This is a genomic window from Streptomyces sp. NPDC054757 (assembly GCF_053612185.1).
Map to the genome: position 1 here is coordinate 55,530 of NZ_JBSHBW010000020.1, position 94,467 is coordinate 149,996.

Genomic DNA, 94,467 nt, shown 5'->3' on the forward strand with positions numbered 1-94,467 from the left:
GCAACGAACAGTTCGCCGCTCACCTGGGCATCGCCGTCAGGACAGTAGCGAGCTGGCATGCCGAGGCGTCTGTCATCCCTCGCCGGGAGATGCAACAACTCCTCGACACGGCGCACGAGCATGCTCCGGCCGCTGCTCAGCAGCGCTTCGCGCTCTTGCTGGCGAAGGAGCAGGCGCCAGCAGACACGATCCCGCCCCGCGCGCAGGCACTGCGCGTGGCCATCGGGGTGGTCGTCCGCGACAGCGACGTCCTTCTGGTCTGCCGACGGGACAGCGACACTGCGGGCATCACCTGGCAGTTCCCGGCAGGGGTCATCAAGCCAGGAGGCAAGGCAGAGACCACCACGGTGCGCGAGACGTTGGACGAGACTGGGGTCCACTGCGCGGTACGGAAGCACCTCGGGAACCGCCTGCACCCCGCGACCGGCGTGCTGTGCGAATACTTCCTCTGTGAGTACCTGGCCGGCGAAGCCACCAACAGCGATATGGCCGAGAACATCGACGTGATGTGGGTCCCGAGAAACGCCGTGCCCCGCTTCATCTCCGTCGATACGATCTTTCCACCCGTCCTGGCCGTCCTGGAGGAGCAGACATGACGCAGCAGAACACAGATGAACGGCCGGGTATCGCCGCCGCCATCGTCGTTCATGAGGGCCGTGTGCTCATGGTCCGCCGCCGGGTGAGCGAGGGACAGCTCTCCTGGCAGTTCCCGGCCGGAGAGGTCGAGCCCGGCGAGGCCCGTGAGGACGCCGCCGTACGAGAGACGCAGGAGGAGACCGGGCTGACCGTGGCGGCGGTGAAGCTGCTCGGCGAGCGGGTCCACCCGAAGACGGGCCGGCTGATGTCGTACACCGCGTGCGCCGTGCTGAGCGGTACGGCCCACGTCGCGGACACCGAGGAACTCGCCGAACTGGCCTGGGTCGCCCACGGCGACATCCCTGCATACGTGCCGTACGGGCTCTTCGAGCCTGTGCAGGACTATCTGGACGCGGCCCTTCCCTGCTGATCGGCTCAAGGCCCGAGCCCGTGACGATGTTCCCCGGCCGCCGCGCTCCGCACGCAGACGTGCGTTCTCCTTCTTCAGGCGCTTGACCGTTCCTCCGGGACCGGCCCGGGTGGCGCTGCTTCGAAGGCCCGTCGGGCGGGGGCGGGCGTTCTCCCGCCCCCGCGCCCCCTCCCCCCGGAAACCCCTCCCGCCCCCCGCGTGTTGAATAGCCGCATGACCGACATACAGACGCAGCCGGAGGTGCACGGCCTCGGCCTGGAACTCCGGGCCTGGGAGGACGCGGATGCCGAGGCGCTGCTGCGTGGCGTCACCGACCCCGAGTACCTGCGCTGGAACACCCCGCTGCTCCCCGTCACCGATCTGGCCGGTGCCCGCGCCGCGATCCGGAACCGTGCTGCCGGGTGGCAGCGCGGGGAGCTGGCGCAGTACGCCGTCGTCGAGGGCGGCGTGGTCGTCGGCGGGGTCGGGCTGTCAGGGATCGACCGGCACATGTGCCGGGCCTCGGTCGGTTACTGGGTCGCGCCGGGGCTGCGCGGCCGGGGCATCGCCCGCCGCGCGCTTGAGCTGTGCACCCGCTGGGCCTTCGAGCAGCACGGGATTCACCGCATCGAACTCGGCCACGCCGTCGAGCACACCGCATCCTGCCGGGTCGCGGAGCGCTGCGGTTACGCGTACGAGGGCACCCGGCGCGACGGGATGCACCAGGCCCAGCGGCCCGGCACCTACCGCGACGCGCATCTGCACGCCCGGCTCGCGACGGATCCGTACCCCGACCCCGACCCCGACCCCCGCCCCGGCCCAGACCCCCGCCCCGGCCCGGTCCCAGCCCCCGACCCGAACCCGGACCCCCACTCCGGCTCAGCCCCCACCCCCACCCCCGGCCCCGGCCCCGGCCCCGGCCCCCGCCCCGGCCCGGACCGGGACCCCCACCCGGGGCGGGAGTGACCGGGCGGCCGCACCCCGTGTCCGTCCGGTAACGATCCCGGAGGTCCGTACGCAGGAACAGATGACGAAGGAGGTCCGGTATGCGCGCTGGGCGTGGACTGACGGTCACTGGGTGGGTATTGGGTGGTCTGGGCATGGTGCTCCTGGCCGTCGCCGCCTTCTGGGGATTCCGTGGGTACGAGTCGGTCAGCGTGACCAGTGACTCGATGGTTCCGGCGTACGCCAAGGGCGACCGGGTGGCCATCGAGAAGAACGACGGCGGCGGGCTGCACCACGGCGACGTGGTCCTCTACCGCACCCCGGACCGCTACGACGGCGCCGACGTCCTCCAGCGCGTCATCGCGCTCGGCGGCGACCATCTCGTCTTCGACGGCAAGCAGCTGGTCCTCAACGGCTCCCCGCTGGACGAGCCGTACCTCAACGACGGTGACGAGGGCGCGTCCGATGCGTACGACGTCCTCGTGCCGCACGGCCGGATGTTCACCCTCGGCGACAACCGCGCCGACGCGGAGGACTCCCGGCAGTTCCTGGCCGACGCGTCGGGCACCCTCCCGGTGCGGGCGGTCCGGGGCCGGATCATCGCCAACCCGGCGATGACGCTGCTGCTCACCCTGAGCCTCCTCGCCGGCACGCTGCTCGCGCTGGCCGGCGCCGGGTTCGGGCTCGCGGGCCGGGTGGTGCGCCGGCGCAGGCTGGCCGCGGTGACGCCCTACGGCCAGAGCAGCTCGCGCACCCAGTCCGACCGGCTCTCGTCCCGGCTCGTCTCACGGCTCTCCTCGGGCGATGCGGAGCGCCCCTCCGTACGCCGGTAGCGCAGCCGGACATGGCGGCGCCGCGCGTCGCCCTGGAAGAACTCCACCTCGGCCGGGTCCAGGACATACCGGGTCCAGCTCGGTACCGGCGCCTCCGGTTCCGCCCGGGCCCGTTCCCAGGCGGTGGCCGACGCGCGCTCCAGCTCGTCGAGCGACCCCAGTACGCCACTCATCCGCCCGGTGAGCGCAGCGGCCAGCGCCCCGGTCGAGCGGCCGTGCAGATCGGCCTGGCTCTCCGCCGCCGGGGCCGCCGTCACCCGACCGCGCACCCGGACCTGCCGGGCCTGCGCGGGCCAGTAGAAGCCGAGCGCGGCCTCCGGACAGGCGGCCAGCTGGCGGCCCTTGGCGCTCCCCGAGTGCGAGGCGAAGTGCCAGCCGCGGGCGTCCGCGCCGTGCAGCATCAGGGTCCGTACGTCGGGACGGCCGTCCGCGTCGACGGTGGCCAGGGTCATGACGTGCGGCTCGGGCTGACCGGCCGCCGCGGCGGAGCGCAGCCACTCCCGGAAGAGCGGCAGGGGCGCGGCGGGCGCGGTGTCCGGGTCGAACTCCGGCAGCTCCGGCAGGTCCCAGACCCGCAGCGTGTGCAGGAAGTCCGTGAAGGCGGCGTCCTCGGCGGCGGAGGAGGTGGGGTTCATGAACGCCATTGTGGGCCCGGCTGGGTGCCCCTCCGGCCACCCCGCGCCCCCGCTCTCACGTCTGCCTCCCCGCCCTCACGTCTCCCCGGTCTCGCCTCACGCCTCCCCGGCCAGCCACCCCCGGAAGTCCTCGAACCAGCCGACCACTTCACGCAAGTGGCTGTCCGGCGTCGTGAAGAGCGCCCGGATCCGGGCGGCCGGGTCCACCACCGGCGTCGGGTCGCCCTCCTCTTCCTCCTCGCGGGCCAGCAGCTCCTGCTCCGCCTCGCTCAGCTCCGTACGGGCGACCGTCACCAGCGGGTACCCGCCCGCGACCGGCGGCCGGTCCGGCTCGTCCGGGTCGCAGCGCCACCGCGCCCCGCAGTGCCGCACCTGGACCTCGCCGAGATACCAGGACGCCACCTGGAGCAGCTCCGATTCGCGGGCCGCGTCCGCCTCCTGCCAGGTGGTGAAGCGGGCGCGTACGAGCGCTTCGAGCCGGTCCAGGGAGCCGGGCGTGAAGTCCCAGCCGCCGCCGTGCCCGGCCGACCACGCGGGGAAGGCCCCCTCCTGAGCGGCCAGCCACGCGCGGAGCCGGGGGTTGTCGGCCCATTCGGGAGTGTCGATCGCATCCATGCGGACAGAGCCTACGAGCGTCCGGCCCGCCCCTTGTAACGATCCTGTGTGCAAAGGGAGTTGACCGATGGCACGCCCGGGAAACTGTGCGACTCCTGTGCGCCGCGAGGGCTACTGTCGGCCCTTCGGCGGCGCCATACATGTCAACGGGGGCCCTTGGCGCCGCGCGCACATCCATGTCCGGGCTCCCGTCGGAGAACCCACAGTGAACCGACTCATACCCGCGCACCACCGCCCACGTACCGACACCGACACCAAACCCAGGCGCCACCGCTCCCTCGCACGCACCACGCTCGCCCTGGCCACCGCCGGTGTCCTCGCGGTCGTCGGACTGCCCCAGCTGTCCGGCACCGCCTACGCCGACAAGGGCAAGCGCTGCGACGAGAAGTACGGGATCGACGGCAGCGAGAACCCGGTCCAGCCGTGGGACCAGAACATCCACGTCCGCGACAAGCGGTACTGGGACTCGTACGACTTCGACGCCCCGCGCCAGGCCATGGACGGCCTCACGCTGAAGGGCTCACCCGAGGAGCAGCGGCAGTTCCTCGAAGGGCTCAAGCCCTACAAACAGTACGGGCAGAACACCCCGGACCGGGTCTTCGCGCAGTACCGCGACTACATGGTGAAGAAGTCCTGGAAGGACACCCGCTACGGCAGCTTCGAGAAGTGGCTGTCCGACGCGTGGATCCTGCCGAACAACAACAACAAACGCGGGTCGTCCTTCGAGCAGAAGGCCGTCAAGGACCTCGGGCTGCTCGGCCCGGACTGGCTGTGCAACGAGGAGATCGAGGTCAAGGACAAGAACGGCAAGACCATCATGGTGAAGGACCCCAAGACCGGCCGGACGAAGCCGATGGTCCGCAAGTTCGACGCCGTGAACTACAAGCAGGACAAGTACGTCGAGTTCAAGGCGGGACCCGGCCGGGACACCGGCCAGGACGCGGCCAACAAGGCGTTCCTGGAGGACCCCCGGCGCCGCAACGCCCGCGTCACCTATGTCAACGGCGAGTCGAAGGACTCCGCCACGTCGAGGTACCTCCAACGGCTGGGCAACCAGGCCGGGATGGACGACCGCGGTCGCCCCCGGGTCACCGCCTACGAGCACCGCTCCGAGAGCCTCCCGCAGTACAAGGCCGTCAAGGGCGTGACCAGGAGCGACCCGAACTTCGCCGCGGGCGGCAGCAACCGGGCCGCCGGCGGCGCCTCCCGTACGGTCGACCAGTCCCCGGCGACTCCGAAGGACATGGCCGACCAGCTCAGGCGCGTCAGCGCCAGTGGCCCCCGGGGCACCGGCGTACGCGGCCCCGGCGGAGTCGACTTCTCCACGCTCGACCTCGCCTACGTCGGCAAGCCGGGCACGTCCGGCAAGGGCCTGCCGTACGCGTTCTCCGCCGACAAGGTCCAGGACGAGTCGTCCCGGTACGGCTGGGGCGGCAAGGCCAAGGCGCAGCTCATCTCGGACAGCTTCTTCGCCTGGCTGGCGCTGACCCCGGACAAGTTCTGGGTCAACCTCAACCCGGACCAGCCCGACAAGATCATGGACCCGACATTCGGCAGGACCGACGCCGGGCGGGTGCTGCTCCAGGCCGACCTCCAGATGAAGCACGACTACGCGAAGGACCTGGACCCGCGCCAGGGCCTCGGCAAGAAGTACTGGGCCGCCATGCGGGCCGCCGGCCTCCAGTGCGGCACCGGGCTCCGCAACTGGATCGTGCCCCAGCAGGCCAAGGTCCGCGCCGACGACAACGGCCTCTACATCCTCGACACCCCGCTGAAGGTCAACACGCTGGAGATCAACTTCAGGACCCCGAGCCCGAACGGTGACTGCCACCTGACGAAGGAGCAGCAGAAGACCGCCGCCGACCTGGCCCGGCAGACCATCACCCCGGACATCGAGAAGAAGGTCAACACCGCACCGGAGTACGCCGATCTGCGCCGCGTCTACAGTGCGCGGGTGGCCGCCGAGTACGTACGCCAGCAGGACGCGAAGAACACGAAGACGCCCTCGGAGTACCACGCGATCATCAACAGCAATGACGTGAAGCGCTGGCCGCTGCGCAGCCCCAACGCCTCGTGGACGCCGAAGAAGACGTACGACGACTACGTGACGTCCTTCACCAAGGGCGACTACAGCTACCCGTGCGAGTTCGCCGGGCAGCAGAAGACCTGCGTCATGGGCGGCGTCGACTTCTCCAAGGCGCCCAGGAAGAACGTCAGCCCGGTGCAGTTCAAGACCGAGCACCGCTATCTGCCCAGGTCCGCCAAGATCAGCGCGCAGGCCCTCTCGGACAGCGCCGAGAACGACCGTCTGCTTCTGCTCGGCGGCGACGGCCTGACCCGCACCGGAGGTGGGGGCGGCAGCACGCCCACCCCCACACCCACCCACTCGGGCCCGCCCACCGGTGAGCCCAGCAGCCCGGCCTCGCACGCGCCGGTCCCGCCGTCCGCCCCGCCGAACGGACACCAGAACCCGTCCGCCCCGGCAGGCAGGGGCGACAGCGGCGGCCTGGCCGACACCGGGACCCAGGTCCTCGCCATCGCCGGGATCGCCGTACTGCTCCTGGCCGCAGGCGGCGCACTGGTCTGGTGGCGCAGGCGCCACACCAACGGCTGACCGCCGCACCGCCACAGCGCCCCGTCCGGGATCGTCTCCGGGCGGGGCGCGTCCGCGTGTGCCCGCTATTCCGGCTCCCGGCACAGCTGAGCGGTGACCACCGCGTGCAGCAGTTCCGGATCCACGAACTTCCCCTCCACGGGCGGATCGCACCGCCAGTGCAGCGGATACGTGTTGCCGTGTGCGGCGGGGATCCCGACGTACTGGTCGCGCGCGGCGGGCCCGAAGCAGGTGGCCCCCGGCGGCCAGTCGAAGTCGTACGAGGACCCGGGCGGAATCAGGAAGTACGTCCACCGGCCCCCGCAGACTTCCCGTACGACGGGCCCCGGCGCCCCGTCCGTGAGCGTGGCGAGATGGTGCAGTACGGCCTCACCGCGCACCCCTCGGAGCCGGATGGCGTCGAAGTGGATTCCGGTGAGCCGGAGTTGGTGGCCCGAAGCCGGTACCCAATCGGGGAGATTTTCACTGGTCATGCCTCCAAGCATCGGCACGAATGCGTAGCGTGACCAGAGGAACTCGGTGCACATCGGGACGATGTGGAAAGGCAGGGTGATCTTGTGGCAACCAGCAAGTCGAGTGACGCGAAAACGACCACGGCGGAGCCGTCCCCGGCACGCAAGCACGTGGGGGACCTGATCAAGAACTTCCGCTCGCGGGCGGGGCTGACGAGGCAGGACGTGGGGGACCGGCTGCTCATCTCGGAGTCGCTGGCGGGCGCGTACGAACGGGGCGAGCGCATCCCGACGTCGAGCTTCCTCCAGGACGCCGACGCGGTGCTGGACGCGCGGGGCGCGCTGCGGTCGTGCATCGCGCTGATGGACGACGAGAAGTACCCGCGTACGTTCGTGGGGTGGGTACGGCTGGAGAAGATCGCGTCCAGCATCAGTGCGTACGAGAACATGTTTTTTCCGGGTCTGCTCCAGACCGAGGAGTACATCCAGGCGCTGTACGAGGAACGCGTTCCGCAGTTCTCCGAGGCCGAGATCCAGAAGCATGTGGAAGCCCGACTGGAACGGCAGGCGGTGCTGAGCCGGGACCCGTTGCCGATCGTCGCGTACGTCATTGAGGAGTCGGTACTCCAGCGGCCCATCGGCGGGAAGACGGTGCTGCGCAACCAGTTGCTGCACGTACTGGAGTGCATGCAGACGATGAACCACCTAATGGTGCAGGTGATGCCCACGGGGCGGACTGCGCACGCGGGCCTGACCGGTCCGTTTCAATTGGCGAGTACTCCGGACGGCCGCAATTGGGGGTACGACGAGGGTCAGGTCGGAGGTACGTTGATCTCCAAGCCGCAGCAGGTCAACCAACTTATCGACCGCTTCGGAAAGTTGCGGGCCCAGTCGCTCACGCCGTGGGAGTCCGCAGAACTGATCGAGAGGATGGCGGATCAGCTATGAGCGCCGAACTGGCCTGGTTCAAGAGCAGCTACAGCAACAACGAGGGCGGGGCGTGCATCGAGGTCGCCTGTGACTGGCGCAAGTCGAGCTACAGCGGCAACGAGGGCGGCAACTGCGTAGAGGTCGCAGCCCACCCCCGTGCCGTGCACCTCCGTGACTCCAAGGTCCCGGACGGCCCGACCTTCACGGTCGCCCCGGCCTCCTGGACGGCGTTCCTGGAGCAGTTGCCGGTCTGACCCTCGTCACAAGCGCACGTTGTGGGGCGCCGCCACTCCGGCGGCGCCCTTCGGCGTACCCGGGGTCACATGATTAGGCACCCGGGTTGGGCCGGCGAAGCTCCTCGCGGTCGCCGGGGGCGCGGGTGATCGCGAGGCCCGGTCATGCGACCAGGCGCAGCCAGGCCGCCGCGAGTGCGGCGTGACCGGCCGGCGTCGGGTGTACGCCGTCCGCGGCCCAGTGCTCCGGCCCGGTCGTCGCGGCGAGTTCGGCGAACATACCGTCGGCCTTGAGCAGATGCGCGCCGTACTTGCGGGCGAGCTTGCGCACGACCTGGATCTTCGGGTCCAGGTCGGTGCGCCATTCCTTCCGTTCTTCATCTCCGATGAATGCGTGTCCGGCCCCGGCCTCGACGACGCCGTGGATCGGCAGGAGGAACGGTTCGATGAGGATCAGGTCCGTACCTGTCTCGGCGAGGGGCGCGAGCAGACGGTCATAACCCGCTTCGAACTCCTCCACGGTGATCACGTACCCCTTCGGGTCCAGCGTGTGCCAGCCCATGTCGTTGACCCCGACAAGGATCGACACCACGTCCGGGCGCGCGTCGAGTACGTCGGTCTGCCAGCGGGCTTCGAGGTCCATCACCTTGTGGCCGCCAACCCCGGTGTTCAGCCAGGTCACGGGGCGGTCCGGGTGCCGGAATCCCCATTCGCCCGCGATGCGCAGCGGGTAGCCGAACCCGAGACCGTCTTCGCTGTCCAGCCGTTGGCAGTCGGTGATCGAATCGCCGGTGAACATCACGGTGCTTCCCGGTCGGAGAGTGATCGTCATGTGCGCTCCTTGGACTCGGATGAGGAGAGGAAGGCGGGAACCCACAGCCGTATGGGCACCCGCCAGGTCATCTCGAAAGGTGCCAGCCCCCACCGACATGGGGCCGACAGCCGCCCGACATGCCGCCGACACCACGGCTCCGCTGCCCGATCGCCCCTGGTCAAACCGCCGATCAGCCAGGAGGAGGCTTTACAGGTCTCAACTCCGGCCCTCTCCAACGCGCCGAGGTCTTCGGCATGGATGACGAGAAGACCGCGGCCCGGTACGCGAACTCCGCCCGCGCTTCTCTTGGAGTGGTCCGTCGAATCCGCCACGGCTGAGTCCCCGCGAACCGCGGGGGTCTGTTGTGAAACGGGCGACCTCGCGTAATCGACTGACGCCTATTCCTGGGTCGTTGAGGCGCTGGTATCACCGTGTGTGGTCGCGGGTGGATAGTGGCGCGCCAGGTTCCTCCCGCCTCGGCGGCGAGCTGGGTGGCGGTGTAGTCGCAGAACAGCCGTCCCATCAGGCCCTGGAGAACCGTCCACCTGCTGATCAACGGCTTTCCGGCGCTGCCTGACCAATGCGGCACACGGTGACGCGAGTTCGCATCAGTTGCGATATGCGCCGGGGGCCATCCCCGCGGGGCGCGGGAACAGGGGCGGGGCAACGCCTTTCCGGCGACGTACTCGGGGCCATCCCCGCGGGCGCGGGGAGCAGGAACGCGCCGGGTACATCGAGCGCCTGGAGGCGGGAACATCCCCGCGGACGCGGGGAGCAGACTGTCTGACGTGCGACGTTATCTTCGCGAGGTGCTGTTCTTGAGCAGTTTCAAGAATTCCGGCATAGCGCACATTGCGACCATTTGCGGTTAATCCGTGGTGTGGGGGTCGTTCGGGGCTGGTTGATACAGCCTTCGTGGGCGAGATCCGGTGTCGGTTCTGCTGGGTCGATTTCTGCATAAGGCCGTATTGACGTGTGATTTACCTGCTATCCAGCTCTCATGACGGCTGAGGCGGAGTCCGGGGTGGGGGCTTGGGAGTCGGCTCACGGGACCGGTGCGTTCGGTGTGGGCTAAGCATGATCAGGATGCGAAAGGGTGGCTGCCGCTGTGGCGGCACATGGCAGACAGCGGTGCGGGGGCTGGGTTGTTGTGGGACCGCTGGGTTCCTGCGAATGTGCGGCGGCTGGTGGCGGAGGCTCTACCGGGCGGGTTGGCGGATGCCCGCCGGTTGATGGTGTGGCTGGCCGCGGTTCATGACATCGGGAAGGCGACGTCGGCGTTTGCGTGCCAGGTGGACCAGCTTGCTGATCGTATGCGGGACTAGGGCCTGGAGATGCGGACTCATCGGCAGTTCGGGCCAGATCGTCGGATGTCTCCTCATGGCCTGGCTGGACAGGTGCTGCTGGGGGACTGGCTGAAGGAGCGGCACGGCTGGGCTGTCAGGCAGTCGGGGCAGTTCGCGGTGGTACCGGGTGGCCATCATGGAGTGGCGCCCGATCGCAGCCGAAGATGAGCAGGACGTCGGCCCGCGCACCCGCCGCCAGCTGCGCGACCGTATCCATTCGACCGGACTCCTCGACCGCTGCGTGAACGACATCAAAAATCTGCTGTTACCCGACAATCCCGGCGCAGGAGGCGAGTTCGACCCGGGTGGAGACCTTCTCGGAGAAGATCCGCTTGCGGACCGGTTCGAGCGCATCCGGCTGAGACTGGAGTTCCTGCTGCCCGGTCTGCCCGGCGCCGTACGTGGCCTGGAGGCGGGCGAGCGGGCCGCGCGCGTCGGCCGCGGAGAAGGCGGTCACGTCAGCCGCGCCCGTGCCGCCGACGGCGATGTCCCCTTCGAGGCGCCCTTCGTTCCTGCTCGACCCCCAAAATTACCTGCGAGAACATTCAGGACTTTTCGGTCACCCGGTGGAGTCTCCTACCCATTCCGGAGGGTAGTCAATCCCGTTGCGTGGTAGCCGTGTTGTGGCATCGGAGGGGGTCGGGTGAAGGGGTGCCAGGGGCGTTCTGGAGGGGTTTCCGATGGCCTCGAATGCGTAAAGATGCTTGGAAGAGCCATTGACCCATCAACTTTGAGCAAATAGCGTCCGACCATCCGGTTGTGGGGCGACGTCCCCCACGAGACGACCTCCGTCGGCTTCATGGCCTCTCCCGCGTGGTGAGACGGAAGCTCCACCCCCAGGAAGGTTCCGCGTGCGTAGACGTTCCCTCCTCACCGCGGCCGCCGCCACGCTAGCGGCGGCCCCGCTCGCGGCCGGCTGTAGCTCCTCGTCCTCGTCGGCCTCCTCGGGCGGCGGCTCCCGGCGCGGCCGTCTCACCTACGGCGTCTGGGACATTTACCAGATGCCCGCCATGCAACGGGCCGCGCGCGAGTTCGAGCGCACCCGTCCGGGCGTGAAGATCGACGTCCAGCTGACACCGAACGGGACGTACTGGACCAAACTGCGCACCGCGTGCACCGGTGGCTCCGCTCCCGACGTCTTCTGGATGAACGGGCCGAACTTCGGCCTCTACGCCGATGCCGGGCAGCTGCTCCCGCTGGAGACCAGCGGCTCCGACGCCGTACTGCACCCGTCCGACTTCCCGTCCGACCTGGTCTCGCTCTACCGCTGGAAGGGCACCCAGTACGGCGCCCCGAAGGACTTCGACACGGTCGCGCTCTGGTTCAACAAGGAGATCTTCGACCGGGCCAAGGTCGACTATCCGGACTCCTCCTGGACCTGGCAGGACCTGATCAACAACGCCCAGCGGCTCACCGACCGCAAGCGCGGGATCTACGGCGTCGGGGCCCCGGCGCGCGCGCAGGAGAACTACTACAACTCGATCCCGCAGGCCGGCGGCTGGGTCCTCTCCAAGGACAAGACGCGCTCCGGGTACTCCGACGAGCACACCCGCGAGGGCCTCCAGTTCTGGATCGACCTGATCCACCGCTACAAGGCCGCGCCCTCGCTCCAGCAGATGACCGACACGGACCCCACCCAGATGTTCCAGTCCGGGACGCTGGCCATGACGTACGAGGCGTCGTACAACGCGGCGACCTTCTACGCCGACCCCGAGCTGCGCGCCAAGATCGATGTCGCGCCGATGCCCAGGGGGCGCCACCGCGCCACCGTTCTGCACGGTCTGGCCAACGTCGTCTATGCCCGTACGCCCCACCCCGAGCTGGCCAAGGAGTTCGTCCAGTTCCTCAGCACCGAGCGGGCGTCGCTGCTCCAGGGCAAGTACGGCACGGCCATCCCGGCCCGTAACGGCACCGCGAAGCCATGGGCCGCCGGGATGCCCAAGTTCGACCTCCAGGTGCATCTGGACGCGCTCGACTACTCGGTGCCGTACCCCAGCTCCGCCAATACCGCCGCCTGGTCGCACAAGGAACAGATGTGGCTCTCCAGGGCGTGGAGCGGGGACGAGAGCCTCAAGGGCGCCACCAGCTCGCTGACCAGCGCGATGAACCAGCTGCTCGCACAGGAGAGAAAGGGCAGGTCCTGATGAGCCTCGATGTGCGTGCGAAAACCGCCGTACCGGCGCAGAGCACCGGCCAGGGCCACGGCTTGGACCAGCGGGAACTGCGCCGCCGCGAGCGCCGCTTCCAGCACCGGGACAAGTGGTGGGGTTACGCGCTGATCGCCCCGGCCGGTCTTGGCCTCGCGGTCTTCTACCTGTGGCCCGTGGTGCAGACGGTGTACTACAGCTTCACCGAGTGGGGCGCCTTCGGCGGGACCAGCTGGATCGGGATCTCCAACTACCGGACGCTGGTGCACGACCCCGAGTTCTGGCAGTCCCTGGGCAACACCGGCATCTACACCGGTCTGGTGCTCCTCGGCATCCCGCTGTCGATGGTGCTCGCGGTGCTGCTCAACCTGAAGGGGCTGACCGGTACCGGTATCTACCGCACCTTCTACTTCCTGCCGGTGGTCACGATGCCCGCCGCGGTCGCGGTGGTCTGGCGCTGGCTCTACAACGGCGACTCCGGCATCCTCAACCACGCGCTCTCCACGGTCGGGATCCACGGCACCTACTGGGTGTCGGACCCGCACACCATCCGTATCGCGGTGGCTGTCGTCGGGGTGTGGATGACCGTCGGCTACAACATGATCCTGCTGCTCGCCGGACTCCAGTCCATCCCGGGCGACTACTACGAGGCGGCGTCGCTCGACGGCGCGGGGCGGATCCGGCAGTTCTTCTCGGTCACGCTGCCGCTGCTGAGCCCGACGCTGTTCTTCACCACCGTGCTGTCGATCATCCAGTCCTTGCAGGTCTTCGACCTGGTGTATCTGATCCTCGGCGCCAACACGACGGGCGCGCTGCAGAACCCGGCCTACAGCGAGGGCCAGACGGTCGTGATGCTCTTCTTCCAGAAGGCGTTCTTCGACAACCAGCGCGGCTACGGCGCGGCGATCGTCTGTGTGCTGTTCGTCCTGATCATGGCGCTGACCGCCATCCAGTTCCGGTTGCAGAAGAGGTGGGTCCACTATGCGTGAGGCGACGCGGAGCACCGGGCGCTCCGAGCGTGCCCGGAACCGAAGCCGTCAGGGCAGGCTCTGGCCCGCCCACGTCCTGCTCGCGCTGGGCGCAGTGGTCACCGTCTTCCCGCTGCTGTGGGAGGTGCTGACCTCCTTCAAGAGCTTCGGCGAGTCCGTACAGGTACCGCCGACGATCCTGCCCTCGCACTGGGACTGGTCGAACTACTCGAAGGTCTTCGACGCGGTCCCGCTCGGGCGGCAGTTCGTGAACACCGCCGTGATGGCGCTGCTGCGGACCGGGGCGCAGCTGCTGCTGTGCTCGATGGCCGCGTACGCCTTCGCCCGCATCCGCTTCCCCGGACGCGGGGCGATCTTCCTCGGGTTCCTGGCGGTGCTGATGGTGCCGGGGCAGCTCTTCCTGCTGCCGCAGTACCAGATCATGCAGGACCTCGGCTGGCTGGACTCCATGCAGGCGCTGGTCGTCCCCGGCATGTTCTCCGCCTTCGGCACCTTCCTGCTGCGGCAGTTCTTCATGGGCCTGCCCGAGGAACTGGAGGAGGCCGCGAAGCTGGACGGCGCCAACCCCTTCACGGTCTTCTGGCGAGTGGCCCTGCCGCTGGCCAAGCCGGGCCTGCTGGCGCTGGGCGTGCTCACCTTCCTGTGGTCCTGGAACGACCTGATGTGGCCCCTGATCGTCAACACGGACCCGGCCAAGATGCCCCTGTCGGCCGGCCTGGCCACCCTCCAGGGCGCGCACCTGACCGAGTACCCGGTCCTGATGGCGGGGTCCCTGCTGGCCACGCTGCCGGTGATCGTGGTCTTCGTGGCGATGCAGCGGCAGTTCATCCAGGGGATCGCGTTCTCGGGGATGAAGGGGTGAGCTGATTCCTCTCCCGGGGCGCCGGGGTCGCTGGGGCCGCTGGTGGTGCGCGGCCCCAGCGGCGGCGAACGTCAGTAGGGGTGCATCCGGTCGAGAACCTGTTCCGCGAGCTTGACGATCTGCTCGGCCTTGGGAAGGTCGTTCTCCACGTCCTCCGCCGTGATCTCGGGTGTCTCCCGGTCGGGGTACTCGGCCCCGTTGCGTCTGCGGCGCATGCGGTCGAAGGGGCGGAGGATCTTGCCCAGTGGCGGTTCGAACTGCGCGAGTGCGGCGTCACGGATAGCGAGGTGGCCGCCCCGGCTCGTGGTCCTGAGCCCTTGGTTCTCCAGTGAGAAGCAGTGACACCGGAGTTTGCATAATGTGAATGCTGGCTTGCGACTTATGCAAACGCGTGGGATGCGCTGACGGGCTGAGTGGAGGATTTCCCCTGCCTGCCGGGACAGGGCAGGGCTGGTATTGAATACGGCCTCATGGGTGAGAGTGCGCGGGACGCCAGCAGGACGGCGGTGCTGGTCTGTCAGGGGCGGGCCGCCGCCGACGGCAGGACTGTTGCCGGCGGAGGCGCGGGCAGCCGGTCTGCGGAGGGCCGGTTCGCCGACCCGGTGGCGGTGCGGCTGCTGCGTGGCGCGGAGCGGGTGCCGGTGGAGCAGGTGCGCGCCGGTACTCCGCCGCAGGGCTGGCAGGCGCGCACCACGTACGAGAGTGTGCGGGCGTGTGCCGAGGTGGTCGTGCCCCGGACGGTCGCGATCGACGAGGCTCTGCGTGCCCGAGCGACCGGCCAGCTGGTCATCCTCGGCGCCGGTCTGGACACGCGGGCCTGGCGGCTGCCCGCACTCTCGCGGACGGATGTCTGGGAGGTCGACCACCCCGCATCCCAGCATGACAAGCGCACCCGCCTCACCGAGGCGGTGGGCCCGGACGCGGATGAGGACGCCGGACTGGACGAGGACGCCCGACTGTCAGTCCTCGCCCGGTCCGTACGGTTCACGCCGGTCGACTTCGCCGTGGACGATCTCGGTGCGGCACTGGACGCCGCCGGGCACGACCCGTCCGCGCCGACGACCTGGCTGTGGGAGGGCGTCGTCCCGTACCTCACACGCGACCAGGTACGCGCCACGGTGGCCGCACTCGCCGCCCGGACGGCCCTGGGCAGCGTGCTCGTCGTCAACTACCAGGCGCCGTCGGCGAAAGCGGCGGCGGGACGGCTGCTGACCCGCGTGCTGGGCAGTTCCCTCACGGCGGGCGAACCGTGGCGCTCCCTGTGGAAGCCGCAGCGGATGGCCGCACTGCTCGCGGAGTACGACCTGCGGGTGGTGTCCGACGACGACCTCCTCGCCCTCACGCACACCCCCGGGGGCCCGGCGGGCGGACGGACCTCGCTGCGGTCGGGGCGGGTGGCAGTCGCGGAGGCTCGCTGACGGAGGGTGTCCGCGTTGTGGGCCTCCGGGGACCGCCCCGGCCCCCGGCCCACCCGATCCCCGGTCCAGCCCGGTGCTTCGGCGGTGCGGGTCCGGCGAACAAACCGTCCCCTCGCTCCGGCTTCCATTTGTCCTGCCGGTAGCCTCGGGTCCCATGCTGTCGGAAGAGTTCTCACGACTGCCCCTGCGGGCAGTGCTGTTCGCGGACGGTGTCCTCGCTCACCCCGAGGGAAAGACCGCGCAAGGGGTGCTGCGGCACAGCACGGTGCTGGAGACCGTCGCCGTGATCGACCGCTCCCACGGGGCGCGGACCACGGCGGGCGCCGTCCCCGGGACGGACGTTCCGGTCGTGTCGAGCCTCGAACAGGCGCTGGCCTACGCCCCGGACGCCTTCGTGGTCGCGATGACCGAGTCCGACCACGGTGAGACGGCGGACAGCGCCTTCCGGCACATACCGCTGCCCTCCGGCGATCTGCCCGCCTTCTGGTGGGACCAGATACGCGCGGCGGCCGGGGCCGGGCTGCACATCCTGTCCTGCCTGCATCTCCAGCTCGCCGGTACGGATCTGCGGGAGCTGATGGCGGACGGCCGCCGGATCGTCGACATCCGGCGCCCCCACCCCCATCTGCCCAAGTACTCGGGCCGGTCGGCCAGGACCCGGGCATCCGTGGTGCACGTCGCGGGCAGCGACTGCGTCGTGGGCAAGCGCACGGCCGCCCTTGAGCTTCTGCGCGCCGCACGGGCCCGCGGGGTGGACGCCGGATATGTGGGCACCGGCCAGACCTGCCAGCTGGTCGGCTGCACGACGGGCGCGGTCATCGACCGCGCCCCGGTCTTCCAGGCGGCCGGCCTGGTCGAGCACCTCGTCGGGGCCGCCGACCCGCATCACGACCTGCTCATCACCAAGGGCCAGGCGTCCGTCCTGCACCCCGCCTTCGGCGGCCTGGCCACCTCGATACTCCAGGGCTCAAGGCCCGACGCCGTCGTCTTCGTGCACGACCCGTCCCGCCGGACGCGCTACCACTGGGAACACCTGCCGGTGGCGTCCCCGGAGCGGGAGATTCCGCTGGTGGAGGCGCTTGGCGGCGCTCCCGTGGTGGCCGTGGTGACCCGGGGCCGGGAGAACGTACGAGCCCTGGGCGGCCTGGGACTTCCGGTCGCGGACGTCCTGGACGGCGGCGGCGCCGACCTCGTCATCGACGCGGTGGATGCCGCGCTGGCCGGGCGGCCGGAGTTCCGCCTCTGATCGACGTGGGCCAGGGTCGATACCCCGCCGTGTACTTCCGCCGTTGCGTCCCCGTGTCGTTGCGTCCCCCTAAGGAGTCTCCATGACCACCCCTCAGGTCGCGCTGGCCGCGCGGGCTTCGTTCGCCGAGTGCCCCGCGTGGGACGCCGTGGACGGCACCCTGCTCTGGGTCGACATGAACGCCTGCGCCGTCCACCGCTTCGACCCCGCCCGGGGCCCCGTCGCGACGTGGACGTTCGACCAGCCCGTCGCGGCGGCGCGGCCCCGCGCGGGGGGCGGCCTCGTACTCAGCCTGCGCGACGGGATCGCTGTCACCGAGGCGGACGCCAACTCCCTTCGGTGGCTGGTGAACTGGTCCGACCGTGGCGTACGCGGCAACGACACCGGGATCGACGCGGCGGGGCGGCTGTGGGCCGGCACCATCGCCGGTGAGTCCGCCCCGGGGTGGCTGTCCCGGGTCTCCCCGGACGGGACGCTGGACGTCGCGGCCGACGGCGTACGGCTCAGCAACGGCATCGGATGGAGCCCGGACGGCAGCCGGATGTACTTCGTGGACACGTTCACCCACCGTATCGACGTCTTCGACTACGACGCCGGGACCGGGCGGGCCACGGGGCGGCGTGTGTTCGCCGAGGTCGCCGATACCGCGGGGGCACCGGACGGCCTGTGCGTGGACGCCGAAGGCGCGGTGTGGGTGGCTCTGTTCCGGGGCGGCGCGGTCCGCCGGTACACCTCCGGCGGGCGCCTCGACCGGGAGATCTCCTTTCCGGTGTCGCTCACCTCGTCCTGCGCGTTCGGCGGGCCCGGCCTGACCGATCTGTACGTCACCTCGGCACGGCGCGACCTGGGCGACGTCGAGCCCCTCGCCGGGAATCTGTTTGTGATCCCCGGCGCGGGCCAGGGCATGGCGTCCGTGCCCTTCGCCGGCTGAGCGGCCCGGCCCGGCCCGGACCGGCCCGGAGCCGGCGGACCTTTCCGCCGGCTGAGCGGTCGGCCGTGCGCGCGGGGTCAGCTGCGCGAGGGGCCGGTTGTGCGAGGAGCCGGTTGTGCGCGAGGTGCCGGTTGTGCGTGCGGGGTCAGCTGTGGGTGCGCGCGTACGCGCGCGAGACCGACGTCAGCCATGCCACATCGGCGGAGAAGTCCTGGATGCCCGTCTCCGGTGTCGGCCTCGTTCCACCGGGCGCGGCGGAGGGCCGCGCGTCGGCTCGCGCGGACCGGGTCTCTGGTCCCCCCGAGGAACCGGTCTCCCCGGAGGAACCGGTCCCCCCGGAGGAACCGGTCCCCCCGGCGGGCCCGGTCTCCCCGGCGCGAACGGTCTCCGCGACGCGACCCGGCTCCCCGGCGCGGCCGGTCGCCAAGGCCGCCGCGATCCAGCCGGCCTCCCGTTCCGCTTCGGCTTCCGCTTCCGCGCGCCGCCCGTCGCGTGGGCCTTCCGACGCCCCCGCGACGCCTTCCAGCGCCAGATAGCCATCCCGGATCTCGATCACTCTGCGGTGCAGATGGAAGCGGAGATCCCGCACGGCGGCGATGTCGTGGGCGAGAGGCGGCTGGAGCAGGATGCGCGGATAGGCGCGGTGCAGTGCGCACCACAGGGGCCGCAGCCTGCGGTAGTCGCGGTAGTCGCGGCACCAGGCGAGGACGGCCGAGGCGCGCGTGCCCCACAGGGGGGCGGTCCAGCCGACGATGTTGAGGACCATGCCCACCGTCAGGGCGCTCCGTGAGACCACCGCCCACTGCGCGGAGTTCCAGCCGTACGAGGCGAGAAAGATGTCCGCGAACCGGCCCAGCGGATAGAGGAGTTCGACGGCGGCGCCGACGGCCGCGGTCCGCAGGCCGCGCCGCAGCCAGCTGCCCTCGTGCTGCTGTCCGTACAGCCCGTTCTGGCGTACGTACAGCTCGCTCTGTCGGGCGAAGGTCCAGCAGGCGCGCGCCACCAGGGCCTTCCCGGTGGCCAGCGTGGCGAGGTAGACGACCTGGTACGCGACGAAGAACGGCTGGTCGGCCGGGCGGTACCCGGGCAGGTCGATGAACGAGTTGTGCGGGGAGCCCTGGAGGGTGGCGCAGAGGAAGAGAGCGGCCATCACCGTCGGCACACAGGCCAGGACGAGCATGCGGCGCAGGGCGACGGTCCGGGCACGGGCGACCGGGTGCGTCCAGTGGACGAGCAGCACCTGCTGGCAGGCCAGCGTGGCGATCATCCACATCTGGACCGAGACGTTGTACCAGGTGACCGTGCCGAAGAGGGTGCCCGTCCAGCGCTTGGGGACCGAGAGCAGCAGATACATCGCCTGGCTCCCGAAGGCGGCGCACAGCGCGATGACCGGCGGGTCGCGGCGGTAGCCGTGCAGCAGCGGGATCAGCGTGCAGGCGAAGGCGACCCAGCAGGCCAACGAGCCGACGAGATACCAGGGGTTGGTCATGTCTCGTCCCGCCGTCGCCAGTCGAGTGAACTCTGTATCCGGCCCAGGGTGCTGTCAGGGGCGGGGGCCCGCCCCGTGGAGGCGTCCGTGGCCCGCAGCCGGGTGCCGATCAGGAAGGCCATCACCTCGGCCTCCTGCTCCTGCACGTCCGAGTAGTGCTCCCGGTAGAGCAGGTCCCGTACGAGACCGGGGTCGAGATCGGGGAAGAGCAGGGCCGCCGCATCGCCGGATGCGGCGGCGTCCGCCTGGTCCGCGGTGCGGTGTCCGCAGATCAGGTGGGCCAGCTCGTGGGCGATGATGTGCTCCTGGTGGTGGCGGCTGGTCTGCACCTCGTACACGACGTAGTCGGCGCCCGGCAGGGAGAGCACGATGCCGCACGGGCCCGTCGCGTCCATGTGCATCGGCACGAGGTGGATGGTCCGGCCGCGTGCCCTGCCCACGTGCTCGCAGAGCAGGGGCAGATCGTACGAGCGCGGCAGCGTCAGGGTCTCCAGGCGCCGCCGGCAGCCGCGACGCAGGGCGCCGATGGCGCGTCGCTGGTTCGGTATGCCGCCTTCGCCGTCGTGGCGTCGCGTGGGGTGGAACACCGGGCCCCCTACTCCTCGTTGTCGGGCGGCTCGTGGTGGTGGGGATCGTCGGCGGGCCGCGCGGCGTGCAGGATGCTGACCTCGTGGATGATGCGGGCCAGGGATTTGCGGCCCGCGTCATCGAGACTCATCGCGCGCAGGGCGATGTCGCGAACGTCCGCGTTGCGCATGGCGGTGGCCACGGCCAGCTGGGAGTCGACGCGTTCGGTGGTGCCGTCGTCGAAGAAGTAGGCCACCGGGACCCGGAAGAAGGCGGCGAGTGCCTCTAAGTGGCGCTTGGTCGGGTTGTCCCGCAGACCGGTGCGCAGCTGCCAGGCGTACGTCTTGGAGAAGGTCCCTCCAGTCAACTCGGCGCAGCCGCGCGCCACTTCCTCGTAGGTGTACTCCCGGCCCTCCTTGCGTACCGTGGTGAAGAGTGTGTCGAGTTTTTCGGACAGCGTCGGCATCCGTATCCCCTCCTCGGTGCCGGTCGGTGCCGGGCTTCGTGTGGCCGTTCATCTTAGTTGACAGTGCATTGAGGCGTCTCTAGGGTCACATGGCGTCAGCGGAAATGGGCGGACAGCTGTTCTTCTGTTAGCTCAAATGGGCGGATGTGGTTCGGCTCGATCTGATCCCGGCACCTCGTGGGGGAGACCGTTCACCGCCGCGCGGGCCCGACCACGAGCACGGGGGTGTCGTGGTCGGGCCCGCGCCAGACCTTGCGGGCCCGCTGACGCGGGGTGTCCGAGTCGGCGGGGCGCGCGTGCTGGTTCAGGCCACCGTGTATTCGGTGTCGCCGAAGTCCGCGACCACGCGGAGCCGCCCTCCCAGGGCCTGGACGTACGACCGCATGGTGGCGATCTCCGTACGGTCGACCTCGCCGTTCTCGATGGCGGACACCCGGGGGGCCGAGACGCCCATGCTGGAGGCGACATCGCGCTGGGTCAGATCCTGCTCCGCGCGGATCTCGGCGAGCCGGTAGGCCCGTACCTCGGCGAGGAGCTGGTCCATGGCCGCCTGCTTCTCCTCGGGAGACTGGACGGGCAGTCCGGCTGCCACGCGCTCCTCGTGGATGCGGCGCTTGAAGTCTTCCCACCTCACCGTGCTCATTCGTACTCCCTCGTGTCCAACTCGGCGATGTGGTCCTGGTACCGCTGTTCGGCGAGCGGAACGTTGGTGTCGTACCAACCGCGCCAACTCCCTGTCTTGTCCCCTGCTGTCAGGAGGACGGCCCTGCGTACGGGATCGAATGCAAAGAGGATCCGAATTTCGCTGTTTCCTCCGGACCCTGGACGAAGCTCCTTCATGTGGTGCTGTTCGCAACCCTTGATCCGGTCGACAAGAGGCCGTCCCAGCACAGGGCCGAAAGCGGCGAGGACATCGATGGCGTGCTCCACCTGCTTGGCGCTCTGCCAGTCCGTCTCGATCAGTTTCTCCATCCATGTCGCCACTTCTGCGACGAGGAGCACTTCCCATTGAGCCATGCCCCGGAAGTTAACGCAAGCGTTAAGTCGCGGGTTGCTGTTGCCCTGCCGCTCACCCCATCGGGTGAGGCCGTCTACCCCCGCCCCAGCACCACCGTCCCCGACGAGCAGAACCAGCCGCCCGTCCCCGACGCCACCGCCAGTTCCGGCAGTCGGCCGCCCGCCTTGTGGACCTGGCGGTTCTCGCCTGCCTCGCCGCGCAGCTGTCGTACCGCCTCGACCAGCAGGAACAGGCCGCGCATCCCGGGGTGGCAGGCCGAGAGGCCGCCGCCGTCGGTGTTGACGGGTAGGTCGCCGTCGCGCAGCAGGCGGCCCTTCCCGACGAACGCGCCGCCCTCGCCCTTCGCGCAGAATCCCAGGTCCTCCAGGGTCACCAGCGTCATATAGGTGAACGCGTCATAGATCTCCGCGAGATCGATCTCCGCCGGGCGGACCCCCGCACGCTCGAAGGCCAGCCGGCCGCTGACCGCCGCGGGGGAGACCGTGAAGTCGTCCCACTCGGACATCGTGGTGTGCGAGACGTGTTCGCCCGTGCCCAGGACCCATACGGGGGTCTTGGCGCAGTCCGGTACGTACTCCTCGGCCACCAGCAGCACCGCGCAGCCGCCGTCGCTGCGGATGCAGCAGTGCAGTTTCGTGAACGGGTCCGCGATCATCGGGCCGCCCAGTACCTCGTCCACGGTGATCGGCGTGCGGTACAGGGCGTCCGGGTTGTGGGCCGCGTTGGCGCGGGCCTGGACCGCGACCGACGCGAGCTGTTCCAGTGTCGTCCCGTACTCGTGCATATGGCGGCGGGCGGCCATCGCGTACTTGGCGATGAGCGAGTGGCCGTACGGGACCTCGAACTGGAGCGGGCCGCGCGCGCCGAAGGAGAGGTTCGATGTGCGGCGGCGCGCCTTGATGTCGGCGCGGGCCGTGGAGCCGTACACCAGCAGCACCGCGTTGGCGTGGCCCGCGGCGATGGCGTCGGCCGCGTGGGCGGCCATCACCTCCCAGGTGGAGCCGCCGACCGATGTGGAGTCCACCCAGGTGGGTTTCAGGCCCAGGTACTCGGCTACCTCGACCGGTGCGAGGGTGCCCAGGCCCGCCGAGCCGAAGCCGTCGATCACCTCGCGGCCGAGGCCCGAATCGGCGAGCGCGCGGCGCGCCGCCTGGGCGTGCAGGGCGTACGGGGTCGCGTCGTCGGCCTTGCCGCAGTCCGACAGGGCGACACCGGCGACGGCGACCCGCCGCCGCGGACGGGCAGATATGACGGTGGATGACATAAATCTGACGGTACATCAGATCAGTTGCCGGGCAAGGGTGCGGAGCAAGGGTGCCGGGCGGCCGTCGCGCCTCTCGCGTACCGCCTCTGGGCATCTGGTTCGGCGCGCTCTACTATGACGCGCCGTCAGATCAGGAGAGGGGCCCGCCCATGGATGCCGCCTTCACCGCGGAGCAGGACGAGATCCGCCGCACCCTGCGTGAACTGCTGACCAAACGCTGCGGCCCGGACGGGGTCAGAGCCGCAGCCGCCACCCCCGCCGGGTACGACCAGGAGCTCTGGCGCACTCTCGCCGGACAGCTCGGGCTGCCCGGCCTCGCGATCCCCGCGGAGTACGGGGGAGTGGGGTGCGGCCCTGCCGAGCTGGTGCTCGCCTGCGAGGAGACGGGGCGGGCGCTGCTGCCGTCTCCGCTCCTCGCGACGGCCGCGCTGGCCACACCGCTGATCACCGCGCTCGGCACCGATGCCCAGCGTGCGGAGCTGCTGCCGGGCATCGCACGCGGTGAGCTGACCGCCACCCTGGCGGCCCCGCTCGGCCCGGCGCTCGGGCTGCTCGGCGACAACGCGGGCGACTGGGCGGGCGGCGGCCGGGCCGGCGGTGTCCAGGCGCGGCCCACCGACGACGGGTGGCGGCTGTACGGGCAGGCCGACCAGGTGCTCGACGGGCACAGCGCCGGGGTGCTGCTGGTCGCCGCACACACCGGGGGCTTCGCCCGGAGCCGTACCCTGCTCTTCCTGGTACGGGCCGGCGCCGCCGGGATGTCCCGGACACGGCAGACCGCACTGGACGCGACCCGGCCGCAGGCCCGAATCGAACTGCGCGACACAGAAGCCGAGTTGCTCGGCGATGAGCCGGAGCGCGGCGGGGCGGGCGGGGTCGCCGGTGTGCCGGGAGCGCTCGCCCGTACCGGATGTGCGGCGGCTGCCGTGCTGGCCGCCGAAGCGGTGGGCGCGGCGGACCGTGCGCTGGAGCTCACGGTCGAACACGTAAGGCAGCGCGAGCAGTTCGGACGCCCCATCGGCTCGTTCCAGGCCGTGAAGCACCGGCTGGCCGGGCTCTATGTGCAGGTGCAGGCGGCCAGGTCGGCGGCGTATTACGCGGCCTGGGACCCGGCAGCGGGCGGGCTCGCGCTGGCGCAGGGCCTGGAGGCGCTGCGCGGCGCGGCGTCCGACGCGGTCCAGCTGCACGGCGGGATCGGCTTCACCTGGGAGCACGACATCCAGCTGTACTTCAAACGGGCGTCGTCGGACGAGCTGCTGTTCGGCCCGGTGCACGGGCTGCGCGCGCACGCGGCGGAGTGTGCGGGGCTCTTCGCGGGCCGAGCGGCGGTCGCGGTCTGATGACGCGGGGGACCCGACTGGTGCAGAAGGTGTCGTCCACCCGTACGTTCGCCCGGTTCGCGCCGCACGTCGTACCGGCGGTGGACCGTGCGGTGCACCGGCTGACCCGGGGAAAGGTGCTGCTCAGCGCGCGGATGCTGCCCGGCGTGATCCTCACGGCGACCGGTGCGAGGAGCGGGGCGCCGAGGGTTACGCCATTGGCGTGCATGCCGGAGAAGAGGGGAGTGGGGAGCGGTGTCGAGGGCGCACCGTGGCCGTCGTCATGGGTCCTGGTCGGTTCGAACTTCGGGCGTCCCGGCCATCCGGCGTGGACGGCCAACCTGCTGGCGCACCCGGACGCCGACATGAACTGGAAGGGCGAGGACATCCAGGTCAGGGCGCGGCTGCTGGAGGGTGCGGAGCGGGCCGAGGTGTGGGCCACGGCGCTGGCGTTCTGGCCGCCGTACGCCGCGTACCAGGCGAGGGTGGACCGGGAGATCAGGCTCTTCCGCCTGGAGCGCCGCTGAGGCGTGTGCCGCGCGAAATACGCCCCGTATGCCGCACTCCACGCCGCGGGTACGCGGACGGCGGACCACCGATGTGGTCCGCCGTCTGCGCGACAGGACGAAGGACGTGGTGGCGCCCCGCGGTTACTTTGTCGGTTTCTTGCCCGTGATGCCCAGGTGGACCAAGAGGGCGAGGTTCGGGCGGAGTTCGGCCTGTTTGACGCCCCAGGTCTGGAACCCCTTCTGGTGCGCGGCCACGGCGGCGAGCATGGCGACCAGGGAGCCCGCCATCGCCGCGGGGCTGACGTCCTTGTCGACGCGGCCCTTGGCCTGGAGCTCCTTGACCGCGTCGGTCAGGGAGTTGGTGACGGAGTTCAGGATCTTCATGCGGATCTTGTAGAACCGCTTGTCGCCCTCGGCCGCACCGAGGTCGACGACGCGGAGGATCGCGTCATGGCGGCGCCAGAAGTCGAGGAATCCCTCCACGAGTTCCTCGGACGTCTGCCAGCCGGCCTTTCCGGTCCAGGAGCGCCCGGAGACCAACTCGGTGAGCCCCGCACCCTCCTTGGCCATCTCCTCGGCGATTTCGAGGACCGCGCCCTCGACGTCCGGGAAGTACTGGTAGAAGGTCGCGGGCGAAGTCCCCGCCTTCCGGGCCACGTCGATGACCTTGACGTCCCGGTACGGCGATGAGCTGAGCATCTCGCTGAGGCAGTCGAGCAGCTTCTGCCGCGTCGCCTGACCTCGGCGGCCGGCCACACGGCCGTCGACGGTGCGTACTTGTCCTGTCATGCCGTCAGCTTACCGAGGGGTGATCGGAGCGCGATTCGGCCGACTGCAAATGGGGTCCCGGCCGGTATTCGTGCTGGTGCCCGCGCCGCTCATGGGGCGGCCCGGGGCGGCCCGGCGGCTGGATCCGCATTGATATTGTTATCAACAGGCTGTGGATAACTTCCGTGGACAACTCTGTCAAACCTGTCCGCGCTGTGACGGGCATCACTCCTGAGCGGCTCCACCGTACAAGAGCGGCAGCCCCGGCCCGTACGGTCCGTGGGTCCCCGGTGGGCGCCATGTCCGGATCGCGGTGAGACACCCCGATCCGCCCCCGGGTTCGCAACGAGCACCTCGGACAGGAACAATCGGGGTGCGCACCGCCGGGCGGTGCCCAGTGGTGAGACGCTGAACTCAGCTGTATTTCGCGGTCCCCCTTCCCCGGGGCCCGTACGGGGAGGTGGGAGGCGCGTGGTGGAGCAGCTGACGCAGCACGATCCGAGGCGGATCGGCCCGTTCGAGGTGCTCGGGCGGCTCGGGGCCGGCGGTATGGGGCTGGTCTATCTGGCGCGCTCGGCATCGGGCAGGCGCGTGGCGATCAAGACCGTACGGACCGAGCTCGCCGAGGACCAGCTGTTCCGGGTCCGCTTCTCCCGCGAGGTGGAGGCCGCCCGCGCCGTCAGCGGCTTCTACACGGCCGCCGTGGTCGATGCCGACGCACGCGCCGCCGTGCCCTGGCTGGCCACCGCGTATGTGCCCGCGCCCTCGCTCGAAGAGATAGTGAGTGAGTGCGGGCCGATGCCGGCCCAGGCGGTCCGCTGGCTGGCCGCCGGGATCGCCGAGGCCCTCCAGTCGATCCACGGCGCGGGCCTCGTCCACCGGGATCTCAAGCCGTCCAATGTGCTGGTGGTGGAGGACGGGCCGCGCGTCATCGACTTCGGTATCGCGTCGGGCGTCTCCAACACCCGGCTGACCATGACGAACGTCGCGGTCGGCACCCCTGCGTACATGTCACCCGAACAGGCGAAGGACTCGCGCAATGTGAAGGGCGCGAGCGATGTGTTCTCGCTCGGCTCGACGCTGGTCTTCGCGGCGACCGGCCATGCGCCGTTCCACGGGGCGAACCCGGTCGAGACGGTGTTCATGCTGCTGCGCGAGGGCCCCAATCTGTCGGGCCTGCCCGATGAGCTGCGCCCGCTGATCGAGGCGTGTATGCAGCAGGACTTCACCCAGCGGCCCAGCCCCGAGGACCTCCAGGCGCAGCTGGCCCCGCATCTCTTCGCGTCCGGCGGCGACGACAGCGGCACCGCGTCCGCCTGGCTGCCGGCCCGCGCCACCGCGATGATCGAGACCCGGCGCGGAGGCCGCCCGCCCGCGCCCGTGCCGCGTCCGGCGAACCCCTCGCCGCCGCCGAGACCGTCGTACGACCCACCGCAGCCGGCCCAGCCGTCCAGGGCCGCCCAGCCTCAGCCCCAGCCCCAGCCGCAGTCGGCCCAGGCGCAACAGGCGCCCGCACAGCAGCCGCAGCCCGCCCAGGCACAGCAGCGACACCAGCCGCAGCCGGCTCACGCGCAACACCAGCCCCAGCCGCAACACCAGCCGCAGGCCCAGCACCAGACCGGGTGGCGGGACGGATCCGTACGGCTGCCGGGCGCCCAGGTGCCCATCGGGCCGGGGCCGCGCGTCGCCGAGGCCCGGGCGCACGCCGCCACGCCCGCCGGATCGGCCGGTCCCGCGACCGGGTGGGTACGCCCCCCGGCGGGCCGGCACGGAGCGGAGGCGGCGCCCGCGACGGCCGCGCCACCCGCCCCCCGGGCCCCCGAGGGGGCCACCCGCTGGCGCCCCTGGCGGTTCCGTATGTCGAACGACGTCTGGGGGACCCCGGCCGTCGAGGGCGAGCTGCTGTACGTCACCTCCTTCGAGGTGCACGCGCTCGATGTGGGCAGCGGGCGGCGCCAGTTCAAGACCAAGGACGTGGCGTGGGCGATGGCCGTGGCGGGCGGTCTGATCCACGCCTCCGACGGCCCGACCCTGTACGCGCTCGACGGCACCGACGGCACCGACCGGTGGCGCCTCTCGGCTGACGCGTGGGTCTACTCGCTCCAGGCCGAGCGCGGCACCGTCGTCACCGGCACCCGGGGCGGCGGCGTACAGGCATGGGAGGCGTCCAACGGCGAGAAGCTGTGGGAGCTGAGCGGAGCCCAGACGGATTTCGAGACACCGGAGTCAGGGCCGGCGATCCACGGGGACACGGTGTACGTCTGGAAGGACGCCCGCCTCTTCGCACTCGACCCGCGTACCGGCACCGAGCGCTGGTCGTACCCGGTGGGCGACGCGGCGGCGTGCGGGGGAGTGCCCGTGCGGGTGACGTCCGCCGACGACGGCTGTGTGTACATCGCGGCCGGCACCCGCGTCCTGTCGGTCGACCGCACGTCCGGCCTGGTGCGCTGGCACTTCGAGGCCCCCGCGGTCTTCCTGTCGGCCCCGGCCTTCGCCCCCGGGCCCGCGGTGGCCGGGGGCGGTGTGTACCTCGCCGACTACCTCGGCACGGTGTACGCCATCGACGCGGCGACCGGCAAGGACCGCTGGCGCATCGCCACCGAGTCCCGGCAGTCGCTCCACCCGCTGCTCGTCGCCCAGGGCAACGTCCATGTGGGCAGCGGCAGCGCGCTCTACACGCTGGACGCGGTGACCGGCACCCCCAAGTGGCGTTTCGCCGCGGGCGGCGAGGTGGTCGGAGCGCCGGTGGTCGCGGACGGCAGAATCCACTTCGGCTCGGCGGACCACTGCCTGTACACGCTGGACGCGGTGGGCGGCCAGCTCCGCTGGAAACTGGCCACGGGCGGCGAGATCACCGGCTCACCGGTGGTACGCGGGGGAGTCGTGTACGCGTGCAGCAAGGACCGCTGCGTCTACGCCCTGGACGCCGCCAAGGGGACGGGCACGGGCCGGGCCAGTTGAGGAGCGGGGGTCCGGAGGCGGAGCCCCCGGAAGCGGTCACTCCCCCGGGGGCCGAGCCCGCGTGGCCCCACCGCCCGAACCGCCGCGCTCCCCCGGCTCCTCAGGAGCCGTGAGCTCCGCAGGCAGATCGGCCGAACTGAACGACAGCGTGTCGTGCTCGTCCTCCGGCTGGTACGGCCGGTCCAGAGGTGCCCCGGCCGACCCGGTCTCGTACGGCCGGTCCAGAGGTGCCCCGGCCGACCCGGTCTCGTACGGCCGGTCCACCGGCGCCCCCGGCCCGGTCCCGTACGGCCCGTCCACCGGCGCCCCCGCCCCACGATCCTCGTACGGCGGAGGCGCCGCATACGCCCCCGTACCCCCGGTCCCCGCCCCCGGCGCCCCCGGAGGCGCGGGCGCGGGCGCGGGCGCCCGCCGTCCGCGCATCAGCCCCGCACCCAGCAGCATCAGCACCCCGCCGATCAGCGCGTCACCGACACCGAGGCCGAGCCCCCGCCCACCGGAGCTGATGGCCAGGCTGTGTTCCGCGATGCCTACGCGGACCATCCACAGCACGGTGAAGGCGATGGTGATCAGGCCCGCCAGCGTCACCAGCAGGCGCGAGCGCAGCAGAATGCCGATCACGGTGATGAGCGCCGCGAAGGCGAACGGGATCAGGATCGAGCCGCCCGCGTCGGGCTTGTGCGCCGTGATGCCGTTGAAGAGGTCCTGGATGCGGTACTCGCTGCCGTGGCGACCGTCGTACCAGTTACGGAAGGGGCTGTATACGGCGGCCGCCGCTCCGACGAGAGCGACGAGGGAGCCCAGGGCGTTGCGCATCATCTTCGGTCTCCTCCGCCGGATCTCGTTTTCGACGCTACGCCGGGCTTCCGGCACCTGCCACCACAGCGGTGTGCCTGCTGCTACCGTGTCCGCCGAACGGGGGAGATGACATGATCATGCGACGTTTGCGGTTCGGTGCCGTCCTGGTGGGGGTGGTCCTCGCGCTGACGGGCTTCTCGCGCCACAGCAGCCACAGCCACAGCCACAGTTCCGGCGGCGGCTGCTCCAGCAGCAAGAGCCACAGCACTTCCACCACGCACCACCACTACAGCGACAACGACAGTACGTACGACAGCACATACGGCTCGTCGAGCGGTTCCACCACAGGTCACACGAGCGGCACCCGCCGTGCGCCCGACCCCAAGGCCACCGGCACCGTGGTGACCTGTGCGAAGAAGGGTGCGGCCGCCGCCACCGTACGGGTGTCGGCCCGTAAGGCGAGCGGCAGCAACAGCTACCGGGTCAGCATGAGCTTCCTCGGCAGGGGCGGTTCGGTCGTGGACACGGGCAGCGCGACCGTCCAGGTGTACGGCGACTCCAGCGCCACGGTGAAGGTGCCGATGTCGGTCCCGTCGGACGCCGGCTCGGTCACCAGGTGCCGTATCGACTCGGTGCAGTACGCCTACTGACCCGGCACGCGGCATCCGGCACCCGGCACTCGCCACCCCGGTCACCGCACCCGGAAATCCCCTTTCCTGCCCCCGAAGAGCGCCGACTGCCGGTCCGGTGGCAGGTTGCCCAGGGCCACGAGGTGGGGGGCCTGCGCCAGCGCCTGTGCGCGGGCCGCCTCCTTCGCCGCCCACACCGCCCGTACCGTCCCCTGCACCGCATCCGTCGGATACGAGGCCATCGTCTCGGCGCAGCCGACCGCGGCGGCCAGCTCGTCGCCGGGCGGTGTCACCTCGCTGACAAAGCCCGTCTCGTACGCCCGTCGCGCCGAGATCCGCTCGGCCGTCCCCATCAGCGCCATCCGGGCGACCTCGCCGAAGGGCATCCGCTGGGCGAGGTAGATGGTCTCGTACGCGCTGACCATGCCGTACGTCGTGTGCGGGTCGAAGAACGTGGCGTCGTCGGCCGCGATCACGAACTCGGCCTCGCCCAGCAGATAGAACGCCCCGCCGCACGCCATGCCGCGCACCGCCGCGACCACCGGCTTCCACAGGTCGTTGGCCTTCGGGCCGATCGCGATGAGCGGATCGTCGACGGAGTACGGGGACGGGGGCTGCGGCACATCGGCCGCGCGGTCGATCCCGGTGCAGAAGGCCCGGGTCCCGGCCCCGGTGACGACGGCTGCCCGTACCGAGGTGTCGAAGCGGAACTCCTTCCAGACGGCGGCCAGTTCACCGGCGGTCGCCAGGTCGACGGCGTTGAGCCGGCCGGGCCGGTCGAGGGTGACGACCGCGACCCCGGTCTCCTGGTTCCTCTCGACGCGCAGACTCATGGCCGCTCCAGGAGCCAGCGCGGCAGGGTCGCCCCGTCCGTCTCGGCGAAGGTGACCTGCACCCGGGCGCCGATCCGCAGCCGCTCGGGGTCCACCGAGTTCAGCGGGGCGTCGGGCCCGGCGACCACATTGCCGACGAGCCGGATGTGCGGGGCGTCCGCCAGCTCCACCACGACCGCGTTGTACGGGGCCTCGGCCGCGTAGTCGGGCAGCAGCGGCGGATGCGGGACGACGTACGACCAGATGCGGCCGCGCCCGGACATCCGCTGCCACTCGCTGTCGAAGGACTGGCACCGCGGGCAGCAGGGGCGGGGCGGGAAGCGCAGCGTCGAGCAGCCGGCGCAGGACTGGACGCGCAGTTCGTGCCGGGCGGCGTACTCCCAGAAGGGGGCGCCGTCGTCGTCGGTGACGGGCTGGAGCACCGGGCTCAACTCCTCAGCAGGATCGCGGATGTGGGGACGCACTCGCCCGCCGTGACCAGGCAGGTGCCGGCGCCGGGCACCTGGGCGGTGGAGGTGCCACGCAGCTGTTTGACGCCCTCGGTGATCAGGTTGAAGCCGTGCACATAGCCCTCGCTGAGACCGCCGCCGCCGGTGTTGAGCGGCAGCCTGCCGCCGATCTCCAGCGCGCCGCCCTCGGTGAACCCGGCGCCCTCGCCGCGCCCGCAGAAGCCGTACCCCTCAAGCGAGAGCGGGACGAGCGGGGTGAAGGCGTCGTAGATCTGCGCCACGTCGACGTCGTCGGGGCCGAAGTCCGCGTGCTTCCAGAGGTGACGGGCGGCCGTCCAGGCGGGGCCGGTCAGCGGTTCGTCGGTCCAGTAGTTGACCATGCCGTGGTGCTGGGCGGGCAGGCCCTGGGCGGCGGCGTGTACGTAGACGGGCCTGCGGCGGCAGTCGCGGGCGCGTTCGGCGGAGACGATCACGCAGGCGAGGGCGCCGTCCGTCTCCAGGCAGTTGTCGAAGAGGCAGAGCGGTTCGCTGATCCACCGGGAGGTCATATACATGTCGCGGGTCAGCGGGCGGTCGTACATGATCGCGGCCGGATTCTGGTTGGCGCGGTTGCGGCAGGCCAGCGCGACGTTGAAGAGGTGGTCGCGGGTGGCCCCGTACTCGTGCATGTACCGGCGGGCGAGCATGCCGATCTCGTCGGCGGGCCGCAGCAGGCCGAAGGGGCGGGTCCACTGGGCAGGGGTCGGCAGCTGCACCGCCGTGTTGCTCCAGGGGCGCGGGCCGCTGCCGCGTTTGCGTGAGCGCCAGGCGACTCCGACGTTGGCCTGCCCGGTCGCGACGGCCGCTGCGAGGTGGGCGACGGTCGCGCAGGAGCCGCCACCGCCGTAGCCGACCTTCGAGAAGAAGGTGACATCACCGGCTCCGACCGCCTTGGCGACCTCGACCTCGTCGGTGTCCTCCATCGTGTACGAGGAGAAGGCGTCCACCTCGGACGGTGCGATCCCGGCGTCATCCAGCGCGGCGAGCACGGCCCGGCAGGCCAACGCCTTCTCGGATTCCTGGAGTTGCCTGGCGAACGCGGTCTGGCCTATCCCGACTATCGCCGTTGCGTCTTTGAGCGTCGCCACTGCCATCGCCACCTCCGGGGACGTCATGACTGCTGACAGCGGGGAAGGCTACAGCTAATCTGACGGATAGTCAGCTACGGCGTTCCGGCTACTGGGTGTGGGAGGCAGACGATGCGCGGGGATGTGGAGTGGGGCAGTATTCCGGCGCTGGTGCGGTCCGCCGCCGAACGGTACGGCGAACGGGAGGCGGTCGTCGACGGCCGTACCCGGATCTCCTACACGGAGTTGGGCGAGCGGGTCGAGCGGGCGGCGGCCGCGTGTATCGCGTCCGGGGTGGAGGCCGGTGACCGGGTCGCGGTCTGGGCGCCCAACACCGTCGACTGGATCGTCTCCGCACTCGGCGCGGTGACCGCGGGGGCGGTCCTGGTCCCGCTGAACACCCGCTTCAAGGGCACGGAGGCCGCGTACGTACTGGAGCGCAGCCGGGCCAGACTCCTCTTCGTCACCGGCACCTTCCTCGGCACCTCCTATGTGGCGTCGCTGCGGCGCGCGGCGGGCGGGGAGGGCGGGGGCGCTGCGGGGAGCGCGGACGGTGCGGGGGACGGGGCCGGTACGGGGAGTGCGGACGGTACGGGGAGTGCGGACGGTGAGAGGAGCAGAACCGGCGCCGGGAGCAGGGCCGGAGCCGGGAGCGGGACCGGAGCCGGGAGCGGGGCTGCCGGGCCGCTGCCCGCGCTTCCGCAGCTGGAGCAGGTGGTGGTCCTCTCCGACGACGCCCCGGAGTCCTTCCGCACCTGGAAGGACTTCCTGGCGGGCGGCGAGCAGGTCTCCGGCGCCGAGGTACGGGCCCGCGCGGACGCGGTGGACTCCGCGTCGCCCTCGGACATCATCTTCACCTCCGGCACCACGGGCCGCCCCAAGGGCGCGGTCATCAGCCATGCGCAGACCCTGCGCTGCTACGACATCTGGTGCGAGCTGGCCGGGCTGCGCGAGGGCGACCGCTATCTCATCGTCAACCCGTTCTTCCACACCTTCGGCTACAAGGCCGGCATCATCGCCTGTCTGATGCGCGGCGCGACGATGGTGCCGCAGCCGGTCTTCAATGTGGACACGGTGCTCGCCAACGTCACCGCCGAACGCATCTCGGTCCTGCCAGGACCGCCCACCCTCCACCAGTCCCTGCTCGACCACCCCGCCCGCGACCAGCACGATCTCAGCCCGCTGCGGCTGGTCGTGACGGGCGCGGCGGTCGTCCCGCTCCAGCTGGTCGAGCGGCTGCGCACGGAGCTGCACATCGCGACGGTGATCACGGCGTACGGCCTCTCCGAGGCGAGCGGCATCGTCACGATGTGCCGCGGGGGCGACAGCGTGGAGGTCATCGCCTCGACATCGGGCCGCGCGATCCCGGACACCGAGGTACGGGTCTCGGCCCCACCGGGCGAACCGGGCGAGGTGCTGGTGCGTGGCTTCCACGTCATGCGCGAGTACTTCGAGGCCCCGGAGGCGACGGCGGAGGCGTTCACCCCGGACGGCTGGCTGCGCACCGGCGATGTGGGCGTCCTGGACGAGGCAGGAAATCTGCGGATCACCGACCGGATCAAGGACATGTTCATCGTCGGTGGCTTCAACGCCTACCCGGCGGAGATAGAGCAACTGCTCGGCCTCCACCCGGACATCGCGGACGTGGCGGTCGTCGGCATCCCGGACGGCCGCCTCGGCGAGGTCGGCAAGGCGTACGCGGTCCGGCGCCCCGGGGCGACCCTGACGGCGGACGACCTGATCGCGTGGTCCCGCCGCGAGATGGCCAACTACAAGGTCCCGCGCGAGGTCGAATTCGTGACCGGCCTGCCGCGCAACGCCAGCGGGAAGGTGGTGAAGGGGGAGCTGCGGGGGAGGGGGTAGTGGGGGTAATCGGTCCGCGAACTCGGCATTGGCTGGCATGGTGGACGGTATGGCAGCCAAGAAGTACAGCGTGACGCTCCCGGAGGAGCTGGCCGAGGAGATCCTTCGCGAGGTCGGCCCCGGTGGCTTCGGCGCGTACCTCACCGCAGCTGTGGAGCGCAGGTGGGAAAGCGAGAGGGAGCGCTACCGGGAGCGCGACCGGGAGCGCGAAAGGCTGGGTGAGCTGGTGGCGTGGATGGAGAAGCAGGGCGGGCCGGTCACTGAGGCCGAGATGGCCGCGGCCCAGGCCGAGCGACGTGAGGTGGAGCGCCACTTCGCCGCGCAGTCAGGCGAAGCCGCTGGTCAGCGAGGTGCTTCGTGAGGGGCGGGACCACCCTGAAAAAGCTCTGCGCGCCTCGCGTACTGACGAGGTCCGTCTGACGTCCTGGGGTGGGGGACGCGGTGTGGCGTGCCGCATCCCCCACGGTCGGCGCGGGACGTCAGCTCGCGCGGGACTCCAGCGGGGCCGAGGTGATGTGGCCGTTGTCCGGGACCACCTTGGCGGCCTGGACCTGGGCGGTCGACGGGGCGGTGCCCGTCACGTGACCGTTGGCCAGGGCCGGTGTCGCGGAGGCCGCGGCGGTGGCTATCACCAGGGCGGCGGTGGCGAACAGCTTCTTCTTCAGTGTCATGGCAGCTCTTTCGTTACGGGAGTGTCGGACGATGGGTGCGCACATACGGCAGCGGCCGTGGTGGCTCCCCCTCCGGGCCACCACGGCCACTGTTCCCCCGGTTCCCCCGTGCCCCGTCGTGCAGGTCTCAGATCACGCGGTCTTGTCGGTGATGTGTGCGTTGTCGGGCTTCACCGTGGTCGGCTTGTCGGTGATGTGCGCGTTCGCGGGCTTCGCGACGGTGGGCTTGTCCGTGATGTGCGCGTTGTCCGGGTCGACGGCGGCGTCGCTCTGCGGCTCTGCGGTCATGGTGGTCAACTCCCCTGTTAGTGAATCCGTGGTGCTGAAGCCCGTCCGGCTGCTCCCCCGAGCGCGGCCGGACGGACGTTCCGCAGGCCGCTCACCTTAGTTCGCCGGTGCGGGGCCCTCCTGACGGCCGCCTGCCCCCCGACACGACGGCTCGTCGTGGAATGAGAATGTCGGGTCGCGATAAACAAACGATGAACGCCCGCTAGGGGGCCGGGCGGCCCCTTCCCGCCCCGGAACGCGCCTGCTCCTGACGGGAACATCCGCTCCGGAAACCGGAACGCATTTGCCGGTCCCCGGTGCGGAACGTACCCGCTCACCGGCCGCGACGCGTCCTTCTCCGCCGCCCTCGAAGCGCGTCCGTCCCCGCCCCGGATCGTGTCCGCCCGAGCCCCTCGAAGCGCTTCCGTCTCCGCCCCGGAGCGCATCCGCCACTGCCCCGAAGCCCGAAGCCCGAAGCCCGAAGCCCGAAGCGCGAAGCCCGAAGCCCGAAGCCCGAAGCGCGGTCCGCCTCCGCCCCGCTCTCAGGCCGCCGCCACCGGTGTCAGCAGTTCGCGTACCCCGTCCGCCTCCTGCGAGCCCAGCTCCTCGTAGATGGCCAGCGCCTCCAGCCAGCAGACCCGGGCGCGGCCCGACTGCCCTATGCCGGACAGGGCCCGGCCCAGCACGGTCAGGACGTTGCCGCGCCGCCAGTCGCCGCCGATGCCGCGCAGGACGGTCAGCGCCATCTCCGCCCCGGCCGCCGCCTGGGCGCAGCGGCCCGCCGCGATGTCGACCTCGGCGAGCCGGAAGAGCGCCATGCCCTCCCAGAGCCGCTGCCGGCTGTCGCGGAACACCTCAAGGGCCTCCGTCAGCCGCTCGGCGGCTGCGGTGAGCTGTCCGTCCTCGGTCAGCGCCAGCCCCAGCGCGTAGCGGCCGTTGGCCCCCTTGAGGGCGTGGCCCATGCGGTCGTACATCTCCGTGCCCTGCCGGGAGAGCGCCACCGCCTCGGGGACGTCACCGGTGACGAGGTGGAGCCGCGACAGGTTGCACAGCGCGCTCGCCTCGCCCGCCATGTCCTCGCAGTCGCGGAACCCCTCGACGGCGCGGGTCAGTTGCTCCGTCGCGCTGTCGAACCGGCCCTGGTAGAAGTCCATGATGCCGAGCAGATTGGCCGCCCAGCACCCGGACAGCCGGTCCCCGGTCCTTACGGCCAGCCGGTCGGCCTCGCCCGCGTCCTGCCCGGCCAGTTCGAACCGGCCCGACACATGGTGCACATAGGTCAGCGTGAGGGCGGCCCGCCCCTCGGCCCGCTCGTCCCGCGCGGCGCGCGCCGCGTCCCGCAGCAGACCGGCCGCGTAGCTGTACTCCTTCGAGTTCGCCCCCGACTCCGCCAGATCCAGTGCCGCCCACAGCAGGTCCACCGCCCGCCGCAGGGTGCCGGTCCCGGTGGCCGACTGGCGTACGCACGCCAGCAGCGACATCGCCTCCGCGTACAGCCAGTCCTGGGCGTCGTGCCGGTCGGTGAAGACCAGCCCCTCGTACGTGGTCGGCTCCAGGTGGTCCACCAGCCGGTCGCCCGGGCGCTCGATCGCGTACACCCGGGCCGCCGTCGCCAGATAGAAGTCGAGCAGCCGCGAGAGGGCCAGCTCCCTTTCCACCGGGGGCTGTTCGTCGCGCTCGGCGCAGGAACGCGCGTAGAGGCGGACCAGATCGTGGTAGCGGTACCGGCCGGGCGCCGCCGACTCCAGGAGCGAGGTGTCGACCAGCGATTCGAGCAGGTCCTCCGCCTCCCGGGCCGGCATGTTCAGTACGGCGGCTGCCGCGGCCAGCGAGAGGTCCGGGCCCTCCGCGAGACCGAGCAGCCGGAACGCCCTTGCCTGCTGGGGTTCCAGCTGCCCGTACCCCAGCTCGAAGGTGGCCTTCACCGCCAGGTCTCCCGCCTGGAGTTCGTCCAGGCGCCGCCGCTCGTCGGCGAGCTTCGCGGCGAGCACCGAGACCGTCCAGGTGCGGCGGGCCGCCAGGCGCGAGGCCGCGATACGGATCGCCAGCGGCAGGAAACCGCAGGCCGCCACCACGTCGAGCGACGCCTTGCGTTCACTGCCGACCCGCTCCTCGCCGACGATCTTCGTGAAGAGCTGGAGCGCCTCCTCGGGCGACATCACATCGAGGTCCACCAGATGCGCGCCCGCCAGATCGACCATCCGGGCGCGGCTGGTGACCAGGGCGGCCGAGCCCGCTGTGCCGGGCAGCAGCGGGCGGATCTGCGCGGCGTCCCGCGCGTTGTCGAGCAGTACCAGGACCCGGCGGCCGTCGAGCGTCGTCCGGTAGAGCGCCGCGCGTTCGTCGAGCGAGTCGGGGATGGCCGAGTCCGCCGCCCCGAGGGCGCGCAAAAACGCGCCGAGCACGGTCTCCGGCTCCGCGGCCCGTGCCCCCGCGCCCTGGAGGTCCACATACAGCTGCCCGTCCGGGAAGTGCGGCCGGGCCGCGTGCGCCACATGCACCGCGAGCGTCGTCTTGCCCACCCCGCCGATCCCGGCCAGCGCCGAGACGGCCATCACCGAACCCTCGGCGGTGGCCAGCCGGTCACCCAGCTCCCGTACGAAGGCGTCCCGGCCGGTGAAGTCCGGCACGGTCGCGGGCAGTTGCGCAGGCCGGGCGGCGCTGGGGGCGGGCGGCGCGGACTCCTCGGCCGGCCGGGCCAGCTCCGCGTCCGCCTGGAGGATCCGCTGCTGGAGCCTGGCCAGTTCGGGCCGGGGGTCCACCCCCAGCTCGTCGGCGAGCAGCTTGCGGGTGTCGGCGTACACGGCGAGCGCCTCCGCCTGCCGCCCGCTGCGGTACAGCGCCAGCATCAGCAGCTCGCGCAGCCGCTCCCGCAGCGGATGGTCGGCGGTCAGCGAGGTCAGCTCGGATACCGCCTCCGCGTGGCAGCCGACCTCCAGGTCCATGTCGAGCCGTGACTCGGTCAGCTGGAGCCGCCACTCGTCGAGGGCGGCCCGCTGGGTCTCGGCGTACGGCCCGGGGACGTTCGCCAGGGGTTCGCCGTCCCAGAGCGCGAGCGCCTCGTCGATCAGGGCGCGCGCCGTGGCGCGGTCGCCCGTACCGGCGGCCTTCTCGGCGTTCGCGGCCAGTTGCTGTGCCCGGTGCAGGTCGACCGATTCGGCCCCCGTGCGGATCGCGTAACCGCCCGACTCGCTGACCAGGACCCCGGGGTCCAGGACCTTGCGCAGCCTGGAGGCGTACGTCCGTACCGCGGCCAGCGCCTGCGACGGCGGGTCCTCGCCCCAGATCGCGTCGATCAGCTCGCCCGCGGTGGCCGTGCGTCCGTCGCGGGTCAGCAGCGCGGCCAGCAGTGCGCGCTGCTGCGGCGATCCGGGCGGCAGCGCCTCCCCGTCGCGCCAGGCGCGCACGGGTCCGAGCACGCTGAACGTGAGCCCACCGCCCCGGCTCTGCTGCGGAGTCCGCTGCCCCGGTACGCGCGGCCCGCTGTCACGGTCCATAGCTGCCCTGCCTCCTGCCGTGCCTGCTGCCGTGTTGCCGTGTCTGCTCTGCCGTGTCTGCCGCTTCGGGGCGGTGCCCGGTTCGCGGCCCTCCGCTCCCCTGGCCCCTGCCCAGGCCAGTTTGCCTTGCTCATGGCGAGTACGTCAGCTCTGGGGGTGCCTCTCCACAAGCTCTCCGCCAACCGGCGCGCCGGTCCGTTGCCGCATCTTTCCGCAGGGAGAGCCGTACCAGTAGCTGACGGTTCGTCAGATCAGCGCTACGGTGGAGAACATGGAGACATTCCCGAAGATCATCTCGGTGGACGACCACACGGTGGAACCTCCCCATGTCTGGCAGGACCGGCTCCCGTCCAAATACCGGGACACCGGCCCGCGTATCGTCCGCGCCCCTCTCAAGTCCATGTCCTTCCTGGGCGGCAAGTTCGCCCCGGTCATGGGCGCCAAGGGCGACGAAGGGCCGATCGGCGACTGGTGGATCTACGAGGACCTGCACCGGCCGCTGACCCGCCTGGACACGGCGGTCGGCTACGACAGGGACGACATCAAACTCGAAGTCATCACCTACGAACAGATGCGGCCCGGCTCCTTCTCGGTGCCCGACCGCCTCGCCGACATGGACGTCAACCACGTCCAGTCCGCGCTCTGTTTCCCGACCTTCCCGCGGTTCTGCGGCCAGACCTTCACCGAGGCGGCCGACCGCGAACTCGCGCTGCTGTCCGTGCGCGCGTACAACGACTGGATGGTGGAGGAGTGGTGCGGCCCCGAGGCGCACGGCCGCCTCATCCCGCTGCCGATCATCCCGCTCTGGGACGCACGGCTCGCCGCCGACGAGGTCCGGCGCAACGCGGCGCGCGGAGTGCGCGCGGTCGCGTTCTCGGAGATACCCCCGCACCTGGGCCTGCCGTCCATCCACACCGACGAGTGGGACCCGTTCCTCGCCGCGTGCGACGAGACCGGCACGGTCATCGGGATGCACATCGGCTCGTCGTCGAAGATGCCGTCCACATCGGCCGACGCCCCGCCCGCCGTCGGCTCCACCATCACCTTCGCCAACTGCTGCTACTCGATGGTCGACTGGCTGATGAGCGGCAAGTTCGAGCGCTTCCCGAACCTGAAGATCATGTACGCGGAGGGCCAGATCGGCTGGATCCCGTACATCCTGGAGCGCGCGGACGTGGTCTGGGAGGAGAACCGCGGCTGGGGCGGGGTGGCGGACAAGGTCCTGCGGCCGCCGTCCGAACTGTTCACCGACCACGTCTACGGCTGCTTCTTCGACGACGCCTTCGGGCTGAAGAACCTCGACTCGATCGGTGTGGGCAACGTCCTGTACGAGACGGACTACCCGCACTCCGACTCCACCTGGCCCAAGTCCCGCGAGGTCGGCGAGACGCAGATGGGGCACCTCGCTCCCGACGTCATCGACCGCATCGTGCGCGGCAACGCGATCGAGCTGCTGGGCCTCACGGAGGACGGTCTCTGGGCGGGGTGACCTGTCCTGTCCGGCATGAGCACCGGAGCGTGCGAGGTCCTGTTATCTCGGTCCACTTTCCGTAGGGCACACAGGAGGAGTCCCACCCATGCCACGGGTCTTTCCCGAAGGGCAGCTCGTCTACGGGATGCAGCTGCCCGTCCAGTCCCAGAGCACCATCTACGCGGAGGAGTGGGAGGCCGCCGCCACCCCGCACGACCTGGCGGAGATCGCCCGCACCGCCGACCGCACCGGCTTCGCCTACATCGCGGGCTGCGACCACGTGGCCATCCCCCGGCGGCTCGCCGACGCCATGGGCACCATCTGGTACGACCCGGTCGCCACCCTCGGCTTCCTGGCCGGGATCACCCGGCGGGTACGGCTGATGAGCCATGTCGCCGTACTCGGGCTTCGCCACCCGCTGCTCAACGCCAAGCAGTACGCGACCCTGGACCACCTCAGCGACGGCCGGCTGATCCTGGGTGTCGGGGCGGGGCACGTACCGGAGGAGTTCGAGGCGGTGGGGGCGGACTTCCCGGGGCGCGGTTCCGTACTGAACGAGTCCATCGACGCGCTCCGGGCCGCGCTCGGCCCCGATGAGTACCCCGAACACCACGGCGAGCTGTACGAGTTCGAGGACCTCGCCCAGCTGCCACGCCCGGTGCAGCGCCGGGTGCCGGTGTGGGTCGGCGGATCGTCGCCCGCTGCCGTGCGCCGGGCCGCCGAACGGGGGGACGGCTGGCTGCCGCAGGGCGACCCGCGCGAGCGGCTGCCCGAGCAGATCGCCCGGCTCAGGGCGCTCAGGGAGGCGGCCGGGGTGACGGAACCGATCGAGATCGGTGCCATCACCGAGCCGCTGTACGTCGGTGAGCCCGGCCGTCCGGTCGGCCGCCGGACCCTGACCGGCAAGCCGGAGGCCATCGCCGAGTCGCTGCGGGAGTACGCGGCGATGGGCGTCGACCAGATCCAGGTGCGGTTCCGCAGCCGCAGCCGGACCGAACTGACCGACCAGATGGCGGCCTTCGCCGCCGACGTCGCCCCGCACCTCAACCCGTAGCCCCCGACAGCCGGGACCCCCGACAACCAGCAGCCCCCGACAACCAGCAGCCCCCGATCGGCAGTCCGCACCTCGACCAGAGCAGGGAGAGCGGTATGGGCACAATCGACGGACGGGTCGTCGTCATCACCGGCGCGGCACGCGGCCAGGGAGAACAGGAGGCGCGGCTCTTCGTCGCCGAGGGGGCGAAGGTCCTGCTCGGGGACGTCCTGGACGAGCAGGGCGCGGCGCTCGCCGAGGAGCTGGGGGAGTCCGCCGCCTATGTACGGCTGGACGTGACCCGCGAGGAGGACTGGAGCGCGGCCGTCCAGGTCGCCAGGGAGACCTTCGGGAAGATCGACGGCCTGGTCAACAACGCCGGCATCCTGCGCTTCAACGAACTGGTGACGACCCCGCTGGAGGAGTTCCAGCAGGTCGTGCAGGTCAACCAGGTGGGCGCCTTCCTCGGTATCCGGACGGTCGCCCCGGAGATCGAGGCGGCGGGCGGCGGGACCATCGTCAACACCGCCTCGTACACCGCGCTCACCGGGATGGCGTTCGTCGGCTCGTACGCCGCGACCAAGGCCGCCATCGTCGGGCTGACCCGGGTGGCCGCGATGGAGCTGGCCGCGAAGGGTATCCGGGTCAACGCGATGTGCCCCGGCGCCATCGACACCCCCATGAGCAACCCCGCCCAGCTGGACCCGGACGCGGATCCGGCGGAGTCGTCGGCGGCCCTGGACGAGCTCTACCGGAAGCTGGTGCCGCTCGGGCGGGTCGGCAGGCCCGACGAGGTCGCCAGACTGGCGCTCTTCCTCTCGGGCGACGACTCCTCGTACATCACCGGGCAGCCCTTCGTCATCGACGGCGGATGGCTGGCCGGGGTCAGCGTCTTCTGACGCACACTCCGCGGGCGAAAGGCACGTCTGACTACCAGTCAGCTATTGACGCTCCCCGTGCGCGGTGCCACAGTCGACTCCACCGCGATCTGACGGTGTGTCAGAAAAGCGGTCAGAGACCTAGGGACGGTGAACCCCTTTGGAATTCGGGCTCTTTGTACAGGGATACGTACCGAAGCAGCGCGCCCAGGCCGATCCCGAGGCCGAGCACAAGGCGCTCATGGAGGAGACCGAGTACGTCATCCAGGCGGACAAGTCCCACTTCAAGTACGCCTGGGCCTCCGAGCACCACTTCCTGGAGGAGTACTCGCATCTCTCCGCCAACGACGTGTTCCTCGGCTACCTCGCCCACGCCACGGACCGTATCCACCTCGGATCGGGCATCTTCAACCCGTTGGCGCCGGTCAACCACCCCGTGAAGGTCGCCGAGAAGGTGGCCATGATGGACCACCTCTCGGAGGGCCGCTTCGAGTTTGGCTCGGGGCGCGGGGCGGGCAGCCACGAGATCCTCGGGTTCATGCCGGGCATCACGGACATGAACCACACCAAGGAGATCTGGGAGGAGACGATCGCCGAGTTTCCCCGGATGTGGCTCCAGGACGAGTACGTCGGCTTCCAGGGCAAGCACTGGTCGCTGCCGCCGCGCAAGGTCCTGCCCAAGCCGTACGGGAAGGCGCACCCGGCCATGTGGTACGCCGCCGGGTCCCCCGCCTCGTACGCCATGGCCGGCAAGAAGGGCCTCGGGGTGCTGGGGTTCAGCGTCCAGAAGGTCGGGGACATGGAGTGGGTCGTCGAGTCGTACAAGAACGCGGTGAAGGAGGCCGAGCCGATCGGCGCCTTCGTCAACGACAACGTCATGGTGACCTCGACCGCGATCTGTGCCGAGACCCATGACAAGGCGGTCGAGATCGCCGTCAGCGGCGGTCTGAACTACCTCCAGTCGCTGCTGTTCCGCTATCACGACACGTTCCCCAGGCCGGACGGCATCCCGGAGTGGCCCGAGCTGCTGCCCGAGTACAGCAAGGAGATCATCGAGCTGCTCATCGCGGAGGAGCTGATGATCTGCGGTGACCCCGGCGAGGTGCTCCAGCAGTGCAAGCGGTGGGAGCAGGCGGGGGCGGACCAGTTGTCGTTCGGGCTGCCGATCGGGATCTCGCCCGAGGACACGCTCAACACCATCAAGCTCATCGGTGAGCACGTCATCCCGCAGATCGACACGGATCCGGTCCACCGGACGACCCGCTTCCGGCAGGCGGGGGAGTAGGGGCCGTCACCTCGGGGCGGACGGTGGCACCATCCCGGACGACCGCCGTCCGGTTCCGGCCGGTGCGTACGGGGAGCGGCCTTCCCGTACCCACCGGCCGGAACCATGCCCCCAGTACTGCGAGCCCGGCGGGCCCACCACCGGCCGGAAGAACCAAGAGTTCGAGCCCGGCGGGCCCCACCCCGACCAGAAGAACCAAGAGAAGGGACCAGACCACATGCTCGACCACCTCATCCGCGGAGCGACCGTCGTGGACGGCACCGGTGCCCCCTCCTACGTCGCAGACCTGGGGATCCGCGACGGCCGCATAGCCGTGATCGCGAAACCCGGCACCGTCACCGAGCAGGCCACCACCACCGAGGACGCGACCGGACTCGTCCTGGCCCCCGGCTTCGTGGACCCGCACACCCACTACGACGCACAGCTCTTCTGGGACCCGTACGCGACCCCGTCCATGAACCACGGAGTGACCACCGTCGCGGGCGGCAACTGCGGCTTCACCCTCGCCCCGCTCAACCCGGACCACCCCGGCGACGCCGACTACACCCGCCGCATGATGTCCAAGGTCGAAGGCATGTCGCTGGTGGCGCTCGAAGAGGGCGCCCCCTGGAACTGGTCGACCTTCGCGGAGTACCTGGACGCCCTGGACGGCCGTACCGCCGTCAACGCCGGTTTCATGGTGGGCCACTGCGCCCTGCGCCGCCACGTCATGGGCGCAGACGCGATCGGCGGGCAGCCCACCGGGGAACAGCTCGCCGAGATGCTGCGGCTTTTCCACGAGGCGATGGACGCCGGCGCCTGGGGGTTCTCCACCACCCAGTCGTCCACCCACTCCGACGGCGACGGCGAACCCGTCGCCTCCCGGCACGCGGGCCCCGCCGAACTGCTCGCCCTCTCCAAGGCCGTCGGCGAGCACGAGGGCACCCAGATCGAGGCCATCGTCGCGGGCTGCCTCGACCAGTTCAGCGACGAGGAGGTCGACCTCTTCGTCGGGATGAGCGCCGCGGCGGGCCGCCCGCTCAACTGGAACGTCCTGACCATCGACGCCGCCGTGCCCGAACGCGTACCGCGCCAGCTCAGCGCCAGCGACCGCGCCCGCAAGGAGGGCGGCCGGATCGTCGCCCTGACGATGCCCATCCTGACCCCGATGAACATGTCGCTCGGCACGTTCTGCGCGCTGAACCTCATCCCCGGCTGGGGCGACATCCTCGGCCTTCCGGTGCCCGAGCGGATCGCGAAGCTGCGCGACCCCGACGTACGGACGGAGATGCTGCGGCGCGCCAACAGCAAGGAGGCGGGCGTCTTCCGACGGCTCGTCAACTTCGGTCGGTACGTCATCGGCGACACCTACTCCGAGGCCAACGAGGGGCTCAGCGGCCGGGTGGTGAAGGACATCGCGGCCGAGCGCGGGCAGGAGCCGTTCCACTGCCTGGTGGAGATCTGCGCCCACGACGAACTGCGCACCGTGCTCTGGCCGATGCCCACCGACAACGACCCGGAATCCTGGGAGCTGCGGCGCAGGACCTGGGAGCACGAGGACGTGATGCTGGGCGGCTCCGACGCGGGCGCCCATCTGGACCGGATGTGCGGGGCCCCGTACACGACGCGGTTCATCGGCGACTGCCTGCGCGGCCGCAAACTGGTCGGCCTGGAAGCGGCCGTGAAGATGCTGACCGACGACCCCGCCCAGCTCTTCGGGCTGCGCGAACGCGGCCGGATCGAGAAGGGCTTCCACGCCGACCTGGTGCTCTTCGACCCGGAGCGGATCGCGGCGGGCCCGGCGACGCTCGTGCACGACCTGCCGGGCGACAGCCCCCGCCTCGACTCACGGGCGATCGGCATCGTGTCGGTACGGGTCAATGGCGTGGAGACCATCCGGGACGACGAGATCACCGGCGCCGTACCGGGCACGGTGCTGCGGTCGGGCCGCGACACCAGGACGGTGGCGACCCGTTGACCGCGGACCGGCAGCAGGGGCGGGGAGTGGACGGAAACCAGGGCCTGTTCATCGACGGCGAGTGGGTCGCGCCGGACGGCGGGCACTACGACGTGATCAACCCGGCCACCGAGGAGAGCGTGGGCCCCGCGCCCGAGGCGAGCCGCGCCCAGGTGTACGAGGCGGCAGCCGCCGCCCGCGCGGCCTTCGACGGCTGGTCACGGACGCCGCCGGAGGAGCGCGCCGCGATCCTCGGCCGCGCCGCCGACCTCATGCAGCGCGACTTCCTGCCGTACGCGGCGCTCGCCCAGGCGGAGAGCGGCGCCACCACCGGCACCGCCCGCGGTATGCAGGTCGGGGTGGGGGTGGCGCGCTTCCGGCGCTATGCGAAGGGCGCGCTCGAACCGGTCGAGCAGGGTCTGCCCCCGCAGATCAACGAGGCGGGCCTGATGGGCAGGGCCGGTGTCTTCGGCGCGCTCGCGGCCCGCCGCCCGGTGGGCGTGGTCACCTGCATCACCTCGTACAACAACCCCTGGGCGAACCCCGCGGGCAAGGTCGCGCCCGCGCTCGCCATGGGGAACACCGTGCTCGTGAAGCCCGCCCCGCAGGACCCCCTCTCGGTCTTCCGGATGGCGGAGGCACTGGCGGAGGCGGGAGTTCCGCGCGGGGTCGTGAACGTGGTGAGCGGTACGCGTACGGAGGTGGGCGAGGCGGCCGTCGACTCGCCGGACGTCGACATGGTCAGCTTCACCGGCTCCACGGCCGTCGGCCGGCGCATCGCGGAGGTCTGCGGCCGCGGCATGAAACGGCAGCTGATGGAGCTGGGCGGCAAGGGCGCGGCGCTGGTCTTCGACGACGCCGACCTGGAGTCGGCGGTGGCCGGGATCGGCACCACCTTCTCCTTCTACAGCGGCCAGATCTGTACGGCGCCCACCCGGGTCCTGGCCCAGCGCGGCATCCACGACCAGCTGGTCGCCCAACTGACGTCGTACATGGCTCACTTGAAGATCGGCGATCCCACCGAGCGGTCCACGGTGGTCGGCCCGGTGATCTCGGCGGCCCACCGGGACCGGATCGAGTCGTACGTCGAACTCGGCCGGAAGGAGGGCGCGACGGTCGTCGCGGGCGGCGAACGCCCCGCGTGCGAGAAGGGTTTCTACGCCGCGCCGACCTTGCTGGCCGACTGCACCAACGACATGCGGGTCGTCCGCGAGGAGATCTTCGGCCCGGTCGTCGTGGTCGTCCCCTTCGACGACGAGGAGGAGGGCATCGCCCTGGCCAACGACAGCGATTACGGCCTGCTCGACTACGTCTGGTCGGGCGATGTGGCGAGAGCCTTCCGGGTGGCGGCCCGGCTGCGCGCCGGCGGGGTCGGGGTGAACACCATCGGCCGGAACATGGAGGCACCGTTCGGCGGCTTCAAACAGAGCGGCGTGGGCCGTGACGTGGGCTCGTACGCCCTGCACGCGTACAGCGAGACACAGTCGATCGTCTGGCCGGGGTGAGTACGAGTACGCCGTCCGGCCGGGGTGGGAAGGCGTGGCGTACCGCCGTCCGGCCGGGGTGGGAACACGTACCGCCCATGACGCGGTTCACGTGCGGGTGCACCACGTCTCCTGGAGCGCGGAGGTGATGTCGTCCCGGGTCCGGGCGGAGAGCCTTTGACTGGTGGCCAGGCTCAGCGGGATCGCCGGAAGAGGCGGGAGGTCTTCGACGCGCCGCAGGCCCGGCTCCTGGTCCCGGTCCCGGCCCCGGTCCTGGTCCCGGCCCCGTGTCCGGGGGAGGGCGGTGACACCGCCGGTGGTCCTGACGGCGGCGACCAGGCTGATGAGATCGATGCATTCGCGGACCAGCGGCCGCCTGCCCGCTGCCGCCCCGGAGGCGAGAATGCGCTCCCGGATGGCGCAGGGGGCGGTGAAGGCGATGAGCTTGTCCGTCTCGGGCGCCCGGTCGGCGGGACCGAGCCAGGTCAGGGGGAGGTCGGCGATGTGCCGGCTGCCGTGGCCGAGATCGCCGATCCCGAGCGCGACGTCCGCTGAATGGTCGTGCACCGATTCGCGCACCCGTGCGCTGCGGCGGAACTGGAACCGGACGGCCCGGTCCGGGTAGTCGCGGGAGAGCACCTGGACGACAGCACGGAGCAGCGGTTCGGTGGCGTACTCGGTGGAGACGACCACGAGATCCCCGGTGCCGGGTCCCAGCAGACGGCTGAGCGCGTCGTCGTGCTCGCCGAGCAGCCGGTATGCCTCGCGCAGCAGGTCCTCGCCGCGGGAGGTGAAGGCGATACCGCGACCCTGGCGCCCCACGACGGGGAACCCCAGCTCTGCTTCCAGGCGGCGCAGATGTCCACTGACGGCCGGCTGCGAAAGGTGCAGGGCTCCGGCGGCCCTGCGTACTCCGCCGAAGGAGGCCACTGTGACCAGGCTGCGCAGGCAGGTGATGTCGAGGGTCGTCATGTTCCCATGGTGGCCGTGACCGGCCGCGGGCAGAGTTCTGATCGCGATTCGTGATCGGTCACGCAGGTGCAGGTGGGGTGGTGCTGGGCTCGGTGTCATGAACCAGCGCCTTCTTCCCGCCGTGACCGTCCTTCTCTACGCCGTGAGTTACCCACTCGGGGCGCTCACCCTCGACGCCATCACCCCGTTTCTGCTGATCCTGCTCCGCTTCGTGCTCAGCGCCGGGCTGATGTGGGCCGTCGTGGCCGTCCGGCGTATCCCCCTCCCACGCGGGCGGATGCTCGCCCGGACCGTCGCCGGCGGGGTGCTGGTGCACGGGGTGCAGTTCCTGGGGCTGTACTGGGGCATGGCGCACGGCGTCAGCGCCGGTATCGCGTCCCTGGTGATCGCCATGAACCCGGTCGCCACCGCCGTACTCGCCCGGCTTCTGCTGCACCAGCGGGAGAACCGGTGGGGACTGCTCGCGCTCGGCTGCGGTGCGGTGGGCGTGGTCGCGGCCTGCCTGCCCCGGCTGCTGTCCGACCCGGCCGTGGGCCCTGGACTGATCACCGTCCTCGTCGCCCTGGGCGGTCTCTCCGCGGGCTCCCTCCTCCAGGGAAGGCGACTGCGCGGGGTGGACCCCTTCGTGTTCACCGCCATCGGCGTCACCGGCTCGATCCCGCCGGCCGGCGCCCTCGCCCTCACCACCGCGCAGCACGTCTCCGACCCGGTGCGGGCCGTCGTCCTGCTGGTCATCCTGGTCCTCACCAGTGCGCTTGCCATGGTCTGCTACGCGGCCTGCGTCCGGCGCACGGGAGCCAGAGAAGCCTCGGTGCTGTTCGCCCTGATCCCCGCCGCCGCGGTGGTCGCGGCCTGGCTCCTCCAGGGCACGCCCCTCGACATGACCACAGCGATCGCCCTCGGCTGCGGCGCGCTCGCCTGCACCGCCCAGACCAGGGCAGGACGCACCGTGCCTGCGGCGCCGAGTTCTCCAGCCACGCACACGCGGGACTGGCCGCTCCGCCAACAGGGCAGCCCTGAGGCGCGTTGACAGCGAGTATCCACCAGTGAACCCTTTGGTGATCTGGATCACGTTTGGACGACTTTCGCACAAGAATCCCATGCCTGGGAGTCCCAGTTTTGTGTTCAATCGCCCCATTCAGGGTGCTTCCATTTTTATCACTCGATGTTTATTGTCTTGACTGGATTGCCCGTATGCCTTCATGAGTGACCGGTAAAGGTGTGGTTGGTAGTTCAACAATTGGATCACGGCGGCGGTTTTGCGCAGTAAAATTGCACGGCGGATATTTACGACTTGTGGGGCGCTTGCCGTGGCGTCGACGTCGGTCGTCGGGGTCTCTGCGGTATCGGCCGGAACGGCGTACGGTGCGGATGCCTGCACCGTGAAGTCGACACAGCATGTAGTGAAGAATTTCTACCGTGGCCCAAGGGTTGTCCCTTTGCGGTGTGGAACTTCCACGTGGGGGTACCGTCATCTGCAGCCGAAGCATGGTTACAACAGTGCGATGATCGCTAATACCGTTTCGCGTGGCGGTGAAAAGTTCGGCTTCTACTACCTCAACCTGACTCAGTGCCCGCCGATGAAATACAAGGTGGTTTTCAACCCTGGCGGAATCGGAGGATCCGGCCCCGGCCCTCAGAGCGTCATAACGGCCTATTACGAGGCTGGACATCAAAGCGTGGCGGCCTCCTGCTAGCCTCTCGGTATGATGACAGAGGTCCCTGCGGGTCTACGCTCACTTCTCGAAACGCCATTCGGGGTACCAGGGTTCTCCGATTTCCAAATTCGCGTGACCGGGTTTGACGTATCTGAGGGTGAGCTTCGGTTGACGATGGCCATCTCTGTGCGCCATGTACACCCGGCGGAGGAATGGGAATTGCAGGTTGGTTTCCCTGGGGAAGACGCGGAATCGGCGTCACCGTCCTCACCTCATTCGAGCTACGAATGGTTCACGCTTATGGTGAGGGAGAATGTTATCGAGTGGTGGAGCACGAGAGAGGAAGAGCCGAATATTCTTTTCGCTCGGCGGATCGGGTGACTGCGGCGTCTGAAAAATACGTGATGAGGATCTGCATGACGCTCCTGCGCTTCGGGACCCCGGTCGCCCAAGGGAATCAAGCTGTGAGTCTGGCGAAGAGCTTTTCGAGGCTGCGGCACGCGATTTCGATCGACCTGTGTGAGTGCGAAATCGACCTGTCTATGACACTCCGTGGCCTGGCTCTCCTCCGTCCCGGCTGGAAGGCAGCCCCCTCACCGTCCCAGAAACACCGGATTGGTCAGCGCCGTCAGTGCTCCTGGCAGCCCCGCAGTCGTCGGGGTGTGCCGGATCTCGGCGCGTACGTAGGCGGCGTACGCGGGTGTGGTGTGCCATTCCGCTGTGCCTGTGCCGGACTTGGGCAGGGGGGTGGAGTACAGCGTGCCCTGGTCCGTGACGAAGTTCGCTGTGCAGCCGGGGGCGCCCGTGACGTCGAGGCGTACCGTCACCGGGGTTTCGGGGGCCACCCGGAGGCGGTCGCCGATGCCCGCGTGGGCGGCGCGGCCGCCTGTGGCGCCGAAGGTGAGGGAGACCGCTGAGGACTCGGTGATGTATGAATGGCCCGCGCGGATGCCCGTCAGGATCGCGTCCCTGCTGAGTTCGTCGGCCAGGACGACCGTCTGCGGGGTGCCGATCCGGTCGGGGTCCTTGTGGGCGTCGCTGTTGCCCATCGCCGGGGTCCAGTTCCGGCCGTTGCTGACCAGGGTGTTGTCCCAGTCCGCCACCGACACCTCGTCGTCCAGGGTGTAGGGCCCGTTCCACACCTCCACCGCGTCCGCCTCGCCGAAGCCGCCTACGAGGAGGGCGATACCGTCCCGACCCGCAGATACTTCGCGAACTTGATACCGGTGAGGGGTGCGTAGGAGCCCGTGGTGTCGCCCGGCGGCTTCGATCCGTACTCGGACATGAAGCTGAACTCGTCGGCGTTCTTGACGTCGAAAGCGCCGTACTCCTGCAGTGCCTTGGCGACCATCCGCTCGTACGGCTTGAGCGTGGTGTCGGCGTCGATGTCGTACGCGGGGTCGAGCCAGATGAACTGCCCCTCGCGCCAACGGCCCTTCTCCCGGCCGTCGCTGCCCACCGCAGGGAGGACGTACTGACCGTTGTTGTCCGGGGCGCCGAAGCTCAGGGCGTGAGCGATACGGCCGGCCTTCCAGTCCGCGCGGGTGATCATTCCCGCGAGCCGGGACAGACCGCTGCCGGTGGCCTGGCCCGTGCGGACGACGGATTTGTGGCGGCTGTCGGACACGGCCCCCCACTCGCAACTCGGCCTGCCACCCTGCACCTTGATCCGCCAGCACTCCACGGCCCGCCCGTCCGGTGCGATCACCACCGTCCATTCGCGCTTCGGCGCCTTCCACGACGCGTCCCAGGGGAAGCCGATGCCCTTGAACGGGTCGGGCCCCCAGCTGCCGACGTGCTCGCGCGGGGTGATCTCGTAGGCCGGGGTGCTGGAGGTGGCCCGGTACACCGGAAGACCGGCGGTACCGGTGGACAACCGCGCCCGGCCCGGAGCGAGCAGTTCGCCAGCCAACGCCGCTGAATCCGCATCAAGTTGATGAGGCGGATGCAGCTGATTGAAGACGTCGCCATCGGCGAAGAAGCGGGAGGCGGCGGCAGCTCCCGAGGGCGGCGGCCTGTGCCCCGGCCGATTCGCGAGCACGACCCCGGCGACCACCAGCACCAGCGCGCCGGCACCGGCAGCGGCAACGGCCCCCCACCGCCGCCCCGGCCCCGGTGGCGGCGGTGGCATCGGTGGGGTGACGCCCTCGGACCTCGCTGCCCGCCACCGCCGTTCCCACTCCGCGCGGTCCCCGTCGCAGGCTTCGGCGTAGGCCAGGGCGACGTCCAGGGGCGGAAGTCGCCCGCCCTGCGCAGCCGCGGACAAGGCGCTGGACGACTGTCCCGTACGCGCCGCCATCTGACGGTAGGTCGGGCTACCGGCCGAGTGGCGCAGGGCCCGTAACTCCGAGGCGAACCGCGCTGCCGGATCGTCCGCCGGATCGCCCGACGGGTGTGATGAGGATGAGGTCGCGGTCACCTGCTCGCCCTCCAAGCCATGGCCTGTGATCGCCCCCGGGTGACGTGCGGACGACTCCTCCGAGTGTAGGCGCGCGGTACGCCACTCGGAGTGGCCCCGTTTCGGCCCCGTTGCGGCAGCCTCGTTGGCCCTCCGGCTCGGTGGACCGTGATCGTTCCGCCGGACACGCCCCGAGAGACCGCCGGATCCGCGAAATCGACCCCGCGCGGAGGCCCACCGCAGAAGGATGGACGCATGGACCAGGGATGGGCAGCACTCGCCGGGGCCGGAGTGGGCGTACTCGGCACGCTGTGCACCGCGTGGCTGACGTCCACGGCGGCCCGGCGGCTGGCGCGCGACCAGGGAACGGCCGATCACGGCCGGGAGCTGAGGAGCGAACGCCGCGAGGTGTACCTCGCCTTCATGGAGGCCGCGGAGCCGGTCGACGCCGTACTGCACCGCATCGCCCACCAGGACGGCGTACCGGCCACCGTCCGGGACACCCCGCCACCGGCCCGCGCGCTGCGCGAGGCCGTCGAGGAACTCGGTACCGCCGTACACACCCTCTACAAGGCCCAGGCCCGGCTGGACCTCATGGGACCGGAGGCCGTGGCCGTGGCGGCCGTGAACGTGTGGTCGGACGTGCGGTCCCTGCGGACGTACCTGGAGCGCGTGCTCCAGGGGGAGTTACCGGACGACGGATACCGCACCGGCCTCGAACGCGCGGTGGACGCGGTGGAGGTGAGCCGCGAGAACTTCGCCCGTCGCGCCCGCACGGTGATGGAGGCCGCGCCGTGAGGCTGTGCGGGGCAGGGGCGGGGGGAAAGGCAACCTCCGTGGCGGAAGCCCCACCGTGCCTGACTCTTCCTTCCCGGGTAGATGGCAGCCCCCTCACCGTCCCAGAAACACCGGATTGGTCAGCGCTGCCAGTGCTCCTGGCAGCCCCGCAGCCGTCGGGGTGTGCCGGATCTCGGCGCGTACGTAGGCGGCGTACGCGGGTGTGGTGTGCCATTCCGCTGTGCCTGTGCCGGACTTGGGCAGGGGCGTGGAGTACAGCGTGCCCTGGTCCGTGACGAAGTTCGCTGTGCAGCCGGGGGCGCCCGTGACGTCGAGGCGTACCGTCACCGGGGTTTCGGGGGCCACCCGGAGGCGGTCGCCGATGCCCGCGTGGGCGGCGCGGCCGCCTGTGGCGCCGAAGGTGAGGGAGACCGCTGAGGACTCGGTGATGTACGAGTGGCCCGCGCGGATGCCCGTCAGGATCGCGTCCCTGCTGAGTTCGTCGGCCAGGACGACCGTCTGTGGGGTGCCGATCCGGTCGGGGTCCTTGTGGGCGTCGCTGTTGCCCATCGCCGGGGTCCAGTTCCGGCCGTTGCTGACCAGGGTGTTGTCCCAGTCCGCCACCGACACCTCGTCGTCCAGGGTGTAGGGCCCGTTCCACACCTCCACCGCGTCCGCCTCGCCGAAGCCGAACTTCCAGTTGCAGCCGATGCAGGTCGCGTGCGGGTGGGCGGGGACGACCAGGCCGCCCGCGTGGCGGATCTCGCGGGCGTAGCGGCCGAAGCGGTTGTCCCGGGCGCGGTAGCGCCAGTCGACCCAGGTGCCGTGGTCGGTGGAGATGCCCAGCACATGGCCGTTGCGGGTGGTGATCTCCTCGCCGGTCAGGATCAGCAGGTCGTCGCCCCACAGTCCTTCCCACGCCCGGTGGCCCGAACTCGTGTTGTGCTCACTGGTGTTGATGAAGTCAAGACCCGCCGACCGGGCCAGCGCGGCGATCTCGGCCGGGGTGCGTTTGCCGTCCGAGTGCACGGAGTGGATATGGCAGTCGCCCCGGTACCAGCCGCGCCCGCGCCCCTTCGCACGCACCGGCGGGTACACCGGCTCCGGTGTCCCGGGCGTGGGACCGAAGCGCAGGGTGATGGTGACGGTGTAGGGGAGGCCGTCGGGGGCCGTGGTGTACGGGCCGAGGGCGATGTTCCACCGGCCCGCCCGTACCGGTCCCGGCAGGTAGCCGGGCGTCGCCTCGTCCCCGCGGATGAAGAACTCGCTGCGCGCACCGCCCGACCAGCCGCGGAACCCCGCCCCGCCGAGGCCGGTGCCGCGCTCGTCGAAGACGCCGATGTCGAGTGCGTTGCCCTGGGTGCCGGCGGGCACGGGCGGCTTCTCGTACGTGTACGAGACCGCCAGCTCCCGGACCCCTTCGGGCACGTCCACCGGCAGATAGACATAGTCCGGCGAGCCGGGCGGCAGCGTGCCGCGCACGGTCTTCGTCCGGTCCGGGGGTGTGCTTCCGGCCGGTGCGGTGCCGCCCGGTGCTCTGCCGTGGGGCGCACCCCCGGCGTTGCCGTCGTCCGCCGCTGCCGCGAAGCTCACGCTTCCCAACGTAAGCGCGGCGGCTGCTCCCGTCACCAGCAGGCCGCGCCTGCCCAGTTCACCGGGGGTCGGGTGGTCGTCAGGGTTCATACCAACGGCTCCAGGGGTCTGTGGGGGACACGAGGGGTGCGGTTGAACCCTGGTATTCAGCCGTGAACCGGGTGAGAAGGGAAGAGGGCAGGACGGAGACCGTGACGCGACGCTCGGATTTTCGGCCTTGACGCCATACTCTCTGCGGCCACAGAGCGGAACGTACGGATCACATGCATCACACGGATCACATGCATCACACGGATCACATGCATCACACGGATCACATGCATCACACGGATTGCACGGATCGCACGGACTACACGGATCACTCGGATTACACGGCGACTGAGGGCGGATGTCATGCGGCTGAGTACCACGATCTTTCTGACCGACCGGACCATCACCCCCGTACGGCTGGCCCGGGAGCTGGAGCAGCGCGGGTTCGGCGGGCTGTATCTGCCCGAGCACACGCACATCCCGGCCGAGCGGACCACCCCGTACCCGATGGGCGGTGAACTGCCCGCCGAGTACGGCAGGACGCTCGACCCGTTCGTCGCCCTGGGGCAGGCCGCGGCGGTGACGGAGACCCTGACCCTGGGCACGGGCATCACGCTCATCGCCCAGCACGACCCGATCGACCTGGCCAAGCAGATCGCGACCCTGGACCTGCTCTCGGGGAGCCGCTTCACGTTGGGCGTGGGCTTCGGCTGGAACAGGGAGGAGGCCGCCGACCACGGGGTCGAGTGGACGCGCCGCCGTGAGATGGGCCGGGACCGGATGGCGCTGATGCGGGCGCTCTGGGCAGCTGAACCGACGGCGTACGAAGGGGAGTTCGGGTCGGTCCGGGCTAGCCTGGTCCATCCGAAACCGCGGGGCGGCAGCGTCCGCACACTGATCGGCGGGGCCGCCGGGCCGAAGCTTTTCGACCACATCGCGGAGTACGCGGACGGCTGGCTGCCCATCGGCGGCGGGGGGCTCACGGAGTCCATGCCGGTGCTGCGCCGGGTGTGGGAGGACGCGGGCCGCGAACCGGCGGAGCTCCAGGTCGTCCCGTACGCCGTACTCCCGAACCCCGGGAAGCTGGCGCACTACGCGGAGCTGGGGGTCGAGGAGGTGGTGCTGCAACTGCCCTCCGCCGAGGAGGACGCGGTGCTGAAGGTGCTGGACGAGTACGCGCCGTACCTGGTCTGAGCGTCCCTTCTGTGGGCGGGGCGGGGCGGGGCGCCCGTTCCCGGTGTGGGACGAGGCGCCCGTGCCCTGTGCGGGGGCACGGGTGTGGGTGCGGCCACGGTTTCGGGTGCGGCCACGGTTTCGGGTGCGGCCACGGTTTCGACGTGCGGCGACCGGCGGCCGGGCGGAAGCTGGTGGGTGTGCTCCAGGAACCCAAGTACAGCGGCCGGGCGGTGCTGGTCATCGACGCCCATGTCCTGCCGGTGACAGCCACGCTCGCCTTCTCCGCCCACGGCTGCTCGGGCGTCCTGCGTACGCAGGTCGTGTCCGATGCCGATCTGGACTTCCCGCAGAAGCCCGTACCTCTCACCCTCCTGCAGGAGCCGAAGGGCGAGGTCTGGGGCACGGTCTCGATGTGCCGCCGGACGCCCGAGGGGGCCGTGTCGATGAAGTTCAGGGGCGTCGACGGCTGACCTGCCCGGGGGCGGCGCCGTGGGCGGGGCGTCCAGAGCCACGCGCCCGAACCTGGTCCGGTCAGTCCGGTCCAGTCCGGTCCAGCCGGCCCGGTCCGGGCCGGAGAGAACCGGCACCCGACCTTCGTCGCCGATGACGGTGAAGCTGCGCCAGTGGCCGGGGGCGCAGTGACTTCGAAGATCATTCCGCATCGAATAGGTGCGCGGTTGGGGCCGGCCGGGTCGGATGGAGGTGCGGTGACCCCTCCGCGCCGCCGGGTCGGGCGTGTACGCTGACCGCAAAAACCGATCACTGAACGTTTTTGGGGCCGGCCCTTACGGTGCCGGTCCCGGCTGAAAGGATCACCGTGACCGCGCTCTCGCCCCAGCCGGGCTTCCCGCTTCCGGACGGCTTCCTCATGGGTGCCTCGACATCGGCGCACCAGATCGAGGGGAACAACGTCTCCAGCGACTGGTGGAACCTGGAGCACCGCCCCGGCACCTTCGTCGCCCAGCCCAGCGGGGACGCGGCGGACAGCTTCCACCGCTGGCCCCAGGACATGGACCTGCTGCGCGAACTCGGCTTCAACTCCTACCGGTTCGGCATCGAGTGGGCGCGCGTCGAACCGCAGCGGGGCTGTGTGTCCAGGGCCGCCCTTGAGCACTACCGCAGCATGGTCCGGGGGGCGCGCGACCGGGGGCTCGAACCCGTGGTGACCCTCCATCACTTCACCTCGCCCCAGTGGTTCAGCGACCTCGGCGGCTGGCGGGCCCCCGAAGCGCCCGGTCTCTTCGCCGCGTACGCCCGGACGGTGGCCGAGATCCTCGACGGCGTCCGGTATGTGGCGACGATCAACGAGCCGAACATCCTGGCCGTGATGCAGACCATCCGGCAACTGGCCGCCGAGCACGGCTGGGAGAGCATCGACCACGGCAGGAAACGCGACCGGCCGGTCGGGGCCGCGGCCATCGATCCCGCCACCGTCGATCCCGACGAGGGTGTGGTCCGGGCGCTCGTCGAAGCCCACCGGGCCGCCTCCGCCGCGCTGAAGTCCGCCGACCCCGGGCTGAAGGTCGGCTGGACCGTCGCCAACCAGGCGTACCAGGCGGAACCGGGCGCTCTGGAGGCCATGACCGCGCACGCGTGGCTGCGCGAGGACATCTTCCTGGAGGCCGCCCGGCAGGACGACTGGATCGGGGTGCAGGCGTACACCCGCCATCGCTTCGGGGCCGGTGGCCCGCTGCCGGTGCCCGAAGGCGCCGAGACCACCCTGACCGGCTGGGAGTACTACCCGCAGGCCCTGGGCGAGGCGGTGCGGCACACCGTCGGTGTCGTCGGCCCGGACGTGCCGATCCTGGTCACCGAGAACGGCATCGCGACCGCCGATGACGAGCGGCGTATCGCTTACACATCGGCCGCGCTTGCGAGCCTCGCGGACGCCATGCGGGAGGGCGCCGACGTGCGGGGGTATCTGCACTGGAGCGCTCTGGACAACTACGAATGGGGCACGTACGGCCCCACCTTCGGGCTGATCGCGGTCGACCGGGAGACGTTCGCCCGCACCCCCAAGGGGTCGGCCTCCTGGCTGGGCGGCCTCGCACAGGCCGGGCGCGTCCCCGACGGGCGGTCACTGTCCGGGGCCCGCTCCACAGCTGCGCGCTAGGGTGGCGGCCATGGCGAAACGGGGCCCCTACGAGAAGGGCGAGGCGAAGCGAGCCGAGATTCTGCAGGCCGCTCTGGAGATCTTCGCGGCTGAGGGGTATCGCGGCACTTCCCTGCGGAAAGTCGCGGCCAAGTGCAATCTGAGCCTGCCGGGGCTCATGCACTACTTCGACTCCAAGGAGGACATGCTGACCCGGGTCCTGGAAGCGAGGGACGAGGCGGCGCGTATCAAGCAGATCGAGCGCGGTGGTTCCTTCAGCGCCCGGGAGATCATGCGGGACGGTGCCAGGACGCCGGGCCTCGTCGAGCTGTTCGTGTCCATGGCCGCGGCGGCCGGCGACCCCTCCCATCCGGCACACGCCCACTTCAGCGAGCGCTACCCGGTCATGCGTGAGCGTCTTGCCGCGTACCTGCGGGAGCGCATGGAGGACGGCGGGATCAGTGACGCCATCCCGGCCGACCGGCTGGCCGTGCTCTTCATCGCGCTGGCCGACGGCATCCAGCTCCAGTGGCTCACCGACCGGTCCATCGACATGAGCCAGCCCTTCAATGACCTGATGCGCCTGCTGGAGAGCGGCTCCGGGAGCTGACGGCCGTCTGTGTACGGGGCGCCGTACGCGTGTACGTGGCGGCGCCTTGCGTGTACGTGGTGGTGTCCGTGCGCGGTGAATTCGTCTGTGTGCGTGGTGGTGTCCGTGCGCGGTGAATTCGTCTGCGTGCGTGGCGGTGCCCGTGCGCGTGAACTCGTAGGTGTACTTGGTGCTGTCCGTGTACGTAGCGGTGCCGCGGCAGCCGGATCGGGTCGGTGGCAGCGGCGGATTCTGCCTCCCGCCTCTTGACGGCCAGAAACCGATCACCGTACGTTTTTCGTGCTCGGGCGGTGGGCGGCGCCGGATGCCCCGCTGACGCCCGCCTCCGGGCCTTCAACCCCGCGCCCCTCAGCCCCGAGCCCCTCGACTCAGCGCCCCTCGACTCAGCGCCCCGCAACCCCGCGCCCTCCAACTCCGCGCCCTTTCAACTCCGCCGCGTCGGGCGGACAGCCGGACGGGAATCCAGTCTCATGCTGAATTTCATCGCTCGCAGGATCGCGGCGGGAGCCGTGCTCCTGCTCGTCATCTCCTTTCTGGCCTATCTCCTGCTGTCGGTCCCGCACATCGACGTGGGACGCCAACTGCTCGGCGAGAGCGCCCCCCAGAAAGCGGTCGATGCCAGGAACACCGCCCTGGGCCTGGACCGGCCGGTCCTCCAGCAGTACGGCGAGTGGCTGTCCCACGCCGTGCGCGGTGACCTCGGCACCTCCTGGTTCACGGGCGAGGACGTCGGCGATGCGGTCGCCGGCCGGCTGCCCGTCACACTCAGCCTGGTCATCGGCGTCACGTTCGTGACCGCTTCGGTCTCGTTCCTGCTCGGTGTGTGGGCCGGGGTGCGGCGCGGTGCCGTCGACCGGATCGTGCAGATCATCGGCGTCGCGGGGTACGCCCTGCCCGGCTTTCTGGTGACCCTGGTCCTCGTACTGGTCTTCGCCGTGCACCTGGACTGGTTCCCCGCCATCGGCTACACGCCGTTCACGGAGTCCCCCGGCGGCTGGCTGTCCACCGTCACCCTGCCTGTACTGTCCCTGTCGGTCGCCTCCGTCGCGGGCGTCTCGCAGCAGGTGCGCGGCGCCGTCATCGACGTGATGCGGCAGGACTACATCCGTACCCTGCGCACCCGTGGCCTGACGACCCGGCGGATCGTGTTCAAGCACGTCCTGCGCAACGCCTCCGCGCCCGCCCTGTCCGTCCTCGGTATGCAGTTCGTCGGCCTGCTCGGCGGCGCCGTCCTGGTCGAGCAGATCTTCGGCCTGCCCGGTATCGGCAGCATGACCGTCGCCTACACCACGCGCGGCGACATCCCCGTGATCATGGCGCTGGTCATGCTCACCGTCGTCGGCGTCGTCCTGATCAACCTCGCCGTCGACGTCCTCATCGGCTGGCTCAATCCGAAGGCGAGGATCGCATGAGCGAGAACCTCCCGACGACCGCAGCTCCCGGCCCCGGCCCCGGTGCCGCTCCGCCGGCGGAGCCTGCGGCCCGCGGCGGCACCGTCCGCCGGGTGCTGCGCAACCCACTCGGCGCCCTGTCCGCGCTGGTCCTCGTGCTGCTGGTCGCCGCGGTCGTCCTGGCCCCGCTGATCGCGCCGCAGGCCGCCGACGCCTCGGCGCTGGGCGACGCGTTCGCGCACCCCAGCGGCGCGCATCCGCTGGGCATGGACTCCGCGGGCCGCGACATCCTCTCGCGCATCCTCTACGGCGGCCGGAACACCCTCGGCGGTGCGCTGCTGGCCCTCGCGGTCGCCCTCGTCCTGGGCGTGCCCAGCGGTCTGTTCGCCGGGTACTACGGCGGCAGGTTCGACGCCGCCGCCGCTTGGGCCGTCAACCTCGTGATGGCCCTGCCGGCCATGGTGGTGCTGCTGGCGTCCCGGGCCATCCTCGGCCCCAGGGTGTGGGTGCTGATGGTGGTGCTCGGCATCCTCGTCGCCCCCAGCTTCTTCCGGCTGGTACGCGGCATCGTGGCCAACATCCGCGGAGAGCTGTACGTCGACGCGGCCAAGGTCTCCGGGCTGTCCGACGCCCGGATCGTCGCCCGCCACGTCCTCATCGTCGTACGCGGCCCGGTCATCATCCAGGTGTCCCTGGTCGCCGGTATCGCCATCGCCCTCCAGGCGGGCCTCGAATTCCTCGGTGTCGGCAGCGGCTCCACCGCCACCTGGGGCGCCATGCTCAACGAGGGGTTCCAGAACATCCAGCGCGCGCCCCGCCTCATGCTGTGGCCCGGACTGGCCCTCGGCCTCACCAACGCCGCGCTCGTCCTGCTGGCCGCAGCCATCCGCGACGCCCTGGAGGACCGCACCCCGGGCGCCCCGGCCCGCCGCCGCCCCCGCCGTTCCCACCGATCCGTTCCGTCCCCGGCCCCCGCCGCACCGCGTACCGCCACAGCACCCGCTACCGCATCACCCCTCAGCGCACCGATTGCCGCCGCCCCGGAGCGGGCCTCGCTGCTCTCGGTACGTGATGTGGCCATCGCCTACGCCCTGCCCGACGGCACCGAGAAACACGTCGTGCACGGCGTGGACCTCGACGTCCACCCCGGCGAGATCGTGGGGCTCGTCGGCGAATCCGGCTCCGGCAAGTCCCAGACCGCGTTCGCCATGCTCGGCACCCTGCCCGACGGCGGCCGGATCACCGGCGGCAGCATCACCGTCGACGGGCAGGAGGTCGTCGGCCTGCCCGAACGCGACCACCGCTCCCTGCGCGGCACCACCCTCGCGTACGTACCGCAGGAACCCATGAGCAACCTCGACCCCGCCTTCACCATCGGCAGCCAGCTCGCCGAGCCCCTGCGCCTCCACCTCGGCCTCTCCCGCGGGCAGGCCGCCCAACGGGCGCTGGAACTGCTGCGTCTGGTCGAGATCCCGGACCCGGAGCGGATGCTGCGGCGCTACCCGCACGAGATCTCCGGCGGTATGGCCCAGCGTGCTCTCATCGCGGGCGCGATGTCCTGCGACCCCCGGATCCTCATCGCCGACGAGCCCACCACCGCTCTCGACGTCCGCGTCCAGGCCGAGGTACTGGATCTGCTCCGCCGCCTCCAGCGCGAACGCGGCCTGGGCGTCCTGCTGGTCACGCACAACCTCGGTGTCGTGGCCGACCTGTGCGACCGGGTCGTGGTGATGAACGGCGGACGCGTCGTGGAGACCGGTTCCACCGAGCAGATCCTCAGCGAGCCCGAGAGCCCCTATACCCGCACCCTGCTGGACGCCGTACTCGACGACACCCCCGCCCGCCCCGCCTGGCAGCCACAGCCCCGCACAGCAAGGACCGTCATCGCATGAGCGCCCAGCAGCAGACCGGCGGCAGCACCCGGAGCCAGGAGCCCGCCGGGGAGGCTCTGCTCGCGGTCGACGACCTCCGCGTCAGCTTCCCCGGCAAGGGCCGGCGCATCCCCGCGACCGACGTACTCAGAGGTGTCAGCCTGACCGTCCGGCCGGGGGAGACCCTCGGCCTGGTCGGTGAGTCGGGCTCCGGAAAGTCCACGATCGGGCGGGCCGTACTCGGCCTCGTCCCCGTCACCTCCGGCACCGTCACCTTCGGCGGTGAGCGCATCGACCACCTGGGCAGGGCCCGGCGCCGCGCCCTGGGCCGTGACCTCCAGGTCATCTTCCAGGACCCCTACACCTCGCTGAACCCCGCACGGACCATCGGCGACGCCCTCGCCGAACCGCTCATCGCCCAGGGCACGGACGCACGCGCATCCCGGGAGCGGATCACCGCCCTGCTCCGGCGCGTCCAGCTGCCCGCGGACGCCGCAGCCCGGCTGCCCCGCGAATTCTCCGGAGGCCAGCGCCAACGCATCGCCATCGCCAGGGCGTTGGCGCTCAGCCCCCGGCTGATCATCTGTGACGAGCCGGTCTCCGCCCTCGATCTGACCACCCAGCGCACCGTCCTCGATCTGCTCCTGGAGATCCAGGAGACGACCGGTGTCGCCTATCTGTTCATCTCCCACGACCTGTCCGTGGTCCGTTCCATGAGCCACCGGGTCGCGGTCATCCACCGCGGCGAGATCGTCGAGACCGGGGACGCCGCCACGGTCACCACCCGGCCCGGTCACGCCTACACCCGCACGCTGCTGCTCGCCTCGCCGGTCGCGAACGTCGCAGGGCAGCGGCAACGCCGTGAAGCCGCCCGCCGGGCAGCGCTCGCACGGACCCCCACGCGTGAACGCTGAATCCCCCTCGTACGTCTGCCCCCCAACAGGCAAGGAGCAGCCATGCCGGTCCAGCGGCCGAACTTCGTCTTCTTCATCCCGGACCAGCTACGGGCCGACGCCGTGGGGGCGTTCGGCAACCCGCATGTGCGCACGCCCCACCTGGACGCGCTCGCCGCGCGCGGCACGCGCTTCGACAACGCCTATGTGCAGCACCCCGTCTGCTCACCCAGCCGCGCCTCCTTCCTGACCGGCTGGTACCCGCACACCGCAGGCCACCGCACCCTCACCCACCTCATCAGGCCCGACGAGCCCAACCTCCTGCGCACCCTCAAGGAGAGCGGCTACCACGTCGTCTGGCCCGGACTGCGCGGCGACACCTTCGCCCCCGGCGTCACGGAACTCAGCGTCGACGCCCACGGTTTCGGCGTCCGGCCGACGGTGCTGCCCGAGCTTCCGCACATCGAGAGCTGGCCCGGCGGCGAGGAGTGGGCGCGCCTCTACTACCGGGGCCGCCGCCCCGCCGACGAGACCCGTGTCGACTCCGACGAGGCCACCATCCGTACCGCCCTGCGCTGGCTTGAGGAGCCGCCGGACCAGCCCTGGGCCCTCTTCGTCCCGCTGATCGCCCCGCACTGCCCGTTCGAGGCCGACGACCCCTGGTTCTCGCTGTACGAACGGGATTCGCTGCCGCTGCCCGTTCCGGCCGCGGACGATCCGGCCCGGGAACCGGCGTACATGCGGGCGATCCGCGAGCGCTTCGGCATCACGGACACCTCCCCGGAGATGTGGCGGGAGATCACCGCCACCTACTACGCCATGATCTCCCGCATGGACGACCAACTCGGGCGTCTCATGAGCGCCGTCGACGCGACCGGACAGCGCTCCCGCACCGTCACCCTCTTCTTCGCCGACCACGGTGAGTACCTCGGTGACCACGGGCTGATCGAGAAATGGCCCTCCGCCATGCACTCCTGCATCACCCGCGACCCGCTGGTCATCTCCGGGGGCGGACTGCCCGGGGGGCAGCACACCGATGCCATGGTCGAGCTCCTCGACATCGTCCCCACTGTGCTGGAGCTCGCCGCCGCCGACGCACCCCACCGCCACTTCGGCCGCAGCCTGCTGCCCGTCATCGCCGACCCCGGGACCCCGCACCGCGAGTACGCGTTCACCGAAGGGGGGTTCTCCAGGGACGAGGAGCCCCGGTTCGAGCGGGCGGGATTCCCCTACGACCTCAAGGCCGCACTCCAGCACGAACAGCCCGAGCTGGTCGGCCGCGCCATCGCCGTCCGCGACCGGGAGTGGACCTATGTGTGGCGCCTGTACGAGCAGCCCGAGCTGTACCGCCGCGCCGACGACCCGGACGAGCGGGTCAACCTCGCGGGCCAGGCGGTCCACGCCGCCGTGGAGCACCGTATGCAGCAGGCGATGCTGCACTGGCTCGCGGACACATCGGACGTCATCCCCGCTGACGAGGACCCCCGCTACCCCGCTGTCGATCTGTCGGTACCGGCCGGACGCCCCGGCCCCGACGGGGGCGTGGAGCGCGCCTCGCAGTACCTGGAGGAGGTCTTCGCCCACCTGAGGCGGGCCATGGGGCGCTGAGGCCCCGGTGCCCGCAGCGGGCACGCCCTTCGGCTGCACCCACAGCGGGCACGCCCTTCGGCCCAGGGCACATCCACCGGCCGCGGGAACCGTCCGGGGTCTGCGCATGACCCGTCCCGCGGGACCCCCGCCCGGCGTGCTGGAACGCTGGAGGAGGAGCACCCTGGAGATATGAAAGTGCCGGTCATCATCTACCCGCCGGACCCCTCCGGCGGCCGGCCCGTGCGGTCCGGTACGGAGACCCTGGGCATCGCCCACAGCCGGGAGGACGTGGTCGAACTGCTGCACCGAGCCGGGCTCGAAGGCGTCGACGAGCTGGAGCTCGCGACGACCTCGCTTCTCGAATGGCACGGCGGCGGCCCCGACGTGTGGCCGACGCCGGGGTGACCCGCAGACAGGGTGAAAACGTCCTCGTATGCTCGGTCCATGACTGATCCGCAGCCCGCAGCCCCCACCGCAAATGCCATGCGCCGCGCGCTCAGGCGGGCCAGGGACGGTGTGGCCCTCGACACCGCCGAAGCTGCCGTACTCCTCCAGGCGCGCGGCGACGACCTGCGCGACCTCGCCGCTTCGGCGGGGCGCGTGCGGGACGCAGGACTGGAAGCGGCCGGGCGGCCGGGAGTCATCACGTACTCCCGCAAGGTGTTCATCCCGCTGACCCGGCTCTGCAGGGACAAGTGCCACTACTGCACGTTCGTCACCGTGCCCGGCAAGCTCAGGCGGGCCGGACACGGTATGTACCTCTCGCCCGACGAGATCCTGGAGATCGCCCGGCAGGGCGCCGAACTCGGCTGCAAGGAAGCGCTCTTCACACTCGGCGACCGCCCCGAGGAGCGCTGGCCCGAGGCGCGCGAGTGGCTGGAGGCCGAGGGGTACGACGACACCCTTGCCTATGTGCGCGCCATGGCCGTCCGGGTCCTGGAGGAGACCGGACTGCTGCCGCACCTCAACCCCGGCGTGATGTCCTGGACCGACCTCCAGCGGCTCAAGCCCGTCGCCCCTTCGATGGGCATGATGCTGGAGACCACCGCGACCCGGCTGTGGAGCGAGCCGGGCGGCCCGCACCACGGCTCGCCCGACAAGGAGCCCGCCGTTCGGCTGCGCGTCCTGGAGGACGCCGGACGTTCCAATGTGCCCTTCACCACCGGGGTGTTGATCGGGATCGGCGAGTCGTACGAGGAGCGCGCCGACGCCTTCTTCGAGCTGCGCAGGACCGCCCGCTCCTACCACGGCATCCAGGAAGTCATCGTCCAGAACTTCCGGGCCAAGCCCGACACGGCGATGCGCGCGATGCCGGACGCCGAGCTGGAGGAGCTGGCCGCCGCCATCGCGGTCGCCCGGCACCTCCTCGGCCCGTCCGCCCGCATCCAGGCCCCGCCGAACCTGGTGGACGCCGAGTACGCGCTGCTCATCGACGCCGGGATCGACGACTGGGGCGGGGTGTCCCCGCTGACGCCCGACCACGTCAACCCCGAGCGCCCCTGGCCGCACATCGACGAGCTGGCGGAGCGGACCGAGGCCGCGGGCTTCCAACTCCGTGAACGGCTCACCATCTACCCGGAGTTCATCCGGCGCGGCGAGCCCTGGCTCGATCCCCGGCTGGTGCCGCACGTGCGGGCGCTCGCCGACCCGGAGACCGGTCTCGCCCGCGAGGGCGTCAAGCCGTCCGGGCTGCCCTGGCAGGAGCCCGACGAGGGGTTCACCGCCACCGGCCGCACCGATCTGCACACCACCATCGACACCGAGGGCCGCACGTCCGACCGCCGGGACGACTTCGACGAGGTGTACGGGGACTGGGACGCCCTGCGCGAGCAGGCGGCCCCCGGCATGGTGCCGTCCCGGATCGACACCGACGTCAAACAGGCCCTCGACCAGGCCGCCGCCGACCCGACGCGGCTCACCGACGACGAGGCGCTCGCCCTGCTCCACGCGGACGGCCCGGCGCTCGACGCGCTCACCCGGATCGCGGACGAGTTGCGGCGGGACGTGGTCGGCGACGACGTCACGTACATCGTCACCAGGAACATCAACTTCACCAACGTCTGCTACACCGGCTGCCGCTTCTGCGCCTTCGCCCAGCGGCGCACGGACGCCGACGCGTACACGCTCTCGCTCGACCAGGTCGCCGACCGGGCCGCCCAGGCGTGGGACGTCGGCGCGGTCGAGGTCTGCATGCAGGGCGGTATCCACCCGGACCTGCCCGGCACGGCGTACTTCGACATCGCGCGCGCCGTCCGCGAGCGCGTCCCCGGCATGCACGTCCACGCCTTCTCGCCGATGGAGGTGGTGAACGGCGCGACCCGCACCGGCCTCTCCATCCGCGAGTGGCTCACCGCCGCGAAGGAGGCAGGACTCGGCTCGATCCCCGGTACGGCGGCGGAGATCCTGGACGACGAGGTGCGCTGGGTCCTCACCAAGGGCAAGCTCCCCACGGCGACCTGGATCGAGGTCATCACGACCGCCCACGAACTGGGCATCCGCTCCTCGTCCACGATGATGTACGGCCATGTCGACCAGCCCCGGCACTGGCTCGGCCACTTCCGCACCCTGGCGGAGATCCAGCAGACCGCGCTGGCCAAGGGCGTCGAGGGCTTCACCGAGTTCGTGACGCTGCCCTTCATCCACACCAACGCCCCGGTGTATCTGGCCGGTATCGCCCGCCCGGGGCCGACCACCCGCGACAACCGCGCGGTCACCGCGATGGCCCGGCTGCTGCTCCACCCGTACATCCCCAACATCCAGACCAGCTGGGTGAAGCTGGGCGCCGAGGGCGCGGCGGAGATGCTGCGCTCCGGGGCGAACGACCTGGGCGGCACGCTGATGGAGGAGACCATCTCCCGTATGGCGGGCTCCGGTTACGGCTCGTACCGCTCGGTCCAGGACCTCATCGCCATCGCCGACCTGGTGGGCCGCCCGGCCCGCGCCCGGAACACGCTGTACGGGCCGGTGCCCGATGAGCGGATGCGGGCGGCCCGGTCGTCGGACGGGCATCTGCCGGAGCTGCTGCCGGTGCTGGACTGAGCCTGCCCGCTGGGTGGTCGGTGGTGAAGGGAGGCTGCCCGGCTGCCCCTGCCCGGCGGCTCCCGGCGGCTGCCCGGCGGGTTCGTCCGCGTGGCGGTGGACGTCACCCGACCGTGTTGTCGCCGCCGGGCAGGAAGTCGGTGCGGTGCGGGGTGCCGTCGAGCGCCGCGTCGACCCTGCCCCGGATGTAGTCCCCGGTCATCGGACAGTCGAGGGCCGCGTCGGTATGGCACCCCAGCATGTGGGTGAGGACCGCCGCGGCCCGCTCCATCCGCTCGATCCGCCGGCGCATCGCATCGCGCTGGACGGTGATCAGTTCGCGCCGGTCCGCCGCCTTCTCGCTGTCGACGATGGCGCTCGTCTCGGCCAGTGTGAGCAGCCCGTCGTCGTGCCAGAGCTGTGCGTAGGCGAGCTGGGCGAGATCGTCCCGGCTGTAGTAGCGGACGCGTCCGCGCCGCTCGCTGTGGTGCAGCAGCCCGCGCTCCTCGTAGAACCGCAGGGCAGGGACGGTGAGGCCGAACGCGTCGGCCACCTCGCTGATCGAGTACAGATCCGTGCGGCCGGGGTGCGGCATGGACGGCGTGGGGGCCATGGGAACCTCCTGGTTGCGCTCAAGCGTACTTGAGCGTGAAAGCTGGCGGGGTCGCCAAGGACTGGAGGGTCCCCGTGTCCGTATCTGCCCCGCCCCCGACGCCTTCGTCGTCCCAGCCCCTGAAGCCGTCGTCCCCGGTGCCTTCGTCGTCCCCGTCCCCGGCGCGGGCCGACTCCCGCGATGCCGTCCGGCCGGCCCCCGTCGGCGCTGCGCCGCCGCCTGCGAGAGCCGCGACCGTGGTCCTGGTGGCGGGCTTCGTGCTGCTCAGCCTCAACACCCGGGTCGCGTTCGGCCAGCTCGGTCCGCTCGCCCCGGTGGCGGGGTTCAGCACCGGGGCGGTGACCGCCCTCGGCCTGCTGCCACCGCTCTGCATGGGCGTATTCGCCCCGCTCGGCTCCCTGGTGCGGCGCAGGTTCGGTGAGGAGCGCGGGCTGTTCTGGGCCAGTGCCCTGCTGCTCGCCGGGGCGCTCGTCCGGATGCTGGGCCTGCCCGGTCTCTTCGTCGGCACGGTGCTCGTCAGCGTGGCCACAGCCGTGGTGAACGTCCTGGTCCCGGTCTTCGTACGGAGCCGGTTCACCCACCGCAGGGTCGGCGTGATGATGGGCGTCTACGCCCTCTCCATGGGGGCGGGATCGGCGCTGATCGCGGTGCTGATGGTCCCGGTGTGGCAGGCGAGCGGCCACTCCTGGCAGACCGCGATCGGCCTGGCCGTGATCCCGGCGGCGCTGGCGGCGGCAGGCATCGCACCGCAGACACGCCACCGCGCCGGGCGTACGGGGCGGGCACCTGCGGCGCGGGTCCTGCCGGCCGGGGAAGGCACGGGCACCACCGCCACCGCGGGCACCGCCACCGTGCTGCGGACCGGGCTGGTGTGGAGCCTGGCCGCCTTCTTCGGCCTGCAGACGCTGCTCTTCTACACCACCCTCGCCTGGCTGCCCGCGATCCTCGTGGACGCCGGGGTGGCCGAGGCGACGGCCGGCTCCATGCAGTCGCTCTTCATCCTTGGCATCGCCATCGGCGGGTTCACCGTGCCGGTGCTGGCCGCGGCCCGCTCCGACCAGCGGCCGCACCTCGTCGCGATCATCCTGGTCTGCGCGGCCGGATACACCGGCCTGCTCATCGCGCCCGCCGCCGCCCCCGCACTCTGGGCGATCGTGCTCGGCGCCGGGCTGGGCGGCGGCCAGGCGGTGGCCGGGGTGCTGTACGTGAAGCGGGGCAGGGACCACGAACACGTGGCCGCCCTGTCCACGGTGGCGCAGACGGCCGGATACCTGCTGGCCGCCACCGGGCCGGTGACCGCTTCCGTACTGCACGCGACGACCGGGTCGTGGAGCGTCCCGCTGCTCATGTTCCTGGGTCTGCTCGCGCTGAGCGTGCTGGTGAGCCTGCGGGCGGGACACGACACCGGGAAGGGGAATGAGAAGGGCGAGAAGGAAACTCCACCTCTCGCCACTCCTAACGTATAGCGCACCGGGGGGCTTGCGGCAAGGCCCTGGTCATGGCGGAGAATCGCCGACCGAAGCCGTGACCGGGGATCCGGCTTCCGGGAAATCAGCGCAGGTGAACTGGGGGTTGTGATGATCGACGTGATCGTGGCCGGCGGCGGACCGACCGGCATGATGCTCGCCGCGGAGCTGCGGCTGCACGGCGTACGGGTGCTCGTCCTGGAGAAGGAACCGGAGCCGGTCACGTACGTCCGCGCGCTCGGTCTGCACGCGCGCAGCATCGAGGTGATGGACCAGCGCGGTCTGCTGGAGCGGTTCCTCGCGGAGGGCAGGAAGTATCCGCTCGGCGGCTTCTTCGCCGCCATCAGGAAGCCCGCCCCCGGCGGCCTCGACACCGCGCACGGGTACGTCCTCGGTATCCCGCAGCCCGTCACCGACCGTCTGCTGGCCGAACACGCCACCGAGCTGGGCGCCGAGATCCGGCGCGGCTGCGAGGTGGTCGGACTGAGCCAGTCCGGGGACGGTGACGGTGCCGGGTACGGCGCCAAGGACGAGGACGGTGACGGGAGCGGGGACGGTGACGGGGCCGGGGCCAGGGCCGGAGTGGCCGTAGAGCTGAGTGACGGCACGGTGCTGCGCGCCCGCTACGTAGTGGGCTGTGACGGCGGCCGCAGCACGGTGCGGAAACTGCTCGGCATCGGCTTCCCCGGTGAGCCCAGCCGGGTCGAGACGCTGCTGGGCGAGATGGAGGTGACCGCCCCGCAGGAGACGGTGGACGCCGTGATGGCCGAGGTCCGCAAGACCCAGTTCCGGTTCGGTCTGGGGCCTGTCGGGGACGGGGCGTACCGCGTCGTCGTGCCCGCCGACGGGCTGGCCTTGGACCGCACCCCGCCGACCCTCGACGAGTTCCGGCAGCGGCTGCGGGCTGTCGCGGGCACCGACTTCGGTGTGCACTCGCCGCGTTGGCTCTCCCGCTTCGGCGACGCCACCCGGCTGGCCGAGCGCTTCAGGGCCGGGCGCGTGCTGCTGGCCGGGGACGCGGCGCACATCCACCCGCCGACCGGCGGGCAGGGCCTCAACCTCGGTATCCAGGACGCGTTCAACCTGGGCTGGAAACTGGCCGCCACGGTCAACGGCTGGGCGCCGGACGGGCTGCTCGACAGCTACCAGGCCGAACGGCGCCCGGTCGCCGCCGACGTACTGGACAACACCCGCGCCCAGATGGAGCTGATGTCCACCGAGCCGGGCGCCCGAGCGGTGCGCCGACTGGTGTCGGAACTGATGGATTTCGACGACGTCAACCGGCTCCTGACCGAGAAGCTCATCGCGACAGCGATCCGCTACGACTTCAGTGAGGGCGGGGCCGAGGGCAAGGGCGAGTGCGAGGGCGAAGTCCACGGACTGCTCGGCCGCCGCCTGCGCGACGTACAGCTGAAACGCGGCCATCTGTACGGACTGATGCACGCGGGCCGCGGCCTGCTGCTCGACCAGACCGGCGGCCTCTCCGCGGCGGGCTGGGCGGACCGGGTCGACCACGTGACGGACGTCAGTGAGGAACTGGACGCGCCCGCGGTACTGCTGCGGCCGGACGGCCATGTGGCATGGGCAGGCGACGACCAGCAGCAGCTGCTGGCCGCCCTGCCGAAGTGGTTCGGCGCCGCGTCCGACTGACCGGGGGCCGGACCCCGCGCAGGGGGGCCGGCGGGGGCGGAAGGGGAGGGAGGGTCAGGACGCCGGAGCGAGCAGCCCCTGAGCCACAGCCGCGTCCCTGACCTCCTGGTACAGGGCGGTGAGGGCCTCGCTCACCTGGACGCGCGGCAGTTGGAGCCGGTCCAGTGCCTCCGCGTCGGCGCCGACGTCCTGCCACCCCTGACCGGTCAGGAACCGCATCAGCGCGGGGTTGAGCCGGTCCACTCCACGGACGATCCGGGCCTCGGGCGTCTCCCCTTCCTCGTACTCGTGCCACAGACCGAGGAACTCATCGCCGAGCCCGCCCGGGAGGGGCGCGAACCGGCGCTGGGCGACCTCTTCCTCGATCCGGGCCTTGTCGTCGTCGGGCCGGGCCTTCCAGGCCGACGGGTCGCCCGCGTCGATCTCCACGAGGTCGTGCATCAGGCACAGCTTGAGCATCTTTTCCAGGTCGAGGGAGTGGCCGCATTCCCGCTCGAACTCGCGGTGCAGAATCCAGCTGACCAGCGCCAGATGCCATGAATGTTCGGCCACACTCTCTTTTCTGGCCGAGGTGGCATTGTTGTGCCGGTCAACTTCCCGGAGGCGGGCGGTGAAGGCGATGAAGTCGAATACTTCGCGAAGGTTGCCGTCCATGGCATCTGCCTTATTTTTTCGTCGCATTGATGTTCTGGGGTCCGCGTGCGGACTTTAGCACCGACGATGTGCGGGGGTGCATTTTTCGGCCAGTAAGAGCCCTCATCGTCCGACGCGGATGGGCAGTTGGGGCCCGTCGAAACTGTCCAAAAGTCATCGTTGACCGGGGTCTGGGCCAGTTCTAGTTTGCTACGTGCCATAACCGTAGATCAGCGAGGAGATTCTCGTGGCGAAATTTTATGCGGAGTCGGAACTCGACGGCGTACTGTCGGGGTTCCGCTCGCGCGGCTCCGCGACGCTCAAGGAATGCCTGGAACCGGGAACGCTGTGGCAGCCCGTATTCCAGGTCACGATCATGGCGAATGCGGAGAACGGCCCCAGTGTGCTGACCGGTACCCGCAGGGCCGAAAGCAACCCCACCCACCCCAATGTCATCAGTACACCGACCAGCATGCTCCCGTTAGAATTCGCCCGATGTTACGCCGAGAGCGTCACGGCTTCGGCGACGGAGCTGGTCCCGGTCCATCTCACCCAGCTGCGGGCCGACGACCTGAGGACCGTGGCCCGTTTCCCCGAGGGCGAGCGGGGGGCCGCGGTCCCCGACCCGTCATCGGCGTTGCCGTTCCTGGTGGGTGACCTGCTCGCCCGTAAACTCGGCTGTGAGAGCGCCATGGAGGCCGCGTCCCGCGAGAAGCCGCTCGGCGAGTGCCGCATCTCCATGATCGGGGCCGGCTTCAGCTATGTCGCGGACCGCCCCACGGAGGACCCAGAGACGTTCGAGCCGCTCTACGAACCGCTGTTGATGTTCGGTGCGGTCCTGGAGCTCAAGGACCCGGCCGTCATACCCGAGCACACCTCCTCGTACAAGGATCTGTGCTGGACGGCGCCCGAGGACTTCGCCGAGGGCGTCCGTACCAAGCGCATCGAGAGCTTCAACCCGAAGTTCCTCGACGGGGCCGACGCAGCGGACAGCGACAGCGTCACCGTCTGCGCCCGCGGCCTGTGCCTCCAGACCACCAACAAGGTGCTGGCGGACCTCGGCAACGGTGCCTCCGCATGAATGTCGCAGACAGAGCCCAGGCGCTTGATCCGGCCCGGATCCGCTCCGACTTCCCGATCCTGCGCCGAACTGTCGAGGGCGAGCGGCTGGTCTACCTCGACTCCGCGGCGACCGCCCAGCGGCCCGTGCAGGTGCTCGACGCGGAGCGCACCTTCTCGGAGACATCGAACGCGGCCGCGCACCGGGGAGCACACCAACTCGCCGAGGAGGCGACCGCGGCCTACGAACAGGCCCGCACACAGGTCGCGGACTTCATCGGCGCGGACCCCGGCGAAGTGGTGTTCACCAAGAACGCCACCGAAGGCATCAACCTCGTCGCCTACGCGATGAGCAACGCCGCCACATCGGGTGACGCGTGCACACGGTTCCGGGTCGGGCCCGGCGACGAGATCGTGGTGACCGAGATGGAACACCACGCCAACCTGGTGCCCTGGCAGGAACTGTGCCGGCGCACAGGCGCGACGCTGCGCTGGCTCGGCGTCACCGACGACGGCCGGCTCGATCTCACCGACCTGGACACCGTGGTGACGGCGCGCACCCGGCTGGTCGCCTTCTCCCACCAGTCGAACGTGCTCGGCACGGTCAATCCGGTCCGCCGGATCGTCGCCAGGGCCGCCGATGTGGGTGCGCTCACCCTGCTGGACGCCTGCCAGTCCGTACCGCATCTCGGAGTCGACTTCCACGAGTCGGGGGTGGACTTCGCGGTCTTCAGCGGGCACAAGATGCTCGGCCCGTTCGGCATGGGCGTCCTGTACGGGCGGCGTGAACTGCTCGATTCCATGCCTCCGTTCCTCACCGGCGGTTCCATGATCGAGGTCGTCGAAATGACGGAGTCCACCTACGCTCCGCCGCCCCAGCGGTTCGAGCCCGGTGTCCCCATGGCCTCCCAGGCAGTCGGTCTTGCCGCAGCGGTGCGCTACCTGACAGCCGTGGGCATGGACCGCGTCGCCGCCCACGAACGGCTGCTCACCGAAGCCGCCCTCACCACCCTCGGCGCCATGGAAGGCGTACGCGTCCTCGGCCCCACCGCGCTGACCGACCGTGGCAGCGCGGTGTCCTTCACCGTCGACGGCGTACACCCGCACGATGTCGGCCAGGTCCTGGACGCACGGGGCGTCGCCGTACGGGTCGGGCACCACTGCGCCTCGCCGCTCCACCGCAGGCTGGGCGTTCCGGCCAGTGTGCGGGCCAGTTTCTACCTCTACAACGGGCTCGCGGACATCGAGGCGCTGGCCGCTGGGGTCGAGGAGGCACAGTCGCTCTTCGGGACCGGCGCGCCGGACGCGATGAGGATCGGGGGTCGGTGACATGCGCCTGACGACCGAACACCAGGCGATCATCCTGGCCCACTACCGGGCCCCGCACCACCGCGGCCTGCGGGAGCCGTACGACGTGGAGATCAAGCAGTTCAACCCGATGTGCGGGGACGAACTGACCCTGCGCGTCAGCCTGACAGGAGAGGGGGACCGCACCGCCATCGACGATGTCTCCTACGAGGTGCAGGGCTGCTCGATCAGCCAGGCTTCAGTCTCGGTGATGACGGATCTGGTCATCGGCCGTCGCACACGGGAAGCGGCCGAACTGCACACGGAGTTCGCGTCCCTGCTGCGCGAACGTGTGCCTGACGGAGAATCCTGGCCGCCTCACCTGGCCGAGACGGTCGCCTTCCGCGATGTGTCCCGGTACCCGGCGCGGGTCAAGTGCGCGCTGCTCTCCTGGACTGCACTACGGAGAGCGCTGCAGCGACCGGACGCGGCAGCCTGACCGGACCCTGCTGAAAGCGGCCCTCCGGAGCACGGGACCGTCATGGCGATCGCCTCCCGGCCCCGGGGAGCGAGACGGGCGGTGAGGCGTCCGAGCGTGGACTGGCCGGATCACTCCGTCACGGGCAGACACTCGGCGAGCAGGTCGACCACATCGCGCCAGGCTCGCTGTGCGTGCCGTGGGTGGTAGCCGACGCCGGGACGCACCGTGTGGTCGACCGACGGGTGGTGGAAGGCGTGAAGGGCGCCGCCGTAGACCGTGAGGCGCCAGTCGACGCCCGCGGCCTGCATCTCTGCGGTGAACGCCTCCCGCTGCGCGGGGGCCATGATCGGGTCTTCCGACCCGACCCCGGCCCATACCGGGCAGCGGATGCGTGCCGCCTCGCCCGGTCGGCCCGTGGTCAGGGCGTTGACTGTCGCGATCGCGCGCAGGCTGACGCCTTCGCGCCCGAGTTCCAGCCCGACGGCGCCCCCGGTGCCGTAGCCGACGGCGGCGATCCGGTCGGGGTCGGTCCGCGGTTCGGTGCGCAGCACGTCCAGCGCCGCGTGGCCGATGCCCCGCATCCGGTCGGGGTCGGCGAGCAGTGGCATGCACCGAGCCAGCATCTCCTCCGGGTCTTCCAGATAGCGTCCGCCGTGGAGGTCGAAGGCCAGCACCACGTATCCCAGCTCGGCGAGAGCATCGGCCCGTCGGCGCTCGACGTCGCTGAGCCCCGTGCCCTCTGGCCCGAGCAGCACTGCGGGCCGCCGGTCGACACCGGCCGGGAGCGCGAGGTACCCGATCATCGTCAGACCGTCGGCCTGGTACTGGACCGTGCGCGTGGTGATCGTCGTCATGAGCCTGGATCGTAGAGATCGTCGAGTCCGATCGGGCCGGGATTCGCCGCTGGCAGAACAGCGCGGGTGTCCCTCTGAAATGCGGCGGTGGCTCACGGGACTCGTCACACAAGCAACTCACGATGGAGATCTTTTACGGGACGGCCCTCAGGCGAAGTCGTCGTGGTCAATACCGATGATGACGGCCGCACAGACCGCCGGCACGTCACCGTTATTGGCCCACCGGTGCTTCGTCCCGTTCTGGATGATCGTGTCGCCTGCCTTCATGGTCTTGCTGACACCATCGTCGAGTTCGAGGGTGATTTCCCCGGACAGGACCACCATCAGGTCGATGCTGGCCGTCTTGTGCATCCCGCCGCCTTCGGGGAAATGACCGTCGAATCCGTGACGCATTTGCCGCCGCGGGGTAAACGTCCCTGGCGCCGGATCCGGCAACGGGTCTGCGCCCTTCGGCGCCAGTGTGACCATGACATAGCGAAACCCGCCGGTCCTCGGGAAGTACTCGTCTTCACAGGCAGGCTCCGCACCGGTGTCAGGGAAGTGCACGCCTCTGTAGTCACCGCCCCAGATCTGGTAAATAGGGCCACCACCTCCGTCGTGCTCAAGCTCCACGTCGCTGGCAAAAACAGCCTTTCCCTCCGCGCTATGGCCAGTGGTTACTCGTCTGATCGTCATGGTGAGCTCCCTGATGCGTCCGTTTCCCCGCCATGAAACCCGTATGCGTACGCGGGTGGGAGTTACTGCTCTTCCGGGTAACGGCAGTACCTCCCCGCACACGGCCGTACGACCTACGGTGGTGAGGTGACCGACAGCAAGAGGAATGAGCAGGCCGACGCGGTGCGGGAGTTCCTCGGTACCCGTCGCGCCCGCATGACGCCCCAGCGGGCAGGACTGCCCGTATTCGGCGCCAAACGACGGGTGACCGGATTGCGCCGGGAGGAGGTGGCACTGCTGGCCGGGATGAGCATTGACTACTACATCCGCCTTGAGCGCGGGAACTTGAGCGGCGCCTCGGACTCGGTGCTGGACTCCTTGTCCCACGCACTCCAGCTCGACGATGCCGAGCGGGCCTACCTCTACGACCTGGCCCGCGCGGCCACCGCGTCCGGGCGTCGGCCACCCGCTGCGACCGGGCGGATCCGGCCGGTGGTCCAGCGGATGCTCGACGCGATGACCGACCTGCCGGCCTACATCCGCAACGGGCGGTTCGACATCCTCGCCGCCAACTCTCTCGGCCGGGCTCTGTATGCCCCGGTCTACGATTCCCCGTTGTTCGCGCAGCGTGGTCCGGTCAACACCGCGCGGTTCCTGTTCCTCGATCCTGGTTCCGCCGATTTCTGGCCCGAGTGGGAGAAAGCCGCCAACGACTCAGTCGCCTTCCTGCGCACCGAGACCGGCCGCTCGCCGCACGACAAGGGCCTGACGGACCTGATCGGAGAGCTCTCCACGCGGAGCGACGAGTTCGCCCAGCGTTGGGCCAGGCACGACGTGAAGTTCCACCGCTCCGGCGTGAAGCAACTCCACCACCCGCTCGTCGGGAACCTGGCCCTGCCCTACGAAGCCCTCGATGTGACCGCTGACCCGGGACTCCGCATCACCATCTACGCGCCCGAGCCCGACTCGTCCGAACGCCAGACACTCGATCTTCTGGCCAGCTGGGCCGGCTCGACCGCACGCGAGCGCTGACAACCGTCACCCCGACCGGGCAAACCTTGCCTGGCACGGCACTGGTGAGCAGACCTGAACCTGCCTCGGGGTGACGGAACGCCGACGTGGCCGTGGAGGGGGCGAGTTCATCGCCCGGCGGTGAACTCCACGAAGGCGGCCCATGCCGAGTCGGGGAAGACGAGTGCGGGGCCGGTGGGGGCGGTTTTGCTGTCGCGTACGGGGGTGATGCCGGGGTAGTTGTCTGCGACCTCGACGCAGTTCGTCTGTCCGCCGTCGCTGTAGCTGGACTTGCGCCAAATCGCGGTGGAGAGGTCGGTCACGGCGTTTCCTTCCGTACGGCTTGGATGAAGCTGGTCCAGGCCGAGTCGGGGAAGATCAGGGCGGGCCCGGCGGGGGCCTTGCTGTCGCGTACGGGAACGAGGCCCGGGTAGCCGTGTGCGACCTCGACGCAGTTGTTTGCTCCCCCGTCGCTGTAGCTCGACTTGCACCAGTGCGCGGTGGAGAGGTCGGGTGTGCGGTTCATCCTCGGTACTCCTTCAGGACGCCCCTGATGAAGTCAATGGAGTCGGACGGGGGCAGCGCCAGATCTCGCAGCCGATCGTAGGACAGACGGGCGCGCGTGACATCGGCTGGATCTTCCATCAGCTCTGCGCATCGATTGCCTTCCGTATAAGCAACCGCGCTCCCGTCCTCCTGCCAGAGCAACGTCAGCGAGCCGTCCATCAGATGGTGCGCTCCTGCTGAGAAAGGGAGGATCTGAAGAGTGACCAGAGGGAGTTGTGCGACCTGAACGAGGTGCTCCAGCTGCGCCATCCATGCTTCGGGGTCTGTCACCGGTCGGCGGAGCGCGTACTCGTCCATGATGATCCGGACCGAGGGAGCTGGATTGCGGTGGAGCAGCTGCTGCCGCCCGAGACGGGCTATTACCTGCTCCTCCACCTGCTCTGCTTCGCTCTCTGTTTCCTGGCCACCGGACAACAGCGCGCGGGCCACTTCCTCGGTTTGCAGGAGGCCCGGGATTCCCAGGGTGAACAGGTGCATGATCCGGGCCGCCTGCTCCAACCGCATGAACTCCTTGTACCTGTCCTTGAACACCTCCCTCCGCGCCACCTTCCAGAGCTGCACCAGCAGCCCCCCGGTCCCGTAATACCGGTCCAGGTCCTTCATCACCGCGAGCTTCGAGAGCCGCTGGCCCACCTCCAGCCGGTACAGATAGCTCTTGTCGTACCGGGTCTCGGCCGCCAGCTCGCTCAGTGACTTGCCGGCCTTCTCGCGTAGGTACCGCAGCGCGCGCCCCAGTGCCGCGCGCCCCGACTCCTCTTCCACTTCGGCGAGTTCGGTCATCGGCCCCTCCTGTTGCCGTGCGCGAGGGCAATCGCGCGTCCCTTCCCGAGCGTAGGGCCAGGACGTAATCATCGGGACACGAACGGTAATCACCGACCGTCAGCCAAGACCCGAACCCCCGAACCCCCCTGTGAGGCGCTGACCATGTCCGATTCCCTGCTCCGGCTGCTGCCCTGGACGTCCCCCGAGGGCAAGCCGTGTTACCTCAGCACGGACGACCCACGCAGCCTGCTCTCCCGGCTGGCCGACGATCTGGAGGACCAGCAGATGGACTCGGCCGAAGCGGTGCTGGCCGGTTCGCGTGCGGTGCTGGCCGATCGGGTGGCGGGGGAGCGGGCCGTACGGTTCGCGCTCACCCGGGCCACTGAGTCGCTCGGGGACGTGCTCCGTATCGCGTACAGCAGGGGAGGGCGGATCGAGGGCGCGGGCTGCGGGGGCGACGAGTAGCGCGTCCGCCGGGAGGGGGTATGGCGTGTTCCCGTACGGCGTGGAAGCGGCCTTGTCCAAACCGGGCGGACGATCCCGAAGAGCACTGAGGTGAGTCAGCGCACCAGGCAAGGGGGGCTCTCGCAGTACCTGTATCACCAGGGTCTCCCGGGCGTCTCAAATGCCTGTCAACGTGGCCGAGTCGAAAGCGCCGACAACACTCCATGGAAAGGCGCTTCAGCTTTACCCCCATCAGTTCCACGGCATAAGGGACAGAGATCAATGGCGGAAAACCAATTCACCACTCACACAGAACTCTTCGATCTGAGTGGGAAGCGCGCCCTTGTCACTGGCGGTACCAAGGGAATCGGGCTGATGATCGCGCGCGGCCTTCTCCAGGCGGGCGCCCGCGTCGTCATCAGCTCACGCCATGCGGACACGTGCGCGGAGGCGCAGCGTCTGCTGTCCGCATTCGGCGATGTCCAAGCAATCCCCGCCGACCTGTCCAGGCACGACGAGTGCCGGCGCCTCGCTGACCTTGTCACGGCCGACTCGGAACGCCTGGACATCCTTGTCAACAACGCGGGAGCGATGTGGCGCGAGCCGCTGGAGACGTTCCCGGACGAGGCATGGGACACGGTCATCGACCTCAACCTCAAGTCGCCGTTCTGGCTGGTGCAGGCGCTGCTCCCCGCACTACGCAAGGCGGGCACCGCCGATGATCCCGCGCGGATCATCAACATCGGCAGTATCGCGGCCATCCACGTCGCCCAGTCGCCCAACTACTCGTACGCCAGCAGCAAAGCGGCACTTCATCAGCTCACCCGCGTACTTGCCAGAGAGCTGGGCCCGCAGCACGTCACGGTGAACGCGGTGGCGCCGGGAGTGTTCCCGTCACACATGATGGCGGCCACGCTCGATGCCATCGGCGACACGATCGCGGCGGCGACCCCGCTGCGCAGGGTCGGCCGGGATGACGACATGGCGGGTACCGCCGTGTTTCTCGCCGGCCGGGCCGGGTCCTACCTCACGGGCACAGTGATCCCGGTGGACGGCGGCATCGCGACGACCGCATCGGGCACCCCTTAGACGCCGTGCCATTTGGCGTGCTGAGTGGTGTTCTGGCGGGACGATCGTGGAGCGTCCGGTCCCGGACGGGTTGTGGGAGTTGTTCCACCGAGTGGTGCCAGTGGCGCCTGTGCGAACGCAAGGTGGTGGGCGGCGGCGCTACGGCGACCGGGAGGTACTGGCCGCCGTGCTGGGCCGCTCGTGCGCGGGATACCGCCGATCCGTCCCGCCGTGGCCCGCGTCGACGCCGACTGGTCGAACTCCATGCGGACAAGGCCTACGAAAACCGCCACTTGCGGCAATGGATCCGTTCCCGGCCCCCTTCGACACTCCAGTTCAGCGCCACTCAGGCGGAATGTTGGCGAGCTGCGCCAGCAGGTCCCAGTCGGCTGAAAGGAACTTGGGGTCGTGCCACTGGGAGCCGCCGGCGACCCAGTACCCACGCAGCTCGCGGACCTGCGACACGTTGTCATCGCCGATGCCGGATTCGTTGTAGCAGCAGGGGCAGATGACGTACTGCGGTACGCCGTACTCGTCGAACACCGCTTCGCCATCGTCGTACCCGCAGATCCGGCATGCGGTCTCGGTCTTGTCGTCCATGCTCATCTCGGCCAGAGCCTACCGATCGACGCCACATGACACGACGTCTTGGTCTGCGGGACGGACGGGAGCCTGCGGGGCCGGAGGCTGCGGGACGGGCTTACGGTGAAGGGATGGCCACGATGGATCCACGCACCGAGATCCGGGAGTTCCTCAGCTCGCGTCGCGCCCGCATCGCACCCGGGCAGGCGGGCCTGCCCGCTTACGGCGGCAACCGCCGGGTCACAGGTCTGCGCCGTGAGGAGGTGGCGCTACTGGCGGGGGTATCGGTCGACTACTACGTGCGCCTGGAGCGCGGCAGCCTCGCCGGTGCATCCGATGGCGTGCTCGACGCGTTGGCCTCTGCCTTGCAGCTCGACGAGGCCGAGCGCGACCACCTGTTCCACCTCGCGCGCCAGTCCAGGGCGCCCGGCGGCCCACGTCGGCGCAAGCGTGCCGTGACGGTGCGCTCGACGCTTCAGCAGGTGCTCGACGCGATCTCCGGTGCGCCTGCCTGGATCTGTAATGGCCGTTATGACGTGCTCGCCATGAACCAACTCGCCCGCGCGCTGTATTCACCGGTGCTGGCCGACCCGCGACGGCCCGCGAACACAGCGCGGTTCGTCTATCTGGATTCCGAGGCGGCCAGAGATTTCTTTGTCGACTACGACCGGATTGCCGGTGACGTGGCCGCGAAGCTCCGCATGGAAGCCGGCCGCAATCCGCACGACGAGGAGCTGACCGCCCTGGTCGGTGAACTGTCGACGTGCAGTGAGCTGTTCCGGCAGCGGTGGGCATCTCAGGACGTACGGCTGCACCGGTCCGGCCGCAAGCGTGTGCGCCATCCGGTCGTGGGCCGGCTCGACTTGGACGTCGAGTCCCTGGAACTGCCCGCCGAACCCGGCCTGCGCCTCAACGTCTACACCGCACCCGCGGGCACACCGACCGCTGACAAGTCGGCGCTCCTGGCGTCGTGGGCGGCCACCCAGCAGACGCCGGGGGCCGAGCTCGAAGCACACAACGGATTCTCTCGGTGATCACCTCCGTCCGTGTCGTCGGCGGGGCAGAGCGAACAGTCGCGCTGTGACCGTGCCATGGCCTCGCCTTCTCAGCGGGATCGGCTCCGTGGGGACTGACCAGTGGCAACGGCTCCGTGGGAACGGCTCAGTAGGATCGGCGCCATGCAGAAGGCACGGGTGGTGTTGATCGGCGGCACCTCGAACGTCGGGAAGTCGACCATCGCCCAAGTCGTCGCGGAGAGCCTCGGGTTCGCCTGTCTGTCGACGGACGGACTGGCACGGCATCCCGGGCGGCCCTGGCGGACGCCGGAGCGGGAGGTGCCGGAGTATGTTGCCGAGCATTACCGCTCGCTCACCGTCGACCAGTTGGTCTCGTCCGTCACCGAGCACTACGAACGGCTCTGGCCCCGCATCGAGGAGCTGATCACGGAGTACGCGGACGGGCGCGGGGCCGGAGCGGGCCTGGTGCTTGAGGGGTCGGCGTTGTTGCCCGCGCGGGTCGCGGGCCTGACGGTTCCCCGTACGGCTGCCATGTGGCTGACCGCGAGTGAGGCGGTCATCCGTGACCGGGTGCGGGAGGCGGGGCGCTACGGGGAAGCGGCGGACGCGGAACGGCTCCTCATGGACAAGTTCCTGGCCCGCGCCCTCCGCTACCAGGAGCTCATGCTGGAGGACGTCGACCGATTGGTACTGGACCGTGTCGACCTGCGCGGCAGCTCGTGCCCCGAAAGGGCGGCCAAGATCGTGCTCATGCTGGTCGACCAGTCCGCGGTCGGTCCGTGCGACGTGTCCGGCTCCTGAGCGACCACCGTGGCTGGCCGCGGCGGGGGCCGGCGGGACGGGCGGTGTGGGTACGTACACGTGTGACGACTGTCACTCCCCGTAACCCTGACCGCAGACCCACCCCTACGGGTCTCTACTATGACGTTCCGTGTTCCCGGCGGACGCTGAACGCCCGCTCGGTCATGCCAGCCGCTCAAACGCCCGACACGACACGACACGACGGCGTCCACCGCATGGCGATGGAATCGAGCATCGAGCATCGAGGAGAGGAACGTTCATGCGCGCCCGGAGCATCGCCGCCGCCACCGCAACAGCACTGGCGGCAGTGGCCGCCCGCGACCTCGTCCAGAAGAAGCACGCGCTGCTCCGGAACTTCCCGGTGATCGGGCACGCCCGGTACCTGCTGGAGACGATCGGACCGGAGCTGCGGCAGTACATCGTGACCTCCAACGACGAAGAGCGCCCCTTCAGCCGTGACCAGCGCACCTGGATCTACGCGTCGGCGAAGGAGGAGAACAACTACTTCGGCTTCGGCACCGACAACGACGTCGAGCACACCCAGGGGCACGCCTACCTGAAGCAGCGCACGTTCGCCGGCCCGCTGCCCGACGCGCACGACCCGCAGTCCCCGCTGCCCTCGGCCAAGGTGCTGGGCGGCCCGCGCGGGCGCGCCAAGGCGTTCCGGCCCGCCAGTGTGGTGAACATCTCGGCGATGAGCTTCGGCTCGCTCTCCGGCGCCGCGGTCACGGCGCTCAACAAGGGGGCGGCCCTGGCGGGCACCCTCCAGAACACCGGGGAGGGCGGCCTCTCCCCGTACCACCGCAACGGCGGCGACCTCATCCTTCAGCTCGGTACGGCGTACTTCGGCTGCCGCAACGAGGACGGCAGCTTCAACCTCGACAAGCTCAAGGCGGTCGTCGCGGGCGCCCCCGTCAAGGCGATAGAGATCAAGCTCTCGCAGGGCGCCAAGCCGGGTCTCGGCGGGATGCTGCCGGGCGCGAAGGTGACACCGGAGATCGCCGAGATCCGTGGCATCCCGGTCGGCAAGGACTGCGCATCGCCCTCGCGGCACACCGCGTTCAGCGATGTCGACTCGCTGCTCGACTTCGTCGAACTGCTCGCCACCGAGACCGGTCTGCCGGTCGGGATCAAGAGCGCGGTGGGCGAGATGGAGTTCTGGCAGGAGCTGGCCACGCTGATGGCGCGGGGCGACCGCGGTGTCGACTTCGTGACCATCGACGGCGGCGAGGGCGGCACCGGGGCGGCGCCGCTGACCTTCGCCGACTCGGTGTCGCTGCCGTTCCGTATGGGGTTCTCCCGGGTCTACGGCACCTTCGCCGAGCTGGGCCTCACCGACGACCTGACCTTCATCGCCTCCGGCAAGCTCGGGCTGCCCGAGAACGCCGCGGTCGCCTTCGCGCTGGGCGCCGACATGATCAACGTGGCGCGTGAGGCGATGCTGTCGATCGGCTGCATCCAGTCGCAGAAGTGCCACACCGACAAGTGCCCCACCGGCATCGCGACCCAGAACCCGCGGCTGGCCCGCGGTATCGACCCGGCATCGAAGTCCAACCGGGCCGCCGTCTACCTGCGCGCTCTGCGCAAGGAGCTGACGAAGGTCTCGGCGGCCGTCGGCGTCGCCCACCCGTCGCTCATCACGGCCGACGACATCGAGATCATGAACGGCGACTACGAGGCCCGCACCCTGCGCGGTGTCTACGGCTACAAGGACGGCTGGGGCGAGCTGGGACCGCAGCTCGCCGATGAGATCACCGCCCTGCTCACGGCCGGGCAGTCGGGCTCCGGGCGGCCGGGCTCCGCACAGCCGGGCCCCGGGCAGAGCCCCGCCGTCTGACGCGACCCGCACCCCCTGCGCCTCGTCCCCGCCCGCCTTGTCCCCGTCCCAAGTACAGCCCCTGCCTAGGTGATCACCACATGTCCGAAAAAGTGAGATTCCCCAGCGTCGTCGGCCCCGAACTGGCCGGATCGATCGAACTGCCCGAGGGCGAGGTCCGGGGCTGGGGGCTCTTCGTGCACGGATTCACCCTTGGCAAGGACTCACCGGCCGCCTCGCGCGTCAGCAAGCAGCTGGCCCGCGAGGGGATCGGAATGCTGCGCTACGACAACCTCGGGATCGGCGAATCGGACGGGGACTGGGGGGACGGTTCCTTCACCGTCAAGGTTCAGGACACGGTCCGCGCGGCGGCTCTGATGGCGGAGCGGGGCACCCCCGTGGACCTGCTGGTGGGGCACTCCTGGGGAGGCGCGGCCGCCCTGGCCGCCTCGGCCGATGTGCCCGGCGTCCGCGCGCTCGCCACCGTCGGGGCGCCCGTCGACCCCAGCCATGTCGAGCGGCAGTACGACGCGGTCATGGACCGCGTGCTCAGCGACGGGGCGCACGAGTGGTTCGTCGGCGGACGGACCCTGGTCCTCAAGCGCGCCTTCGTCGAAGACGTCCGCCACGCCCATCTGCGCGACCGGATAGGCGAGTTGAACCTGCCGCTGCTCGTCCTGCACTCGCCCACCGACGACACCGTCCACATCGACAACGCCGGAGAGATCTTCCGCGAGGCACGGCACCCGCGAAGCTTCGTCGCGCTCGAAGGGGCGGACCACCTCCTGACCGCACGGGGGCAGGCGCGGCGGGCCGCCCACATCATCAGCGCCTGGGCCGACCAGTACATCGACGGCTGAGGGCCCGGCCGACAGGGCCACTCCCCATCCGGTTCAATTAGAGTGCTTCGCCATGAGCGCATCAACCACCCCGCTCTGGGGCCGCACCGAGCAGCAGGACTTCCGCAGCCGGGTGCGCGGTTGCCTGCTGGGCGGTGCGCTCGGCGATGCGCTCGGGGCGGGTGTCGCGGGGCACGGGCTCGACGCGATACGGGAGGCGCACGGCGCCGGCGGGCTCACCGACTTCGTCGCCGTGTACGGCAGACGCGGGGCGGTCACGGCCGCGACCCAGCTCTCCCTGTTCACCGTCGACGGCCTGATACGCGCGCAGGTCCGCCGGGACACGGGCGCCTGGCATCCGCCGACCGATGTGTACCGGGCCCATCTGCGGTGGGCGGCGACCCAGCGCGAGTGGGGCCCCGACGAGCGCCGCAAGGACAACGGCTGGCTCGCCTGCGAGGAGTGGCTGTACGCCCGCCGCGACCCGGCACGGAGCTGTCTGGCCGGGTTCGGCGACGAGGTGATGGGCACCCTGGACGAACCCAGGAACCCGGAGGCGCGCGACGCGTCCGCCGTCAGCAGGTCCGCTCCCTTCGGGCTGCTGGTCGGCTGGGAGCCGGGCCTCGTCTTCCAACTGGCCGTCGAGTGCGCCGCACAGACCCACGGCCACCCCACCGGCTATCTGAGCGCCGGAGCGCACGCCGTCATCGTGCACGGGCTCGCGCGCGGCGAGAGCCTGGATGCGGCGGTGCAGCGCGCGCTGGGCCAGCTGACCCCGCGCCCCGGCCACCAGCCGGTCACCGACGCCCTCCAGCACGCGCTCGGCGCCGTACGCCAGGGGATGCCGAACCCAGCCCGGGTCGAATCGCTGGGCGGCGGCGAACTGGCCGAGGACGCGCTCGCGATCGGGGTGTACTGCGCGCTGGTCGGCGAGGACGTACGCCATGGGCTGCGCCTCGCCGTCAACCACAGCGGACCGTCCCAGGCCACCGGCGCCATCTGCGGAAGCCTGCTGGGCGCCCTGCACGGCGAGACCGCCCTGCCGCCGGGGTGGCTCGCGGAGCTGGAGGGGCGCGCCACGCTGCTCCAGCTCGCCGACGACTTCTCGATGGAGATGACCCAGGGCCCGGCCCTGCACAGCCCGGCGCTGACCACCCCGGCCTGGCTGGAGCGCTACCCGAGGGGCTGACGGAGCCGGCCGGTCAGACCGTCCGACGGAGCCGGCCGGGCAACCGCCCCCTCAGCCGTCCAGCCGGCCGCCCGCGTGGCCGTCCGCCCCTTCCCATCCCAGCGACTCCGCATGCGCCCCGCTGCCCTGCGCCGGAACCGTCGCCGCCGCAGCCGCCCCGTCCGGGCCGTCGCCGTCCAGGTTGACCCGGGCGATGATCGCGTCCCGTTCCGGGGTGTCCTCCGGCTTGACGAAGCCGATGAGGACGTACAGCACCAGGGAGACCGCGAGCGGCAGCGAGACCTGCCATTCCAGGGCGACATCCGTGTTGGCCGAGCCGTCCAGGTGGTAGTTGGTGAAGTAGAAGGCGAGCAGCCCGGCCGCCCAGCTGACCAGGGCTGCCGTAGGCCCGGACTTACGGAACGGGCGCAGCAGGCCGAGCATGAACGGGATCGCGATCGGCCCCATCAGACCGGCCACCCACTTGATGACGACCGAGATGATGTCCTTGAAGGTCGGCGAGTTGATCTGGGTGGCCAGCGCCATCGACAGTGCGAGGAAGCCGAGCGTCGAGACCCGGGCGGCCAACAGGCCTGCACGGCTGCTCCACTGACGGGCCGTCGCCGAGATCGCCGGGGCGATGTCCCGGGTGAAGACGGCCGAGATGGCGTTGGCGTCCGATGAGCACATGGCCATGGTGTGCGAGAAGAAGCCGACGACGATCAGACCGAGCAGCCCGTGCGGCAGCAGCGACTCGGTCATCAGCGCGTACGCGTCGGACGCGTCCGGCTTCTGCGCGTGCACGAGCAGCGGCGCACACCACATGGGGAAGAAGAGAACGGCGGGCCAGACCAGCCAGAGGAGCGAGGAGAGCGTGGCCGAACGGGTCGCGGAGCGTGCGGAGTCGGTGGCCATGTAGCGCTGGGCCTGGTTCCACATGCCGCCGTTGTACTCGAAGGTCTTGATGAAGAGATACGCCAGCAGGAAGGTCATCGTGTACGGGCCGGCCGTCGGGTCGGAGTGGCCGCTCGGGAGTTTGTCCCAGACCGTCCACAGCGCGCTGAAGCCGCCGAGCTTGCCCATGGCGGCGACCAGCATCGCGACTCCGGCGATCAGCTGGATGATGAACTGCCCCAGTTCGGTGAGCGCGTCGGCCCACAGACCGCCGACCGTGCAGTAGACCGCCGTGATCACACCGGTGATGAGGATGCCCTGGGTGAGGGTGATGCCGGTGAAGACGGAGAGCAGCGTGGAGATGGCCGCCCACTTGGCCCCGACGTCCACGATCTTCAGCAGCAGCCCGGACCAGGCCAGCGCCTGCTGGGTGGGGAGGTTGTAGCGCTCCTTGAGGTATTCGAGCGGCGATGCCACATGCAGCCGGGAGCGCAGCCGGTTCAGCCGGGGCGCGAAGAGCTTCGCGCCGATCCCGATGCCGATGGCGATCGGGAGCGACCAGGTGACCATCGACGTGAGTCCGTACTGGTACGAGATCCCCGCGTACCCGGTGAACATCACCGCGCTGTAGCCCGACATGTGGTGGGAGATGCCGGACAGCCACCACGGCATCCTGCCGCCGGCGGTGAAGAAGTCGCTCACGTCGTCGACCCGCTTGTGGGACCAGAAGCCGATCGCGATCATCACGCCGAAGTAACCGATGAGCACGGTCCAGTCGAGACTGTTCATGTGCCCCCTCCAGGGGTCCGCCTGTACTGAGTTCATCTCGTTGAACCGCGAGGGAACCTCGATGAACGGGGAAACGCTTCGCCAGTACGTCGATCGGGAGTACGCCGATCGGGCGGTGCCCCGTGCGGGAGTGGGGACTTCACGGATTGAACCCTCTGCGCCAAGGGCCGGTCAAGGGTTGGGCGATCACAAATATGAACACAGATCAGCAAGCAGAACGATTTTACGCCCTCTTGACCTCCGGACCGGTTGCTCTCGGAGTGACGGGGGCCACACCATGAGCGGGCACTTCGCCAGCGGCAGCCATCCGGGAGCAGTACGGCACAACGGCGGTACGGCAGAACGGCATTCAGTACGGCAGAACGGCAGGACCGCACGGGATGCGGGTCCCGTGCGGTCGAGAAGAGGAGGCCCGACTGGGCGGTTCAGCGCATCAGTTCACCGGCGTTGACCAGCAGGGACTGACCGGTGATGGCCCGTGCGCGGTCGGAGGCCAGGAAGAGCGCGGTGTCCGCCACATCGCCGTCCGTCGCCAGCTCGGGCAGCGCCATCCGGCCGGTCAGCCGGCTGAGCACCTCCGCCTCGGGGACGCCCTCGCTCTCCGAGGTGAACCGGACGAACGCCTGCACCGGCGGCCCCCACATCCAGCCGGGCAGCACGGTGTTCACCCGGATCCGGTGCGGTCCCAGCTCGCGGGCGAGTGAGTACATGGCCGAGGTGAGTGCGCCCTTGGACGCCGCGTAGGCGGCCTGGTGCACCTCCGATGGCGCGGCGACCGATGACTGCGTCCCGACGAAGACGACCGACCCGCCCCGCTGCTTGAGGCCGGGCAGACAGGCCCGCGTCATCCGCAGCGTACCGAGCAGATTGACGTCGATGACCCCCTGCCAGGTGGTGAAGTCGGCGTCCTGGAGCCCGCCCAAGTAGCTGTCCCAGGCGGCGACATGGACCACCGCGTCGATTCCGCCGAACCGCTCGGCCGCCAGCGCGGCGAGCGCGTCGCACTGCGACTCGTCGCCGATGTCCGTGGAGAGGTACGCGGTCCGGGTACCCCCGGGGTCGATCTCGGCCGCGCACTTCACGAGGTTGGCCTCGGTCCGTGCGCCGAGTACGGCGTTGCCCCCGTCCTGTATGACGGCCGCGGCCATCCGGTGGCCGAGCCCGGCACCGACCCCCGACACGACGACGGTCTTCCCGGCGAGCATCCCGTCCTGCGCCCCGGCGGCCCGGGCTTCCGTGGACGGGGACTCGGTGGGACGGCTTTCCATGGCGGGATCCTCCGGACTCTGGCAGTTTTCCTGACGGAACGTCAGAGTAGGTCCGTCCGAAGGCGGAGGGAAGAGGGCGAAGAAGGGGGCACCGATGAGTAAGGAACCGTCCGGTGGGCACGCGGCCGGCGACACACGGAGCGAGGTGTACGGCGAGCTGGCCTCGGTCGGGCCGTACGGGGTGCGGCCTGGCCATGCGCTGATCACCATGGTGGAGCCGCATCCGGGCCATGAGTACGCGTACAACCGGTGGTACGAGGACGACCACTTCTACGCAGGGGCCATGGCGATGCCCTGGATGTACGCGGGCCGCCGCTGGGTCGCCACCCGTGAACTCCAGGCGCTGCGCTACCCGGAGAAGTCCGCGGTCGCCCAGCCGGTGACCGCCGGGTGCTACCTCACCACGTACTGGGTGACCGAGGGCCGCTACGACGAGCACATGAAGTGGACCGTCGGCATCAACAGGCGGCTGAACCGGGACGGCCGGGTCTACCAGGACCGTACGCATGTCTTCACGGCGTTCCAGGACCATGAGGCGACGGTCTACCGGGACGGTGCCGCCGGGCCGCGTGACGTCCACGCGCTCGACCATCCGTACGCCGGTCTGGTCCTGGAGGTGATCGACGCCGAAGGCCCGGAACAGCGGGCGGAGTTGCTGGAGTGGCTGCGCGCGAAGGGGCTGCCGAAGCGGCTCTCGGGCGGCCCCGCCGCGATGGTGACGGTCTTCCGGCCGACACCGCTGCCGAGCGACCGGATGGCGTATGTGAAGCAGGTGGAGGGAGTGGACACCCGGCTCACACTGCTCTGGTTCCTGGAGTCCGACCCCAGGGAGGTCTGGGAACCGCACTTCACCGGGCTCGACGGGGACCTGGTCGAGCGCGGCCTGGGACGGGTGGAGCTGGTGGCGCCTTTCATACCGACCGTGCCGGGCACCGACCGTTATGTCGACCGGCTGCGCTGACGGCTGCGTCGATCAACTGCGCCGACCGGCTGCGCTGACCGGCCGCGCCGACCGGTGCGGAAGCGGTTGGCCGGTCAGGGCCGAGCCCCCTCGGCCGGGACGGCGATCCAGTCGAGAGGGCTCTTGTCCACGGTCCGGGTGATCACGGGACCGGGGGTCAGTCGAGAGTGAACGCGCCCTGGCCCACTTCGCTCACGAAGCTGTTCCACGAGGCGGGAACGAAAGCGATCGACGGGCCGTCGGCGACTTTTGAGTCCCGCACGGCGATGGCCTGGGCAAGCGGTGACCTGACCTCGACGCAGGCACCGTTTCCCGTGGAGTACGAAGACTTGGTCCAGGTCTCGGTCGCGCCCTGCTGAATTGCCATGTTCGCTCCGGTAAGCAGTCGTCGTGTTGCGTCAGCGTTCTCGATGACGCCTGATCGACGCTACTCGCGAACTCCCCTGCCCGAGACGGCCGTTCACTCGACCGAGTGGCTTCTGCCGCTCAGTCTTACGCTACGGGGCAGCTGGGGTGTACCGTGCGGACCTGGATTTCAGGAATCGGACATACGCTGCCATTCAGCGCGCGTACCCCTTGGCGATCTCCATGATGAACTCCCTTGTCTGTTCCACGTTCAGGGCCTGCGCGCGCAAGTGCTCGTACATCACGCTGTACTTCTGCACATCCTGCGCCTTCTCCAGATAGAGGTCGCTGGTGACGCCCTCGATGTAGACCACGCTGGAGTCCGCCGCGTCCGGGAATTCCAGAATGGCGTACTGCCCGTTGATGCCGGGGTGCGCGCCCACCGCGAACGGCAGTACCTGCACGGTGACATGGGGGAGCTGGGACAGCTCGACGAGATGCTCCAGCTGGCTGATCATCAGCTGCTTGCCGCCGACGACCCGGCGCAGCGCCGACTCGTCGATCACCACCCAGAGCCGCAGCGGGGACTCCTCGGCGCTGACCCGCTCCTGGCGGCGCAGCCGGACCTGGACCCGCTTCTCGATATCGGTCACCGCGGTCTCCGGCAGTGCACCGGCGATCAGGGCCTCGGCGTACTGCTTGGTCTGGAGCAGCCCCGGGACGACCTGCGGGTCGTACACGCGCAGACTGGCCGCGTCGGTCTCCAGGCCGATATAGACGCTGTACGGGATGTCGCCGAAGGCATGCCACCAGCCCTGCTGGCGCGAGTCCTTGGCCATCTGCATCAGCGAGTCGACGATCCGGTGGTCCTCGACCTCGTACACACCGCAGAGATCGCGGACATCGCGCTGGCTGATGGAGCGGCGGCCGTTCTCCAGTCGGCTGATCTTCGACTGGGAGACGAGCAGGCGCTCGGCGACCTCTTCGGCCGTCATGCCCTTGAGCTCCCGGAGCCTGCGCAGCTCCTGGCCGAGCCGGCGCCGCCTGACAGTGGGATTGACGTTGGACGCCACGGGAACTGCACCTCCGGCTTTGACGTACTGAGCCCCACCGCGCTGTGCCGGTAGGCCTTACTGCTCAGCAGATTGCCATCAATGCCACGCGCTGCGCTGGGAAATGGCCAGAGAGTGAGCGCGCGGGGCCGACGGCTTGCCGGCCCCGCGCGTTCGTGTTGCGGCTCCCGAACCGGGTCTTGGGGACGTCGGTGCGGCGGTCCTGGTGCTCGTACTGCTGCTCGTGCCCGTACTGCTCGTGCTCGTACTGCGGCTGAGCTCACCCGGTGGTGCGGCTTACCTCAGTGCGCCGCCACCCGGGCCATGGCCCCGTGGTGCGCCGGCGCGGCGCTGCCCGGTGCCGGTGCCGGACGGCGCGGCTGTGCCGCCGCACCGTTCTGGACGTCCATGACCGCGTGCGCCACGAGTCCGCCCATGGGGTCGTGTCTGATCAGGTCCCGGAGGCGGGAGCGTGATGAACGCCCCTCGTTGCCGGGGTAGAGGTGCTTGCCGAGCCCCACTGCGTGAGCGAGCGCGGCGAGCGCCGCGGTCCGCGGGTCCGGCGGTACGCCGGTGCGGATCGCACTGTCCAGCCGGGCCCTGATGTCCCGGCTGATCGCTGTCTCCGTCGCCTGGTAGCGAGTCGTCGGCAGCACTCCGCACATCTGGCCCGCCACGGCATGCACCATGCCGCACCGCTCCAGATGAGCGAGGTAAATCTGGCGCAGCCCCAGTCGGGGCCCGCCGATCCAGTGGACTGCCCGGACCGGGCTGCCGCGCCTGCGCAGCAGTTCCAGTGCGGAGTCCAGTGTCGGATCTCCTGTCGGCCGTGCCATCACCACGGCGATACGATCCCCGTCCGGGGCTATCCGTCCTGCCAGAGCCAGCTCTACTAGCTGGGCTCCGGCCAGGCCGAGGTCGAGCGACTGCGGCTGCGCTGTGGTACCCGTGGTCGGGTCCAGAGCGAGCAGTAGAAGCTCTTCCGGAATCGTTCTGCGGCTCCTGCCCATCCATGCCTCCCCGCGTGGATGAGTGACAGGGTGACCCCTCTCACATTGGTCTGTCGAGAGCGCCTGGGTGCTTTGTACTGGAACCTGGGCGTATGTCGTTCTTGTCCCGTGCAGCGGTTAAGCGCCCACACAGGACACTGGTAGATGGTTCGGACAGGCGGGAAAACCCGCGCGGCGTATCCAGGAGGCATCGGTGGCGGGCGAGTCCCCCGACAAGTCGGAGCAGCGGAAGTCGTCAGAGGGAACGGCTCCCGGTACGAGCGATCCGAGGCTCGCGGTCTTCCGCTCGGTGCCGGATCCGGAAGCGGGTGCGGTGTCCGGCTCGCAGTCGGGCGACGCACGGCTGCGTGAGGCGGTGGCCGCGTGGGTCGCCGGGGCGGACGACCCGGCGGACGCGTCCGGTCCGTCCGGCGCATCGGACGGGGGCGACACCCCCGAGGCGTCGGAGACCCGCGTCATGCCCACGCCCTCCGTCGACGGGCCCGAAGCGGGCAGTGCCCGGAGCGAGGCGGGCACGGATGCCTCCGCTGCGGGCGCGGACGCCGAGCCGGACGAGGGTGCCCGGGGCGCTCAGGCCGCCTCTGGGGCCGCATCCGCCGCCGACGCGCCCGCAGGGGCTCCGTCGGACGCGGAGGCGCGTACGGGCGCTTCAGGGGGCGCAGACGGGCCCGCCGGGCCAGGTGACGACGCGGCCACCGACGGCGAAGCAGGGGACACGCCGGGCGGAACGGGCGCATCGGGCGGCGCGGCAGCCGCCGACGCGGGCACCGGTGCCCCGGACGCGAAGCAGGCGGGCGACGCCCGGTCGGGCGAGGCTGCCGGCGCCGGCACTGCCGCTTCGGTTGCCGAAGCGGCAGCCGCCGGGCAGGGCGCGAAGCCCGGAACCGGGCCCGGCGCCAAGCCGGAAGCGGAGCCGGACGCACCGTCGAACGTCGCAGACGCAAAGGCTGCTGCGAAGGCCGACGAGAAGCCGGTCGGCAAGGACGGCGCACAGGGCGGGAAGGCCGCCCCGAACGGGGGAGAGAAGACCACCCCGAGGGTGGACGAGAAGGCCGCTACGAAGCCCGGCGGCGAGGCTGCGGCGAAGGCGGACAGCAAGGCCGACCCGAACGGTGACGGTGACGGTGGCGCGGGCTCGGAGCCCGAGGGTGAAGCCGTCGATCAGCCCACCGGTATCTTCCGCATCCCCTCCCGCCCGGTGGATCAGCCCACCACCACCCTGAAGCGCAGCACCTTCGTGCCGCTGCGCCCCGACGACGTACCCGGTGAGCGGAAGAAGCCGACACCCGCTCCAGTGCCGTCGCCCGCCAAGGCCCCGGCCGGGGTTCCGGCCGCGAGCGCCGCAGCCGGAGCGGCCGGTGGCGCCGACACCGCGCAGCCTCCCCTGGTCGAGCCGACCCGGCAGCAGCCGCTGCCGCCCAAGCCGCCGCTCGACCTGCTGGCCGAGCTGACCAACAAGCCGGCCCCGCCGGAGACCCCGGTGCGTACAGCGGTCCGGCGCTTCAAGATCTGGACCCCGCTGGTCCTCCTCGTGCTGATCATCTTTGCGGTCGTACAGGCCGTCCGGCCGCTTCCCGACCCCGGCCTGAAGCTGACCGCCGCACCGTCGTACTCCTTCTCCGGATCCAAGGTCGCGCTGCCCTGGCCGGGCGAGGGCCAGGGGATGATGTCCGTGGCCGGGCTCGGCACCATGGACAGCTTCGGCGCGGAGAAGCCCGTACCGATCGCGAGCATGGCCAAGTCGATGACGGCCTACCTGATCATGCAGGACCACCCGATGAAGCCGGGTGCGAAGGGGGCGTCGATTCCCGTCGACGCCACGGCGGAGAAGGAAGGCCACTACGACAAGAGTGGCAATGAGTCGACCCTGAACACGATCAAGAAGGGCGACGTCCTCTCCGAGAAGGACGCGCTCAGCGCGGTCATGATCCCGTCGGCGAACAACGTCGCGCGGCTGCTCGCCCGTTGGGACGCGGGCTCGGAGGCGGCGTTCGTGAAGAAGATGAACGACACCGCCCGGAAGCTCGGGATGACGCACACCAAGTACACCGACCCCTCGGGTCTGACCGCCTCCACGGTCAGCACGGCCGCCGACCAGGTCAAGCTGGGCCAGGAACTGGTCAAGATGCCGGCGCTGATGGACATCACGAAGCTCCCGAGCTGGACCGACCCGTCGGGCAAGGCATGGAGCAACTACAACCGGCTGGTGCCCTACAACGGGGTGATCGGCATCAAGACCGGCTCCACCACCACCGCCGGCGGGAGCCTGCTCTTCGCCGCGGAACAGAAGGTCGGCCACACGACGCAGTACATCGTGGGTGCGGTCCTCGGGCAGCACCAGGGGCCGTCGATCATCGACACGGTCAACGCGGTGAGCAAGAAGGCCCTGCTGCCCGCCGAGTCCGCGCTCACCTCACAGAACGTCGTGAAGAAGGGGCAGGTCGTCGGGTACGTGGACGACGGTCTCGGCGGGCAGACCCCGGTGGTCGCCACCAAGGACTTCGAGGCGGCGGGCTGGGCCGGTCTGAAGGTCGACATCAAGATCGGCGACGGGGGCAAGGCGATCCCGCACGAGGCGAAGGCCGGAACGGTCGTCGGTCAGCTCACCGTCGGATCGGGTCCTGGCAAGGTCACCGCCCCGGTCGCACTCCAGAAGGACCTCCCGAAGCCCGGCTTCGGAGCGAAGCTGACCCGCGTCGGCTGAGCGCCCGACCGGGCGTCCGGGTGAGCATCGGGGCTGCCGCCGCCGGCC

The 94,467-nt window shown here is 70.4% G+C and carries 89 protein-coding genes and 4 pseudogenes (1 of these 93 cut by a window edge); 55 read left to right on the forward strand and 38 right to left on the reverse strand.

Going from position 1 to position 94,467, the window contains the following annotated elements; translation table 11 throughout:
• The 4 genes from ACWGKJ_RS22845 to lepB all read left to right on the forward strand — a co-directional run.
• On the forward strand, positions 1 to 596 hold the 3' portion of the coding sequence (locus tag ACWGKJ_RS22845; protein ID WP_385017954.1) for an NUDIX hydrolase. Its footprint begins 64 nt before the window's first position; 596 of the gene's 660 nt are visible here — the last part of the coding sequence; its start codon lies beyond the left edge, outside the window; the stop codon is at positions 594 to 596.
• The gene (locus ACWGKJ_RS22850) at positions 593 to 1,006 is read left to right on the forward strand and encodes an NUDIX hydrolase (protein WP_385017956.1); all 414 of its coding nucleotides are present in this window, start codon (positions 593 to 595) and stop codon (positions 1,004 to 1,006) included. The genes ACWGKJ_RS22845 and ACWGKJ_RS22850 overlap by 4 nt, the downstream gene beginning before the upstream one ends.
• A gap of 213 nt (positions 1,007 to 1,219) precedes the next feature.
• The gene (locus ACWGKJ_RS22855; protein WP_385017958.1) at positions 1,220 to 1,951 is read left to right on the forward strand and encodes a GNAT family N-acetyltransferase; all 732 of its coding nucleotides are present in this window, start codon (positions 1,220 to 1,222) and stop codon (positions 1,949 to 1,951) included.
• A gap of 80 nt (positions 1,952 to 2,031) precedes the next feature.
• On the forward strand, positions 2,032 to 2,763 hold the full coding sequence (gene lepB / locus ACWGKJ_RS22860) for a signal peptidase I (protein ID WP_385017960.1): 732 nt from the start codon (positions 2,032 to 2,034) through the stop codon (positions 2,761 to 2,763).
• Here the strand turns inward: lepB and ACWGKJ_RS22865 are convergent.
• Both ACWGKJ_RS22865 and ACWGKJ_RS22870 read right to left on the reverse strand, forming a co-directional pair.
• Positions 2,661 to 3,407, reverse strand: coding sequence for a pyridoxine/pyridoxamine 5'-phosphate oxidase (locus ACWGKJ_RS22865; protein ID WP_385017962.1), 747 nt, complete (start codon positions 3,405 to 3,407; stop codon positions 2,661 to 2,663). The two genes, lepB and ACWGKJ_RS22865, sit on opposite strands and share 103 nt — an antisense overlap.
• A gap of 87 nt (positions 3,408 to 3,494) precedes the next feature.
• A complete protein-coding gene (locus ACWGKJ_RS22870) occupies positions 3,495 to 4,013 on the reverse strand; it encodes a hypothetical protein (RefSeq protein WP_385017964.1) in 519 nt (172 codons plus the stop codon).
• A gap of 205 nt (positions 4,014 to 4,218) precedes the next feature.
• Here ACWGKJ_RS22870 and ACWGKJ_RS22875 point away from each other — a divergent pair, with 205 nt between their 5' ends.
• Positions 4,219 to 6,627: an LPXTG cell wall anchor domain-containing protein gene (locus ACWGKJ_RS22875; RefSeq protein ID WP_385017966.1), complete on the forward strand. Its 2,409-nt coding sequence runs from the start codon at positions 4,219 to 4,221 to the stop codon at positions 6,625 to 6,627.
• A gap of 65 nt (positions 6,628 to 6,692) precedes the next feature.
• Here ACWGKJ_RS22875 and ACWGKJ_RS22880 read toward each other — a convergent pair whose 3' ends face one another.
• Positions 6,693 to 7,100 carry a hypothetical protein gene (locus ACWGKJ_RS22880; protein ID WP_385017968.1) on the reverse strand — a complete coding sequence of 136 codons (408 nt, stop codon included), beginning with the start codon at positions 7,098 to 7,100 and terminating at the stop codon, positions 6,693 to 6,695.
• 84 nt (positions 7,101 to 7,184) lie between these two features.
• Between ACWGKJ_RS22880 and ACWGKJ_RS22885 the strand changes: the two genes are divergently transcribed.
• Together ACWGKJ_RS22885 and ACWGKJ_RS22890 are read left to right on the forward strand one after the other, a co-directional pair.
• Entirely contained in the window at positions 7,185 to 8,027 is an 843-nt protein-coding gene (locus tag ACWGKJ_RS22885) for a helix-turn-helix domain-containing protein (protein ID WP_385017970.1), read from the forward strand.
• Positions 8,024 to 8,263: a DUF397 domain-containing protein gene (locus tag ACWGKJ_RS22890; protein WP_385017972.1), complete on the forward strand. Its 240-nt coding sequence runs from the start codon at positions 8,024 to 8,026 to the stop codon at positions 8,261 to 8,263. The genes ACWGKJ_RS22885 and ACWGKJ_RS22890 overlap by 4 nt, the downstream gene beginning before the upstream one ends.
• Positions 8,264 to 8,405: 142 nt before the next feature.
• On the opposite strand, the gene ACWGKJ_RS22895 is transcribed toward ACWGKJ_RS22890, so the two are convergent.
• Positions 8,406 to 9,074 carry an SGNH/GDSL hydrolase family protein gene (locus ACWGKJ_RS22895; protein ID WP_385017974.1) on the reverse strand — a complete coding sequence of 223 codons (669 nt, stop codon included), beginning with the start codon at positions 9,072 to 9,074 and terminating at the stop codon, positions 8,406 to 8,408.
• Between the two features lie 1,100 nt (positions 9,075 to 10,174).
• Between ACWGKJ_RS22895 and ACWGKJ_RS22900 the strand changes: the two are divergent.
• Positions 10,175 to 10,555: pseudogene (locus tag ACWGKJ_RS22900) on the forward strand (CRISPR-associated endonuclease Cas3''); the annotation flags it as partial.
• A pseudogene (locus ACWGKJ_RS22905) lies at positions 10,554 to 10,691 on the forward strand (type I-E CRISPR-associated endonuclease Cas1e); the annotation flags it as partial. The pseudogenes ACWGKJ_RS22900 and ACWGKJ_RS22905, both read left to right, overlap by 2 nt.
• Here ACWGKJ_RS22905 and ACWGKJ_RS22910 read toward each other — a convergent pair.
• Complete coding sequence (locus tag ACWGKJ_RS22910; RefSeq protein WP_385018136.1) at positions 10,668 to 10,859, reverse strand: hypothetical protein; 192 nt, start codon at positions 10,857 to 10,859, stop codon at positions 10,668 to 10,670. The pseudogene ACWGKJ_RS22905 and the gene ACWGKJ_RS22910 sit on opposite strands and share 24 nt — an antisense overlap.
• A 394-nt stretch (positions 10,860 to 11,253) precedes the next feature.
• Here ACWGKJ_RS22910 and ACWGKJ_RS22915 point away from each other — a divergent pair, with 394 nt between their 5' ends.
• Genes ACWGKJ_RS22915 through ACWGKJ_RS22925 form a run of 3 tightly spaced genes read left to right on the forward strand, consistent with a single transcriptional unit; the run spans position 11,254 to position 14,400 of the window.
• The gene (locus tag ACWGKJ_RS22915; protein WP_385017976.1) at positions 11,254 to 12,546 is read left to right on the forward strand and encodes an ABC transporter substrate-binding protein; all 1,293 of its coding nucleotides are present in this window, start codon (positions 11,254 to 11,256) and stop codon (positions 12,544 to 12,546) included.
• On the forward strand, positions 12,546 to 13,538 hold the full coding sequence (locus tag ACWGKJ_RS22920; RefSeq protein WP_385017978.1) for a carbohydrate ABC transporter permease: 993 nt from the start codon (positions 12,546 to 12,548) through the stop codon (positions 13,536 to 13,538). Before ACWGKJ_RS22915 ends, ACWGKJ_RS22920 begins: the two co-directional genes overlap by 1 nt.
• Positions 13,531 to 14,400 (forward strand): carbohydrate ABC transporter permease, encoded by an 870-nt coding sequence (locus ACWGKJ_RS22925; protein ID WP_385017980.1) that lies wholly within the window; start codon positions 13,531 to 13,533, stop codon positions 14,398 to 14,400. Before ACWGKJ_RS22920 ends, ACWGKJ_RS22925 begins: the two co-directional genes overlap by 8 nt.
• Before the next feature lie 71 nt (positions 14,401 to 14,471).
• Here the strand turns inward: ACWGKJ_RS22925 and ACWGKJ_RS22930 are convergent, their stop codons facing one another.
• Positions 14,472 to 14,615: a hypothetical protein gene (locus ACWGKJ_RS22930; RefSeq protein ID WP_385017982.1), complete on the reverse strand. Its 144-nt coding sequence runs from the start codon at positions 14,613 to 14,615 to the stop codon at positions 14,472 to 14,474.
• A 255-nt stretch (positions 14,616 to 14,870) separates the two neighbouring features.
• Between ACWGKJ_RS22930 and ACWGKJ_RS22935 the strand changes: the two genes are divergently transcribed.
• From ACWGKJ_RS22935 to ACWGKJ_RS22945, 3 genes are all read left to right on the forward strand, one after another.
• A complete protein-coding gene (locus tag ACWGKJ_RS22935) occupies positions 14,871 to 15,818 on the forward strand; it encodes a class I SAM-dependent methyltransferase (protein ID WP_385017984.1) in 948 nt (315 codons plus the stop codon).
• Positions 15,819 to 15,972: 154 nt separating this feature from the next.
• A complete protein-coding gene (locus ACWGKJ_RS22940; protein WP_453315803.1) occupies positions 15,973 to 17,064 on the forward strand; it encodes a DUF1611 domain-containing protein in 1,092 nt (363 codons plus the stop codon).
• An 82-nt stretch (positions 17,065 to 17,146) separates the two neighbouring features.
• Positions 17,147 to 17,995, forward strand: a complete 849-nt coding sequence (locus tag ACWGKJ_RS22945; protein ID WP_385017988.1) for an SMP-30/gluconolactonase/LRE family protein — start codon at positions 17,147 to 17,149, stop codon at positions 17,993 to 17,995.
• 145 nt (positions 17,996 to 18,140) lie between these two features.
• On the opposite strand, the gene ACWGKJ_RS22950 is transcribed toward ACWGKJ_RS22945, so the two are convergent.
• The 6 genes from ACWGKJ_RS22950 to ACWGKJ_RS22975 form a co-directional block, all read right to left on the reverse strand.
• Positions 18,141 to 19,484: an MAB_1171c family putative transporter gene (locus ACWGKJ_RS22950; protein WP_385017990.1), complete on the reverse strand. Its 1,344-nt coding sequence runs from the start codon at positions 19,482 to 19,484 to the stop codon at positions 18,141 to 18,143.
• Complete coding sequence (locus tag ACWGKJ_RS22955; protein ID WP_385017992.1) at positions 19,481 to 20,071, reverse strand: toxin; 591 nt, start codon at positions 20,069 to 20,071, stop codon at positions 19,481 to 19,483. Before ACWGKJ_RS22955 ends, ACWGKJ_RS22950 begins: the two co-directional genes overlap by 4 nt.
• A gap of 8 nt (positions 20,072 to 20,079) precedes the next feature.
• Entirely contained in the window at positions 20,080 to 20,517 is a 438-nt protein-coding gene (locus tag ACWGKJ_RS22960) for an XRE family transcriptional regulator (RefSeq protein ID WP_385017994.1), read from the reverse strand.
• Between the two features lie 304 nt (positions 20,518 to 20,821).
• Positions 20,822 to 21,160, reverse strand: coding sequence for an XRE family transcriptional regulator (locus ACWGKJ_RS22965; RefSeq protein ID WP_385017996.1), 339 nt, complete (start codon positions 21,158 to 21,160; stop codon positions 20,822 to 20,824).
• On the reverse strand, positions 21,157 to 21,534 hold the full coding sequence (locus tag ACWGKJ_RS22970; RefSeq protein WP_385017998.1) for a type II toxin-antitoxin system RelE/ParE family toxin: 378 nt from the start codon (positions 21,532 to 21,534) through the stop codon (positions 21,157 to 21,159). Before ACWGKJ_RS22970 ends, ACWGKJ_RS22965 begins: the two co-directional genes overlap by 4 nt.
• Positions 21,535 to 21,608: 74 nt before the next feature.
• Complete coding sequence (locus tag ACWGKJ_RS22975) at positions 21,609 to 22,799, reverse strand: thiolase C-terminal domain-containing protein (protein ID WP_385018000.1); 1,191 nt, start codon at positions 22,797 to 22,799, stop codon at positions 21,609 to 21,611.
• Positions 22,800 to 22,948: 149 nt separating this feature from the next.
• Between ACWGKJ_RS22975 and ACWGKJ_RS22980 the strand changes: the two genes are divergently transcribed.
• On the forward strand, positions 22,949 to 24,139 hold the full coding sequence (locus ACWGKJ_RS22980) for an acyl-CoA dehydrogenase family protein (protein WP_385018002.1): 1,191 nt from the start codon (positions 22,949 to 22,951) through the stop codon (positions 24,137 to 24,139).
• Positions 24,139 to 24,645, forward strand: coding sequence for a nitroreductase family deazaflavin-dependent oxidoreductase (locus tag ACWGKJ_RS22985; RefSeq protein ID WP_385018004.1), 507 nt, complete (start codon positions 24,139 to 24,141; stop codon positions 24,643 to 24,645). Before ACWGKJ_RS22980 ends, ACWGKJ_RS22985 begins: the two co-directional genes overlap by 1 nt.
• A 123-nt stretch (positions 24,646 to 24,768) precedes the next feature.
• Here the strand turns inward: ACWGKJ_RS22985 and ACWGKJ_RS22990 are convergent, their stop codons facing one another.
• Positions 24,769 to 25,416: a TetR family transcriptional regulator gene (locus tag ACWGKJ_RS22990; RefSeq protein WP_385018006.1), complete on the reverse strand. Its 648-nt coding sequence runs from the start codon at positions 25,414 to 25,416 to the stop codon at positions 24,769 to 24,771.
• A gap of 450 nt (positions 25,417 to 25,866) precedes the next feature.
• On the opposite strand from ACWGKJ_RS22990, the gene ACWGKJ_RS22995 reads away from it, so the two are divergent.
• Positions 25,867 to 28,356, forward strand: coding sequence for a serine/threonine-protein kinase (locus tag ACWGKJ_RS22995; protein WP_385018008.1), 2,490 nt, complete (start codon positions 25,867 to 25,869; stop codon positions 28,354 to 28,356).
• Between the two features lie 36 nt (positions 28,357 to 28,392).
• Here the strand turns inward: ACWGKJ_RS22995 and ACWGKJ_RS23000 are convergent, their stop codons facing one another.
• Positions 28,393 to 29,175 carry a hypothetical protein gene (locus ACWGKJ_RS23000; RefSeq protein ID WP_385018010.1) on the reverse strand — a complete coding sequence of 261 codons (783 nt, stop codon included), beginning with the start codon at positions 29,173 to 29,175 and terminating at the stop codon, positions 28,393 to 28,395.
• Positions 29,176 to 29,285: 110 nt separating this feature from the next.
• Here ACWGKJ_RS23000 and ACWGKJ_RS23005 point away from each other — a divergent pair, with 110 nt between their 5' ends.
• Positions 29,286 to 29,804 (forward strand): hypothetical protein, encoded by a 519-nt coding sequence (locus ACWGKJ_RS23005; protein WP_385018012.1) that lies wholly within the window; start codon positions 29,286 to 29,288, stop codon positions 29,802 to 29,804.
• Between the two features lie 41 nt (positions 29,805 to 29,845).
• On the opposite strand, the gene ACWGKJ_RS23010 is transcribed toward ACWGKJ_RS23005, so the two are convergent.
• Genes ACWGKJ_RS23010 through ACWGKJ_RS23020 form a run of 3 tightly spaced genes read right to left on the reverse strand, consistent with a single transcriptional unit; the run spans position 29,846 to position 32,219 of the window.
• Positions 29,846 to 30,616 carry an enoyl-CoA hydratase/isomerase family protein gene (locus ACWGKJ_RS23010; protein WP_385018014.1) on the reverse strand — a complete coding sequence of 257 codons (771 nt, stop codon included), beginning with the start codon at positions 30,614 to 30,616 and terminating at the stop codon, positions 29,846 to 29,848.
• Entirely contained in the window at positions 30,613 to 31,038 is a 426-nt protein-coding gene (locus tag ACWGKJ_RS23015) for a Zn-ribbon domain-containing OB-fold protein (protein ID WP_385018015.1), read from the reverse strand. Before ACWGKJ_RS23015 ends, ACWGKJ_RS23010 begins: the two co-directional genes overlap by 4 nt.
• Before the next feature lie 5 nt (positions 31,039 to 31,043).
• Positions 31,044 to 32,219: a lipid-transfer protein gene (locus tag ACWGKJ_RS23020; protein ID WP_385018017.1), complete on the reverse strand. Its 1,176-nt coding sequence runs from the start codon at positions 32,217 to 32,219 to the stop codon at positions 31,044 to 31,046.
• Between the two features lie 84 nt (positions 32,220 to 32,303).
• On the opposite strand from ACWGKJ_RS23020, the gene ACWGKJ_RS23025 reads away from it, so the two are divergent.
• Both ACWGKJ_RS23025 and ACWGKJ_RS23030 read left to right on the forward strand, forming a co-directional pair.
• Positions 32,304 to 34,034 carry a fatty acid--CoA ligase family protein gene (locus ACWGKJ_RS23025; RefSeq protein WP_385018019.1) on the forward strand — a complete coding sequence of 577 codons (1,731 nt, stop codon included), beginning with the start codon at positions 32,304 to 32,306 and terminating at the stop codon, positions 34,032 to 34,034.
• Positions 34,035 to 34,083: 49 nt separating this feature from the next.
• Positions 34,084 to 34,395, forward strand: a complete 312-nt coding sequence (locus ACWGKJ_RS23030; RefSeq protein WP_385018021.1) for a hypothetical protein — start codon at positions 34,084 to 34,086, stop codon at positions 34,393 to 34,395.
• Between the two features lie 118 nt (positions 34,396 to 34,513).
• Here ACWGKJ_RS23030 and ACWGKJ_RS23035 read toward each other — a convergent pair whose 3' ends face one another.
• From ACWGKJ_RS23035 to ACWGKJ_RS23045, 3 genes are all read right to left on the reverse strand, one after another.
• A complete protein-coding gene (locus ACWGKJ_RS23035) occupies positions 34,514 to 34,705 on the reverse strand; it encodes a hypothetical protein (RefSeq protein ID WP_385018023.1) in 192 nt (63 codons plus the stop codon).
• A gap of 132 nt (positions 34,706 to 34,837) precedes the next feature.
• Positions 34,838 to 34,993, reverse strand: coding sequence for a hypothetical protein (locus tag ACWGKJ_RS23040; RefSeq protein WP_385018025.1), 156 nt, complete (start codon positions 34,991 to 34,993; stop codon positions 34,838 to 34,840).
• Between the two features lie 521 nt (positions 34,994 to 35,514).
• Positions 35,515 to 38,469: an AfsR/SARP family transcriptional regulator gene (locus ACWGKJ_RS23045; RefSeq protein WP_385018027.1), complete on the reverse strand. Its 2,955-nt coding sequence runs from the start codon at positions 38,467 to 38,469 to the stop codon at positions 35,515 to 35,517.
• A 271-nt stretch (positions 38,470 to 38,740) separates the two neighbouring features.
• On the opposite strand from ACWGKJ_RS23045, the gene ACWGKJ_RS23050 reads away from it, so the two are divergent.
• The 6 genes from ACWGKJ_RS23050 (at position 38,741) to ACWGKJ_RS23075 (ending at position 46,577) form a co-directional block, all read left to right on the forward strand.
• The gene (locus ACWGKJ_RS23050) at positions 38,741 to 39,958 is read left to right on the forward strand and encodes an amidohydrolase family protein (RefSeq protein ID WP_385018029.1); all 1,218 of its coding nucleotides are present in this window, start codon (positions 38,741 to 38,743) and stop codon (positions 39,956 to 39,958) included.
• An 88-nt stretch (positions 39,959 to 40,046) separates the two neighbouring features.
• A complete protein-coding gene (locus ACWGKJ_RS23055) occupies positions 40,047 to 40,994 on the forward strand; it encodes an LLM class F420-dependent oxidoreductase (RefSeq protein ID WP_385018031.1) in 948 nt (315 codons plus the stop codon).
• Between the two features lie 95 nt (positions 40,995 to 41,089).
• Positions 41,090 to 41,872: an SDR family NAD(P)-dependent oxidoreductase gene (locus tag ACWGKJ_RS23060; RefSeq protein WP_385018033.1), complete on the forward strand. Its 783-nt coding sequence runs from the start codon at positions 41,090 to 41,092 to the stop codon at positions 41,870 to 41,872.
• 139 nt (positions 41,873 to 42,011) lie between these two features.
• Positions 42,012 to 43,136: an LLM class flavin-dependent oxidoreductase gene (locus ACWGKJ_RS23065; RefSeq protein WP_385018035.1), complete on the forward strand. Its 1,125-nt coding sequence runs from the start codon at positions 42,012 to 42,014 to the stop codon at positions 43,134 to 43,136.
• 217 nt (positions 43,137 to 43,353) lie between these two features.
• On the forward strand, positions 43,354 to 45,093 hold the full coding sequence (locus ACWGKJ_RS23070) for an N-acyl-D-amino-acid deacylase family protein (RefSeq protein ID WP_385018037.1): 1,740 nt from the start codon (positions 43,354 to 43,356) through the stop codon (positions 45,091 to 45,093).
• Positions 45,094 to 45,119: 26 nt separating this feature from the next.
• A complete protein-coding gene (locus ACWGKJ_RS23075) occupies positions 45,120 to 46,577 on the forward strand; it encodes an aldehyde dehydrogenase family protein (RefSeq protein WP_385018039.1) in 1,458 nt (485 codons plus the stop codon).
• A gap of 87 nt (positions 46,578 to 46,664) precedes the next feature.
• Here ACWGKJ_RS23075 and ACWGKJ_RS23080 read toward each other — a convergent pair whose 3' ends face one another.
• Positions 46,665 to 47,528 carry a LysR family transcriptional regulator gene (locus ACWGKJ_RS23080; RefSeq protein WP_385018041.1) on the reverse strand — a complete coding sequence of 288 codons (864 nt, stop codon included), beginning with the start codon at positions 47,526 to 47,528 and terminating at the stop codon, positions 46,665 to 46,667.
• Positions 47,529 to 47,625: 97 nt separating this feature from the next.
• Here ACWGKJ_RS23080 and ACWGKJ_RS23085 point away from each other — a divergent pair, with 97 nt between their 5' ends.
• On the forward strand, positions 47,626 to 48,558 hold the full coding sequence (locus tag ACWGKJ_RS23085; protein WP_385018043.1) for a DMT family transporter: 933 nt from the start codon (positions 47,626 to 47,628) through the stop codon (positions 48,556 to 48,558).
• A 1,221-nt stretch (positions 48,559 to 49,779) separates the two neighbouring features.
• Here the strand turns inward: ACWGKJ_RS23085 and ACWGKJ_RS23090 are convergent.
• The 3 genes and pseudogenes from ACWGKJ_RS23090 to ACWGKJ_RS23100 form a co-directional block, all read right to left on the reverse strand.
• A complete protein-coding gene (locus tag ACWGKJ_RS23090; protein WP_385018129.1) occupies positions 49,780 to 50,457 on the reverse strand; it encodes a CehA/McbA family metallohydrolase in 678 nt (225 codons plus the stop codon).
• Complete coding sequence (locus ACWGKJ_RS23095; RefSeq protein WP_385018138.1) at positions 50,358 to 51,098, reverse strand: hypothetical protein; 741 nt, start codon at positions 51,096 to 51,098, stop codon at positions 50,358 to 50,360. The genes ACWGKJ_RS23090 and ACWGKJ_RS23095 overlap by 100 nt, the downstream gene beginning before the upstream one ends.
• Positions 51,099 to 51,371: 273 nt before the next feature.
• A pseudogene (locus ACWGKJ_RS23100) lies at positions 51,372 to 51,605 on the reverse strand (helix-turn-helix domain-containing protein); the annotation flags it as partial.
• A gap of 234 nt (positions 51,606 to 51,839) precedes the next feature.
• Here ACWGKJ_RS23100 and ACWGKJ_RS23105 point away from each other — a divergent pair.
• Positions 51,840 to 52,382, forward strand: a complete 543-nt coding sequence (locus ACWGKJ_RS23105) for a hypothetical protein (RefSeq protein ID WP_385018045.1) — start codon at positions 51,840 to 51,842, stop codon at positions 52,380 to 52,382.
• Positions 52,383 to 52,475: 93 nt separating this feature from the next.
• Here the strand turns inward: ACWGKJ_RS23105 and ACWGKJ_RS23110 are convergent, their stop codons facing one another.
• Complete coding sequence (locus ACWGKJ_RS23110; protein WP_385018047.1) at positions 52,476 to 54,044, reverse strand: CehA/McbA family metallohydrolase; 1,569 nt, start codon at positions 54,042 to 54,044, stop codon at positions 52,476 to 52,478.
• A gap of 303 nt (positions 54,045 to 54,347) precedes the next feature.
• On the opposite strand from ACWGKJ_RS23110, the gene ACWGKJ_RS23115 reads away from it, so the two are divergent.
• From ACWGKJ_RS23115 to ACWGKJ_RS23160, 10 genes are all read left to right on the forward strand, one after another.
• On the forward strand, positions 54,348 to 55,178 hold the full coding sequence (locus tag ACWGKJ_RS23115; protein ID WP_385018049.1) for an LLM class F420-dependent oxidoreductase: 831 nt from the start codon (positions 54,348 to 54,350) through the stop codon (positions 55,176 to 55,178).
• A gap of 143 nt (positions 55,179 to 55,321) precedes the next feature.
• Entirely contained in the window at positions 55,322 to 55,630 is a 309-nt protein-coding gene (locus ACWGKJ_RS23120; RefSeq protein WP_385018051.1) for a hypothetical protein, read from the forward strand.
• A gap of 398 nt (positions 55,631 to 56,028) precedes the next feature.
• On the forward strand, positions 56,029 to 57,273 hold the full coding sequence (locus ACWGKJ_RS23125) for a glycoside hydrolase family 1 protein (RefSeq protein WP_385018131.1): 1,245 nt from the start codon (positions 56,029 to 56,031) through the stop codon (positions 57,271 to 57,273).
• Between the two features lie 10 nt (positions 57,274 to 57,283).
• Positions 57,284 to 57,862, forward strand: a complete 579-nt coding sequence (locus ACWGKJ_RS23130; RefSeq protein ID WP_385018053.1) for a TetR/AcrR family transcriptional regulator — start codon at positions 57,284 to 57,286, stop codon at positions 57,860 to 57,862.
• A 470-nt stretch (positions 57,863 to 58,332) separates the two neighbouring features.
• On the forward strand, positions 58,333 to 59,274 hold the full coding sequence (locus ACWGKJ_RS23135) for an ABC transporter permease (RefSeq protein ID WP_385018055.1): 942 nt from the start codon (positions 58,333 to 58,335) through the stop codon (positions 59,272 to 59,274).
• A complete protein-coding gene (locus tag ACWGKJ_RS23140) occupies positions 59,271 to 61,145 on the forward strand; it encodes a dipeptide/oligopeptide/nickel ABC transporter permease/ATP-binding protein (RefSeq protein ID WP_385018057.1) in 1,875 nt (624 codons plus the stop codon). The genes ACWGKJ_RS23135 and ACWGKJ_RS23140 overlap by 4 nt, the downstream gene beginning before the upstream one ends.
• Positions 61,142 to 62,038, forward strand: a complete 897-nt coding sequence (locus ACWGKJ_RS23145; protein ID WP_385018059.1) for an ABC transporter ATP-binding protein — start codon at positions 61,142 to 61,144, stop codon at positions 62,036 to 62,038. Before ACWGKJ_RS23140 ends, ACWGKJ_RS23145 begins: the two co-directional genes overlap by 4 nt.
• Before the next feature lie 42 nt (positions 62,039 to 62,080).
• On the forward strand, positions 62,081 to 63,625 hold the full coding sequence (locus ACWGKJ_RS23150; protein WP_385018061.1) for a sulfatase-like hydrolase/transferase: 1,545 nt from the start codon (positions 62,081 to 62,083) through the stop codon (positions 63,623 to 63,625).
• Positions 63,626 to 63,796: 171 nt separating this feature from the next.
• Positions 63,797 to 64,012 carry a hypothetical protein gene (locus ACWGKJ_RS23155; protein ID WP_453315804.1) on the forward strand — a complete coding sequence of 72 codons (216 nt, stop codon included), beginning with the start codon at positions 63,797 to 63,799 and terminating at the stop codon, positions 64,010 to 64,012.
• Positions 64,013 to 64,051: 39 nt separating this feature from the next.
• Entirely contained in the window at positions 64,052 to 66,646 is a 2,595-nt protein-coding gene (locus tag ACWGKJ_RS23160; protein WP_385018065.1) for a bifunctional FO biosynthesis protein CofGH, read from the forward strand.
• A 103-nt stretch (positions 66,647 to 66,749) separates the two neighbouring features.
• Here ACWGKJ_RS23160 and ACWGKJ_RS23165 read toward each other — a convergent pair whose 3' ends face one another.
• Complete coding sequence (locus ACWGKJ_RS23165; RefSeq protein ID WP_385018067.1) at positions 66,750 to 67,238, reverse strand: helix-turn-helix domain-containing protein; 489 nt, start codon at positions 67,236 to 67,238, stop codon at positions 66,750 to 66,752.
• 245 nt (positions 67,239 to 67,483) lie between these two features.
• Between ACWGKJ_RS23165 and ACWGKJ_RS23170 the strand changes: the two genes are divergently transcribed.
• Both ACWGKJ_RS23170 and ACWGKJ_RS23175 read left to right on the forward strand, forming a co-directional pair.
• Complete coding sequence (locus ACWGKJ_RS23170) at positions 67,484 to 68,704, forward strand: MFS transporter (protein ID WP_385018069.1); 1,221 nt, start codon at positions 67,484 to 67,486, stop codon at positions 68,702 to 68,704.
• A gap of 111 nt (positions 68,705 to 68,815) precedes the next feature.
• On the forward strand, positions 68,816 to 70,354 hold the full coding sequence (locus tag ACWGKJ_RS23175; protein ID WP_385018071.1) for an FAD-dependent monooxygenase: 1,539 nt from the start codon (positions 68,816 to 68,818) through the stop codon (positions 70,352 to 70,354).
• Positions 70,355 to 70,408: 54 nt separating this feature from the next.
• Here the strand turns inward: ACWGKJ_RS23175 and ACWGKJ_RS23180 are convergent, their stop codons facing one another.
• Entirely contained in the window at positions 70,409 to 71,008 is a 600-nt protein-coding gene (locus tag ACWGKJ_RS23180; RefSeq protein WP_385018073.1) for an HD domain-containing protein, read from the reverse strand.
• 226 nt (positions 71,009 to 71,234) lie between these two features.
• On the opposite strand from ACWGKJ_RS23180, the gene ACWGKJ_RS23185 reads away from it, so the two are divergent.
• From ACWGKJ_RS23185 to sufU, 3 genes are read left to right on the forward strand one after another with little or no spacing between them, the layout of a single operon-like run.
• The gene (locus ACWGKJ_RS23185; RefSeq protein WP_385018075.1) at positions 71,235 to 72,068 is read left to right on the forward strand and encodes a hypothetical protein; all 834 of its coding nucleotides are present in this window, start codon (positions 71,235 to 71,237) and stop codon (positions 72,066 to 72,068) included.
• The gene (locus ACWGKJ_RS23190) at positions 72,065 to 73,375 is read left to right on the forward strand and encodes a cysteine desulfurase (RefSeq protein WP_385018077.1); all 1,311 of its coding nucleotides are present in this window, start codon (positions 72,065 to 72,067) and stop codon (positions 73,373 to 73,375) included. Before ACWGKJ_RS23185 ends, ACWGKJ_RS23190 begins: the two co-directional genes overlap by 4 nt.
• Position 73,376: 1 nt before the next feature.
• A complete protein-coding gene (gene sufU, locus ACWGKJ_RS23195; protein ID WP_385018079.1) occupies positions 73,377 to 73,832 on the forward strand; it encodes a Fe-S cluster assembly sulfur transfer protein SufU in 456 nt (151 codons plus the stop codon).
• A gap of 110 nt (positions 73,833 to 73,942) precedes the next feature.
• Here the strand turns inward: sufU and ACWGKJ_RS23200 are convergent, their stop codons facing one another.
• Both ACWGKJ_RS23200 and ACWGKJ_RS23205 read right to left on the reverse strand, forming a co-directional pair.
• Entirely contained in the window at positions 73,943 to 74,668 is a 726-nt protein-coding gene (locus tag ACWGKJ_RS23200) for a dienelactone hydrolase family protein (protein ID WP_385018081.1), read from the reverse strand.
• Positions 74,669 to 74,815: 147 nt separating this feature from the next.
• Positions 74,816 to 75,343, reverse strand: a complete 528-nt coding sequence (locus ACWGKJ_RS23205) for a cupin domain-containing protein (RefSeq protein WP_385018083.1) — start codon at positions 75,341 to 75,343, stop codon at positions 74,816 to 74,818.
• Positions 75,344 to 75,469: 126 nt separating this feature from the next.
• Between ACWGKJ_RS23205 and ACWGKJ_RS23210 the strand changes: the two genes are divergently transcribed.
• Positions 75,470 to 76,354: a helix-turn-helix transcriptional regulator gene (locus tag ACWGKJ_RS23210; protein ID WP_385018085.1), complete on the forward strand. Its 885-nt coding sequence runs from the start codon at positions 75,470 to 75,472 to the stop codon at positions 76,352 to 76,354.
• 107 nt (positions 76,355 to 76,461) lie between these two features.
• Here the strand turns inward: ACWGKJ_RS23210 and ACWGKJ_RS23215 are convergent, their stop codons facing one another.
• The 3 genes from ACWGKJ_RS23215 to ACWGKJ_RS23225 are packed head-to-tail and all read right to left on the reverse strand — an operon-like array spanning position 76,462 to position 77,680.
• On the reverse strand, positions 76,462 to 76,656 hold the full coding sequence (locus tag ACWGKJ_RS23215; protein ID WP_385018087.1) for a DUF397 domain-containing protein: 195 nt from the start codon (positions 76,654 to 76,656) through the stop codon (positions 76,462 to 76,464).
• Complete coding sequence (locus ACWGKJ_RS23220; protein WP_385018089.1) at positions 76,653 to 76,859, reverse strand: DUF397 domain-containing protein; 207 nt, start codon at positions 76,857 to 76,859, stop codon at positions 76,653 to 76,655. The genes ACWGKJ_RS23215 and ACWGKJ_RS23220 overlap by 4 nt, the downstream gene beginning before the upstream one ends.
• Positions 76,856 to 77,680 (reverse strand): helix-turn-helix domain-containing protein, encoded by an 825-nt coding sequence (locus ACWGKJ_RS23225; protein WP_385018091.1) that lies wholly within the window; start codon positions 77,678 to 77,680, stop codon positions 76,856 to 76,858. The genes ACWGKJ_RS23220 and ACWGKJ_RS23225 overlap by 4 nt, the downstream gene beginning before the upstream one ends.
• A gap of 144 nt (positions 77,681 to 77,824) precedes the next feature.
• Here ACWGKJ_RS23225 and ACWGKJ_RS23230 point away from each other — a divergent pair, with 144 nt between their 5' ends.
• The 3 genes and pseudogenes from ACWGKJ_RS23230 to ACWGKJ_RS23240 form a co-directional block, all read left to right on the forward strand.
• The gene (locus tag ACWGKJ_RS23230) at positions 77,825 to 78,127 is read left to right on the forward strand and encodes a hypothetical protein (RefSeq protein WP_385018093.1); all 303 of its coding nucleotides are present in this window, start codon (positions 77,825 to 77,827) and stop codon (positions 78,125 to 78,127) included.
• A 261-nt stretch (positions 78,128 to 78,388) separates the two neighbouring features.
• Positions 78,389 to 79,195 carry an SDR family oxidoreductase gene (locus ACWGKJ_RS23235; protein WP_385018095.1) on the forward strand — a complete coding sequence of 269 codons (807 nt, stop codon included), beginning with the start codon at positions 78,389 to 78,391 and terminating at the stop codon, positions 79,193 to 79,195.
• Positions 79,196 to 79,238: 43 nt separating this feature from the next.
• Positions 79,239 to 79,385 (forward strand): annotated as a pseudogene (locus tag ACWGKJ_RS23240) (IS5/IS1182 family transposase); the annotation flags it as partial.
• Between the two features lie 125 nt (positions 79,386 to 79,510).
• Here the strand turns inward: ACWGKJ_RS23240 and ACWGKJ_RS23245 are convergent.
• On the reverse strand, positions 79,511 to 79,780 hold the full coding sequence (locus ACWGKJ_RS23245) for a hypothetical protein (protein ID WP_385018097.1): 270 nt from the start codon (positions 79,778 to 79,780) through the stop codon (positions 79,511 to 79,513).
• Between the two features lie 116 nt (positions 79,781 to 79,896).
• Between ACWGKJ_RS23245 and ACWGKJ_RS23250 the strand changes: the two genes are divergently transcribed.
• The 5 genes from ACWGKJ_RS23250 (at position 79,897) to ACWGKJ_RS23270 (ending at position 85,417) form a co-directional block, all read left to right on the forward strand.
• On the forward strand, positions 79,897 to 80,790 hold the full coding sequence (locus tag ACWGKJ_RS23250; RefSeq protein ID WP_385018133.1) for a helix-turn-helix transcriptional regulator: 894 nt from the start codon (positions 79,897 to 79,899) through the stop codon (positions 80,788 to 80,790).
• Between the two features lie 144 nt (positions 80,791 to 80,934).
• Positions 80,935 to 81,573 carry a hypothetical protein gene (locus tag ACWGKJ_RS23255; protein ID WP_385018099.1) on the forward strand — a complete coding sequence of 213 codons (639 nt, stop codon included), beginning with the start codon at positions 80,935 to 80,937 and terminating at the stop codon, positions 81,571 to 81,573.
• A gap of 259 nt (positions 81,574 to 81,832) precedes the next feature.
• Positions 81,833 to 83,410, forward strand: coding sequence for an FMN-binding glutamate synthase family protein (locus tag ACWGKJ_RS23260; RefSeq protein WP_385018101.1), 1,578 nt, complete (start codon positions 81,833 to 81,835; stop codon positions 83,408 to 83,410).
• Positions 83,411 to 83,490: 80 nt separating this feature from the next.
• Positions 83,491 to 84,249, forward strand: coding sequence for an alpha/beta hydrolase family protein (locus ACWGKJ_RS23265; protein WP_385018103.1), 759 nt, complete (start codon positions 83,491 to 83,493; stop codon positions 84,247 to 84,249).
• 52 nt (positions 84,250 to 84,301) lie between these two features.
• Positions 84,302 to 85,417, forward strand: a complete 1,116-nt coding sequence (locus tag ACWGKJ_RS23270; RefSeq protein ID WP_385018105.1) for an ADP-ribosylglycohydrolase family protein — start codon at positions 84,302 to 84,304, stop codon at positions 85,415 to 85,417.
• A gap of 51 nt (positions 85,418 to 85,468) precedes the next feature.
• Here the strand turns inward: ACWGKJ_RS23270 and ACWGKJ_RS23275 are convergent, their stop codons facing one another.
• Positions 85,469 to 87,079, reverse strand: a complete 1,611-nt coding sequence (locus ACWGKJ_RS23275; protein WP_385018107.1) for a sodium:solute symporter family protein — start codon at positions 87,077 to 87,079, stop codon at positions 85,469 to 85,471.
• 425 nt (positions 87,080 to 87,504) lie between these two features.
• Complete coding sequence (locus ACWGKJ_RS23280; protein ID WP_385018134.1) at positions 87,505 to 88,284, reverse strand: SDR family oxidoreductase; 780 nt, start codon at positions 88,282 to 88,284, stop codon at positions 87,505 to 87,507.
• Between the two features lie 157 nt (positions 88,285 to 88,441).
• Between ACWGKJ_RS23280 and ACWGKJ_RS23285 the strand changes: the two genes are divergently transcribed.
• Positions 88,442 to 89,308 carry a hypothetical protein gene (locus tag ACWGKJ_RS23285; protein ID WP_385018109.1) on the forward strand — a complete coding sequence of 289 codons (867 nt, stop codon included), beginning with the start codon at positions 88,442 to 88,444 and terminating at the stop codon, positions 89,306 to 89,308.
• Between the two features lie 157 nt (positions 89,309 to 89,465).
• Here ACWGKJ_RS23285 and ACWGKJ_RS23290 read toward each other — a convergent pair whose 3' ends face one another.
• From ACWGKJ_RS23290 to ACWGKJ_RS23300, 3 genes are all read right to left on the reverse strand, one after another.
• Positions 89,466 to 89,675 (reverse strand): DUF397 domain-containing protein, encoded by a 210-nt coding sequence (locus ACWGKJ_RS23290; RefSeq protein WP_385018111.1) that lies wholly within the window; start codon positions 89,673 to 89,675, stop codon positions 89,466 to 89,468.
• Positions 89,676 to 89,868: 193 nt separating this feature from the next.
• Positions 89,869 to 90,726: a helix-turn-helix domain-containing protein gene (locus ACWGKJ_RS23295; RefSeq protein ID WP_385018113.1), complete on the reverse strand. Its 858-nt coding sequence runs from the start codon at positions 90,724 to 90,726 to the stop codon at positions 89,869 to 89,871.
• A 281-nt stretch (positions 90,727 to 91,007) separates the two neighbouring features.
• The gene (locus tag ACWGKJ_RS23300) at positions 91,008 to 91,715 is read right to left on the reverse strand and encodes a GOLPH3/VPS74 family protein (RefSeq protein ID WP_385018115.1); all 708 of its coding nucleotides are present in this window, start codon (positions 91,713 to 91,715) and stop codon (positions 91,008 to 91,010) included.
• Positions 91,716 to 91,908: 193 nt separating this feature from the next.
• Between ACWGKJ_RS23300 and ACWGKJ_RS23305 the strand changes: the two genes are divergently transcribed.
• Positions 91,909 to 94,419 (forward strand): D-alanyl-D-alanine carboxypeptidase, encoded by a 2,511-nt coding sequence (locus ACWGKJ_RS23305; RefSeq protein ID WP_453315805.1) that lies wholly within the window; start codon positions 91,909 to 91,911, stop codon positions 94,417 to 94,419.
• Positions 94,420 to 94,467 lie beyond the last annotated feature (48 nt).

Coding starts and splice junctions, on each gene's coding strand:
- ACWGKJ_RS22850 (WP_385017956.1), top strand. CDS start 593: ATGACGCAGCAGAACACAGATGAACGGCCGGGTATCGCCGCCGCCATC.
- ACWGKJ_RS22855 (WP_385017958.1), top strand. CDS start 1,220: ATGACCGACATACAGACGCAGCCGGAGGTGCACGGCCTCGGCCTGGAA.
- lepB (WP_385017960.1), top strand. CDS start 2,032: ATGCGCGCTGGGCGTGGACTGACGGTCACTGGGTGGGTATTGGGTGGT.
- ACWGKJ_RS22865 (WP_385017962.1), bottom strand. CDS start 3,407: ATGGCGTTCATGAACCCCACCTCCTCCGCCGCCGAGGACGCCGCCTTC.
- ACWGKJ_RS22870 (WP_385017964.1), bottom strand. CDS start 4,013: ATGGATGCGATCGACACTCCCGAATGGGCCGACAACCCCCGGCTCCGC.
- ACWGKJ_RS22880 (WP_385017968.1), bottom strand. CDS start 7,100: ATGACCAGTGAAAATCTCCCCGATTGGGTACCGGCTTCGGGCCACCAA.
- ACWGKJ_RS22890 (WP_385017972.1), top strand. CDS start 8,024: ATGAGCGCCGAACTGGCCTGGTTCAAGAGCAGCTACAGCAACAACGAG.
- ACWGKJ_RS22895 (WP_385017974.1), bottom strand. CDS start 9,074: ATGACGATCACTCTCCGACCGGGAAGCACCGTGATGTTCACCGGCGAT.
- ACWGKJ_RS22920 (WP_385017978.1), top strand. CDS start 12,546: ATGAGCCTCGATGTGCGTGCGAAAACCGCCGTACCGGCGCAGAGCACC.
- ACWGKJ_RS22925 (WP_385017980.1), top strand. CDS start 13,531: ATGCGTGAGGCGACGCGGAGCACCGGGCGCTCCGAGCGTGCCCGGAAC.
- ACWGKJ_RS22930 (WP_385017982.1), bottom strand. CDS start 14,615: ATGCGCCGCAGACGCAACGGGGCCGAGTACCCCGACCGGGAGACACCC.
- ACWGKJ_RS22935 (WP_385017984.1), top strand. CDS start 14,871: ATGGGTGAGAGTGCGCGGGACGCCAGCAGGACGGCGGTGCTGGTCTGT.
- ACWGKJ_RS22940 (WP_453315803.1), top strand. CDS start 15,973: ATGCTGTCGGAAGAGTTCTCACGACTGCCCCTGCGGGCAGTGCTGTTC.
- ACWGKJ_RS22945 (WP_385017988.1), top strand. CDS start 17,147: ATGACCACCCCTCAGGTCGCGCTGGCCGCGCGGGCTTCGTTCGCCGAG.
- ACWGKJ_RS22950 (WP_385017990.1), bottom strand. CDS start 19,484: ATGACCAACCCCTGGTATCTCGTCGGCTCGTTGGCCTGCTGGGTCGCC.
- ACWGKJ_RS22960 (WP_385017994.1), bottom strand. CDS start 20,517: ATGCCGACGCTGTCCGAAAAACTCGACACACTCTTCACCACGGTACGC.
- ACWGKJ_RS22965 (WP_385017996.1), bottom strand. CDS start 21,160: ATGAGCACGGTGAGGTGGGAAGACTTCAAGCGCCGCATCCACGAGGAG.
- ACWGKJ_RS22970 (WP_385017998.1), bottom strand. CDS start 21,534: ATGGCTCAATGGGAAGTGCTCCTCGTCGCAGAAGTGGCGACATGGATG.
- ACWGKJ_RS22975 (WP_385018000.1), bottom strand. CDS start 22,799: ATGTCATCCACCGTCATATCTGCCCGTCCGCGGCGGCGGGTCGCCGTC.
- ACWGKJ_RS22980 (WP_385018002.1), top strand. CDS start 22,949: ATGGATGCCGCCTTCACCGCGGAGCAGGACGAGATCCGCCGCACCCTG.
- ACWGKJ_RS22985 (WP_385018004.1), top strand. CDS start 24,139: ATGACGCGGGGGACCCGACTGGTGCAGAAGGTGTCGTCCACCCGTACG.
- ACWGKJ_RS22990 (WP_385018006.1), bottom strand. CDS start 25,416: ATGACAGGACAAGTACGCACCGTCGACGGCCGTGTGGCCGGCCGCCGA.
- ACWGKJ_RS23000 (WP_385018010.1), bottom strand. CDS start 29,175: ATGATGCGCAACGCCCTGGGCTCCCTCGTCGCTCTCGTCGGAGCGGCG.
- ACWGKJ_RS23005 (WP_385018012.1), top strand. CDS start 29,286: ATGATCATGCGACGTTTGCGGTTCGGTGCCGTCCTGGTGGGGGTGGTC.
- ACWGKJ_RS23010 (WP_385018014.1), bottom strand. CDS start 30,616: ATGAGTCTGCGCGTCGAGAGGAACCAGGAGACCGGGGTCGCGGTCGTC.
- ACWGKJ_RS23020 (WP_385018017.1), bottom strand. CDS start 32,219: ATGACGTCCCCGGAGGTGGCGATGGCAGTGGCGACGCTCAAAGACGCA.
- ACWGKJ_RS23025 (WP_385018019.1), top strand. CDS start 32,304: ATGCGCGGGGATGTGGAGTGGGGCAGTATTCCGGCGCTGGTGCGGTCC.
- ACWGKJ_RS23030 (WP_385018021.1), top strand. CDS start 34,084: ATGGCAGCCAAGAAGTACAGCGTGACGCTCCCGGAGGAGCTGGCCGAG.
- ACWGKJ_RS23035 (WP_385018023.1), bottom strand. CDS start 34,705: ATGACACTGAAGAAGAAGCTGTTCGCCACCGCCGCCCTGGTGATAGCC.
- ACWGKJ_RS23040 (WP_385018025.1), bottom strand. CDS start 34,993: ATGACCGCAGAGCCGCAGAGCGACGCCGCCGTCGACCCGGACAACGCG.
- ACWGKJ_RS23045 (WP_385018027.1), bottom strand. CDS start 38,469: ATGGACCGTGACAGCGGGCCGCGCGTACCGGGGCAGCGGACTCCGCAG.
- ACWGKJ_RS23050 (WP_385018029.1), top strand. CDS start 38,741: ATGGAGACATTCCCGAAGATCATCTCGGTGGACGACCACACGGTGGAA.
- ACWGKJ_RS23055 (WP_385018031.1), top strand. CDS start 40,047: ATGCCACGGGTCTTTCCCGAAGGGCAGCTCGTCTACGGGATGCAGCTG.
- ACWGKJ_RS23060 (WP_385018033.1), top strand. CDS start 41,090: ATGGGCACAATCGACGGACGGGTCGTCGTCATCACCGGCGCGGCACGC.
- ACWGKJ_RS23070 (WP_385018037.1), top strand. CDS start 43,354: ATGCTCGACCACCTCATCCGCGGAGCGACCGTCGTGGACGGCACCGGT.
- ACWGKJ_RS23080 (WP_385018041.1), bottom strand. CDS start 47,528: ATGACGACCCTCGACATCACCTGCCTGCGCAGCCTGGTCACAGTGGCC.
- ACWGKJ_RS23085 (WP_385018043.1), top strand. CDS start 47,626: ATGAACCAGCGCCTTCTTCCCGCCGTGACCGTCCTTCTCTACGCCGTG.
- ACWGKJ_RS23105 (WP_385018045.1), top strand. CDS start 51,840: ATGGACCAGGGATGGGCAGCACTCGCCGGGGCCGGAGTGGGCGTACTC.
- ACWGKJ_RS23110 (WP_385018047.1), bottom strand. CDS start 54,044: ATGAACCCTGACGACCACCCGACCCCCGGTGAACTGGGCAGGCGCGGC.
- ACWGKJ_RS23115 (WP_385018049.1), top strand. CDS start 54,348: ATGCGGCTGAGTACCACGATCTTTCTGACCGACCGGACCATCACCCCC.
- ACWGKJ_RS23125 (WP_385018131.1), top strand. CDS start 56,029: ATGGGTGCCTCGACATCGGCGCACCAGATCGAGGGGAACAACGTCTCC.
- ACWGKJ_RS23130 (WP_385018053.1), top strand. CDS start 57,284: ATGGCGAAACGGGGCCCCTACGAGAAGGGCGAGGCGAAGCGAGCCGAG.
- ACWGKJ_RS23135 (WP_385018055.1), top strand. CDS start 58,333: ATGCTGAATTTCATCGCTCGCAGGATCGCGGCGGGAGCCGTGCTCCTG.
- ACWGKJ_RS23140 (WP_385018057.1), top strand. CDS start 59,271: ATGAGCGAGAACCTCCCGACGACCGCAGCTCCCGGCCCCGGCCCCGGT.
- ACWGKJ_RS23145 (WP_385018059.1), top strand. CDS start 61,142: ATGAGCGCCCAGCAGCAGACCGGCGGCAGCACCCGGAGCCAGGAGCCC.
- ACWGKJ_RS23150 (WP_385018061.1), top strand. CDS start 62,081: ATGCCGGTCCAGCGGCCGAACTTCGTCTTCTTCATCCCGGACCAGCTA.
- ACWGKJ_RS23155 (WP_453315804.1), top strand. CDS start 63,797: ATGAAAGTGCCGGTCATCATCTACCCGCCGGACCCCTCCGGCGGCCGG.
- ACWGKJ_RS23160 (WP_385018065.1), top strand. CDS start 64,052: ATGACTGATCCGCAGCCCGCAGCCCCCACCGCAAATGCCATGCGCCGC.
- ACWGKJ_RS23165 (WP_385018067.1), bottom strand. CDS start 67,238: ATGGCCCCCACGCCGTCCATGCCGCACCCCGGCCGCACGGATCTGTAC.
- ACWGKJ_RS23175 (WP_385018071.1), top strand. CDS start 68,816: ATGATCGACGTGATCGTGGCCGGCGGCGGACCGACCGGCATGATGCTC.
- ACWGKJ_RS23180 (WP_385018073.1), bottom strand. CDS start 71,008: ATGGACGGCAACCTTCGCGAAGTATTCGACTTCATCGCCTTCACCGCC.
- ACWGKJ_RS23190 (WP_385018077.1), top strand. CDS start 72,065: ATGAATGTCGCAGACAGAGCCCAGGCGCTTGATCCGGCCCGGATCCGC.
- sufU (WP_385018079.1), top strand. CDS start 73,377: ATGCGCCTGACGACCGAACACCAGGCGATCATCCTGGCCCACTACCGG.
- ACWGKJ_RS23200 (WP_385018081.1), bottom strand. CDS start 74,668: ATGACGACGATCACCACGCGCACGGTCCAGTACCAGGCCGACGGTCTG.
- ACWGKJ_RS23205 (WP_385018083.1), bottom strand. CDS start 75,343: ATGACGATCAGACGAGTAACCACTGGCCATAGCGCGGAGGGAAAGGCT.
- ACWGKJ_RS23220 (WP_385018089.1), bottom strand. CDS start 76,859: ATGAACCGCACACCCGACCTCTCCACCGCGCACTGGTGCAAGTCGAGC.
- ACWGKJ_RS23225 (WP_385018091.1), bottom strand. CDS start 77,680: ATGACCGAACTCGCCGAAGTGGAAGAGGAGTCGGGGCGCGCGGCACTG.
- ACWGKJ_RS23230 (WP_385018093.1), top strand. CDS start 77,825: ATGTCCGATTCCCTGCTCCGGCTGCTGCCCTGGACGTCCCCCGAGGGC.
- ACWGKJ_RS23235 (WP_385018095.1), top strand. CDS start 78,389: ATGGCGGAAAACCAATTCACCACTCACACAGAACTCTTCGATCTGAGT.
- ACWGKJ_RS23245 (WP_385018097.1), bottom strand. CDS start 79,780: ATGAGCATGGACGACAAGACCGAGACCGCATGCCGGATCTGCGGGTAC.
- ACWGKJ_RS23250 (WP_385018133.1), top strand. CDS start 79,897: ATGGATCCACGCACCGAGATCCGGGAGTTCCTCAGCTCGCGTCGCGCC.
- ACWGKJ_RS23255 (WP_385018099.1), top strand. CDS start 80,935: ATGCAGAAGGCACGGGTGGTGTTGATCGGCGGCACCTCGAACGTCGGG.
- ACWGKJ_RS23260 (WP_385018101.1), top strand. CDS start 81,833: ATGCGCGCCCGGAGCATCGCCGCCGCCACCGCAACAGCACTGGCGGCA.
- ACWGKJ_RS23265 (WP_385018103.1), top strand. CDS start 83,491: ATGTCCGAAAAAGTGAGATTCCCCAGCGTCGTCGGCCCCGAACTGGCC.
- ACWGKJ_RS23270 (WP_385018105.1), top strand. CDS start 84,302: ATGAGCGCATCAACCACCCCGCTCTGGGGCCGCACCGAGCAGCAGGAC.
- ACWGKJ_RS23275 (WP_385018107.1), bottom strand. CDS start 87,079: ATGAACAGTCTCGACTGGACCGTGCTCATCGGTTACTTCGGCGTGATG.
- ACWGKJ_RS23280 (WP_385018134.1), bottom strand. CDS start 88,284: ATGCTCGCCGGGAAGACCGTCGTCGTGTCGGGGGTCGGTGCCGGGCTC.
- ACWGKJ_RS23285 (WP_385018109.1), top strand. CDS start 88,442: ATGAGTAAGGAACCGTCCGGTGGGCACGCGGCCGGCGACACACGGAGC.
- ACWGKJ_RS23290 (WP_385018111.1), bottom strand. CDS start 89,675: ATGGCAATTCAGCAGGGCGCGACCGAGACCTGGACCAAGTCTTCGTAC.
- ACWGKJ_RS23300 (WP_385018115.1), bottom strand. CDS start 91,715: ATGGGCAGGAGCCGCAGAACGATTCCGGAAGAGCTTCTACTGCTCGCT.